Consider the following 112,699-nt stretch of genomic DNA (forward strand, 5'->3'; position numbering starts at 1 on the left):
CTCGAACCCGGCACACTGCTGCTCGGCCCGGTGGAGGGACCCCAGCACACCCTCATCGGCAGGCCCCTGCGCGAGTGCGTACTGCGCCGGATCCCGCTGCGGGAGCTGTACCGGTCCTCGTACGCCGAATCGGTGGCGTACGAGGGCGGCTACGGCAGCCACTACGACACCGGGGACGCGGCCCTCAGCCTGCTCGAACACGCCTTTTCCCTCGGTGTCGGACGCGGCCAGCGCGTGCTGTTCGAGGCGCCGCTGGACGGCCGTACGACGTTCGACGAGCCGGTGGCCGACGACGACGTCCTGTGGCTGCCGGTCTCCCCCGGCAGCGTCCAGTACGGCGCCGCGTTCAGCGCCGAGGCGGCCGGGGACCTGCTGGTCGACGGGGAACTGTGGCAGGGCATGGTCAACCGGCAGCACCGGCTGCTGACCACGCTCGACCGCTGGATCGAGCGCATGGAGCGCGCCCACGAGGACCGCACGGCGGCCGGCATCAAGGCGGGCGAGGCCGTCCGCGACGAAGCCGACCGGGCCCTGCTGACCTCCATCGGCCGCCCCGGCAGAACGCCTTCGCGCACGGCCGGGGCGAGCGACGACGCCACGTACGCGGTGTGCGCCCTGGTCGCGCGCGCGGCCGGGATCACACTCACGGAGCCGTCCAGGAGCGGCGCGGTGAGCGAGCGGATCGACCCCGTCGAGCAGGTGGCGGTCGCCTCCCGGATCCGGACCCGCCCGGTGCGGCTCGACGGAAGCTGGTGGAGCGAGAACGCCGGTCCCCTGGTGGGCCACCGGGCGGCGAGCGGAGCGCCGGTCGCCCTGCTGTGGCGGCGCGGCGGGTACGAGGCGGTGAACCCGGCGACCGGTCGGCGCACCCGGGTCGGCGCGGCCAACGCCGAGGAGTTCGAGCAGCGGGCCGCCATGTTCTACCGGCCGCTGCCCGAGACGCCGCTGAGCAAGTGGGGGCTGCTGCGGTTCGGACTCCGCGGCACCCGTCCCGATCTGCGCAACCTGGTCCTCGCCGGGCTGGTGACGGTCGGGCTCGGCGCGCTGGTGCCGCTCGCCACCGGCCAGGTGCTAGGGGTGTACGTGCCCCGGGCCGAGACCAGCCTCATCGGCCAGGTCTCGCTGGCGATCATCGTCAGCGGCGTCGTCGCGGCGGCCTTCTCACTGCTGCAGAACCTGACCCTGCTGCGGATGGAGGGGCGTATCGAGAGCACGCTCCAACCGGCCGTGTGGGACCGGCTGTTGAGGCTGCCGACGAAGTTCTTCACCGAGCGCTCCACCGGTGAACTGGCGAGCGCGGCGATGGGGGTGAGCGCCATTCGCCGGGTGCTGTCCGGGCTGACGCCGGTCGTGGTCCAGGCGGGCACGGTCGGTGCGATGAACCTCGTACTGCTGCTCTGCTTCAGCGTGCCGCTCGCCCTGACCGCGCTCGGGATGCTCGCGGTGATCGCGGCGGTGTTCCTCGCCCTGGGCATCTGGGAGCTGCGCTGGCAGCGCCGCCTGGTCGAGCTCGGCAACAAGCTCAACAACCAGGCGTTCCAGACCCTGCGCGGGCTGCCCAAGCTGCGGGTCGCCGCGGCGGAGAGCTTCGCGTACGGGGCGTGGGCGCGGGAGTTCGCCCGCAGCCGGGAGCTCCAGCAGCGGGCGGACCGGATCAAGAACGTGACGACGGTGCTCAACGCCGTCTATCTGCCGCTGTGTTCGCTGGTGATGTTCGTCCTGCTCGCGGGCCCGGCGCGCGGGTCGCTGTCGGCCGGTGCCTTCCTGACCTTCAACACCTCGGTGACCATGCTGCTGACCTCGGTCACCCAGCTCACCGGGGCGTTCCTGTCGGCGGCCGCCGCGCTGCCGATGTTCGAACAGATCAAGCCGGTGCTCGACGAGGCGCCCGAGGTGCGCGGCACCGGCACCCAGCCCGGCGCGCTGTCCGGCGAGATCGAGGCCCGGGGCCTCTCCTTCCGCTACACCGACGACGGCCCGCTGGTCCTGGACGAGGTGTCCCTGAAGGTGCGGCCCGGCGAGTTCGTGGCGATCGTCGGCCCCAGCGGCTGCGGCAAGTCCACCCTGCTGAGGCTGCTGATCGGCTTCGACCGGCCGGTGGCGGGCAGTGTCCTGTACGACGGGCAGGACCTGTCGGCGCTCGACCGGGCGGCCGTGCGCCGCCAGTGCGGCGTGGTCCTCCAGCACGCCCAGCCGCTCAGCGGGTCGATCCTGGAGTGCGTCTGCGGTGCGGAGGCGTTCACCCAGGAAGAGGTGTGGGAGGCGGCCGCGATGGCGGGGCTCGCCGAGGACATCAAGCGCATGCCGATGGGCCTGCACACCATGATCGCCAATGGCGGTGCGGTCTCCGGCGGTCAGCGCCAGCGGCTGATGATCGCCCAGGCCCTGGTCCGGCGCCCCCGCATCCTCTTCTTCGACGAAGCGACCAGCGCGCTCGACAACGAGACCCAGCGCGTCGTCATCGAGAGCACCCGTGCCCTGGACGCCACCCGCGTCGTGATCGCCCACCGGCTCTCCACGGTGCTTGACGCCGACCGCGTGATCGTGATGTCGGAGGGCCGCGTCGTACAGCAGGGGCCGCCCGCCGAGCTCCTGGCGGACACGGGCGGGCGGCTCCACGAGCTGGTGCGGCGGCAGTTGAGGTAGCGGCCGTCGTCCGGTGCCGACGCGTCAGAAGCTGACCTGCGCCCGCACGTCGGCGCGGCCGACGGACTCCAGCTCGTACATCGTGCAGTACAGCCGGCGGATGTACTCGATGTCGCCGTCGCGGGCGCGGGCCTCCTTGACGGGATACAGCACCGTCAGCTCGTACGAGCGCTCGCGGTTGATGTCGCCGTCCTTGTCGCGCCACTGGCCGCGCCCCTCCTGGAGGGTGAGGCCGGACGGGAAGCGCGGGGTGACCACGTCGGCGACGAACTTCATGAACTCCTCCTCGGTGATGGGCGGTTTGCCCTGGTGGCGGCCCGTGCCGAAGTAGAGGTGCGTGGAGACGTACGGGCTGCCGCGGCCTTCGGTGGCCTGCGCGGTCGCGGCTGCGGGAGCGGCCGTCCCGTAGGCGACCTCGGAGACCGGTCCCCCGGTGACGAAGAGGAGCGCGATCGCCACGAGGGCGGCGGCCGCGGGCGTCGAAATCCGAATGTGCAGCATGCGGGTCCTGTCTGTCGACGGGCGGTGGGGGTGGTGCTCGGAACGGGTGGTTCACGGAACACGTGGTGCTCGGGACGGGCGGCTCTCAGGCCGGGTGGTTCCGAGGGATCAGGGAGCCCGGGCCGCCGGTCCTGACGGGCAGCGACTCCAGCAGGAAGGCGGCCGCGTCCCGCAGGTTCGGCGGGGCCCCGGGGCTCGCGAGCAGCCGGACCGCCGTGGCGCCGAGCGTCTCGGTGGTGCGTACGGAGCCGATCCCGGCGGCCCGGGGCGCGACGTCCGCGATCAACTCCTCCGCCTCGCCCCAGGCCCGCGCCCGTACCAGCGCGGACAGGAGCTCCGCGGTGAACAGGTGGCGGTAGGACGGGCCGGGTGCGGTGGCCGCCTCGTACAGCAGGGGGACGGCCCGGCCCCAGGCGCGCAGCCGGGACAGCACCCAGCCCTCGTGGCCGAGGAGTTCGGTCCGGTCGATCCACCAGGCCCACGGCGGGTCGTTCGGCGACGCGCCGTCGAGGAACCGGCTGCGGGCGCGGGAGATCAGGGCCACGGCTTCCCGGCGCCCGCCCAGCATGGCGGTCGCGTGCGCCCGGCGGACCAGGACGAGGCTGCCCACCAGGGCGGGCAGGGGGCGCGCCCCGGCCACCCGGGCAGCCGTCTCCAGAGCGGCTCTGGGGCGGCCGGTGTGGGCCTCCAGCATGCTGTGGTTGAGCAGCGTCAGGCGGGCGATGCCGCGGTCGCCGCAGAGCTCCGCGAGGGCGAGGGCCCGTGCGTTCATCCGGCGCGCCCGGTGGTAGTGGCCCGCGTCGAAGAGGATCCAGCCGATCACCTCGCTCAACTCGGCGAGGGCGGCGAGCAGATCGCGGTCGCTGTGGCGCAGCCGCGCGGGGTCGGCCGACAGCTGCGGGATGCGGCGCAGGGCCTCGCGCACGGCGGGCACCGCGGCCGTGGCGCCGCACGAGGCGTCGAGGGCGACCAGGCGCTCGATCGCACCCAGGGCCGCGGGGATCAGGGCGGCGGGGTCCTCGGCGCACGCCTCCCCACGGGCCGACGGGGCCCGGGACGGCCGCCCGGTCATGAGGTGACCTTGGCCTCGGAGCGCCGGGGCCGGCCCTGGGCGAGGGCGGTGAACGAGGAGGCCACCTCGGTCAGCCACTCCACCTCGTCGCGGAAGTCCTCGTACGGCGGCCGTGCGGGGATGTCGGACGCGTCGGCCCGCTCGGCCCGCTCCTCTGGCGGGCGGCTCAGCACGGCCCGCACCTGGAGCGCCTCGCCCAGCGGGGAGGTGGGGTCCTCGGGCAGATCGAGGGAGCGGGCCTCGCGCGCGAAGTCCGCGAGGGAGAGCGAGGTGCGCAGGATCAGCTGGCCGTCGCGGATCTCGATGACCCGCCGGTAGAGGCTGTAGTGCGGATCGCGGGGCGGGATGAGGTCGCGCGGCCAGCACCGCGGCGGGTCGAGGGCGATGTCCGGCGACGCCTGGTACAGCGCCCACCACAGCGGCCGCAGTCGCAGATACGAGCGGTAGCTGCGCAGCCAGCCGAGCGCGCGCGTGATGTGGATCCCCCAGGACGGGATGGTCCAGCCGGTGATCTGGAGCAGGGCCCCGATACTGCCGCACGACCACTGCACGGGGTCGAGGGCGGATCCGTCGAAGTGCAGCCTGGTGCCGGCGATCTGGATGCTGCGCGTGACGCAGTAGACCAGGATCAGGCTCGCGCCGAGGGTCACCGTGCGCATGCCGACCTTGAGCCATTGCCGGTTGGCCATCTTGGTGAACCGCAGGGAAAGCCGCACGGTCTCGAATTGACCGATCGCGCAAAGCACCAAATAGAACGACATGTACAGCGCGTATTCGCCGTGCTGAATACTGAGCAGGATCGTCGAGGTGGCCGTTTTGGACTTTGTCACGGGGCCGACGGCGATGGACGCGGCCACGAGTACGCAGAGGGCGGCGCCGAAGAACAGCACCCGGCGCCGGGCCCTGCGCCGGGCCTCTTCGGGCGGACACGACCAGTACACGAGGACGACCTGCTGCGCCGCGGTGAGCACGACCACCGCCACCTGCACGATGAGCGAGGTGACGTTGGGGCGTCCGAAGAGGGCCGAGATGTGCACCCGCAGGGCATCCAGATCGACCAGGAAGCTGATCCCCGAGCAGAGGAAATAGGTGCACAGCGCCCACAGGGCCGGGTCGTGCTTTCTGCGCAGGAGATCCGGCAGCCGGTACGCGAACGCCGCGAGGCCGCCGACGGCGCAGGTCCACGCCAGGAATCCGTAGACAGTGTTCATCTGTTGTCATTCATCCGTTGTCCGGCTTCCCCACACCGTTCTCGATCCGGGCGACGACCTCCGCGGCCCCGTCCGGGACGCCCCAGGCGGGTTCGAGCCACCGCTTGGTGGCCCTGGCCAGGATCAACGAGGCCATCGTCTCGGCCTCCTGCTCCTCGTCGTCGCTGTAGCGCGAGCGCATCAGCATGCGCTGGACGACCCCCGGCTCGACGTCGGTGAACAGCTGCCCCGCGTCACCGCGGTCGAAATTCACGGAGCCGCGGTGCTGGAAGGCGATATGCGCCAGCTCATGGGCGATGATGTGTTCTTTGTGTGACTGCGATGCGGCCTTCTCGTAAGCAATGACGTCGAAGTCGTCCATTTTCAGCCAAAGACCGAAGAGATGGCGCTCGGGGAACGGCATCGGAATCAGATGGATCGGCCGCCGGTTCTGCACGCTGAGAAAGCGGTGCAGTTCCTCGATGCCGCAGCCGTGCTCCATGCCCCACTCCGCGAGCATCGCCTCACAGGTATGGCGGACCTTTTTCAGACGGCGCCTGCGCCGACGGTCCTCCGGTGACGGTAACGCTGAGTCAGGCAACACGGAATTGACCTCACTGATTCAACGAGCCCGTGATTCAGGGCCCCTGATCCCCGCGGACAATGCGGCCATGATGCCATACGCTCAACTCGCGAAAGATTGACGTGAGTTCCATTCGGCCGCGTGTGGCAGAACCGTGCCGGTGCCCCTTTCGTCCGGGTCATGGTGAATGGGTGTGTGCGAGCCCGTCAGGGGAACTCCGGTCCCGCCGCGCCGCGCGGCGACGATCTCCGCGGCGATGGACAGGGCGGTCTCCTCGGGCGTACGGGCACCGAGATCGAGGCCGATCGGTGAGCGCAGCCGGGCCAGTTCGCGCTCGGTGAGGCCGATCTCGCGCAGCCTGCGGTCGCGGTCCTCATGGGTGCGGCGCGAGCCCATCGCACCGACGAACGCGACGGGCAGCCGAAGGGCCGTCTCAAGGAGCGGGACGTCGAACTTGGCGTCGTGGGTCAGCACGCACAGCACCGTGCGTCCGTCGGTCTCCGTGCCCCGCAGATACCGGTGCGGCCAGTCGACCACCACCTCGTCGGCCTCCGGGAAGCGCTCCCGGGTGGCGAAGACGGGGCGCGCGTCGCACACCGTCACGCGGTAGCCGAGGAACCTGCCCGTACGCACCAGGGCCGCCGCGAAGTCCACGGCGCCGAAGACGATCATGCGGGGCGGCGGCACGCTCGACTCGACGAACACGGTGAGCCCGCCCGCCCCGCAGCGCTCCCCGGTCTCCGCCAGCTCGAACTCCCCGGTGCGCCCCGCGTCCAGCAGGGCGCGGGCCTCGGCCGCCGCCGCGCGGTCGAGGCCCACAAGGCCGCCGAGGCCGCCTTCGTACGATCCGTCGGGGCGTACGAGCAGGGCCCGGCCAAGGCGTCCGGCCTGGCCCGCGACCACCCGGGCCAGGGCGGCGGCCCCACCCCGGGCGGCGGCCGCCAGCGCCGCCGCGACCACCGCCCGGTCCGGTGCGTCCACGCGCACCGGCGTGACCAGTACGTCGACGACCCCGCCGCAGGTCAGCCCTACCGCGAAGGCGTCCTCGTCGCTGTAGCCGAACCGCTCGCGGACCGCCTCGCCGTCCTGGAGCGCCTGGACGCACAGGTCGTAGACCGCCGCCTCCACACAGCCGCCGGAGACCGAGCCGATGGCGGTGCCGTGGCCGTCCACGGCGAGCGCGGCGCCCGGGCCGCGCGGCGCGCTGCCGCCCACGGCCACCACGGTGGCCACGGCGAAGTCCCGGCCCTCCCGCGCCCACCGGTCCAGCTCCTCGGCGATGTCAAGCACGTCGGCTCCCGTCCGGCCCGGTCCCGGCCAGCAGGACGCGGTCGGGGCGGATCGGGAGATCGCGGTGGCGCACGCCGGTCGCGTGCCAGACGGCGTTGGCGACCGCCGCCGCGGCCCCCACGATCCCGATCTCCCCGATGCCCTTGATCCCGACCGGGTCGTCCGCGTCCGGGTCGTCGACCCAGTGCGCCTCGATGTGCGGCACATCGGCGTGCGCGGCGAAGTGGTAGCCCGCCAGGTCCGGCCCGACGTGGGCGCCCGAGACCCGGTCGCGGACCGCCTCCTCGTGCAGCGCCATGGAGATGCCCCAGGTCATACCGCCGATGAACTGCCCGCGTGCGGTCAGCGGGTTGACGATCCGGCCCGCCGCGAAGACGCCGAGCATGCGCCGGACTCTGACCTCGCCGCTGGTGGTGTCCACGGCGACCTCCGCGAACTGCGCCCCGTACGAGTGCCGCTCCTTCTCGGCCAGTGCGGCGATCGCGGCGGAGGTGTCCGAGCGCGCCGTGACGCCCTCGGGCGGGATGTCGCCGCCCAGGCCGAGCTGTTCGCGCAGCTCGGCCGCCGCGGCCATGATCGCCCAGGCCCAGGAGCGGGTGCCCGTCGAGCCGCCGGCGATCATCGCGGGTCCGAAGTCGCTGTCCCCGATCCGCACCTGGACGCGGCCGGGCTCGACCTCCAGCGCGTCCGCCGCGATCAGGGTCAGCGCGGTGCGCGCGCCCGTCCCGATGTCGGACGCGGTGATCCGTACGGTGAAGGTGCCGTCCGCCTGCGCCGTCACGGCCGCGGTGGAGGGGGCGACGCCCGCGGGGAAGGTGGCCGCCGCCGTGCCGGTCCCCAGCAGCCAGCGCCCTTCGCGGCGCACTCCCGGACGCGGGTCGCGCTCCGCCCAGCCGAACCTGCGGGCGCCCTCCTCGAAGCAGGCGAGCAGATTGCGGCCCGCGAACGGCAGCCCGGAGACGGGCCCGGCGGCAGGTTCGTTGCGGGCCCGGAGCACGATCGGGTCGATGCCGCACCGCTCGGCGAGCTCGTCCAGCGCGGACTCCACGGCGAACGAGCCGGGGGCCTCGCCGGGCGCGCGCATCCAGGTCGGTGTCGGCACGTCGAGCCGGACGAGCCGGTTGGCGGTGCGGTGCGCGTCGGCGTCGTACATCACCCGGCCGAACGCGGCGCTCTGCTCGACGAACTCATGGACGGTCGAGGTGACGTTCTGGGCCTCGTGCCCGAAGGCGCGCAGCCGTCCTTCGGCGTCGGCGCCGAGCCTGACCCGGTGGGCGGTGGGACTGCGGTAGCCGACCAGCGAGAACATCTGACGGCGGGTCAGAACGACGCGGACCGGGCGGTGGAGCACGGTCGCCGCCATCGCGGCGGCCACCTGGTGGGGGCGCACGCCCTTGGAGCCGAAGCCGCCGCCGATGTGCTCGGACAGCACACGCACCGAGGCCGGGTCGAGGGAGAACAGCCTGGCGAGCTCGTCCGCCACCCACTTGCTGCCCTGGTTGGAGTCGAACACCTCCAGTCGGCCGCCGTCCCAGCGGACCGTCGCCGCGTGCGGCTCCATCGGGTTGTGGTGCTCCTCCGGCGTGCTGTACCGCGCGTCCACGACGACGGCGGACGCGGCGAGTTCGCGCTCCAGGTCCCCCTTCTCCGTCTCCATGGACTCGCGCGGCTCCGGGGTGTACGTGCCGGGCCGGTCCGGGGTGAACTCGACGTCGTGCGGCTCCGTTTCGTACCGCACGACCAGCGCCTCGGCGGCCTCCCTGGCCTGTTCGGAGGTCTCGGCGACGACCAGCGCCACCGGCCAGCCCGCGCACGGCACCCGGTCGTTCTGGAAGAGCGCGACGATCGGGTCGGGCCGCCCGAGGAGGCCCTGGTAGTCGGCGTCGACGCGCGGGGCGTTGCCATGGTGCAGCACGGTCAGGACGCCCGGCATGGCGAGGACCGGGGCGCTCTCCACCGAGCGGACGCTGCCGCGCGCGACGGTCGACACCACCAGCCAGCCGTGGGCGAGGTCGGCGAAGGGGATCTCCCCTGCGTAGCGGGCCGCACCGGTGACCTTGTCGCGGCCCTCCACGCGGGTGTGGGCGGTGCCGACGGCTCCGGTGACCCGGGTGGGTCCGGTGGTCGTGGTCATCGGGCGGCCTCCTCGGCGAGTTCGGTGAGCACGGCCACGACGAGGTTGCGCGTCAGCGTCACCTTGTAGCCGTTGTGGGGCAGCGCCTCGGCGGCCGCGAGCTCCGCGTCGGCCGCGGCGGCGAAGGCCTCGGCGCTCGCCGGGCTCCCGGTCAGCGCCCGCTCGGCGGTGCGGGCCCGCCACGGCCGGGACGCGACCGCCCCGAAGGCCAGGCGCACTTCGTGGACGACGCCGTCGCGTACGTCGAGGGCGGCGGCGATCGAGCCGATCGCGAACGCGTACGAGGCGCGCTCGCGCACCTTGCGGTAGCGCGAGCGGGCGGCGACCGGCGCGGGCGGCAGCGTCACCGCGGTGATCAGCGCGCCCGGCGGCAGCGCGGTCTCCCGGTGCGGGGTGTCGCCGACCGGCAGATAGAACGCGTCGAGCGCCAACTCGCCCGGTCCGTCGGCCGTTTCGTACGAGACGACGGCGTCGAAGGCCGCGAGCGCCACCCCCATGTCCGAGGGGTGGACGGCCACGCAGTGCGCGGAGGCGCCCAGGATCGCGTGGTTGTGGTGCACTCCCTCGACGGCGGCGCAGCCGCTGCCGGGGGCGCGCTTGTTGCAGGGGGCGGCGAGGTCGGTGAAGTAGCCGCAGCGGGTGCGCTGGAGGAGGTTGCCGCCGACCGTGGCCATGTTGCGCAGCTGGCCCGACGCACCGGCCAGGACCGCCTGCGCCAACGCCGGGTAGCGGCGGCGCACTTCGGGGTGGGCGGCGAGGTCGCTGTTGGTGACGGTCGCGCCGATGCGCAGCCCGCCGTCCTCGGTCGCCTCGATCCGGTCGAGGGGCAGTTCGGTCACGTCGACGAGGAGCGCGGGCCGCTCCACGCCGGACTTCATCAGGTCGACGAGGTTGGTGCCGCCGCCGAGGAAGCGCGCCTCGGGGTCGGCGCCGAGCAGCGCCACCGCGCCGGGCACGTCGACGGCACGCCGGTAGCCGAACTCCCTCATGCCGCCGCCTCCGTCCCGGCCGAACGGCCCTGGGCCGACTGCGCCTGGGCGGCCTCGGCAGCCCGCGCCACCGCTTCGACGATCGACACATAGGCGCCGCAGCGGCACAGGTTGCCGCTCATCCGCTCGCGGATCTCCTCGGCGGTCAGCTGCGGCACCCCTGCCTCCGGCCGTACGTCGGCGGTCACGGCACTGGGCCAGCCAGCCGCGTGTTCCTCGATCACGGCGAGGGCCGAACAGATCTGCCCCGGTGTGCAGTAGCCGCACTGGTAGCCGTCGAGGTCGAGGAAGGCCTGCTGTACGGCATGGAGTTGTTCGCCGTCCGCCACGCCCTCGATGGTGGTGATCTCGCGCCCCTCGGCGGCCACCGCGAGCTGGAGGCAGGAGACGGCACGGCGCCCGTCGATCAGTACGGTGCACGCCCCGCACTGCCCCTGGTCGCACCCTTTCTTCGTACCGGTCAGATCGAGGCGCTCGCGCAGGGCGTCGAGCAGGGTGGTGCGGTGGTCGACGGGCAGCGTGTGCTTCTCGCCGTTGATGTTCAAGGTGATGGCACTGGAGGTCGAAGGGGTCATGAGCAGCCTTCTCTCGCGTGGGTGGTGCGAAGCGCCGTCCATCGGGACCTGCGGCGTGCGCGGCGTGCGAAAGGCCGGTCGGGCGTGCACCAACCGTCCACTCGGGCCGTGTCTGCCGCTATGGTGGACCTAAACGGACAGCTGTCCGTTATCTTTCGAAAACCTAACGGACAGCTGTCCGTTTCACAAGAGCCGAACCCGCCGGGGTGTCCCGCCGGCCGGTGCCCGCGCCCGCGGAAGGAGGACGAGTGCAGCACAAGAAGGACGTGCCGTTGCGCTCCGACGCACAGCGGAACCGCGAGCGCATCCTGGAGGTGGCGCTCGCCGAGCTGACCCGCTCGGCCGACGCCCCGCTGAGCGCGATCGCCAAGAAGGCGGGGGTCGGGCAGGGGACGTTCTACCGCCACTTCCCCAGCCGCGAGGCCCTCGTCCTGGAGGTCTACCGGTACGAGATGCAGCAGGTCGCCGACACCGCGGCCCAGCTCCTGGAAACCCGCGCCCCGGACCGGGCCCTGCGGGAGTGGATGGACCGCCTCGCCCAGTACGCGATGGCCAAGGCCGGACTGGCCGACGCGATGCGCAAGGCCACCGCCCGGGGCACCCTGGCCGGGCTCGGCCACGCACCGGTCACCGCGGCCGTCACGCTGCTCCTGAACGCGAACGACGAGGCCGGCACCATCCGCCCGGGCGTGACCCCCGACGACTTCGTCCTCGCCATCGCCGGGCTCTGGCAGATCGACCCGCACGGCGACTGGCAGGCCCGCGCCGGACGCCTCCTCGACCTCGTCATGGACGGGCTGCGGGCGGGGGCGCCGGGCACCGGGGCGCGCCGCCACTAGCCGAGGAACCCGGCCCGAGGAAGCCCGGCCGGGGGGAACTCAGCCCAGCGAAGCTCAGCCGAGGAAGCTCAGCCGCACCTGACGGTCGGGGTTGTCCTTGTTCGTGTCGACCAGGCACACCGACTGCCAGGTCCCCAGCTCCAGCCGCCCCGCGACCACCGGCAGCGTCGCGTGCGGGGGCACAAGGGCGGGCATTACGTGGTCGCGGCCGTGGCCGGGGCTGCCATGGCGGTGCTGCCAGCGGTCGTCCGCCGGAAGGAGCATGTGCAGGGCGGCCAGCAGGTCGTCGTCGCTGCCCGCGCCGGTCTCGATCAGCGCGATCCCGGCCGTCGCATGGGGCACGAAGACGTTCAGGAGGCCGTCGCCGCCGCCGGCCGCCTCGCGGAGGAACCGCTCGCACTCCCCGGTCAGATCGGTGACGGTCTCGGACGTTCCGGTGGTGAGGCGCAGGACGCGCGTGGTGAAGACGGACATGGCCCCATCCTCGCGCCCATCCAGCAGGATCGCGCGTCCGGCAGGCGAGACGGCATTGACCGGGTCCTGGCCGGTCGCTACCTTCGGCGCCATGTTGCGTACAGCTCTGCTCACCACGCGCGGTCACATCGACCTGCTGCGGGTGGCCTCCGCCGCGTGTCCCCGCGGCTGCTGACGCCCTTTCAGCGCCTTCGCACCCTCCCCGTCCGGCTCGCCGTCCCCGGCTGAGCCCTGCCGTACGCGCGCCCTGTCGACGTAGCCCTTCCGGGGGCCGTCCGGGCTGCGTACGCGCCCGCTCTCCCGACCCGCCGCCCACGCGGCACCCTCCCTGGAGCCCCCATGACCGTCGGCCATGCTCCGCCGGATATCTCCGGTAAATCCGCTTCCCCCGGCTCACCCCTCCCAGCCCGCGACTCCGACCGCGACAGCGCTCACGGCCTCGAACTCGTCACCGTTCTGCCCTCCTCCCGCCGTCGGCGACCCGCCGTGCCGCGCTGGCTGCGACGGACCGTCGGGCCGCTCCTGCTCCTCACCCTGTGGCAGGTCTCCAGCGCCACCGGCACGCTCAGCCCCGACGTCCTCGCCTCGCCCGGGACCATCGCACGGGCCGGCTGGGACCTCATCGCGGACGGCACCCTGCCCTCCGCGATGGCCGTCTCCCTGCAGCGCGTCGTGTTCGGGCTGCTCATCGGCGGGGTCGCCGGGGTCGGGCTCGCCCTGGTGTCCGGGCTCTCGCGGCTCGGTGAGGATCTGGTGGACGCCACCGTGCAGATGCTCAGGACCGTCCCCTGGGTCGGGCTCATCCCGCTCTTCATCATCTGGCTCGGCATCGGCGAGGCCCCCAAGGTCGCCCTCATCGCGCTCGGCGTCGCCTTCCACCTCTATCTGAACGTGTACGCCGGGATCCGCGGCGTGGACGAACAACTCGTCGAGGCGGGGCAGGCGTTGGGGCTCGGCCGGTGGGGCCTCGTCCGGCACGTGGTCCTGCCGGGCGCGCTGCCCGGCGCGATGACCGGGCTGCGGTACTCGCTCGCCACCGCCTGGCTGGCCCTCGTCTTCGGGGAGTCCATCAACGCCGAGGACGGCATCGGCTTCCTCATGAACCAGGCCCGCGAGTTCTTCCGCACCGACGTGATCGTCGTCTGCCTGGTCGTCTACGCCTTCCTCGGCCTGATCGCCGACGCCGTCGTCCGCACTCTCGAAAGGCTGCTGCTGCAATGGCGACCGACCTTCAAGGGCCAGTGACCACGCCGGTGACCACGCCAGTGACCACTCCTGTGACCACCGACGCCGTACGGGTGGCCGGGCTCACCCGGGCCTTCGAGGGGCGCCCCGTCATCGACGGCCTCGATCTGACCCTGCGCGCGGGCGAGTTCACCGCGCTCCTCGGCCACAGCGGCTGCGGCAAGTCGACGCTGCTGCGCGTCCTCGCCGGGCTCGACCGCGACATCGAGGGAACCGTGCTCGTCCCCAAGCGGCGCGCGGTCGCCTTCCAGGCGCCCCGGCTCATGCCCTGGAAGCGGGTGTGGCGCAACGTACTGCTCGGACTGCCCGGCAAGCCCCAACGAGCCGTGGCGGAAAGGGCGTTGGAGGAGGTCGGACTCGGCCACCGCTCCGGTGCCTGGCCCAAGACGCTCTCCGGCGGCGAGGCCCAGCGCGCCTCGCTGGCCCGCGCCCTCGTCCGCGAGCCGGATCTGCTGCTGCTCGACGAGCCGTTCGGGGCGCTCGACGCGCTGACCCGGATCAAGGCACAGCAGCTGGTGGCCGAGTTGTGGCAGCGGCGCGGCTGCGCGGTGCTGCTCGTCACGCACGACGTGGACGAGGCCCTGCTGCTCGCGGACCGCGTACTGGTGATGCGTGACGGCGTCATCGCGTACGAAACGCCGGTCACCCCGGCCCGCCCGCGCGCCCTGGGCACCCCCGCCCTCACCGAGCTCCGCTCCCGCCTGCTCAGCGAACTCGGCGTGGACCAGCCGCAGGCCCCCTTCACCGACGACAGCCACAGCCGCCCCACCGTTCACTCCGCCGCCTGACGGCCCCCTCCCCAAGGAACTCCTCCATGCGACGCCGCTCACTCCCCCTGCTCCCACTGCTCCTCCTTCCGCTCCCCCTCGCCCTCGCCGCCTGCGGCGGCGACTCCGCCGCCGACAGCGGGTCCGGGTCCGGCGCGGTCACGCTCAACGTCGGTGACCAGAAGGGCGGTTACGAAGCCGTCCTGCGCGCCGCAGGTGAGCTCGACCACCTCTCGTACAAGATCAAGTGGTCCACCTTCACCTCCGGTCCACCGCTGCTCGAAGCCGTGAACGCCAAGGCCGTCGACATCGGCGGCGTGGGCAACACCCCGCCCGTCTTCGCCGCCGGGGCCGACTCCAAGATCAAGGTCGTCGCCGCCACCCACGGCTCCTCCGCCGGGGAGGCGGTCCTCGTCCCCGGCGACTCCCCGCTGAAGCGGCCCGCCGACCTCAAGGGCAAGTCCATCGCGGTCGCCCAGGGCAGCTCCGCGCACTACCAGTTGCTGACCGCGCTGAAGAAGGCCGGGCTCGGCCTGTCCGACGTCAGGCTCAGCTACCTCCAGCCGGCCGACGCGCTCGCCGCGTTCAGCCGGGGCAAGGTCGACGCCTGGGCGGTGTGGGACCCGTACACCTCCCAGGTGCTGAAGGACGGCAAGGCCCGCGTCCTCACCACCGGCGAGGGCGCCGTCAACGGCCTCGGCTTCCAGGTCGCCGCCCCGGCCGCGCTGTCGGACCCCGCGAAGGCCAAGGCCATCGCCGACTACCTCACCCGTCTCCAGCGCGCCCAGAACTGGGTCTTCGCGCACCCCGAGGAGTGGGCGAAGGTCTGGTCGAAGGAGACCGGGCTGCCCTACGACGTCGCCCTGGACTCGGTGAAGCGCAGCAACGGCACCCGAGTCGCGGTCGCCGTCGACGACGCCGCGATCACCTCCGAGCAACGGATCGCGGACACCTTCGCCGACCTGAAGCTGATCCCGCGCCGCTTCTCCTTCAAGGAGTACGTCGACACCCGCTTCAACGGCACCCTGCCCGCCTCCACCACCGCGCCCCGCACCTACGGAAAGGCCGCCTCATGACCGTCCGACTGCACTGGTTCCTGCCCACCGGCGGTGACGGCCGCACCCTGGTCGACCGCCACGCGTACACCGACGGCGGGATCAAACGCTCCCGGATCACCCCGGTCAGCGGGGTCCGCGCACCCGACGTCGACTATCTGGTCCAGATCGCCAAGGCAGCCGAGCAGTTGGGGTTCGAGGCGGTCCTCACCCCGACCGGGACCTGGTGCGAGGACGCCTGGCTGACCACGGTCGCCCTCTCCCAGCACACCGAGCGGCTGAAGTTCCTGGTGGCGTTCCGCCCGGGCGTGATCTCGCCGGTGCTCGCCGCGCAGATGGCCGCGACCTACCAGCGCATCACCCGGGGGCGGCTCCTCCTGAACGTCGTCACCGGCGGCGACTCCACCGAACAGCGGCGCTTCGGCGACCACTTGGACCACGACCGCCGCTACGCCCGTACGTCGGAGTTCCTCTCGGTGGTACGGGGTGTCTGGCGCGGGCAGCCGTACGACTTCGACGGAGAGCACTACCAGGTGGCGGGCGGGCTCACCGCACTGCCGCCGGACCCGCTGCCGGAGATCTTCTTCGGCGGCTCGTCGGCCGCCGCCGGGCCGGTCGCGGCCGATCACGCCGACGTCTATCTCACCTGGGGCGAGCCGCCCGCGCAGGTCAAGGAGAAGATCGACTGGATCCGCGGGCTGGCCGAGGAGCGCGGTCGCACCGTCCGGTTCGGCATCCGGCTGCACACCATCTCGCGCGACTCGGCGCGCGAGGCGTGGGCGACGGCGCACCGGCTGCTCGACGACCTCGACCCCGCGACGGTCGCCGCCGCCCAGCAGGCGCTCGGCAAGAGCGAGTCGGTCGGCCAGCAGCGGATGCTGGCGCTGCACGGAGGCGGCTCACTGGAGCGCGACAAGCTGGAGATCTCCCCGAACCTGTGGGCGGGCGTGGGCCTGGTGCGGGGCGGCGCGGGCACCGCGCTGGTGGGCAGCCACGGCGAGGTGGCGGACCGGATCGAGGAGTACCACGACCTGGGGATCGAGCACTTCGTGCTCTCGGGCTATCCGCATCTGGAGGAGGCGTACTGGTTCGGCGAGGGCGTCACCCCCGAGCTCGCCGCGCGGGGCCTGCTGCCCACGGTCCCGGCCTCCCCGCTGCTCGGCGTACCGGCGGCCAACGGGCGCCCCGCCTCGGCGCCCGGCGGGGCTCCGCTGCTGGTGGGAGGGGGTCGGTAGGGGCGGGCGCCGCCCTCCGGGAAGATCCACGCACCCCCCTTGGTTGGTAGAACCGTGAACGACTTCGGGGCACAGGACGTGGACGTGGTGGTCATCGGCGCCGGACAGGCGGGTCTGTCCGGCGCCTACCATCTGCGCCGGGCGGGGTTCGAGCCGGACCGCGACTTCGTGGTCCTCGACCACGCGCCCCGGCCGGGCGGCGCCTGGCAGTTCCGCTGGCCCTCGCTGACGTACGGCAAGGTGCACGGGATGCACGCGCTGCCCGGCATGGAGCTGACCGGCGCGGACCCGGCCCGGCCCTCCTCGGAGGTGATCGGGGAGTACTTCACCGACTACGAGGACGCCTTCGGCCTGCGGGTGCACCGGCCGGTCGAGGTGAGCGCGGTACGGGAGGGCGAGGGCGGGCGGCTGCGCGTCGAGACGTCCGAGGGCGTGTACGCCACGCGCGCGCTGATCAACGCCACCGGCACCTGGGACCGGCCGTTCTGGCCCCGCTACCCGGGCCAGGAGACGTTCCGGGGACGCCAGCTGCACACCGCCGACTACCCGGGACCCGAGGAGTTCGCGGGGCAGCGTGTGGTCGTGGTCGGCGGCGGCGCCTCCGGCACCCAGCACCTGATGGAGATCGCCGACCACGCGGCCGCCACGACGTGGGTGACCCGGCGCCCGCCCGTCTTCCGGGAAGGCCCGTTCACCGAGGAGTGGGGGCGGGCGGCGGTCGCGATGGTCGAGGAGCGCGTACGCCAGGGGCTGGCGCCGATGAGCGTGGTCTCGGTGACCGGTCTGCCGGTGAACGACGCGATCCTGGCGGCCCGCGCGAAGGGCGTCCTGGACCGGCTGCCGATGTTCGACCGGATCACGCCGACCGGTGTGGCCTGGGACGACGGGCGGACCGTGGAGGCCGATGTGATCCTCTGGGCGACCGGGTTCCGGCCGGTGATCGACCATCTCGCGCCGCTGAAGCTGCGCACGCCGGGCGGCGGCATCCAGATCGAGGGCACCCGGGCCGTGAAGGACGAGCGGGTGCATCTGGTCGGCTATGGACCCTCCGCGTCCACGATCGGGGCGAATCGCGCTGGGCGCGCTGCCGTTCGGGAGATCAAGGCGCTGCTGAGTGCGCCGCCGCTGGAAGTGGCGTGATGCGTCTGCGGGCTGTCTTGGGCTGGTCGCGCAGTTCCCCGCGCCCCCAAAAAAGCGGGGGCGCGGCTGGGCTAGCCCCCTGAGCTGCTCCGGAGCTTATTGAACTCCCTTACGTTCCGCTGCTGTTCCGCATAGTCCGCCGTGAAGCGCGTGTCCCCGGGGGCCACCGTGACGAAGTACAGCCAGTCCCCCGGCGGCGGGGCGATCGCCGCGTTCAGCGCCTGCTGCCCCGGGTTGCCGATCGGTGTCGGCGGCAGACCGCCACGCGCATAGGTGTTGTACGGGCTGTCGGCGCGGGTGTCGGCGTGGGTGGTGGTCAGGGTGGAGCGGTTGAGCGCGTAGTTGAGCGTCGAGTCCATCTGCAGCGGCATGCCCTTGGCCAGCCGGTTGAGGACGACGCGGGAGACCTTGCCCATGTCGGCCGCCGTGTCGGCCTCGGCCTGCACGATGCTGGCGACGACCACGGTCTGATAGACCGTCATGCCGTGGCGCCGGGCGCCGACGCCGATGTGGTCCTTGCCGAACCGCTTGTTGGCGGTGTCGACCATATAGGCGAGCAGCCCGCCCGGGGTGGTCTTCTTGGTGACCGGATAGGTGGCCGGGAAGAGATAGCCCTCGGGGTTGCCACGGGCGTCGGCCGGGAGGGCGAGCCCGGCCTCGGACGCCGCCCGGCCGGTGGTGCCCGCCTCCACCCCGAGGCTCTTGTCGACCGCCGCGTACACCTGCCCGGCCCGCCAGCCCTCCGGGACGACCAGGGACTTCACCTTGCCGCCGGTCTCCCGCAGCACCAGGACGAGCACCGCGGCCCCCACCACGAGCAGCAGGCCGAGCGCGGCGAGGAGCAGCCGGCCGCGCCGGGTGAACCGGGTCCGGGGCCCGGACCTACGCGTGGACGCCGTCATACGGGCACGCTATCCCGGCGGACCCCGTCAGGAGGCGACCGGCGCCAGCCGTGCGTCGCGGCGCACCAGCGCCGCGTATTTGCCGTCCTGGTCGAGCAGTTGCTCGTGCGTCCCGCGCTCGGCTGTCCGGCCGCCGTCCAGTACGACGATCTGGTCGGCGTCGCGGACGGTGGAGAGCCGGTGCGCGATGGTGATCGTGGTACGGCCCGCCGAGAGCGCGTCGATGGCCTGCTGCACGGCGTGTTCGGTACGGGTGTCCAGTGCGCTGGTCGCCTCGTCGAGGATGAGGACGGGCGGGTCGCGCAGGATCGTCCGGGCGATGGCGAGCCGCTGCTTCTCGCCGCCGGAGAATCGGTAGCCGCGCTCGCCGACCACCGTGTCGTAGCCGTCGGGCAGGGAGGCGATGTGGTCGTGGATCTGGGCCGCGCGGGCGGCCGCCTCCAGTTCCTCGTCGGTGGCGTCGGGCTTGGCGAAGCGCAGGTTGTCGGCGACGGAGGAGTGGAAGAGGTAGGTCTCCTGGGAGACCACGCCGACCGCGCGCGCGAGGGTGTCGAAGTCCAGGTCGCGGACGTCGACGCCGTCGAGCGTGACCCGTCCGCCCGTCACGTCGTACAGCCGTGGCACCAGATAGCTGAGCGTGGACTTCCCTGAGCCGGTGGGGCCGACGACGGCGAGGCTGCCGCCGGCCGGGACGGCCAGGTCGACCCCGCTGAGCGTCGGGCCGCTCTTCTCGTCGTAACTGAAGTCGACCGACTCGAAGCGGATCTCGCCGCGCACCTTCTCCAGGCGGACCGGCTGCTCGGTTTCGGTGATGTCGACCGGCAGGTCGAGGTACTCGAAGATGCGCTGGAACAGGGCGAGCGAGGTCTGCATCTGCACCCCGGTGGAGAGCAGGCTCACGGCGGGCCGGAACAGGCCCTGCTGGAGCGAGACGAACGCGACGAGCGTGCCGATGGAGACCGCGGGGCCGCCGGACTGCAGGGCGAGGCCCGCGGCCCAGTAGATGACGGCGGGCATGGCGGCCATGACGATGCCTATGGTCGACATCCGCCACCGCCCGGCCATGCTGGAGCGCACTTCGAGGTCGACCAGGCGCTCGGACTCGGCCGCGAAGGACTTGGTGAGCGAGTCGGCGCGGCCCATGGTGCGGCCGAGCAGGATGCCGCTGACCGACAGCGACTCGGTGACCTCGGCGGCCATCGCGGCCATCTGCTTCTGGCGCTGGGTCGTGATCCTCTTGCGCTCGCGCCCGACCTTGCGGCTGATCCAGACGAAGACCGGCAGCAGGAGCAGCGAGACGACGGTCAGCCGCCAGTCGAGGGCCAGCATGGCGACGACGGTGGCGATCACGGCCGTGAGGTTGGAGACGAGCGAGGTGGCGGTGGAGGTGACGGTCGCCTGCATGCCGCCGATGTCGTTGGCGATACGGGACTGGACCTCGCCGGTCCGGGTCCGGGTGAAGAAGGCGAGCGGCATCCGCTGGAGCTGTGCGTAGACACCGGTGCGCAGGTCGTGCATCACGCGCTGGCCGACGGTCGTCGAGATCAGCGTCTGCAGGACGCCGAAGACGCCGGTGACGACGGCGGTCGCGAGCATGCCCAGGGCGAGCAGGCTGAGCAACCCGGTGCGGCCCTGCGGGATGGCGACGTCCAGGATCTCGCGCAGCAGGAACGGCGAGGCGACCGAGACGAGTGAGGACGCGGCGACCAGCAGGCCGACGACGGCCAGCCGACCGCGGTAGGGGCGGAAGAGCCGCAGGATCCGCCGCGTCTGGGCGGGCGGCTGTTCGCGGTCACGGGACGGGGGCGTCCAGGGGGATTCCTCGGGGTGCATGGGCTCCTTCGAAGGGGTGGGACGGCAGGACGGACAGGACTCTGACTCCGACTCTGACTTCGGCTTTGTGGAGCATAGCTCACTGTTACCTATACTCACAATGAACAAGGTCCTGATATTGTTCCCGTATGAGCACCACCGACGCCGACGGCGTGCTGGCCGAGCAACTGCTCCGGCTCACCCGCCGACTCCACCGCATCCACAAACAGCACCTGGAGCCGGTCGGCATCACCCCCGCCCAGTCCCGGCTGCTGCGGACGGTCGCGCACTACGAGAGTCCGCCCCGCATGGCCGATCTCGCCGCCCGTCTTGAGGTGGTCCCGCGCGCCGTGACCACCCTGGTCGACGGGCTGGAGGAGAGTGGCAACGTGCGCCGGGTCCCCGACCCGACCAACCGCCGCGTGGTGCGCATCGAGCTCACCGACACCGGCCGGGCGACGCTGCGTTCGCTGCGCGGCGCGCGCCGGGGCGCGGCGGAGGAGATCCTGGCGCCCCTGACCGCCGACCAGCGCGAGGTGCTCGGCGGTCTGCTGTCCGCTCTGGTCGACGGAGTGCCGGAGCGCCGCTGCTGAGGGGATCCGCCGTATGCCGCTCCTGGAGCCGAAGCCGCAAGCCCTGCGCCCCTCCGGGCGGCGCACCGAGTCCCCCGACCGGGTCCCGGACCGGCTCGCGGGCGGCACCCCGGAGCCGCTGCGCGGTGAGCTGACCGCCCTGCTCGGCGCCGAGAAGGTGCTGTGGAAGGTCTCCGACCTGGTGCGGTACGCCTCGGACGCCAGCCCGTACCGCTTCGTTCCCCAGGTCGTGGTGGTCGCCGAGGACATCGACGACATCTCGGCCGTCCTGTCGTACGCGCACGGAAAGCGCCGCGAGGTCGTCTTCCGGGCGGCCGGGACCAGCCTCAACGGCCAGGCGCAGGGCGAGGACATCCTGGTGGACGTGCGCCGCCACTGGGCCGGTGTCGAGGTCCTGGACGGCGGCGCCCGCGCCCGGGTCCGGCCCGGCACGACCGTCGCGCGGGCCAACGCGGCGCTCGCCCGGCACGGCCGCGTCCTCGGCCCCGACCCGGCCAGCGCACTCGCCTGCACGATCGGCGGGGTCGTCGCCAACAACGCCTCCGGGATGACGGCGGGCACGACCCGGAACTCGTACCGCACGGTCGCCTCGCTCACCTTCGTCCTGCCGAGCGGCACCGTGGTCGACACCGGCGACCCGCGCGCCGACGAGGACCTGGCGCACGCCGAACCCCGCCTGTGCGCGGGGCTGCTGGCACTGAAGGCGGAGATCGAGGCGGACCCGGAGCTCACCGCCCGGATCCGCGCCAAGTACGCGATCAAGAACACCAACGGCTACCGGCTCGACGCGTTCCTCGACGGCTCGACGCCGGTGGAGATCCTGCGCGGGCTGATGGTCGGCTCCGAGGGCACCTTCGGCTTCATCTCCGAGGTCGTCTTCGACACCGTGCCGCTGGAGCGCCGACTCAGCACGGCACTGCTCTTCTTCCCCGCGCTCCCGTCCGCCGCCGCCGCGGTGCCGCTGTTCAACAAGGCCGGGGCGCTCGCCGTGGAGCTGATCGACGGCAACACCCTGCGCGCCTCGGTGAGCGTGGCGGGCGTCCCCGCCGACTGGGCCGCGCTGCCCAGGGAGACGGCCGCGCTGCTCGTGGAGTTCCGCGCGCCGGACGAGGCGGGCCGCGAGGCGTACGAGCGGGCCGCGGCCCAGGTGCTCGCCGGGCTCGACCTGGTCGCCCCGGTCGCCTCGGTGACCAACGCGTTCACCCGGGACGCCGGGGCGATCGCCGGTTACTGGAAGGCCCGCAAGGCGTTCGTGACGGCGGTCGGCGGCTCCCGCCCAGCCGGTACGACCCTGATCACCGAGGACTTCGCGGTGCCGCCGGCCCGGCTCGCCGAGGCCTGCGAGGCGCTGCTCGCGCTCCAGGAGACCCATGGCTTCGACGCGGCCGTCGCGGGCCACGCGGCCCACGGCAACCTGCACTTCCTGCTGGCGTTCGACGCGGCCGAGCCGTCCGACGTCGAGCGGTACGCCGCGTTCATGGACGACTTCTGCCGCCTCACCGTGGAGCGCTTCGACGGCTCGCTGAAGGCCGAGCACGCCACCGGCCGCAACATCGCGCCGTTCCTGGAGCTGGAGTGGGGGCCGAGGGCCACCGAGCTGATGTGGCGGACCAAGCAGGTCATCGACCCGGACGGGGTGCTCGCGCCGAGGATCGTCCTGGACCGCGACCCGCGCGCCCATCTGCGCGGCCTCAAGACCATCCCGAGGGTGGAGCGGGTCGCGGACCCATGCATCGAGTGCGGCTTCTGCGAGCCGACCTGCCCCAGCCGCGACCTGACGACCACACCCCGGCAACGGATCGTGCTGCGGCGGGAGATGATGCGCCAGAGCGACGGCTCGCCCGTCCAGGACGCGCTGCTCGACGCGTACGGATACGACGCCGTGGACACCTGCGCGGGCGACTCGACCTGTGCGCTCGACTGCCCGGTGGGCATCGACACCGGCGCCCTGATGAAGGGCTTCCGCCATCTGCGGCACAGCCCGCGCGAGGAGCGGGCCGCCGCCCTCACCGCCCGTCACTTCAAGGCCGTCGAGGCCTCGGCGCGCCTCGCGGTGGCCGCCGCCCGTACCATCGGGGACCGCCTCGGCGACCGCGCCCTCGCGCGCGTGACGGGCCTCGCCCGCAAGGCCGTGCGCCCCGATCTGGTGCCGGAGTGGCTGCCCGAGATCCCGGGCGCCGCCGCCCGCGCCCTGCCCCGTACGCGACGGGTCGGCGCGAGCGCGGTGTACTACCCGGCGTGCGTCAACCGCATCTTCGGGGAACCCGAGGGCCACCGGGGCCCGTCGCTTCCGCAGGCCGTGGTGGCTCTCGCCACGCGCGCGGGGAAGCCGGCGTGGATCCCCGAGGACGTGGCGGGCACCTGCTGCGCCACCATCTGGCACTCGAAGGGGTACGAGCTGGGCAACGCCGTGATGGCCAACCGGATCGTCGAGGCCGCCTGGGGCTGGACGGCCGGCGGCACGCTCCCGCTGGTGGTCGACGCCTCCTCCTGCACCCTGGGCATCGCGCACGAGGTGGTGCCGTATCTCACCGCGGACAACCGGGAGTTGCACGCCGCTCTGACCGTGGTGGACTCGGTGGTGTGGGCCGCCGAGGAGCTGCTGCCGCGGCTGACCGTGGTGCGCAGGGCGCGCTCGGCCGTGCTCCATCCGACGTGCTCCATGCGGCATTTGGGCGACGAGGCGCAGCTGCGGGCCGTCGCCGGGGCCTGTGCGGAGGAGGTCGTGGTGCCGGACGACGCGGGGTGCTGCGCCTTCGCGGGCGACCGGGGGATGCTCCACCAGGAGCTCACCGGGGCGGCGACCGCACGGGAGGCCGCCGAGGTGACGGGCCGTCACTTCGATGCCCATCTCTCCGCGAACCGGATGTGCGAGATCGGCATGGAGCGGGCGACCGGCCGCGCCTATGTCTCCGTCCTGCTGGAGCTGGAGCGCGCGACCCGGCCCGGCCCGGAGTATCTGCGGCGCAGCTGACCCGGCACCCTTGTCGCGCGCGGGCCAACAGGACTGACGGGCCGTCACCGACCCGTCCGCGCCCTTTCCCCGCGCCTCCCACGACCCGGGCGTATCCGGACGTACCGTGACGTGGTGCAGCGGTGTACCTTCCCGGGGCGGCCCCGAGCGTCGACAGGCCCCCTTGCGCGGCAGCAGCCCCAACAACCATGGTCCTTACCGAGGTTCGTCCAACGCCGCGCAGAAATCAGCTCCCTCTCTTTTCAGGAGACTCGATGAACGACGCAGCTCCGCAGAACCACGACATCAGCCGACGTTCCGTCCTGGGGGCCGCGGGTGCCGCAGGCGCCGGGATCGGCGTCGGCGGCCTGGCCACGGGCAGCGCCTCCGCCGCCGAGCAGACCGGGCAGACCGGGCAGACGGCGCGGACCGCGGCCGGGGCCCAGGAGGCGCCCGCGCCGAAGCGCCAGGGCCGGACCATGATCGGGGTGCCGTTCCAGCGGCGCTCCACGGTGCGGGTGGGCCTGATCGGCCTCGGCAACCGCGGCGGAAGCATGATCGACCTGTATCTCGCCGTCCCCGGGGTGCGGGTGGTGGCGCTCTGCGACCCGGTGAAGGCCAAGACGGAGAGCGCCGCCGCCAAGGTGACCGCGGCGGGCCAGCCCGCGCCCACCGTCTACCACAACGGCGACCACGACTACGAACAGCTCCTCAAGCGCGACGACATCGACTTCGTGCACATCGCCACGCCCTGGGACACCCACTTCGACATCACCAAGGCCGCCCTGCTCAACGGGGTGCACGCGGGCGTGGAGTGTCCGGCCTCGATGCGCCTGGACCAGCTGTGGGAGCTGGTCGACCTCTCCGAGCGCACCAGACGCCACTGCATGCAGCTGGAGAACTGCTGTTACGGCAGGAACGAGATGCGGGTGCTGCGGATGGCGCACGCGGGCAAGTTCGGCGAGCTGCTGCACGGCGCGGGCGCGTACATCCACGATCTGCGCGGCCTGATGTTCGACCCGAAGTACTACGAGGGGCCCTGGCGCCGTCTGTGGCACACCCGGCTGCGCGGCGACCTCTACCCCACCCACGGCTTCGGCCCGGTCGCCAACTACATGGACGTCAACCGCGGCGACAGAGTGGTGTCCATCGTCAGCGTCGGCACGCCCGCGCTCGGCCTGGCCGAGTACCGCGAGGCCCATATGCCCCCGGGCGACCCCAGCTTCAAGGAGTCGTACATCGAGAGCGACCGGACGATCAGTCTGGTGCAGACGGCCAAGGGCCGGGTGATCCGCCTCGAACACGATGTGTCGACGCCGCACCCCTACAGCCGGATCAACAGCCTCGGCGGCACCAAGGGCGTCTTCGAGGACTACCCGGAGCGGATCTACATCGAGCCCGACCAGCACGACGACAACTGGGGCGACTTCTCGAAGTACACCGACTGGGACCACTGGCTCTGGAAGGAGCACGCCAACCCGCCCGGCGGGCACGGCGGCATGGACTACATGCTGGTGTTCCGGGTGATGCAGTGCATGCGCCTCGGGCTCGTCCCGGACTTCGACGTGTACGACGCGGCCGCCTGGTCGGCGCCGGTGCCACTGAGCCACCTCTCGCTCAAGGCGAAGGGCGCGCCCCAGCAGATCCCCGACTTCACCCGCGGCGAGTGGCACAGGCCCCGCCCCGGAATGGACTCCGAGAAGCCGGCGGAGGCCTGAGTCCGCGGGGCCCGTGCTTGGCGGCGAGCACGGGCCCCGCACCGCCCCGTCAGCAGCGCCGCAGGTCCTCGGTGAGGGTGCCCTGGGCGGTCTTGAGGCTGCGGTCGTAGCAGCCGTCGGAGCCGGTCAGGCGGTAGCGCTCGGCGGAGGTGCCGCTCGCGTGCCGCTGGTCGCGCGGGACGTTCAGGGTCCAGGAGGCGTCGCCCCGGTAGGTGTCGTCCAGGTGCGACCACGAGGTGGCCCGGCCGCCGCGCAGGGTGGCGGTGTCCGCGAGGTCCCCGAGGGTGATCACGGTCCGCAGCCGGTCGTCCGCGCCGATGGTGATGGTGCCGTCCATCGTGTACGTACGGTGCACGCGCGCGGTGACGGCCGGGCCGCGCCCGTCCGTGGTGACCGCGCTGTCGTCGGTCCAACTCCCCTTCAGGGAGTCGGTGTTCTCGCCCTCGGTCCAGCGGTGGACCGTGTCGGCGGCGACACCGCGGGCGACCGTGGTGGTGACCCGGCCGTGCGAGGTGTCGAGATAGCCCGCCGTGGTCAGCCGGTGGCCCGCCTTCGCGTCGAGGCGCAGCTCGGTTCCGGGCGTGTAGGTCGTGGAGTCGGTCGGCGCGCTCTCCTCGTGGCGGGTGAGCGCCCCGGTGACGACCTCGCTGCCCCGGTCCTGCCAGATCAGCACGTTGACCGGCGTCGACCAGCCGGACTGCCCCTCGGGGACCCCGGCGACGGACACCTCCACGCGGTGCGCGCGGCCGTCGTTGAGCAGCGCCGCGTACGGCGTCAGGTCGTACTCGATCGGCCGTACGTCGAAGGCGTGGGGCGCCGGGACGACGTACCAGAGGAAGGGGTTGGACCAGCCGCCGGTCCACACGTTCGGGAACGGCGAGGCGATTCCGGCGAGTTGGCCGTCGACCTTGATCCGCACCTCGCGGTTGGGCCCCGCGGCCGCCTTGCAGGAGTAGGGCGCGGGGTCCGGCACCGCGAGGTACCAGAACTCCTCGCAGCCGCCGCCCGAGCCGGTCGCGTACACCTCGGCGACGATCCGCTCGGAGTTGCGCGGCGCCGTCAGCGCGGTGCCGTCGAGCGGCAGCACCCTGTCCGGCGCGGCGGCGGGCTTCACACGGCCCTCGGCTGGGGGCACCTCCCACGCCCCCTGGGCGTAGGGGGAATAGAAGGTCAGCGTGACCTTGACGTCGATCACGCCGGTGTACGTCTCGTCGACAACATTGCCGATCAGCATCTCGACGGGCTGCGCGGAGCGGAAGGTGTCGCTGTAGCGGGTGACGTCCTTCTCGACGTTCCAGGCGATGCCGTCCGGCGAGGGCTCGGGGGTGGACGTGCGCAGCACCTCGACGCCGCCGACGTGGAGATAGCCGAGGCGGTCGTACTGCCTCCCCTTGACGTTGCCGTCGAGCCGCAGCACCACCTTGCTCCACCGGTCGCCGCATCCCTTGGGCGGCGCGTAACTCCCCTTGTACGGCGTGAAGTCGCGGAACTGCGCCTGCGCCAGGGTGACTTGGCAGCTACGGGTGTGCGGGACGGCGACCGGCGGCGCGGCGGTGACCGGGTCGTGCCAGTCGGTGCCGAACTCGGCGGGGGGCTCGGCCGGCTGTGCGGCCGCCGCGGCCGGGCCCGCGCCTAGCAGCGCTCCGGCCGCGAGCACCACCGCGCCGATCATGGACATGATCCTCTGTGGTCTCATGCGTCAGGAGTGAAGCGTGAGTGGGCGCCGCGCGCCAGGGGCCGGCCGCCGGTCTTGGCGCGTTCCGGCCGCCCGGGCGGGAAAATCAATTGCCCCGGGGCCTCCCGGAAGGCCAACCTTGCACGGTTTGAACCACTCTTTCCGATCCTTGGGACGTCATGCAGATTCGCGATCTTCCTTATACGGATCCAGGCGAACCGGACGTCCGCTCGGGTCCCCGGTTCCTGCTGTGGCTGGGCCTGGGCCAGCTCGGCGGGCAGCTCAGATCGATGGCCTGGGGGCTGCTGCACCAGTGCGGCATCGCCGGGCTGCCGCTCGGCGTGGGCATCGCCGTACAGGCCGTGATCGACCGCTCGGGTACGCGGCTCGCGCTCGCGGGCGGCCTCATCGCGCTGATGGGCGCGGCCATCGCCGTCGGCGACACCATGCTGCACCGCACCGCGGTGACCAACTGGATCACGGCAGCGGCCCGTGTGCAGCAGCTGCTCGCGCGCAAGACCGCCGAGCTCGGCTCGGTGCTCACGCGCCGGGTCGCGGCGGGCGAGGTCGTCGCCGTCTCCACCGGCGACGTCGAGAAGATCGGCTGGTTCGTGGAGGCGCTGTCGCGGTTCGCGGCGGCAGCCACCGCACTGGTGATCATCTGCGTCGGCCTGGTGCTGTACCAGCCGACGCTCGGCGTCGTGGTCGCCGCCGGAGTGCCCGTCATGGCCCTGGCCGTCCTGCCGTTGCTGCCGCCCGCCACCCGGCGGGCCGACACCCAGCGCGAGAAGGCGGGCCGGGCGACCGAGCTGGCCTCGGACACCGTGGCCGGGCTGCGGGTACTGCGCGGCATCGGCGGCGAGGAGCTCTTCCTCGGCCGCTACCGCGAGGCCTCCCAGGAGGTCCGCAGGGCAGCCGTGCGCAGCGCCCGCATGTGGTCGCTGATCTCGGCGGTCCAGGTGCTGCTGCCGGGCGTCCTGCTGATCACGGTGGTCTGGTACGGGGCGGCGCTGGCCCGCGACGGCCGGATCCAGGTCGGTGAACTGGTCACCGTGTACAGCGCGGTGACGCTGATGCTGTTCCCGCTGCGCCACTTCGAGGAGATCGCCATGGCGTACTCCTTCTCGCGGCCCTCGGCCAAGCGCGCGGCCCGCGTGCTGGCACTGCGGAGGGTCACCGACCCGTCCGGGACGGACACGGGGGTGCCGTCCCGGACGGCGGCGGCGCCGGCCGGGTCCTCCCGGCCCGCCGCCGAGGGGCTGTCCGGCGACCTGTACGACCCGGCGACCGGACTGCTCGCGCCCGAGGGCCGGTTCACGGCCGTGGTGTGCGGCGACCCGGACGCGGCCGGACGGCTGGCCGAGCACCTGGGCGGACACGCCACCGAGGCCGACGCCTTGGCGTCCGCCCTGCTCGGCGGGGTCGCGCTCGACGGGCTCCCGCTGGACGCGGCACGGGCCGCCGTCCTCGTCCAGGACAAGGACCCGGTACTGCTCTCCGGCACGCTCCACGAGCTCCTGGACGTGCCCTCGTCCGGGAAGGTCGCGGCCGACGAGGCGCTGGCGGCGGCGCAGTGCGGCGACGTCCTGGACGCGCTGGCCCAGGCGTCGGTGGACACCGACGGCGACCCGATGCGCACCCGGATCACCGAGCGCGGCCGGTCGCTCTCCGGCGGCCAGCGCCAACGCCTCGCCCTGGCACGGTCGTTGGTGACCGACCCGGAGGTGCTCGTCCTGGACGAGCCGACCTCGGCGGTCGACTCGCACACCGAGTCACGGGTGGCGGGCGGCATCAAGCGGCTGCGCGCGGGCCGTACGACGGTCGTGTTCTCGTCGTCGCCGCTGCTGCTCGACCTGGCGGACCGGGTCGTCCTCGTGCACGACGGCGAGGTCGCCTCGGTCGGGGTGCACCGCGACCTGATGCGCACCGACGCCCGCTACCGCGCGGTGGTCACCCGCGAGACCGACGAGTCGGCGCGGACCGAAGAGACACAGTCACTGGAGAAATGGGAGGAGACGGCATGATCGGCGTGGCGGCACCCGAGTACGACCCGGCGGCCCCGCAGTCGGCCACCACCCTGCCGGTCGGCACCCCGGCGACCGTCCGGGCGTACGTACGTCAGCTGATGCGGCGCCACCGCAAGGCGTTCGCGCTGCTCATCGGGGTCAACGCGGTCGCGGTGATCTCCTCGATGGTCGGCCCGTACCTGCTGGGCGGGATCGTCGAGGACCTCTCCAACGACGTCCAGGACCTCCATCTGGAGCGCACGGCCGCGCTGTTCGCGGGGGCGCTGATCGTGCAGACCGTGTTCGTGCGGCTGGTGCGGCTGCGCGGCGGGATGCTCGGCGAGGAGATGCTGGCCGATCTGCGCGAGGACTTCCTGGTGCGGTCGGTGGGGCTGCCGCCGGGCGTCCTGGAGCGCGCGGGCACGGGCGATCTGCTCTCCCGGATCACCACGGACATCGACCGGCTGGCCAACGCGATGCGCGAGGCCGTGCCGCAGCTGGCCATCGGTGTGGTGTGGGCGCTGCTGCTCATCGGCGCGCTCACGGCCACCGCGCCGCCGCTGGCCCTGGCGGTGCTCGTGGCGCTGCCCATGCTCGTGGCGGTGTGCCGCTGGTACTTCAGGCGGGCGCCCTCGGCGTACCGCTCGGAGGCGGCCGGGTACGCGGCGGTCGCCGCCGTGCTCGCCGAGACCGTCGACGCGGGCCGGACCATCGAGGCGCACCGCCTCGGCGAGCGCCGCATCGCGCTCTCCGACCGGCGGATCACCGAGTGGACGGCCTGGGAGCGGTACACGCTGTGGCTGCGGTCGGTCCTGTTCCCCGTCATCAACCTCACCCACACCACCATCCTGCTGGCCGTCCTGATGATCGGCGGAACGTTCGTCCTGAACGACTGGCTCACCGTCGGGCAGCTGACGACGGGCGCGATGCTCGCGATGATGATGGTCGAGCCGGTCGGTCTGATCCTGCGCTGGTACGACGAGCTCCAGGTCGCCCAGGTCTCGCTGGCCAGGCTCGTCGGCGTCCGGGACATCGAGCCGGACGCGGGCGACGCCGAGGTGCGCCCGGACGGCCGGGACGTCGAGGCGGACGAGGTGCGCTTCGGCTACCGCGAGGGCGTGGACGTACTGCACCAGGTCTCGCTGTCGGTGGCGCCGGGCACCCGGCTGGCGCTGGTGGGGCCGTCCGGCGCGGGCAAGTCCACGCTCGGGCGGCTGCTCGCGGGCATCTACGCCCCGCGCGAGGGCAGCGTCACGCTCGGCGAGGCCGAGCTGTCGCGGATGCCCGCCGAGCGGGTGCGCGAGCACGTGGCGCTGGTCAACCAGGAGCACCACGTGTTCGTGGGCTCGCTGCGGGACAACCTGCTGCTCGCCCGGCAGGGCGCCGGGGACGCCGAGCTGTGGGCGGCCCTGGGCGCGGTCGACGCCGACGGCTGGGCGCGGGCGCTCGACGACGGCCTGGACACGGAGGTCGGCTCCGGCGGGCTCTCCCTCACCCCGGCCCAGGCCCAGCAGATCGCGCTGGCCCGCCTGGTCCTCGCGGACCCGCACACGCTGGTCCTGGACGAGGCGACCTCGCTCCTCGACCCGCGCGCCGCACGGCACCTGGAGCGCTCACTGGCGCGGGTGCTGGACGGCCGTACGGTCGTGGCGATCGCCCACCGGCTGCACACCGCGCACGACGCGGACATGATCGCGGTGGTCGAGAACGGCCGCATCAGCGAGCTGGGCAGCCATGACGCCCTGGTCGAGGCGGACGGCGCGTACGCCGCGCTGTGGCGGTCCTGGCACGGGTGAGGCCTCGACGGGTGGTGGTCAGTCCGGGGGCGCCGCCTCCGGACCGGCCTCCCCTCGGGGCAGCCACTTCTCGATCACGATCAGCAGCGCGTCGGTGTCGACCGGCTTGGTCAGATACGCGGAGGCGCCCGCCTCGATGCTGCGCTCGCGGTCGCCCGCCATCGCCTTGGCCGTGAGCGCGACGACCGGTAGCGCCTCGTAGCCCGGAATCCGCCGGATCCGCCTCATCGTCTCGTTGCCGTCCATCCCCGGCATCATCACGTCCATCAGGACGAGGTCGACGCCGGGGCGGCCTTCGAGCATGTCGATCGCCTCCTGGCCGCTCTCCGCGTACCAGACGGTCAGCCCGTGCTGTTCGAGGACCGAGGTGAGGGCGAAGACATTGCGTACGTCGTCGTCGACGACCAGGACGTGCTCGCCCTCGAACCCGCCGGTGAACAACGGAAGCAGGGCGGGCGTCTCCTCCGGCAGCGGATCGAAGTCGTCCAGCTCCCCCGCCACCGGCCCCCGGGGCAGGTCGAGGGTGAACGTCGAGCCCCGGCCGACCTCGCTCTCGCAGCGGATCTCGCCGCCGAGCAGCCCGGCGATCTCCCGGCTGATGGACAGACCGAGCCCCGTACCGCCGTATCTGCGGCTCGTCGTGCCGTCGGCCTGCTGGAACGCGTCGAAGATCACCTGGATCTTGTCGGCGGGAATGCCGATCCCGGAGTCGGAGACCGAGAACACCATCCGGGGGCCGAGCTGGCCGACCCGCAGCTCCACGGCCCCGTCGGCGTCGGTGAACTTCACCGCGTTGGCAAGCAGATTGCGCAGCACCTGGAGCAGCCGCTGCTCGTCGGTGTACAGCTCGGTGGACACCCCGGGCGCCAGGCTCACGGAGAAGTCGATCCCCTTGTCCGCCATCAGCGGGCGGAACGTCGCCTCCACATGGTCCACCAGCGCGGCGACCCCGATCCAGGCCGGCGCGACCTCCATCCGGCCCGCCTCCACCCGGGTGAGGTCCAGGATGTCGTTGATCAGTTCGAGCAGGTCGGAGCCCGCGCGGTGGATCGTCTCGGCGAACTCGATCTGCCGTTGCGAGAGGGTGCCCTCGACGTTGTCGGCGAGCAACTTGGCGAGGAGCAGCATCGAGTTCAAAGGGGTGCGCAGCTCGTGCGACATGTTCGCCAGGAACTCGGACTTGAAGCGCATCGAGACCGCCAGCAACTCCGCCCGCTCCTGCAGGATCTGGCGGGCCTCCTCGATCTCGTGGTTCTTCACCTCGATGTCCCGGTTGGCGCGCGCGAGGAGTTCGGCCTTCTCCTCCAGCTCCGCGTTGGAGGCCTGGAGCGCCAGCATCTGCCGCTCGGTGCGCTCCTGTTCGCGCAGGACCGCGAGGCTCCTGCGCATCAGCGCCCCCACCTCGGGCGGAATGTCGTCAGGGCGCTCGTCCAGCCACCGCTGCGCCTCCGCGACCCGAGGGGCCGACATCAGGTCGCCCTCGGTCGCGCGCTCCTCCGCGACCGCCAGCCACTGCTGGAAGTCGGCGTCCTCGTCCACCCATCCGGCCAGCCGCTGCCAGCCCCGGATCAGCGCCTCGTGGGCGATCTCCGCCGTGCCGGGCCCCTCCGGGCCCACGACGACCAGGCGCCGCTCGGGGTCGGCCATCAGCTGGGCCACGTACCAGTCCGCGCCGAGGTGGACGCGCCGGGCCGCGACCCGTACCGCGCTGGCCGCGCCGCCCCGGGCCCGGATCATGGAGAGCAGGACGCGCCGGATCCGGGCCTCGTCCAGGGTCTGGGTCAGGAAGCGGTAGACCTGCTCGGCATGGCGGTTGAGGGCGCCGGAGACGCCGCCGAGGCCGTGATAGCTGTCGAAGCTGATCCGGCGCTCGCGCTGCATCGGCCAGAGTTCGGTCAGGGCGAACTCAAGGAGCGGCAGCCCGCCCGGCCCCTTGCTCGCCTCGGCCGCCACGGCCTCGGCCAGCCCCTCGGTGAAGGTCACCCCGGCGAGCGCGGCCGGTTCGACGATCACCCGGGTCAGCGCCGCCTCGTCGAGCGGGGACACGTTCAGCTGCCGGTCCTGCAAACGGGGGCCGATGTCCGCCAGCTCCAGCAGATCGGGCAGGAAGTCGGAGCGCAGGGTGCAGATGAGGCGTACGTCGGGGCTCTGCACCGTCTCGGGCGGCGGAAAGGTCTGCCGGAGGAAGCGCACCGGGTCCGCCCCCTCCGTACCGGCGCTGAACACCTCCTCGAACTGGTCGCCGATGAGCGCGAGGCGGCGGCCCGAGAGCACCGACACCCGGGTCGCCACCGGCCAGAAGCCCTCCTCGCGCAGGGCGCGGCAGCGGTTCTCCAGCTGTTCGAGCGAGTGGTCGCCGCCCGGGCACTCCAGGTCGAGCAGCGCCCGCGCCAGCGTGTCGTACGGCGTGGCGCCCGGCCGGAAGGTGGCCACCGACCAGCCGTCCGCGCGCAGCCCGGGTTCGAGCCCGGCAGCCACCAGCGAGGACTTGCCGACCCCGGACGGGCCGGTGACGACGACCAGCGGCCGGTCCTTCACCATCGCCCGCAGCCCGGCGATCTCCCGCTCGCGGCCGACGAAGAGCCCGGCCCGGGCGTCGGCGGCGGTGAAGGACCGCAGGCCCCGGTAGGGGCAGGGCGGCAGCATGCTGCCGCCGAGGACCTCGGGCCAGGCGGCCGACACCTCGGTCATGGGCACCGCGTACGCGTCGTCGGTGCGGCCCTCCCGCCCGGCGACCGCCAGCAGCCCGACGACCGCGTCGCCCCACGCGTCCCCCACGATCACCGGGGCGCCGCTGAAACCGGGCTGGGCGCGCAGCGCGGACTCGCTCTCGGCGTCGAGCTGGACCAGTCCCCCGCCGACGGCGCCCCGCAGCCGACAGGACGACCAGGCGCCGTTGGCGGTACGGGACCGGCTCGCCGGATAGCCGAAGACCCCGGCCCGCACGTCCTCGGCCCCGCAGCCCGGCACCGCGACCAGCCGGGCGGGACCGGCGCCGACCGGCAGCGTGTCGCCCACCACGACCAGACCGGCCGTGTCGCGCCCGCCGAGCCCGGGCGCCGCGGGCGGGTCCCAGGCGGCGACGCGGCACTCGCGCAGCGGCGCGCCCTCCGCGTTCCCCAGGAGCGGGAAGTCGACGCGGATCCTGGCGCTGTCCGGGGGTCGCTCGCGGTCGGCCTTGTCCCGGCCGAGCGCCGCGTTGATCACATGGGCGCAGGTCACGATGTGCCGCTCGCCCACGACACAGCCGACTCCGGCCGCCATCGGGGGTTCGGCCGTGGCGTGCCGGATCCTGACGACGAACCCCTCCCGCCCGGTCATGCTCCGGCGCGGTTCCAGACGAGCCGGACGGCGAAGTTCACCTCGGCCGTCCCCTTGGCGATGATCACGCCGGACTCGCCACCCGCCTTGAGGCCGAACTCGATCTCGACCTCGTCGGGCCCGAGCCCGCGCACCGTCTCGACGACGCGGGACAGCGCGGGCCGCACCTGGTCCATCGCCTCCGCGAGCGACACCCTGGCCCGGGCCACCGTGCCGGCGCCGCCCGCGGCCAGCTCCAGGTCGCCGCCGGTCTCGTCCTCGCCGATCTCGAACACGGCCCGCACATCGCTGCCGTGCTCCAACGGCATCGTCAGAATCTGCACCATGCGGTCGCCCCGCCGCCCTCACTGCCGTACGAGCGCGGCGCGTCCGCCCGGAACGCGGAGCCGCCGCGATGACGGGTCCCATCGTCGGCCACGGCGGGCCGCGGGCGCAGCCGGTTCACGGAAACCCACCCGGGGCCGCGGGCTCAGATGAAGTTGAGCGCGCCCGCCGCCCCGACCCCGCCGAGCACCATGAACACGGGCATCAGCACCTTCAGCTCGACCCAGCTCCCGGCCCGGAACCGCATCGCCTTCGGCGGGCCCAGCGGGTACCAGCGCTTGCGGCCGAGCGGGATCGGCCACAGGATCGGGCAGCCGGAGACGGTCAGCGCGTCCCCGATGTCGTGGACCAGGGCGCCGAGCACGATCGGCAGGCCCAGCCACAGGTACTCCTGGCCGGAGCCGGCGAAGAGCCAGTCCGAGCCGTTGCCGGGCTTGTCGAGGACCCCGGCCATGATCCAGGCGCCGGCCGCGCCGAGCAGCCACACCAGGACGTCGCTGGACATCCGCGCGGCCCGCCACAGCAGGCCCTCGACGGCGAGCACCGCATGGACGAAGAGGATGCCGAGCACCGCCCAGCGGCCGCCGAACACGGCCGCGGCCGAGGCGCCCGCCCCGATCAGGACGGCCCACAGCCAGGTGTGGGTCAGCGTGCGGTGGCCGCCGTTGCGGCGCGGGTCGCCGGGGCCCCTGGTCGCCTTGTAGACGGCGTGCGAGAGCTCGTCGACGATGCCGCACAAGGCCCGGGAGACCGGTCCGAAGGCGCGCGAGATGGTCGCGGACTTGTGGTCGAGGTCGGGTGCGAGCGCCGCCCCGGCGCTGATCAGCGCGCCGACGACGAGCACCGGCCAGGGCATGGCGTGCCCCGCGGCAGCGGTCGCGGCCCCCACCCCCAGCCAGGCAGCCGCTCCTGACAGTGAGTGCGCAGGTCCCATCATGACCGTGCCCCGCCCCATTTCCTGTTGTCCCGTGGCCCAGTTGACGAGGCAGCCTATCGCTCATGATCTTCTTGCCCGTCCTCCGGTTCCCTCTCATGGGGTGAAGCCAGGCAAGATGGGGACGTGACCCTTATCGATCAGCTGCCGCCGAGTGCCGACCCCGATGCCCTTTTCGAGGCCTTCTCCACCTGGGCCGAGGAGCGGGGCATCTCCCTGTACCCGGCGCAGGAGGAGGCCCTGATCGAGGTGGTGTCGGGGGCGAACGTGATCCTTTCCACCCCGACCGGCTCCGGAAAGAGCCTGGTGGCGGCGGGTGCGCACTTCGCGGCGCTGGCCCGGGACGAGGTCACGTTCTACACCGCGCCGATCAAGGCGCTGGTCTCGGAGAAGTTCTTCGACCTCTGCAAGCTCTTCGGCACCGAGAACGTCGGCATGCTGACCGGCGACGCGTCCGTGAACGCCGACGCCCCCGTCATCTGCTGCACCTCCGAGGTCCTCGCCTCCATCGCGCTGCGCGACGGCAAGCACGCCGACATCGGCCAGGTCGTGATGGACGAGTTCCACTTCTACGCCGAGGCGGACCGCGGCTGGGCCTGGCAGATCCCGATCCTGGAACTGCCCCAGGCGCAGTTCGTCCTGATGTCGGCCACCCTCGGCGACATGTCGATGTTCGAGAAGGACCTGACCCGGCGCACCGGCCGGGAGACCGCGGTGGTCCGCTCGGCGACCCGCCCGGTCCCGCTCTCGTACGAGTACGTCACCACGCCGATCACCGAGACGCTGACCGAGCTCCTGGAGACCAGGCAGTCGCCGGTCTACATCGTCCACTTCACCCAGGCGCAGGCGGTCGAGCGGGCACAGTCGCTCATGTCGATCAACATGTGTACGCGCGAGGAGAAGGACGCGATCGCGGAGCTGATCGGCAACTTCCGCTTCACCACCAAGTTCGGCCAGAACCTCTCCCGTTATGTACGCCACGGCATCGGCGTGCACCACGCGGGCATGCTGCCCAAGTACCGCCGTCTGGTGGAGAAGCTGGCGCAGGCGGGCCTGTTGAAGGTGATCTGCGGTACGGACACCCTCGGCGTCGGCGTCAACGTCCCCATCCGCACGGTCCTGTTCACCGCACTCACCAAGTACGACGGCACCCGGGTGCGCACCCTGCGCGCCCGCGAGTTCCACCAGATCGCGGGCCGGGCCGGGCGGGCCGGGTTCGACACCGCCGGGTTCGTGGTCGCCCAGGCGCCCGAGCACGTCATCGAGAACGAGAAGGCGCTCGCCAAGGCGGGCGACGACCCGAAGAAGCGCCGCAAGGTGGTCCGCAAGAAGGCCCCCGAGGGCTTCGTCGCCTGGTCGGACTCCACCTTCGAGAAGCTGATCGGCGCCGACCCCGAGCCGCTGACCTCGCGCTTCCGGGTCACCAACATCATGCTGCTCTCGGTGATCGCCCGGCCGGGCAACGCCTTCGAGGCGATGCGCCACCTCTTGGAGGACAACCACGAGCCGCGCAAGGCGCAGCTGCGGCACATCCGCCGCGCCATCGCCATCTACCGCTCGCTGCTCGACGGCGGTGTGGTGGAGCAGCTGGACACCCCGGACGCCGAGGGCCGCACCATCCGGCTCACCGTCGACCTCCAGCAGGACTTCGCGCTCAACCAGCCGCTGTCCACGTTCGCCCTGGCGGCCTTCGACCTGCTCGACCCCGAGTCGCCCTCGTACGCGCTGGACATGGTCTCGGTCGTCGAGTCGACGCTCGACGACCCGCGCCAGATCCTCGCCGCCATGCAGAACAAGGCGCGCGGCGAGGCCGTCGGCCAGATGAAGGCGGACGGCGTCGAGTACGAGGAGCGCATGGAGCGGCTCCAGGACATCTCGTACCCGAAGCCGCTGGAAGAGCTCCTCTGGCACGCGTACAACGTCTACAAGAAGTCGCACCCGTGGGTGGGCGACCACCCGGTCTCGCCGAAGTCCGTCATCCGTGACATGTACGAACGGGCGCTCACCTTCACGGAGTTCACCTCCTGGTACGAGCTGGCGCGCACCGAGGGCATCGTCCTGCGCTATCTGGCGGGCGCGTACAAGGCGCTCGACCACACCATCCCGGACGACCTCAAGACCGAGGACCTTCAGGACCTGATCGCCTGGCTCGGCGAGATGGTCCGCCAGGTCGACTCCAGCCTGCTCGACGAGTGGGAGCAGCTCGCCAACCCGGAGATCGAGACCGCCGAGCAGGCCCAGGAGAAGGCCGACGAGGTCAAGCCGGTCACCGCGAACGCCCGCGCCTTCCGCGTGCTGGTCCGCAACGCGATGTTCCGCCGGGTGGAGCTGGCCGCGCTCGACAACATGGCCGAGCTGGGCACGATGGACGCCGAGTCGGGCTGGGACGCGGACGCCTGGGGCGAGGCGATGGACAAGTACTGGGACGAGTACGAGGACCTGGGCACCGGCCCGGACGCGCGCGGACCCAAGCTGCTGCAAATCGAGGAGGACCCGGCGCACGGCCTGTGGCGCGTCCGGCAGACCTTCGCCGACCCGAACGGCGACCATGGCTGGGGCATCAGCGCGGAGGTCGATCTGGCGGCCTCCGACGAAGAGGGTCGCGCGGTGGTGCGCGTCACCGACGTCGGCGAGCTCTGACCCCCGCCCCCGAGAGGACCGCGACGACATGACCAACCCCGCCGAAAGACTCGTCGATCTGCTCGACCTGGAGCAGATCGAGGTGGACATCTTCCGCGGCCGCAGCCCGCAGGAGTCCCTCCAGCGCGTCTTCGGCGGCCAGGTGGCCGGCCAGGCGCTGGTGGCGGCCGGGCGCACCACGGACGGTGAGCGCCCGGTGCACTCGCTGCACGCCTACTTCCTGCGCCCGGGCCGCCCCGGCGTCCCGATCGTCTACCAGGTCGAGCGGGTGCGGGACGGCCGGTCGTTCACCACCCGCCGGGTCACCGCGGTCCAGCAGGGCCGCACGATCTTCAATCTGACGGCGTCCTTCCACCAGCCGGAGCCGGGCAGCATCGAGCACCAGCTGCCGCCGCGCCTGGACTTCCCGGAGCCGGAGTCGCTGCCGACGGTCGCGGACGAGATCCGCGAGCACCTGGGCACCCTGCCGGAGGCCCTGGAGCGGATGGCGCGCCGCCAGCCCTTCGACATCCGGTACGTGGACCGGCTGCGCTGGACGCCGGACGAGATCAAGGACGCGGACCCGCGCAGCGCGGTGTGGATGCGCGCGGTCGGCCCGCTGGGCGACGACCCGCTGGTGCACACCTGCGCGCTGACGTACGCGTCCGACATGACGCTGCTCGACGCGGTCCGCATCCCGGTGGAGCCGCTGTGGGGTCCCCGGGGCTTCGACATGGCCTCGCTCGACCACGCGATGTGGTTCCACCGGCCGTTCCGGACCGACGAGTGGTTCCTGTACGACCAGGAGTCCCCCATCGCGACCGGCGGCCGGGGCCTGGCCCGCGGCCGCATCTACGACCGCGAGGGCCGGCTGCTGGTGTCCGTGGTCCAGGAGGGCCTGTTCCGCCCGCTGCCGGCCCGCGACTGACCGGTCAATCCCTGTTACGAGGAGTCTGTTGATGAGCCTGTACGACATCCCGCTGCGCACGCTGTCCGGCGAGCCCACTTCGCTGGCCGACTACAAGGGCAAGGCGGTGCTGGTCGTGAACGTGGCGTCCCAGTGCGGTCTGACCCCGCAGTACGCCGGTCTGGAGCGCCTTCAGGCACAGTACGGCGAGCGCGGCTTCAGCGTGCTCGGCGTGCCCTGCAACCAGTTCGGCGGCCAGGAGCCCGGCAGCGCCGAGGAGATCGGGACGTTCTGCTCGGCGACGTACGGAGTAACGTTCCCGCTCCTGGAGAAGACGGACGTCAACGGCGACGGCCGCCACCCGCTGTACGAGCGCCTCACGGAGGTCGCGGACACGGACGGCGAGGCCGGCGACGTGCAGTGGAACTTCGAGAAGTTCCTGATCTCCCCCACCGGCGAGGTGGTCGCCCGGATCCGTCCGCGCACCGAGCCGGAGGCCCCGGAGGTCGTCGCGGCGATCGAGGCGCAGTTGTCGGTCTGATCCACCGGAGAGACAGCGCGGCTCCGTTCCCGCCACACGGGAACGGAGCCGGTCTCCTGGCCGGTGGAGGCTAACGGATCGGCATGCCCGAGAGCGTGCGGGCGATCACCAGGCGCTGGATCTCGCTGGTCCCCTCGAAGATCGTGTAGATGGCCGCATCGCGGTGCATGCGCTCCACCGGGTACTCGCGGGTGTAGCCGTTGCCGCCGAGGATCTGGATCGCCTGCCCGGTGACCTTCTTCGCGGTCTCGCTCGCGAACAGCTTGGACATCGAGCCCTCGGCGGAGGTGAAGGGCCGGCCCGCCGTGGCCATCCAGGAGGCGCGCCACACCAGCAGCCGGGCCGCGTCGATCTGCGTACGCATGTCGGCGAGCTGGAAAGCGACGCCCTGGTTGTCGATGATCGGGCGGCCGAACTGCTCGCGGCCCTTGGCGTATTCGAGTGCGTAGTCGTAAGCGGCGCGGGCCGTGCCGACCGCCATGGCGCCGACGGCCGGGCGGGAGGCCTCGAAGGTGGCCATGGCGGCGTTCTTCACGCGCTCACCGCCGCCCGCCCTCGCCTTCTCGTGGGCCCGGGCGAGCCGCTCGTCGAGCTTCTCCTTGCCGCCGAGCAGGCAGTGCCCGGGCACGCGGACGTCTTCGAGCACGACCTCGGCGGTGTGCGAGGCGCGGATGCCGTGCTTCTTGAACTTCTGGCCCTGGGACAGGCCGGGGGTGCCGGGCGGCACGATGAAGGAGGCATGCCCCTTGGAGCCGAGCTCCGGGTCGACGACCGCGACGACGACGTGCACATTGGCGATGCCGCCGTTGGTGGCCCAGGTCTTGGTGCCGTTGAGGACCCACTCGTCCTTGGCCTCGTCGTACACGGCCCTGGTCCGCATGGAGGCGACGTCGGAGCCCGCGTCCGGCTCGGAGGAGCAGAAGGCGGCTACCTTCACGTCGTCCACGTCGCCGTACATCTGCGGTATCCAGGTGCCGATCTGCTCCTCGGTGCCGTTGGCGAGGACGCCGACGGCGGCGAGGCCGGTCCCGACGATCGACAGGGCGATGCCCGCGTCGCCCCAGAACAGCTCCTCCATGGCGACCGGGATGCCGAGACCGGTCGGGTCGAAGAACTGTTGGGCGTAGAAGTCCAGGGAGTAGATTCCGACCTTGGCGGCTTCCTGGATCACCGGCCAGGGGGTCTCCTCGCGCTCGTCCCACTCCGCGGCGGCGGGCCTGATGACGTCCTTCGCAAAGCCGTGCAACCAGTCCCTGACCTGCTTCTGGTCGTCATTGAGTTCCATCGTGAACTCGGCCATGTCCCCTCCACCACTTCCCGTGCCACAGACAAGCGTTACTTGCGGTAACGGCAGTATGTTACTGGCCGGTAGAGCCTGTCAACCGACCAGCGGCCGATCAGCGCGGGACCTGGCCGGAGTGTTACGTTGCGCAGGCATTCCGGATGGCGGAACACGTCGGCGGAACCGCGTAACACGTAAGACGCTGTACGAGTACGGGCGGGGAGACGAAGCCATGGAGACCACACACCAGGCCGAGCAGCAGCGGACGTCGGCCGAGAGCCGTCGGCGGGAACTGCTGGAGGCGGCGGACCGGGTGGTGCTCCGGGACGGCCCCAAGGCATCGATGAACGCGATCGCCGCCGAGGCCGGGATCACCAAGCCGATCCTGTACCGGCACTTCGGGGACAAGGGCGGGCTGTACCGGGCGCTGGCGCAGCGCCACACGGACGCGCTGCTCGCCGCGCTGCGGGCGGCGCTGGACGCTCCCGCGGAGCGCCGCGAGCGCGTCGAGGCCACGCTGGAGACGTACCTCGTGGCGATCGAGGCGCGGCCCCAGGTGTACCGCTTCCTGATGCACCCCGCGGAGGAGACCAGCGGCGGCGAGCACGCCGGGTTCGACGTGGGCCGCCACTCCGCGCCGCTGCTGCGGCGGATGGGCGAGGAGCTGGGCATCGTGATCGCCGAGCGGATCGACCTGGGGCCCGGGAGCGAGGCGCTGGCGCGGGTGTGGGGCCACGGGATCGTCGGCATGATGCACGCGGCGGGCGACTGGTGGCTGGGCGAACGCCCCTGCTCCCGCACGGAGTTGGTACGCGGCCTGGCGGACCTGCTGTGGGGCCGCCTGGCAGCGGCGGCGGACCGGGTGGGCGGGCCGGGGTTCTGACACCGGTTTCGTCTGCGGGCCGGTGGGGGCTGGTCGCGCAGTTCCCCGCGCCCCTTAGGTAACTCCAGCCCCTCCGGCGTGCGAGGAGCGGGGCCCGGGCACATTCAGCCCCTCCGGCGTTTGAGGAGCGGGGTCCGGGGCGGAGCCCCGAAGCGGGGTGCAGGGGGCGCAGCCCCCGCAACGGGGGTCCGGGGGCAACGCCCCCCCGAAACCACCTCCACCCCCACCCACCCCCGGAGGGTTTAGGGAAGGGGCGGGGTGGGGCAATCCCCCCGCCCACCCCACGGCGCTCGCCGCACCGCCCTCCCCAGCCGCGCCTTCCGCCACCCCGTCAAGCGATCCGGATACACCACCCCCTCCAGGTGGTCCATCTCGTGCTGGAGGCACCGCGCGAAGAACCCCGTGCCGGACACCCGCACCACCGCGCCCGACACCGTCAGGCCCTCCACCACCGCCTCGTCGTACCGCTCCGTCCCCGCCTCCAGACCCGGCAGGGACAGACAGCCCTCGGGGCCGCGGAGCAGCAGGCCTTCGGCCGACACCAGACGGGGGTTGACGAGGTGTCCGAGGTGGCGGACGTCCTCGTCGTCGGGGCAGTCGTAGACGAACACCCGCAGCCCCACGCCGATCTGATTGGCCGCGAGCCCCACCCCCCGCGCCGCGTACATCGTCGCGAAGAGGTCCTCGACCAGCCGGCCGAGGGACGGACCGAAGTCGGTGACGGGCTCACAGGGGGCATGCAGGGCCGGGTCGCCGAGGAGAGACATCTCTCGTACGGAGCCGGAACTGCCGGGAATGGGACGGTGACGCATGGCCGTAAGCGTACGGTCCAGGGGGTCCGTGGCCGCGCCGGTGGTGGCGCGGTTCGGGCCGCTGTCCGGATCTCGATAGGCTGAGGTCCGACCCAGGCGCAAGGAGGATCAAGGACGATGGCAGGCAACGCGGAGCCGCTGTCACCGCGGGCCAAGCTCGCCGTGACGGCGGGCAAGGCCGCTGCGGCGGTGTCGCGCGCAGCGGGGCGGGGCAGTGGATCGGTGATCGGCGGCCGGGTGGCGCTCAAGCTGGACCCCGATCTGCTGGGGCGGCTGGCGACCCACCTGGACGTGGTCCTGGTCTCGGCGACGAACGGCAAGACGACGACGACCCGGCTCATCGCCGAGGCGCTGCGGGCCAGTGGCCCGGTGGTGTCCAACGCGCTGGGCGCCAACATGCCCGCGGGCATCACCTCGGCGCTGGCGGGCGGCTCGGACGCCCGCTTCGGCGTGATCGAGGTGGACGAGAAGTACCTCTCCGGTGTCGCGCGCGATGTGACGCCCAAGGCGATCGCACTGCTCAACCTGAGCCGCGACCAGCTCGACCGGGCCGCCGAGACCCGGATGCTCGCCGAGAAGTGGCGCGAGGGGCTTCAGGGCACCAAGGCCGTGGTGATCGCCAACGCCGACGACCCGCTGGTCGTGTGGGCCGCCTCCTCCTCCCCCAACGTGGTGTGGGTGGCGGCGGGCCAGGAGTGGAAGGACGACGCCTGGTCGTGCCCCGCCTGCGGCGGTGTGATGCAGCGCCCGGGCGACGACTGGTTCTGCGGTGAGTGCGGCTTCCGCCGCCCCGCCCCGAGCTGGGTGCTCAGCGGCGACTACGTCCTGGACCCGCACGGTTCGGCCTGGCCGATCCACCTCCAGCTGCCCGGCCGCGCCAACAAGGCCAACGCCGCCACCTCCGCCGCGGTCGCCGCGGTCTTCGGGGTGCCGCCGCAGGTCGCCCTGGAGCGGATGTACCAGGTGCAGGCGGTCGCGGGGCGCTACGACGTGGTCTCCTTCCAGGGACGCGAGCTGCGGCTGCTGCTCGCCAAGAACCCGGCGGGCTGGCTCGAAACGTTTTCCCTCATCGACCCGCCGCCCACGCCGGTGATCCTCGCCGTCAACGCCCGCGGCGCCGACGGCACGGACACCTCGTGGCTGTGGGACGTCGACTACACCCGGCTCGCCGGTCACCCGATCTTCGTGATCGGCGACCGCAAGCTGGACCTGGCGGTCCGCCTGGAGGTCGCGAACCTGGACTTCCGGGTCTGCGAGAGCCTGGCGGAGTGCGTACAGCTCGCGCCGCCCGGCCAGATCGAGCTGATCGCCAACTACACCGCCTTCCAGGACGTGCGCCGCACGGTCGGCAACTGAGACCCCCTAAGGAGCAAGCGAGCATGAGCGACAACAGCCTGCGCCTCGTGTGGGTCTACCCCGACCTGCTGAGCACGTACGGCGACCAGGGCAACGCGCTGGTCGTGGAGCGCCGGGCCCGCCAGCGCGGCCTCGACGTGGCCCGTCTCGACGTCCGCAGCGACCAGCCGGTGCCGTCGTCGGGCGACATCTATCTGATCGGCGGCGGCGAGGACCGGCCGCAGCGGCTCGCGGCCGAGCGGCTGCGCCGCGACGGCGGCCTGCAGCGCGCCGCCGCCAACGGCGCGATCATCTTCTCGGTCTGCGCCGGGTACCAGATCCTGGGCCACGAGTTCATCAACGACCTCGGCGAGCGCGAGCCGGGCCTCGGCCTGCTCGACGTGGTCTCCACCCGGGGCGAGGGCGAGCGCTGCGTCGGCGACGTGCTGGGCGACATCGACGAGCGGCTCGGCCTGCCGCAGTTGACCGGTTTCGAGAACCACCAGGGCGTCACACACCTGGGCCCCACGGCCCGCCCGTTCGCCCGGGTCCGCCTGGGCCGGGGCAACGGCACCGGCGACGGCACCGAGGGCGCGTACAACGAGACGGTCTTCGGCACGTACATGCACGGTCCCGTGCTCGCGCGGAACCCGCAGATCGCGGACCTGCTGCTGAAGCTGGCCCTCGATGTGAACGCGCTGCCGCCGACCGACGACCGCTGGTACGAGGCGCTGCGCGCCGAGCGCATCGCCTCGGCGACCCAGCCCGCCTGACCCGGGCTCAGCCCCGGAAGACGGCGTTCGTACTTTCGTCTGACGTCCATCAGTCGGACGTCTGATTCGGCCCCGCCACCCTGCGCCGGTAGGGTGGCGGGGATCCAACCGGACGACGTGGTCCGGTCGTCGGCCCACGTTGCAAAGGTTTTCCGGGCAATGCGAATTGGTGTGCTCACCTCCGGCGGCGACTGCCCCGGCCTGAATGCCGTCATCCGTTCCGTCGTGCACCGCGCGGTGGTCGACCACGGCGACGAGGTCATCGGCTTCCACGACGGCTGGAAGGGTCTCCTGGAGGCCGACTACCGCAAGCTCGACCTGGACGCGGTCGGCGGCATCCTCGCCCTCGGCGGCACGATCCTCGGCTCCTCCCGCGTTCAGCCCGCGCATCTGCGCGACGGCGTCGAGCGCGCGAAGGGCCATGTCGCAGAGCTCGGCCTCGACGCGATCATCCCGATCGGCGGCGAGGGCACGCTCAAGGCCGCCCATCTGCTCTCCGAGGCGGGCCTGCCGATCGTCGGCGTGCCGAAGACCATCGACAACGACATCGCGTCGACCGACGTCACCTTCGGCTTCGACACGGCCGTCGGCGTGGCCACCGAGGCGCTCGACCGCCTCAAGACGACCGCCGAGTCGCATCAGCGCGTGCTGATCGTCGAGGTCATGGGCCGCCACACCGGCTGGATCGCGCTGCACTCCGGCATGGCCGCCGGCGCCCACGCGATCGTCGTGCCGGAGCGCCCCTTCGACATCGACGAGCTGACCGAGCTGGTCGGCCGCCGGTTCTCGGCGGGCAAGAAGTTCGCGATCGTGGTCGTCGCCGAGGGCGCCAAGCCGCGCGAGGGCTCGATGCGCTTCGACGTGGGCGGCACCGACATCTACGGCCACGAGCGGTTCGCGGGCGTCGCCAGCCAGCTCTCCGTGGAGCTGGAGCAGCGCCTGGGCAAGGAGGCCCGCGCGGTCATCCTCGGCCACGTCCAGCGCGGCGGCACCCCGACCGCGTACGACCGCGTCCTGGCCACCCGGTTCGGCTGGCACGCGGTGGAGGCCGTGCACCGCCGCGAGTTCGGGATGCTGACCGCGCTGCGCGGCACCGACATCACCATGGTCCCGCTCGCCGAGGCGACGGCGACGCTCAAGACCGTCCCGGCCGAGCGGTACGCCGAGGCGGAGTGCGTCCTGTAACGCCCACATCGTTCTGCGCGCAACGAGCCGCCCCCGGTCGCGATCGCGACCGGGGGCGGCTCTACTCTGGGTGCGGACAACCGGTACGAAATCAGGAGTCAGCGGATGGATCACGGCGGGCACGGCATGGGCATGAACATGGATCTGCCGCCGTTCACGCTGGGGCGCGGCCTGGAGTGGTCCACGGACCCGTTCTTCCTGATCGGCTGTATCGCGGGGCTCGGTCTGTACGGCTGGGCGGTGCTGCGGCTGCGCAGGCGCGGCGACAGCTGGCCGGTGAGCCGGATGGTCTTCTGGACCCTCGGCGTGCTGAGCATCGCCCTGGTGATGTGCACCAAGCTCAACGACTACGGCATGGTCATGTTTAGCGTGCACATGGTCCAGCACATGGTCATCAGCATGCTCTCGCCGATCCTGCTGCTGCTGGGCGCGCCGGTGACGCTGACGCTGCGGGCGCTGCCGGTCGCCGGGCGCGGCCGCAAGGGGCCGCGCGAGCTGCTGCTCGCCCTGCTGCACAGCCGCTATCTGCGGATCATCACGCACCCCGCGTTCACGATCCCGATGTTCATCGCGAGCCTCTACGGGCTCTACTTCTCGCCGCTCTTCGACTTCCTGATGGGTTCGAGGACCGGCCACATCGCGATGATGGTCCACTTCCTCGCCGTCGGCCTGATCTTCTTCTGGCCGATCATGGGCGTCGACCCGGGCCCGCACCGCCCCGGCTACATCATGCGGATGCTGGAGCTCTTCGCGGGCATGCCGTTCCACGCCTTCTTCGGCATCGCCCTGATGATGGCGACCCAGCCGATGATCGGCACGTACAAGAACCCGCCCTCCTCGCTCGGCATCGACGCGCTCGCCGACCAGGAGGCGGCCGGCGGCATCGCCTGGGCCTTCAGCGAGATCCCGTCCGTGCTGGTCCTGATCGCGCTGGTCTTCCAGTGGTACGCGACCGAGAAGCGCGAGGCGAGGCGCCAGGACCGGGCCGCCGACCGCGACGGCGACAAGGAGCTGGCGGCCTACAACGCCTATCTGGCCTCGCTGAACGCACGCGGGCAGTAACACCCGGTGCGCCGGTCTGGCGCGACGGGCCCTCACGGGGCGACCATGGACTTCACGGCAGCGGCCGGGAGGAAGGGGACCCCATGCCCGGCACGACGAAGGCGATGGTGGTGCTCACCGTCGTGGCGCTGGTGATGATCACTGCGTACACGGTGGCGCTCGGCAGCAGCGGCTGGCTCTGGTTCGGCTGGGTGGTCCTCGGCCTGGCGACGGTGGGCATGGCGGCTTCGCGCAGCGCCTGAGCGTGGCCCGGCGGGCGGGCCTGGTGAGGAGCTGGTGCGTTGCTGTACTACGTGCTCAAGTACGCCCTTCTGGGGCCGTTGCTGAGGCTGCTCTTCCGGCCCAGGATCGAGGGCCTGGAGCACATTCCGGACGACGGCGCGGCGATCGTCGCGGGCAACCACCTGTCGTTCTCCGACCACTTCCTGATGCCGGTGATGCTCAAACGGCGTATCACCTTCCTCGCCAAGCAGGAGTACTTCACCGGGCCCGGCATCAGGGGCCGGCTCACCGCCGCCTTCTTCCGCGCCGTCGGGCAGATCCCGGTGGACCGCTCCGGCAAGGAGGCCGGGAAGGCGGCGATCCGCGAGGGCCTCGGGGTGCTGAGCAAGAACGAGCTCCTGGGCATCTACCCGGAGGGCACCCGCTCCCACGACGGACGGCTCTACAAGGGCAAGGTCGGGGTCGCCGTGATGGCGCTGAAGGCGCAGGTGCCGGTGATCCCGTGCGCGATGGTCGGCACCTTCGAGATCCAGCCGCCCGGACAGGTCATGCCGAAGATCAGGAGGGTCACCATCCGGTTCGGCGCGCCGCTGGACTTCTCCCGCTACACCGGCATGGAGAACGAGAAGGCGGTGCTGCGGGCCGCCACCGACGAGCTCATGTACAAGATCCTGGAGCTCTCCGGGCAGGAGTACGTGGACCGGTACGCGGCCGACGTGAAGGCCGAGGAGGCCGGAAAGTTCCCCAAGATCCTCGGCTGACAGCGGATCCGCGCACGGCGCAACTCCCTGGCCCCGGTGATCACGTGGTCGTAGCGTCCCCTGCATGGGCAAGGGAACAGCGTTCGTCGTAGGTGCCACGGGCCAGATCGGGCGGGCCGCCGTGCGCGTGCTCGCCGAGGACGGGTGGGAGGTGCGGGCCGCCTCGCGCGGCGGTGGGAGCGATCCGGGCTGGCCGGACGGGGTGCGCCCGCTCGCGCTCGACCGGGACGCGGAAGGGGAGCTGGCCGCGGCCCTCGGGGACGGCTGCGACGTCCTGGTGGACATGGCGGCGTACGACGGCGGGCACGCCCGGCAACTGGCCGCACTCGCGGACCGCGTCGGCTCGGCCGTGGTGATCTCCAGCGGGGCGGTGTACGAGGACGACCGGGGCCGCAGCTTCGACACCCAGGGGGAGCCGGACGGCTCGCCCCGCTACCCGGTGCCGATCCCCGAGACGCTGGCCACGGTCGCGCCGGGCGAGGAGACGTACGGTACGCGCAAGATCCGGCTGGAGCGGGAGCTGCTCGCCTCGGCCCTGCCCTCGACGCTGCTGCGGGCGGGCGCGATCCACGGCCCGCACTGCCGGAGCCCGCGCGAGCTGTTCTTCGTGAAGCGGGCGCTGGACGGTCGGCCGGTGCGGGTGCTCGCCCACGGCGGGGCGAGCCGCTTCCATCCGGCGCACGTCGCCAACATCGCCGAGCTGATCAGGCTGGCCGCGCTGCGGCCCGGCTCGCGGGTGCTCAACGCGGCCGACCCGCAGGCGCCGACCGTGGCCGAGATGAGCGCCGCGATCGACGAGGTGATGGGGGTGCGCGGCGAGCTGGTGCTCTTCGATGGGGCGCCCACGACGGGCACGGTGGGCCTCACCCCGTGGAGCGCGTCGCACCCGGTCGTCTACGACATGTCGGCGGCCGAGCGGGAGCTGGGATACCGGCCGGTGACCGGGTACGTGGAGTCGCTGCCCGCGACGGTCGCGTCGATCGTGGACCGGCTCGGGGGCGGGGACTGGCGGGAGGCGTTCCCCGGCATGGCCAAGTACCCGGACCTGTTCGACTACGCGGCCGAGGACGCCTGGCTGGCCGGGCGGGGCTGACGCGCGAAGGGGGCGGCCGCAACCGCGGCCGCCCCCTCCTTCATGCGCGCTCGGCCGTTACGGCTTCGGCGTGGCGTGCGGGGCGCACGTCACATCGGCGCTGTCGACCTTGCCGGAGAGGAGGTAGGCCTCCACGCGGGTGTTGATGCACGGGTTGACCAGACCGGTCACACCGTGCGAACCCGCGTCCTTCTCGGTGATCAGGCGCGAGCCCTTGAAGCGCTGGTGCAGCGAGACGGCGCCCTCGTACGGCGTGGCCGCGTCCCGGGTGCTCTGGACGATCAGCACCGGCGGCAGGCCCTTGCCCGTCTTGACCTCGACCGGGGTCTGCTGCCGCGTCTGCCAGGTGGCACACGGCAGGTTCATCCAGGCGTTCGCCCAGGTCATGAACGGGTTGTCCTTGTTGAGCCGGGTGTTGTCCCGGTCCCACTTCTTCCAGCTGGTGGGCCACTTGGCGTCCGCGCACTCGACGGCGGTGTAGACCGCGTTGCCGTTCTCGGAGCTGATGTTGCCCTTGGTGTCCGACATGTCGGGAGCGGCCGCGTCGACCAGCGCCTTGGTGTCGCCCGCCACGTACTTGCTCCACGTCTTGGCGGTGGACGCCCAGGACGAGTCGTAGTACGGGGCGTTCTGGAAGTACGCGATGAGCTCGGCCGGGCCGACCACGCCGCCGAGGGGGCTCTTCTTGGCCTCGGCGCGCAGCTTCACCCACTGCTGCTCGACCTTGGCCGCCGTGTCGCCGAGGTGGTAGGTGGCGTCGTTCTGGGCGACCCACTTCTCCCAGTCGCTCCAGCGCCCCTGGAAGGCGACGTCCTGGTTCAGGTTGGCCTGGTACCAGATGTTGTCGCGCGCCGGGTCGACGACGCTGTCCACCAGCATGCGGCGCACGTGCGACGGGAAGAGCGTGCCGTAGACCGCGCCCAGGTAGGTGCCGTAGGAGACGCCCAGGTAGTTGAGCTTCTTCTCACCGAGCGCGGCGCGGATGACGTCCAGGTCGCGGGCGGTGTTCGGAGTGGTCATGAACGGCAGCATCCAGCCGCTGCGCTCGGCGCACCCGTCCGCGTACTCGGCGGCGAGCTTGCGCTGGGCGCGCTTGTCGGCCTCGCTGGACGGCACCGGGTCGGCCTTCGGCGCCTTGACGAACTCCTGCGGGTCGACACAGGAGATCGGCGTCGAGTGGCCCACGCCGCGCGGGTCGAAGCCCACGAAGTCGTACGCCTTGGAGGTGTTGACCCACAGGGGGTTCTTGCCGGTCACCCGGGTCGGGAAGCGCATGCCGGAGGCACCGGGGCCGCCCGGGTTGTAGATGAGGGCGCCCTGGCGCTCGGCCGGGGTACCGGTCGAGGCGATGCGGTCCACGGCGAGCTTGATCTGCTGGCCGTACGGGTGGGCGTAGTCGAGCGGAACGCTGACGTAACCGCACTGGATCGGCTTGGCGAAGCCCCAGTCGGCCGGGCAGTCGGTCCAGTCGATGCCCTTCTTGGCGGCCCGCTCGGCGGCGAGCTGCACGCCGCGCGCCTCGGACGTGCCGTGGTGGCGGCTTTCGGCGGTGGCCGTCGGTGCCGCGATCGCGCCCGCTATGAGCGTGCCCGCGATCAGAGTGCCGGCCGAGCCGAGCACTGCGGTGCGTCTCAAGTGGTTCCTCCCCCTGCTGAAGTGCGCCGCTCGGAGCGGCGCGTTCCATGGTCTCGGGGGATCCTCGCGCCTCGATGGCCGTCGAGAACAGGTCGTACTGGTGTTTCTTTACCGAACCGATAGGCGGGACGCTGAGTCCCGCTGAGCGGTGTGGACTTCGTCGAGCACGCGCCGCAGCAGCCGGGCGTCCGGCGCGAGGGCGGTCACCAGGAAAGCGGGCCCTGCCAGCGGTGTCAGCACCGCGCTCTCGCCGAGCATCCGCGCCCGCACGGGTTTCTCGGCCAACTCCGGGTCTACGACGAGGAGTTGCCCCACCGCCCGGTGTCCGCCCAGGACCGCCGAACCGTTCCAGCCACCGGGTGCGCCGGGACCGTACGCCAGCGCCTGGTCGAGGAGCGGGCGGCCCGCGCGGTGCACGGTGAGCCGGGTGGCGAGCGTACCGGGCTCCTCGCCGTGGCGCCCGAGGATCTGCTCCTCGCGCAGAACGAGCCGCGCGTCCGCCGCGAGCTCCACGTGGGTGCGCATGCGCAGATCGCTGCCGCGCGCCGAGATGAGCTGCTCGGGCAGCCAGTGCAGCTCGCCGCCGGGGCCGACGCCCAGACGCACGTCGTAGTGCGCGGGCTCACCGGTCCGCCCGGGCAGGGCGATGGTGGCGGCGGCCGAGTCCACGGTGAGCCGGGCGCCGCCCCGCACCTCGGCCTCGACGGCGATGCGGTCGCCGCCGAGCGGGGCGCTCATCGCCCCGACGACGGTGACCCGGTGGCGCCCGCCGGTGGCCCGGGTGCGGCGCAGCGCCAGCGGGCCCTCGCCCGCCAGGACGGGCAGGCCCTCGGGGGTGGCGACGATCCGGGCGGTGGCGCGCACCCCCGCGCCGAGGGTCAGCCCGTCCATGCGGCGAGCCGCTCCCGCACCCACTCGGCGACCGCGTCCACGCCGTCCTCGGACCTCAACGACTGGAAGACGACGGGCAGTTCGGCCCGCTGCTCCTTGGCGTCGCGGGCCATCCGCGCCAGGTCCGAGCCGACGTACGGGGCGAGGTCGGTCTTGTTGACGACGAGCAGGTCGGCCGTGGTCACTCCGGGCCCGCCCTTGCGAGGGATGTCGTCGCCGCCCGCCACATCGATGACGAAGATCTGGGCGTCGACCAGGCCCTTGGAGAAGGTGGCGGTGAGGTTGTCGCCACCGGACTCGACGAGGATCAGATCGAGCGGCCCGACCGCCTCCTCCAGGTCCTCGACCGCTTCGAGGTTGGCGGAGATGTCGTCCCTGATGGCGGTGTGCGGGCAGGCCCCGGTCTCCACGGCCTGGATGCGCTCGGGCGGCAGCACGGCGTTGCGCAGCAGGAACTCGGCGTCCTCACGGGTGTAGATGTCGTTGGTGACGACGGCGAGCGAGAACCGCTCCCGCAGGGCCTGGCAGAGCGCGGCCACGGTGGCGGTCTTCCCGGACCCGACGGGCCCCCCGAGCCCGATGCGCAGGGCCCGCCGGGTCCCGTCGGGCCGATGGGCGTCGGCGCTGATGGCGGCGGGGCCGCCGTGGGAGTGGTCGAGGTGCATGGTCAGGGCTCCTTGTCAGGCGGTTGATCCAGCCCGGTCGGGCGGATCTTTCTGGCCCGTGCAGGCCGCTCGGGCCCGCCCGGGCGGGCGGATCTTTCAGCCCGTCCGGCGCTTGAGGACGAGCCCGTTCAGGGCGATCGGGGGGCTGGGGGCGGAGCCCCCAGCGGGCACCGCAAGGGGGTCCCCTACGAGGCGAACAGCCGCACCGGCCACGCCGCGTGCGCTTCGGCCATGACGTCGAGCAACGGCGCCGACGCGGCGGGCAGCGCGTCGAGCCCCTCGGCCGAGGCGACGCCGGCGGCCCGCGCCGCCGCCGCGGCCACCGAGTCCAGTTCCGGCCCCAGGCGTGCCAGCACGCCCGTCGCGTCGAACGGATCGAGGCTGAGCAGCCGGACCGCCGCCGTCGCGGGCCCGCTGACCGTCTCGTACACGACGCAGTGCGCCGCGTCCGGCGCGGACAGCCCGCCCGCGCGCGCCGCGAGCCCCAGCACGACCGGCTGGTGCGCCCCGCGCGGCCGGGCCGCCGCCAGCGCGGCCAGCTCCTCACTCGGCCAGGCGGCCCGCGCCGCCCGCATCATCTGACGGCCCAGCTTGCGCGCGGTGGCCCGCAGCGCCGGGGACGGGGTGCGCGCGTCGGCGGCCTCGTCGAGCGCGAGCGGGTCGAGACCGAGGACGGCCGCCGCGGCGAGCGAGGCCGACACCAGGCCCGCCGTGTGCAGCCGCCCCCGGCAGAACTCCGCCAGGGAGGCCGCGTCATGGACCCGGCCCGCCTTGACGGCCGGTTCGACGCCGCCCGAGTGGGCGTGGCCGCCGGCCGGGAACCGGCCGTCGGCGAGGACGAGCAGGGCAGCTCGGGTCATCAGAGTCGACTCCGCCCGCTCAGAAGAGGAAGTAACGCTGGGCCATGGGCAGTTCGGCGGCGGGCGCGGGCTCGACCGCCTCGCCGTCGATGGTCACCGTGAAGGTGTCCGGGTCGACCCTGACGTCCGGCAGTGCGTCGTTCTCGCGCATGTCCGCCTTGCCCACCCGGCGGGTGTTCTTGATGGCGGTGAACTTCTTGTCCAGGCCCAGTCGTTCGGGCAGCCCGTCGTCGAGGGCGGCCTGCGCCACGAAGTTGAGCGAATTGGCCGCCGGGGCCTTTCCGTGCGCGCCGAACATCGGACGGGGCAGCACCGGCTGGGGCGTGGGGATGGACGCGTTGGCGTCGCCCATCTGCGCGTACGCGATCTGGCCGCCCTTGATGACGAGCTGCGGCTTGACGCCGAAGAACGCGGGCTCCCACAGCACCAGGTCCGCGAGCTTGCCCGGTTCGACCGAGCCGATCTCGCCGTCGAGGCCCTGGGCGACCGCCGGGTTGATCGTGTACTTGGCGACGTAGCGGCGCGCCCGGTGGTTGTCGGCCCGCCCGTCGCCCGCGAGCGCTCCCCGGCGCACCTTCATCACGTGCGCGGTCTGCCAGGTACGCAGGATGACCTCGCCGATCCGGCCCATCGCCTGGGAGTCGGAGGAGAGGATCGAAATGGCGCCCAGGTCGTGCAGGATGTCCTCGGCTGCGATGGTCGAGGGCCGGATACGGGACTCGGCGAACGCCAGGTCCTCCGGCACGGCCGGGTTGAGATGGTGACAGACCATCAGCATGTCGAGGTGTTCCTCGATGGTGTTGACGGTGTGCGGCCGGGTCGGGTTGGTGGAGCTGGGCAGTACGTACGGCTCGGAGACCACGGTGATGATGTCCGGGGCGTGCCCGCCGCCCGCACCCTCGGTGTGGTACGCGTGGATGGAGCGGCCCGCAATGGCGGCGAGGGTGTCACCGACGAAGCCCGCCTCGTTCAACGTGTCGGTGTGGATGGCGAGTTGGGCGCCGGTCTCGTCGCAGACGCCCAGGCAGGCGTCGATGACGGCCGGGGTCGCGCCCCAGTCCTCGTGGATCTTGAATCCGAGGGCGCCGCCGCGCAGCTGGGAGTGCATGGCCTCGCGCGACGTGGTGTTGCCCTTGCCGAGCAGGCCGATGTTGACGGGCGCGTTCTCCAGGGCCGCGAACATCCGGGCCAGATGCCAGGGGCCGGGGGTGACGGTGGTGGCCTTGGTGCCCTCGGCGGGGCCGGTGCCGCCGCCGACGAGGGTGGTGATGCCCGAGGAGAGCGCCTGGTCGACGAGGGTGGGCGAGATGAAGTGGACATGGGTGTCCACCGCGCCCGCCGTGAGGATCTTCCCGTTGCCCGCGATGATCTCGGTCTCGGGGCCGATGACGAGGTCCGGGTGGACGCCGTCCATGGTGTCGGGGTTGCCCGCCTTGCCGAGCGCGGCGATCCGGCCGTCCCGGATGCCGAGGTCCGCCTTGACGATGCCCCAGTGGTCGAGGACGACGACTCCGGTGATCACGGTGTCGGGCGCGCCTTCGGCACGGGTGGTGCGGGCCTGACCCATCGACTCGCGGATCACCTTGCCGCCGCCGAACACCGCCTCGTCGCCCGCGCGTCCGGGTCCGCCGCAGCGGTCCTCCTCGATCTCGACGAGCAGATCGGTGTCGGCGAGCCGAATGCGGTCGCCGGTGGTGGGGCCGAACAGGTCGGCGTACACGGCACGGTGGAGCTCAGCCATCGAGGGGACCTCCGGTCTCGCCGCGCAGCCCGCTGACGATCCGGCGGCCGGCCAGCGGCACGAGCTCGACGTCGACGGGGATGCCCGGCTCGAAGCGCACGGCGGTGCCCGCGGCGATGTTCAGCCGCAGCCCGCGGGCGGCGGCGCGGTCGAAGTCCAGGCCGGGGTTGGCCTCGGCGAAGTGGTAGTGCGAGCCGACCTGGACGGGCCGGTCGGCGGCGTTGAGGACGGTCATCGTGGTGGTCTCGCGGCCCTCGTTGAGGGCGACGGGCTCGTCCGCGAACAGGATCTCTCCGGGAATCATGGCGGCGCTCCCCCGTCAGACGATGGGCTCGTGGACGGTGACGAGCTTGGTGCCGTCCGGGAAGGTCGCCTCGACCTGTACGTCGTGGATCATCTCCGGGATGCCCGTCATGACGTCGTCGCGGGAGAGCACCTTGCGTCCGGACTCCATGAGTTCGGCGACGGTGCGGCCGTCGCGGGCGCCTTCGAGGATGTGCGAGGTGATGAGCGCGACGGCTTCGGGGTGATTGAGTCTCACCCCGCGGGCGCGGCGCTTGTCCGCGACGTCCGCGGCCACATGGATGAGCAGTCTCTCCTGCTCGTGCGGCGTCAGTTGCACGCTTCCCACCTCACAGTCGTGCCCGGAACGGGGGAATCCCGCCTCGACGCTGCGGGACCCCAGCCAAGTTCAACACTCTGTTGACCTGCGGTTCACGGCTCCGCAACCAGGCATTGCACGTTACGGCGGAAGTTTTTCCGGCTCGTTAACTGACGCTTTGCATATCCATGGCCAATGCATCCATCACCGGCTCGGGCGATCCGGAGCCCGTCAGTCACCCGCCGGCGGCTGACGGTGCTCGGCGGCGATGCCGAACCGGCGCCGTTCGCCGGGAGCGGACGCGCCGTGGCGCACCGACGACACCGAGCTGATCACCTGCTCCTCGGCCGGCTCCGCCGCGCTTTCGAGTCGTTCCAGGTCAGCGGCGGACACCAGGGCGACGAGGGGCTTGCCGTGCCGGGTCACGACGACGCGCTCCCCGCCGTACACCACGCGGTTGATCAGCTCGGCGAGCTCAGCTCGGGCTTGCGTCACCGGAATCTCATAGGCCATGCTCCCCATCATAACGGCCTGTACGTCCTGTACATTTTTTACAGAGACATCGGCACGAGAGAAGAGGTACGTCATGCACGGCCCGTCCGCCCGCCACGTCCTGCCCGAATTCTCCGAGCGCACCTCGACCGGGGTCCGCACCCTCGATCCGTACTCCAAGCTCCTGGAGGAGCGGATCATCTTCCTCGGCACCCCCGTCGACGACACCGCGGCCAACGACGTAATGGCCCAGTTCATGCACCTGGAGCACGCCGACCCGGACCGCGACATCTCGCTGTACATCAACTCCCCCGGCGGCTCGCTCACCGCGATGGCGGCGATCTACGACACCATGCGGTTCGTCACCTGCGACGTGGAGACGGTGTGCATGGGCCAGGCCGCCTCGGCCGCGGCCGTGCTGCTGGCCGCGGGCGCCCCGGGCAAGCGGCTCGCACTGCCCGGCGCGCGGGTCCTGATCCATCAGCCCTCGGTCGCCGAGCCGATCCAGGGACAGCCGTCCGACCTGGAGATCTACGCCAATGAACTCCAGCGCGGACGCGAGCTGTTGACGGAGCTGCTGGCCCGGCACACCGGGCGGTCCGTCGAGCGGATCAGCGCCGACATCGAGCGGGACACCATCCTCGACGCCACCGCGGCCGCCGAGTACGGGCTGGTCGACCACGTCGTCACCAGCCGCAAGAACTCGGCCCCGGCGCAAGGGAGGTAGAGCCGTGCTGCCGGAACTTCCGCCGCTGCCCGCGCTGACGCGTGCCGAGGGCGAGTTCATCGACGCGTACCTCGACGCGCTCGACAGGCTGGGCCGGATCAACCCCGCCCGGCACCGCGACACCTACGGCGCGCTACGGGCCGCGCAGGCGCTCGTCGGGCAGGCCGTGGCGCTGCGGGACGCGCTGACGACCATGCATCGGCGCGGCGAGTCGGAGCTGCACTCCGAGACGCTGGCGCGGGCCCTTCGGCTGCTCGACGGGGAGCGCCGGGCGGGCCGTCTGACGGTGCCGCCGCCGTCATCCGCGAGTTGACGCTCCGGTGTCCGTGCACCCCCGCGCGGGTACGAGTCGGCCTCCCCCGTTCGCACCATCCGATGGTCCGAACGACGTACCGCAGGTGTTGCTCCGAATGCGCAGACACCGAACGGAATGAATCGTTCCAGCGCCGGTGCGACGCAGGTCGGACAGCCCGTCAGGAGCGTTGAAACATAGATGTACACCTGAATGGGTCAGTCGTGAGGAGCCTCACAAAACGCCGTTTCGGCTCGGAAATCCGACACTTCGTGGGTCAAGATCCCTTCCGACGACAAGCCCCCGCCACCGCGGCGGGGCGGTCCGGGCGGACGCCGAGTCCTGCCGCCGCACCCGGATGACTGGTCGACTGAGTGGATCGGCAGGAGTGGAGGACCCAAGCAGTGCGGGCCCACCGGGAGACCGGGAGGCCCTTGGGGTGAAGCCGCGCGAGCGGCCGGGCATCTTCGCCAGTCCGAACCCGACAGGTCATCCTTCGCAGGCGGTTTGACGAAGGGTCGCGCATGACTGCGCAGAATTACGTCCCGTCCCTGTTGAGTCGAGTCGGGGCGGTCTCCGCCCTCACGCTCGCCGCCGTCGGCGGCACGATGCTGGTGCCAGGAGCCGGCAGTGAGGCGAGCGCCGCGACACTCGCGACGAAGGCGCTCAACGTCGCCGCGTCGAAGAAGGGCGCGCCTTACAAGTACGGTGCCAGCGGCCCGTACCGGTTCGACTGCTCGGGGCTCACCCTCTACTCGTTCAAGCAGGCGGGCAAGAAGCTGCCCCGCACCACCCAGCAGCAGTACAACAGCACCCGGCACATCTCGTCGTCCGCGCGCCAGCGCGGGGACCTGGTGTTCTTCCACTCCGGCTCGAACGTCTACCACGTGGGGATCTACGCCGGGAACGGCAAGATATGGCACTCCCCCAAGACCGGGTCCGTAGTGCGGCTGGAGAAGATCTGGTCCAAGGGCGTCTGGTACGGGCGCGTGCGCTGACGCACGGCACGAGGGCCTGTCCGGTGGTACGGCGGGCCGGTGAGCGCCGCCGCTTGCGCTCACCGGCCCGCAGCCGGATCACCCCGCTCCCGGCGGAGCGCTCAGCTCTGGACCGGTACCGTCCACGGCAGCGCGATCCAGACGGTCTTGCCGCCCTCCGGCGTCGGGGTGACCGACAGCCGCCCCCCGCACTCGGCGGCGAGCCAGCGGATGATCACCATGCCGCGCCCGTTGTCCTGCTGGACGGCGGCGGGAAGACGTTTCGGCCAGCGGGGATGGCTGTCGGTGACACCGATGTGGAGCTGCTCGTCGCGCTCCAGGCGCAGCTCCACGGTGAACGTGGGCGACTGGCCGAACGTATGCTGCACGGCGTTGGTCGCGAGCTCGGAGACGATCAGGCGGATCGTATCGGCGGTGTCGGCGTCCGACGGAAGACCCCATTCGGTGAGTACGCCGACGACGTGTCTACGGGCGACGGAGACCGAGGCGGGATCGCTCGGCAGAGTGACGGTTGATTCTTGGTGGTCTGCCATGGCGACGCTGTCCCTTTCCCACCCGGGCCGGCCTGCTGGGCTCGTAGCGAGCGGACAAACGCGAGGACGCCCCGGACTTGTGCTTCGCGCCAGAGTGCCACTCATCGTGCCGCCGGATGCGCCGATCCACCAAGATGTGCATATATCTGTCCCTCAAAGCGGTGAACTCTGCGACGAAGGACCGTATTTGGGCGCCACACTTGCCCATCGCCCGAATCCCGGCCGGGCGGAAGGAGGCCGACATGTGGCACGGGCCCGCGGTACGCCGCCGCAAACTCGGCGAGGAACTGCGCCGGCTGCGCTGCGCGGCGGCCCTCACGAGCGGCGAGGTCGCCGGGCAGCTGGGCTGGCACCAGTCCAAGGTGAGCCGGATCGAGACCGGCCGCAGCGGGGTGAAGCCCGCCGACGTGGCCCGGCTCCTTGAGGTGTACGGGGTGGCCGACCCCGAACTGCGGGCGCTGCTCGAAGCGCTGGCGGGGGCGGCGGACGGGCGCGGTGGCCAGTGGTGGCAGGCCTACCGCGGGCTGCTGCCGCCGCAGTACCGGGACTTCATCAGCCTGGAGTCACAGGCGTCGGCGGCGCGCACCCTGGAGACGTCCGTGGTGCCGGGGCTGCTCCAGACGCCCGAGTACGCCCGCGCGGTGACCCGGGCGGCCCTGGGCTGGCCGGACGCGGCGCGGGTGGACTCCCTGGTGGAGGTGCGCCTGGCGCGCCAGGAGGTGCTGCGGGCCGATCCCCCGCTGGAGCTGAGCGCGGTGGTCGACGAGGCGGCACTGCACCGCGAGGTGGGCGGGGCGCCCGCGATGCGGCGACAGTTGCGCCATCTCCTGGAGGCGGCTCAGCTGCCGCAAGTCCGGTTGCGGGTGGTGCCTTTCAGCAGCGGTGGCCATATCGGGCTCACCGGGCCTTTCATTATCTTCTCCTTTCCGAACATTTCCGATCTGGACGTTGTGGTTATCGACCACTTGACGAGTAGCCTCTATCTCGAACGGAGAGAAGACCTTGAGGCGTACAGCGCCGCGTTCCACATGGCCGAGGCGCAGGCCCTCTCGTTCAAGGAATCATTGAATCTCATCGCCGGGATGGCTGACGGCGTGTAAGGGAGGCATGATGCCCGCACCCCTCGCGCATGTACCTTCCAGCACTTCTCTGAACGGTGCGCAGTGGCGGCGCAGCAGCCGTAGTACAGGAATGAACAATTGCGTCGAGGCCGCATTCCTCGACGCCGGACTGCTCGCCGTCCGTGATTCCAAGCGGACCGCCGGACCCGCGCTGCTCTTCGGAGCGCGGGCCTGGCACAGCTTCCTTTCCGGCCTGCCGGTCGAGCTCAACGAGGCGCCCGACAGCAGGAGTTGAGAATGCGAACGGGGGACTAGGCGGTGGGCCCGGTCCGCAGGATCGTGTCCACCGCCCACTGGATCTGAGACTCGCTCAGATCGGCCCGGGCGGTCAGCCGCAGCCGGGAGATGCCGTCCGGCACCGACGGCGGCCGGAAGCACCCCACCGCCAGACCCGCGCCCCGGCAGTCGGCCGCCCAGGCCACCGCCCGCTCCGGCGACGGCGCCCGCACCGAGACCACGGCCGCGTCCGGGCGCGCCGCCTCCAGGCCCGCCGCCGTCAGCCGTTCGTACAGTTCGGCGGCCACGGCCCGGGCCCGCCCCGCCCGCTCCGGCTCGGCCTCCAGGAGCCGCAGCGCCGCGAGCGCGCCGCCCACCGCCGCGGGTGCGAGCCCGGTGTCGAAGATGAACGTACGGGCGGCGTTGACCAGGTGCCGGATGACCCGGGCGGGGCCCAGGACCGCGCCGCCCTGACTGCCGAGCGACTTCGACAGGGTGAGGGTGGCCACCACGTCGTCCGCGCCCGCCAGCCCGGCGGCGTGCAGCCCGCCCCGCCCGCCCTCGCCCAGGACTCCCAGGCCGTGGGCGTCGTCCACCACGAGCGCCGCGCCGAACTCCCGGCAGGCGGCGGCGAGTCCGGGCAGCGGTGCGGCGTCGCCGTCCACCGAGAAGACCGAGTCGCTCACCACGAGCGCGGGCCCGCCGTGGGCGTCCAGGGCCTTGCGTACGGCCTCGGGGTCGGCGTGCGGGACCACCTCGGTCTCCGCGCGCGACAGCCGGCAGCCGTCGACGATCGAGGCGTGGTTGCCCGCGTCGGAGACGATCAGCGCGTCCCGCTCGCCGAGGGCGGTCAGCGCGGCGAGGTTGGCCGCGTACCCGGAGGAGAACACGAGCGCCGCCTCGAACCCGCAGAACCGGGCGAGCGCGTCCTCCAGCTCGGTGTGGAGCGCGGTGGTGCCGGTGACCAGGCGCGATCCAGTGGATCCGGCGCCCCAGCGCAGCGCCGCGTCGGCGGCGCCCCGGGTGACCGCCGGGTGCCGGGTGAGCCCCAGGTAGTCGTTGCTCGCCAGATCCAGGAGGTCCTGGTCGGCGGCGCGCGGCCGCAGCACCCGTACGAGACCGGCGCGCTCGCGCCGCTCGGTCGCTCCGTCGATCCAGTCGAATGGCGCTCGGGGCATGGTGGAGATCCCTTTTGTAGGCAGCGGACAGACCCTATTCCTGGACGGGCGAGGTCAGGGTGTGGCAATACACACACCTTCCGGGAGCGCAGTTGTACGATCCCTCCTTGGCTGGGGCGGGGGTTTTCGGCAAGGATCGGCGCCATGGACCTGCTGAACACGCTGGTGGACAAGGGGCTGCGGCGCGAGCTGCCGAGCCGTGAAGAGGCGCTCGCCGTACTGGCGACCTCCGACGAGGAACTGCTCGACGTGGTGGCCGCGGCCGGCAAGGTGCGCCGTCAGTGGTTCGGGCGCCGGGTGAAGCTGAACTACCTGGTGAACCTGAAGTCCGGACTGTGCCCCGAGGACTGCTCGTACTGCTCGCAGCGGCTGGGCTCCAAGGCCGAGATCCTCAAGTACACCTGGCTGAAGCCGGACGAGGCGTCCAAGGCGGCCGCCGCCGGTGTCGCGGGCGGCGCCAAGCGGGTCTGCCTGGTGGCCTCGGGCCGCGGCCCGACCGACCGCGACGTGGACCGCGTCTCGCAGACCATCGAGGCGATCAAGGAGCAGAACGAGGGCGTCGAGGTGTGCGCCTGCCTCGGTCTGCTCTCCGACGGCCAGGCCGAGCGGCTGCGCGCGGCGGGCGCCGACGCGTACAACCACAACCTCAACACGTCCGAGGGGACGTACGGGGACATCACGACCACCCACACCTACGCCGACCGCGTCGACACTGTGCAGAAGGCGCACTCCGCCGGGCTCTCCGCCTGCTCCGGTCTGATCGCGGGCATGGGCGAGACGGACGAGGACCTGGTCGACGTCGTCTTCGCGCTGCGCGAGCTCGACCCGGACTCGGTGCCGGTCAACTTCCTCATCCCGTTCGAGGGCACCCCGCTCGGCAAGGAGTGGAACCTCACCCCGCAGCGGTGTCTGCGCATCCTCGCGATGGTCCGGTTCGTCTGCCCGGACGTCGAGGTACGGCTCGCGGGCGGCCGCGAGGTGCATCTGCGCTCGATGCAGCCGCTCGCCCTCAACCTGGTCAACTCGATCTTCCTCGGCGACTACCTCACCAGTGAGGGCCAGGAGGGCAAGGCCGACCTGGAGATGATCGCGGACGCCGGCTTCGAGGTGGAGGGCACGGGCACGACCACGCTGCCCGGGCACCGCGCCGACGCGATGGCCGGCGCGGGCTGCGGCTCGCACGCGCAGAGCGGCTGCGGCTCGCACGAGGGCGGCGCCTGCGGCCCGTGCGGCTCCGAGAGCACTCCGGCCGCCGTGGCCGAGGTCTCCGAGGCGCGTACGGACCTGGTGGCGGTGCGCCGCCGCGGCGCGGGCACGGACCTGGCCCCCAATGCCTGACCCGACGACACCCGGTTACGACGTCGCCGAGCTGCGGGCCCTGGACCGCCAGCACGTCTGGCACCCCTACGGCCCGATGCCGGGCCGCCAGGAACCGCTGGTCGTGGAGTCCGCGTCCGGGGTGCGGCTGCGGCTCGCCGAGGAGGCGCACGGACAGCGCGAGCTGGTCGACGGCATGGCGTCCTGGTGGTCGGCGCTGCACGGCTACCGCCACCCGGTCCTGGACGAGGCCGTGCGCGGCCAGCTGGACCGGATGAGCCATGTGATGTTCGGCGGGCTCACCCACGAGCCCGCCGTGCGCCTCAGCACCAAGCTCGTCGAGATCACCCCCGAGCCGCTCCAGCACGTCTTCCTCAGCGACTCCGGCTCGGTGTCGGTCGAGGTCGCCATCAAGATGTGCCTGCAGTACTGGAAGTCGGTCGGGCAGCCGCGCAAGCAGCGCCTGCTGACCTGGCGCGGCGGCTACCACGGCGACACCTGGCAGCCGATGTCGGTGTGCGACCCGGAGGGCGGCATGCACTCCCTGTGGTCCGGCCGGCTGCCGGAGCAGGTCTTCGCGGACGCGCCCCCCACCGGGTACGACGCGGAGCCGGACGAGGCCTACGTACGCCATCTGCGGGAGCTGATCGCGCGCCACGCGGACGAGGTGGCGGCGGTGATCGTCGAGCCGGTGGTGCAGAACGCGGGCGGGATGCGGTTCCACTCCCCCGCCTATCTGCGGGTGCTGCGCGAGGCGTGCGACGAGCACGGCGTGCTGCTGGTGTTCGACGAGATCGCCACCGGCTTCGGCCGCACCGGCACACTGTTCGCGTCCGAGCACGCCGCCGTGTCGCCCGATGTGCTGTGCGTGGGCAAGGCGATGACCGGCGGCTACCTCTCGATGGCCGCGACACTCTGCACCACCCGGGTGGCCGAGGGCATCTCCTCGGGCGAGGTCCCGGTCCTGGCGCACGGCCCGACGTACATGGGCAACCCGCTGGCCGCCTCCGTCGCCTGCGCCTCGATCGACCTGCTGCTCTCCCAGGACTGGCAGGGCGAGATCAAGCGCCTGGGGACGGGGATGCGCGACGGTCTGGGCGAGCTCGCCGGGGCGCCCGGGGTCAAGGACGTCCGCGTCCTCGGCGCCATCGGCGTCGTCCAGCTCGACCACGAGGTGGACATGGCGGCGGCGACCCGGGCTGCGATCCGCGAGGGCGTGTGGCTGCGCCCGTTCCGCGACCTGATCTACACGATGCCGCCCTATGTGACGAACGACGAGGACCTGGCGCGCATCTGCCGTGCCGTGGGCGCCGCGGCTCGGGAGGGCTGATGACGGTTCTGGTAGTGAGCGGCACGGGGACGGAGATCGGCAAGACGGTCGTCACGGCTGCCGTCGCCGCGCTGGCACGAGCCGCCGGACGCACGGTCGCCGTCCTCAAGCCGGCCCAGACCGGGGTCGCACCCGGCGAGCACGGCGACGTGGCGGAGGTGCTGCGCCTGGCGGGCGACGACATCACCGGCGCCGAACTCGCCCGCTTCCCCGAGCCGCTGGCCCCCAACACGGCCGCACGGCGGGCCGGGATGGCGGCCGTGCGCCCCGAGGAGGTCGCCGAGGCGGCCGAGAAGCTGGCCACCGAGCACGACCTGGTCCTCGTGGAGGGCGCGGGCGGGCTCCTGGTCCGCCTCGACGACGAGGGCGGCACGCTCGCGGACGTGGCCCGGCTGCTTGCCGCGCCCGTCCTGGTCGTCACCCCGGCCGGCCTCGGCACGCTTAACATGGCGGCGCTGACCGGCGAGGCACTGCGGGCCCGGGGCATTCGGTGTGCGGGCGTGGTCGTGGGCAGCTGGCCCGCCGAGCCGGACCTGGCGTCCCGCTGCAATCTGGCGGACCTGCCGGAGTCCGCAGGCTCGCCCCTGGTCGGGCTGGTGCCGGAAGGGGCCGGGCAGCTCTCCGGCGCCGACTTCCGTGCGGCGGCGCCCGGCTGGCTCGGTCCGGAGCTCGGCGGCGGCTGGAGCCTGTGATGGCGGTCTTACGGGCACGGCTGAACCAGATCGTCGTCGACTGCGCCGCGCCGGACCGCCTGGCGCGGTTCTGGGCGGCGCTGCTCGGCGGCGCCCCGGTGATCCGCGACGCGGGCTGGGCGTACCTCGACGCGCCCGGCACACCGCGGCTCGCCTTCCAGCGGGTGCCGGAGGCGAAGGCGGGCAAGAACCGGCTCCACCTCGACCTCGTGGTGGAGGACGTCGCCCGGGCCCGCGCCGCCGCGGTGCGCCTCGGCGCGCGGTCGGTGGGCGCGATCGTGACGGACGCCCAGGGCGCGTTCCAGGTGATGCGCGACCCCGAGGGGAACGAGTTCTGCTTCGTGAGCGGCTGACGGCCGTCGCAGGAGGGGGGCAGGGACGGGACCGCGTACGGGTGACGTGGGGCCGGGGCGGGGACAATCACTGTGTCCGCCCCGCCCGTTTCTCCCGCCCGTCGTTGGAGGGTCCCCCATGGCGAAGCGCGCCAAGATCGCCCCGGACGCCGTGCACCATCCCCTGTTCGCCCGCTTCTACGGCCGGTACAGCGAGGCGGCCGACCTGCGGGCGGGCGTCGCCGCACACCGCCGCGAGCTGCTGGCCGGGCTCTCCGGCCGGGTCATCGAGATCGGCGCGGGCAACGGCCTGAACTTCCCGCACTATCCGGGCGGCGTGTCCGAAGTGGTCGCCATCGAGCCCGAGCGCGGGCTGCGCGCGCTGGCCGTCCGGGCGGCGCTGCGCGCGGAGGTGCCGGTCGACGTGGTGCCCGGGGCGGCCGAGGCGCTGCCGGTCAAGAGCGAGGCGTTCGACGCGGCCGTGGTCTCGCTGGTGCTGTGTTCCGTACGCGATGTGGACCGCTCGCTCGCCGAGATCCGCCGGGTCCTGCGCCCCGGCGGCGAGCTGCGGTTCTACGAGCACGTGCGGGCCGAGAGCCGGGCCCTCGCGGCCGTCCAGCGCGCAGCGGACCGGACGCTGTGGCCGCTGCTCCTCGGCGGGTGCCACACCTCGCGCGATCCGCTCGCGGCGATCGAGGCGGCGGGCTTCGAACTGGTCGCGTGCCGCCGGCTGCGGGTGCCCGAGAGGGGGCCGCGGCACCCGGCGTCGCCCCATGTGCTCGGCACGGCACGGCGCCCGGATCCCGGCTGATCCCTTCCCGGCGGATCTCCTGCTTCCGCCGGATGGCCCGGGCCGGTCCGCGCCTCTACTCTCGTATGCCGTACGGGAGTCGGTCCAGCCATGACGCAACGACCCGGGAGGCGGCCTTGTCCACACCCGCAGCGGCCACAGCGGCAACGGAAGGGGTCGCCGCGCGGGCCCGGGCGCTGACCAAGGCGTACGGCACGGGCGAGACGGCGGTCCTGGCACTCGACTCGGTCGACGTGGACATCGCGCGCGGCCGGTTCACCGCGGTCATGGGCCCGTCGGGCTCGGGCAAGTCCACCCTGATGCACTGCCTGGCCGGGCTCGACTCGGTCTCGGCGGGCCAGGTGTGGCTCGGCGACACCGAGATCACCGGGCTCAAGGAGCGCGAGCTGACGCGGCTGCGGCGGGACCGGATCGGCTTTATGTTCCAGGCGTTCAATCTCCTGCCGACGCTCACCGCCGCCGAGAACATCACGCTGCCGATGGACATCGCCGGGCGCAAACCCGACCGGGAGTGGCTGGAACAGGTCATCGACACGCTCGGGCTGCGCGACCGGCTGCGGCACCGGCCCGCCCAGCTCTCCGGCGGCCAGCAGCAGCGGGTGGCGTGCGCGCGGGCGCTGGCGTCCCGCCCTGAGCTGATCTTCGCGGACGAGCCGACCGGCAACCTCGACTCGCGGGCCGGGGCCGAGGTGCTCACCTTCCTGCGGGAGGCCGTGGACCGGCTGGGACAGACGGTGGTCATGGTCACCCACGACCCGGTCGCGGCGGGCCGGTCCGACCTGGTGCTGTTCCTGGCCGACGGGCGGATCGTCGACGAGATGCCCCGGCCGACCGCGGAGGCGGTCCTGGACCGGCTGCGGCTCTTCTCCGGCGGGCCGGGTACGGACACGGCCACCGCCGAGGACGGCAACCCCGGCTTCGACCCGCTGCGGAAGGGCTGAGCGGCCGTGCTGAAGGCGACCCTGCGCAGTTTCCTCGCCCACAAGGGACGGCTGCTGCTGTCCGCGCTCGCGGTGATCCTCTCGGTGGCGTTCGTCGCCGGTTCGCTGATCTTCTCGGACACCGTGGCCCGTACCTTCGACCGGCTCTTCGCCTCGACGTCCGCGGACGTCACGGTCGGGCCGCCCAAGGGCCTCGACGAACGCGTGCCGTCCGGGGTGACCCGTACGGTCCCCGCCTCGCTCGCGGCGAAGCTCGCGGGTGTCGACGGCGTGGCCGCCACGCACGTCGACGCGGCCGTCGAGAACATCACCGTCGTCGACCGCGCCAACGACTCGGTCGGGCCGACCACCGGCGCCCCCACCATCGCCACCAACTGGTACGTCACCGAACGCAGCCCGGTGAAGCTGACCAGCGGCCACGAGCCGCACGGCCCGGGCGAAGCGCTGCTCGACAAGGACACCGCCGACAAGAAGCACGTCCGCGTCGGGGACCCGCTCACCGTGCTGGCCCAGCCCGGCTCCTTCAAGGTCGAGGTCGTCGGCATCGCCACCTTCACCACCACCAACCCCGGTGCGGCGCTGGTGTTCCTGGACACCCCGACCGCGCAGACCCGGCTCCTGGGCAAGGCGGACGCGGCCACCGCCATCTCGGTGGACGCGGCCGCCGGGGTGTCCGACGAGGTGCTCAAGCAGCGCGTCACGGCGGCCGTCGGCGGCTCGTACGAGATCAAGACGGCCGCCCAGCAGGCCAAGTCGGCCGCCGACGAGCTGGGCGGATTCCTCGACGTCATCAAATACGTGATGTTGGGCTTCGCCGGTGTGGCCACGCTCGTGGGCATCTTCCTGATCGTCAACACCTTCTCGATGCTGATCGCCCAACGCACCCGTGAGCTGGGCCTGTTGCGGGCGCTCGGCGCCGACCGGCGGCAGGTGCGCCGGTCGGTGCTGCTCGAAGCGCTGCTGCTCGGCCTGGTCGGCTCCACCCTCGGCCTCGGCGCGGGGATCGGTCTTGCCGCCGGTCTGATGGCGCTGATGGGCGCGTTCGGGATGAAGCTCAGCACCGCCGAGATGGTGATCGGCTGGGGGACGCCGGTGGCGGCGTACGCGGTGGGCGTCGGCGTGACGTTCGTGGCCGCCTATCTGCCCGCCCGCCGGGCCGCCAGGGTCTCCCCCATGGCGGCGCTCGCGGACGCCGAAGTCTCCGGCATCGGGCGGCCGTTGAAGGTGCGGGCCGTGGTGGGATCCGTGCTCACGCTCGCGGGTGCGGCCGCGCTCACGGGGTGCGCCACCTCCACCAGGACCGCCACCTCGTCCTCGCTGCTCGGGCTCGGCGTGGTGCTCACGCTGATCGCGACCGTGGTGGCCGGGCCGCTCCTGGTCCGGCCGGTGATCCGGGTGCTCGGCGCCGCGTTCCCCCGGCTGTACGGTCCGGTGGGCCGGATGAGCCAGCGCAACGCGCTGCGCAACCCGCGCCGCACGGGCGCGACCGCGTCCGCCCTGATGGTGGGCATCGCCCTGGTGGCCGGGCTCTCGGTGGCCAGTGCCTCCATGACCAAGTCGTTCGACCAGCAGATCGACAAGACGCTGGGCGCCGACTTCGTCGTACAGAACGGCAATTTTCAGCCGTTCCCGCAGGAGATCACCGACAAGGTGCGCACGGTGAAGGGCACGGAGACCGTCGTCCGCCAGCGGTTCGCGCCCCTGCGGCTGACGCTGCCCGACGGGAAGACGCCCGAGACGACGGCGTCCGGCTACGACCCCCAGCTCGACGACGTCGCCCACATCACCTATACGGCGGGCGGTTCGGCGGAGGCGCTCGCCCCCGGCAACCTCGCGATGGACCGCACCTACGCGCGCGACCACCGCGTCCGCCTCGGCGACACCCTCCCCGTCACCTTCGCCACCGGCGGCAGGGCACGGCTGCGGGTCGCCGCCCTGACCGACATGGACACCTCGGGCGGCTTCGGCGTGGAGGGCGGGGTGTTCATGGGCCTGGCCACCGTGGAGCGCTACCTTCCGGGCGGCCAGGACGCGGCGGTGTACGTCAACGCGAGCGGCGGCACCGGTGCGGACGAGCTGCGGGCCGCGCTGGACAAGACCCTGGACCCGTATCCGCAGGTGCAGGTGAGGGACCAGGCGGACTACAAGAAGCTGATCCGCGACCAGATCGCGGTAATGCTCTACCTGGTGTACGCGCTGCTCGGCCTGGCGATCGTCATCGCGGTGCTCGGCGTGGTCAACACCCTGGCCCTGTCGGTGGTGGAGCGCACCCGCGAGATCGGGCTGCTGCGCGCCATCGGGCTCTCGCGGGTCCAGCTGCGGCGCATGATCCGGCTGGAGTCGGTGGTGATCGCGGTGTTCGGGGCGCTCCTCGGACTCGTCCTCGGCATGGTGTGGGGCGTGGGAATCCAGCAGGTGCTCGCACTCCAGGGCCTCAAGGCGTTCGCCGTGCCCTGGTCCACGGTGATCGCGGTCGCGGTGGGCGCGGCGGCCGTGGGCCTCCTCGCGGCGCTGCTCCCGGCGCTGCGCGCGTCGCGGATGAACGTGCTGGCGGCGATCGCGCACGAGTAGCGGGCGGCGGGGAGGACGGGCGGAGGCTCGGACGCGGGGGCGGCTTGTGTGCTGCGGGGTGAGCCCGTGACCTCGGGTCTTCCCGGCCTCCGGAGCCTCCCCGAACTGCCATTTTGCCAGTGCTTTACCATGGGTGGACCTACCCACGACTGAAAGGTGTGAGCGTCCGCCCATGGGCGAGCCTCCCAGTACCCGTCCCCGTACCGGTACGCGACATCGCGCGATCCTCCTGGCCCTGCCCGATCATGGGACGGAGGTGAACCGATGACCGAAGTGCTTCTGCTCGTGGTGGCCGTGCTGCTGTCGCTGGCCTGCGGGGCCTTCGTGGCGGCCGAATTCTCCCTCACCACCGTGGAGCGCAGCGAGCTGGAGCGGGCCGTCGAGAGCGGCGAGCGCGGCGCGAGCAGCGCCCTCAAGGCCGTCCGCAGCCTCACCTTCCAGCTTTCCGGCGCGCAGCTCGGCATCACCGTCACCAACCTGGTGATCGGCATGCTCGCCGAGCCGTCGATCGCCAAGCTGATCAGCGGCCCGCTGGGCTCTCTGGGGCTGTCAGACGCCGTTTCCCACTCGGCGGCGCTGGTCCTCGGCACCGCCCTGTCGACCGTCTTCCTGATGGTCGTCGGCGAGCTCGTCCCCAAGAACTGGGCCATCTCCTCGCCGCTGGCGGTGGCGAAGGTCGTCGCCACGCCGCAGCGCGCCTTCAGCGCGGCCTTCCGCCCCTTCATCAGCCACCTCAACAACACCGCCAACCACATGGTGCGCCGTCTGGGCCTGGAGCCCGCCGAGGAGCTGGCCTCCGCCCGCACCCCGCAGGAGCTGGTCGCACTCGCCCGCCACTCTGCCAAGGAGGGCGCCCTCGAAGAGGACACCGCCGAGCTCTTCGTCCGTACGCTCAATCTGGCGGAACTCGACGCCGAGAACGTGATGACGCCCCGTGTGCAGGTCACCGCGCTGGAGGTGCACGCCACCGCCGAGGACGTAGCGAACGCCACGCGCGCGACGGGGCTCTCCCGCTTCCCCGTCTACCGGGGCAGCCTCGACACGGTCGTCGGCATCGCCCACATCAAGGACGTCCTCGCCATCCCCGCCGAACAGCGCCCCCGCCACCCGGTCACCGAGCTGCTGCGCGAGCCGCTGCTCGTACCGGAGACGCTGACCGTGGACCGGCTGCTCGACCAGCTGTACGGACGGCGGACCATGGCCGTGGTCATCGACGAGTACGGCGGTACGGCCGGGGTCGTCACCCTGGAGGACATCGTCGAGGAGGTCGTCGGCGAGGTGCGGGACGAGCACGACCCGCACGAGACGTCCGACCTGGCCCGGGCCGGCGAGGACGCCGACGGGCGCGCGCTCTACTCGGCCGACGGCGCCGCGCGCACCGACCAGCTGGAGGCCATCGGGCTGCGCGTCCCGGAGGGCCCGTACGAGACGCTGGCGGGCCTGATCGCCACCGGGCTGGGCCGGATCCCGGCCCTCGGCGACAGCGTGGAGCTGGCCGGCTGGCGGCTCGACGTCGTCGACGCGTCCGGCCGACGCGCCGCGCGCGTCCTGCTGCACGCGCCGCTGCCCGGCGACGGGGACGGCGAGGACGAGGAGGATGGCTCCCGCCGCCGCAGGGAGCACCGGGGCGCGGGGCGCCGCGGGCAGGACGGGCACCGGAGGCACGGGGGTGCTCGGCGCGGCAGGGGTGCGCGGCGCGACGGCCGCGACGGTTCCGGTGACCGCGAGGGGCCTGAGGGTTCCGAGGGGCCTGAGGGCTCCGTCGGGCCTGAGGGCTCCGTCGGGCCTGAGGGCTCCGAGGCTCCGGGCGACGAGGGGGCCGGCCGATGACCGTCATCCAGTTGCTGATCGGTCTGGCGACGCTGGTCGTCAACGCCTTCTTCGTCGGCGCCGAGTTCGCGCTGATCTCGGTGCGCCGCAGCCAGGTCGAACCGCTCGCCGAGCAGGGCAACCGCCGTGCGCGCAGCGTGATCTGGGGTCTGGAGCACGTCTCCGCGCTGATGGCGGCGGCGCAGCTGGGCATCACGCTGTGCACCCTGGTGCTCGGCGTGGTCGCCGAGCCCGCCATCGAGCACCTCCTGGAGCCGGTGTTCCACCTGGTCGGGATGCCCGACGGCGCGGCGCGCCCGGTCTCCTTCTTCATCGCGCTGGCGCTCGCCACCTATCTCCACATGCTGCTCGGCGAGATGGTGCCGAAGAACATCGCGCTGGCCGAGCCGGCCAGGACCGCGCTGCTGCTCGGCCCACCGCTGGTGACGCTCGCCCGGGCGCTGCGCCCGGTGATCTTCGCGATCAACGCCTTCGCCAACACCCTGCTCAAGCTGTTGCGGGTGGAGACCAAGAACGAGGTCGCGGCGACGTTCTCCGACGACGAGCTGGCCCGGATGGTCCGGGACGCGGGCGACGCCGGGCTGCTCGACGACCGGGCCGCCGAGCGGCTGCACGACGCCCTGGAGCTGGGGCGCCGCCCCGTCCAGGACGTGGTCGTCCCGCTGGAGAAGGTCGTGCACACCCCGGTCGGCACGACCCCGGAGGAGCTGGAGCGGCTCGCCGCCCTGTCGGGCTTCTCCCGCTTCCCGGTCGTGGACGCGGGCAACCGCATCCTCGGCTATCTGCACGTCAAGGACGCGCTCGACGCGACCCCGCGCGACGTGCCGTTCCCGGTGACGGCCCTGTGGCCGATCGCCCGGGTCCGGACGTCGACGCCGCTCGACGACGTGCTGACCGCCATGCGCCGCAGCCGTACGCACCTCGCGGCGGTGCTCGACGAGGACGGACGGCTGTCGGGCCTGGTCACGATGGAGGACGTCCTGCGCGAGCTGGTCGGCAGACCGGACACGGCGTAGGACGGACGCGCTCGGGGGCGGCGGGGCGCCGCCTATACAACGGGCTTGGCGGCGCTTTCGGTTCCCGGTGCCTTCGCCGGCTCGGCGGGGGCGTCGGGTCCCGTGGTCTCGGTGAGGCCCGGGCCCGGCCGCCCCAGGCTCGACGAGCCGACGGCCATCAGCACGGAGAGCAGCGTCGCCAGACCCGCGGTGGCGAGCGCCGCCTTCCAGTCCACGTCGAACAGGTTGGTCGCCCCGGCCGTCAGGACCGCCGCGAGCGACTGGGCGAACGTCCGGATGGCCCGCTCGGCAGTGGCCTTCCAGAAGGCTTTGGTGAACATGGAACGCTCGCTCTCTCGTACGTGTTGGTCAGTGCGCGATCAAGTGGTCTGGATACAAAGGGAGTTGAGGGTACGGGATGTGACGTGAGCGGAGTTCAGGTCAGCGGAGTTGAGGTGTTCCTGGCATACCGCGTAACGCCCCGCGCCGACAGGGCCCGCGCGGCGGGGATCGGCCGAGTTCGCCCAGGGGACGTGTCATGAGCCGCAGCCGACGCCGTCGGCGGGTACGAGCCCGCCGAGTACAAGCGGCGGGCTGCCGGGTACGAGCGGCGGGTCAGAGCGACGTCGCGGCCAGCCACGCGTCGAGCGCCTCGCGCTCGCCCGTGACCGTGAACTCCTCGTCGCCGGGCGCCCGGCGCCCGTACACGAGCAGCAGCAGTTCGCCCGCCGCGCCCTCGACGGTGACGGTGGCGTCGCCCCCAGAGGCGTCGGACCCGCTCGCGCCGTGTGCGGCGTTCTCCCACCGGAAACCGCTCCCGCCGCCGAGGACGACCGTCCAGGCGGCACCCGTGTCGGTGGCGCGCAGCCGCAGGAACGCGCCGTCGCGGCCGAGCGCGGCCGCGGGCTCCGCGAGCCGCCCGAGGAACGGCAGGTTCTCCAGGAACTCCTCGATGCCGTCGGCCGCCGTACACGCCTCGACGCGCGGCGTGCGCCCCAGCGCCAGCTCGGCGTCGGCGAGGTGCACCACGGCCTCGAAGAGCAGCCGCCGGGCGAAGAACCGGACGTGCTGGTCGGCGCCGGGCGACCACATCGGGGTCTCGGGGTCGGCCGAGCGCAGTACCTTCAGCGACTCCTCGGCCGCGGCCGCCAGCCAGTCCGGACAGTCCTCCTCCTCGTCCGGCAGCTCCAGCGGCACGTCCCGCGACCAGACACGCTCGGTGACCCGATGGCGTACGAGATGGGCGATCCAGCGGTGCGTGGTGCCGTGGTGGCGGGTGAGGTCGGCGAAGGTCCAGCCCGGGCAGCCTGGCACCTCGGTCGCGGGATCGACGGCCCGCACGGTCTCGACGAACCGCCGCACGTGCGCCTCGACCGCGTCGCAGTACAGCTCGTGCTGGTCCTCGTCGAGCCCGAAGCCGTCGCCGACCTTGAGGAGGTCGTCGCGCCAGGGCCCGGCCGGTTCGCGCAGCGCGGCCGCACGGAACAGCGCGGCCAGCCGCCGTCGGTCCGCCGGAGCAAGTCGGTCCAGGACGTACGCGCTGCCCTCCAGCCACTTCACCGCGGTGTCGGGGTCGAGCACGTCGTCCTCGCAGGTGTCCACCGCGGTGACCAGCCCCGCCAGCGCCTCCGCCAGCGCCTGTTCGAGCGCCTCGCTCATCCGCTTCCCCCTTGCCGTCTCCACCCGGACCGCGTGACACTACCGCGCGGTACGATCACTCCGCCATGGAGATGAATGCCAGCTACACAAGCTTTGTCGCAATCGGCGATTCCTTTACCGAGGGCATGTCCGACCTCCTGCCCGACGGCTCCTACCGCGGCTGGGCGGATCTGCTCGCGGCCCGGCTCGCCGCCCGGACGCCCGGCTTCCGTTACGCCAATCTCGCCGTACGCGGAAAGCTCATCGGCCAGATCGTCGACGAGCAGGTCGAGCCCGCGGCCGCGATGCGGGCGGACGTGGTGACCCTGGTGGGCGGCCTCAACGACGCCCTGCGGCCCAAGTACGACATGGACAGGGTGCGCGGGCACCTCACCGAGGCCGTCGAGAAACTGGCGCCGTCCTGCGGCCGGCTCGTCCTGATGCGCAGCCCCGGCCGCAACGGCCCGGTGATGGAACGCTTCCGCCCCCGTATGGAAGAGCTCTTCTCGCACATCGAAGGCCTCGCCGCCAAGCACGGCGCGCTCGTCGTCGACCTGTACGGCGCGGCCGTGCTCGGCGATCCGCGCCTGTGGGACGTCGACCGCCTCCATCTGACCGGCGAGGGCCACCGCCGGGTGGCCGAGGCGGTCTGGCAGAAGCTCGGGCTCCCGGCCGAGGACGACTGGCTCGCCCCGCTGCCGCGCGGGCCGCAGCCGCGCTGGGCGACGCGCCGCGTGGCCGACGCGCGGTTCGCCCGGCAGCACCTCGCCCCGTGGATCGGCCGCCGCCTCACCGGCAGGTCCTCGGGCGACGGCCGCCCGGCGAAGCGCCCGGAGCTCCTGCCGTACGACACGACCCCACAGGCGGACGGGGAGCCGGGGACGGCGTCCGGCGACGTGACCGCGCTCTCGTAGCAAGCCACAAACCGGGCCGGGGCGCTGGCCTGCAGAAATCGCCAGTAGAATCTGGTCACGTGACTGCTGTGTCTGCGAAGCCTCGCATCCCCAATGTCCTGGCCGGCCGCTACGCCTCCACGGAGCTGGCCGTCCTCTGGTCCCCCGAGCAGAAGGTGAAGCTGGAGCGTCAGCTCTGGCTCGCCGTGCTGCGCGCGCAGAAGGACCTCGGGATCGAGGTGCCGGACGCCGCCCTCACCGACTACGAGCGCGTACTCGACCAGGTCGACCTCGCGTCGATCGCCGAGCGCGAGAAGGTCACCCGCCACGATGTGAAGGCCCGGATCGAGGAGTTCAACGCCCTCGCCGGACACGAGCAGGTCCACAAGGGCATGACCTCCCGCGACCTGACCGAGAACGTCGAGCAGCTCCAGATCCGGCTCTCCCTTGAGCTGATGCGCGACCGGACCGTGGCGGTCCTGGCCCGGCTCGGCAAGCTCTCCGGCGAGTACGCGGAGCTGGTCATGGCGGGCCGCTCGCACAACGTCGCGGCGCAGGCCACCACCCTGGGCAAGCGCTTCGCCACCGCCGCCGACGAGCTGCTCGTCGCCTACGGCCGCCTGGAGGAGCTGCTCGCGCGCTACCCGCTGCGCGGCATCAAGGGCCCGGTGGGCACCGCCCAGGACATGCTCGACCTGCTCGGCGGCGACGCCGCGAAGCTCGCCGAGCTCGAACAGCGCATCGCCGGGCACCTCGGCTTCGCCCACGCCTTCACCTCCGTCGGTCAGGTCTACCCGCGCTCGCTGGACTACGACGTCGTGACCGCCCTGGTGCAGCTCGCCGCCGCCCCCTCCTCGGTCGCCAAGACGATCCGGCTGATGGCCGGACACGAGCTGGTCACCGAGGGCTTCAAGCCCGGCCAGGTCGGCTCGTCCGCGATGCCGCACAAGATGAACACCCGCTCCTGCGAGCGCGTCAACGGCCTGATGGTCATCCTGCGCGGCTACGCCTCGATGACCGGCGAGCTCGCCGGTGACCAGTGGAACGAGGGCGACGTCTCCTGCTCGGTCGTCCGCCGCATCGCGCTGCCCGACGCGTTCTTCGCCTTCGACGGCCTGCTTGAGACCTTCCTCACCGTGCTCGACGAGTTCGGCGCCTTCCCCGCCGTCGTGGCCCGCGAGCTGGACCGCTACCTTCCCTTCCTCGCCACCACCAAGGTGCTGATGGCGGCCGTGCGCGCCGGGGTCGGCCGTGAGGCCGCGCACGAGGTCATCAAGGAGCACGCCGTCGCGTCCGCGCTGGCCATGCGCGAGCAGGGCGCCGAGCGCAATGAACTCCTCGACAAGCTGGCCGCCGACGACCGCATGCCGCTCGACCGCGCCCAGCTCGACGCCCTGATGGCCGACAAGCTGTCCTTCACCGGCGCCGCGGGCGACCAGGTCGCCGTTCTGGTCTCCCGTATCGAGGCGATCGTCAAGCAGCACCCGACCGCCGCCGCGTACACCCCCGGCTCGATCCTCTGACCGGGCCCACCCCCCTTCCACGGGTCTTCCCATGACTCCTGAGGAACTCCAGGCCGCTCGCGACAACGTCATCCCCGACGTGGCCGCGGGCGGCCTGTCCGTGCTCTTCTGCGGCATCAACCCGAGCCTGATGTCCGGCGCCACCGGCCACCACTTCGCCCGGCCGGGCAACCGCTTCTGGCCGGTCCTGCACCTCTCGGGCTTCACCCCGCGCCAGCTGAAGCCCTGGGAGCAGAACGAGTTGCTCACCTACGGCCTCGGCATCACCAACGTCGTCGCCCGGGCCACCGCCCGAGCCGACGAGCTGAGCCCCGAGGAGTTCCGCGAGGGCGGCCGCATCCTCACCGCCAAGGTCGAACAACTCCGCCCGCGCTACCTCGCCGTCGTCGGCGTCACCGCCTACCGCACCGCCTTCGACGACCGCAAGGCCCGGATAGGCCCCCAGACCCGCACCATCGGCGAGACCCGCGTCTGGGCCCTCCCCAACCCCAGCGGTCTGAACGCCCACTGGACGGCCCAGACGATGGCCGAGGAGTACGGCCGACTCCGAGCGGCTGCGGAAGCCGACACAGACACCGCCACCGCCTGACCACCGACAGCCCGGCGGCCAGCAGCCAGCAGCCAGCAGCCCGGCGTATCGGCACCTTGCCCCGGTCTAGAGCGTGCGGCCCCAGATCCTGGCCCAGCGCTCGTGGCCCGCCTGCAGCACCACCGGGTCGGGCTCGGCATCACGCGAGTCCAGCGCGACCCCGCACACCCGGCAGAGCTCGTACACCTCCCGGCCGTTGAACCACCGCACCACCCCGTTGTTCCCCACACACGCCCGGCACGCCGGGGCTTCCCCAGGGACGAGCGTGGAGCCAAGGACACGCTCCGCCACTACCGGCAGGGGCTCGGTGGGATGGAATCCAGGGTCGGGACAGTGGACAAGACTCCCGCCGCTCCCCCGTCCGACGTCCCGCCAACTCCCGTCCGCCCGAGTGTCCCTCCGCCCGGACGCCTTCTCCCTCCGACGCCGCGCCACATACGCCGCCTCGTCCTCCAGCCACAGGACCCGGGCCGTCTGCAACTCCTCGACCGCCCGCACCAGCGCACCCGGATCGGACTCCAGCCGCGCGGGCACCCCCGCGCTACGGCACAGATGGTGGTAGGTCGCCCGGAACCCGTACGGCGCGAACATCACCACACACGTCCGCAGGCTCGCGTGCCGCGCACGCGCCGACAGCCGCGTGTCATGCACCCGTTGACGATGTGTCGCGAAACCGCTCATCCGGCGAGATTAGGTCCCGCCCCGATCGAGCCGCATCCGACTTACGTGGCACGGCCACCGAGCCTCCGCCCAACACCGCCGAGCCCCCGAGCACCGCCCCGGCCCACCCCCTTCCCTCACCCCGCTGCTTGCGGCCCCCGCCTCCGCAGGCGGATGTCCGTGTCCATGGCATAGCTCTGCGTCCAGGTGCGGCCCGCGTCCGACTTCCAGGTGACGTGCGCCGTCGAGATGGCCCCGTCCACCTTGACGCGGTCCACGGTCATCGACCGGTCGCCGTCCCGTACATCACCGCGCCGCAGGTCCTGCGCCTTGACCGACACGGGCTCGCTCGGCGCCAGGTTCTCCGCTTCGTCCGCCGCCCGTACCAGCGCCGCTGCCAGCTCCCGGGCCTGTGCGGGGGTGAACTCGCCGACCGACGCCTCACCACCGCCCGCGTAGCCGGTCATCTGCACCACGCCGTCCGCCACGACGGACACTTCCGTCGTCCCGCCGCCCAGATCCGCCACTGCGTACGTCATCACGATCTCCTCACCCGCCGGCAAGAGACGGCGACGCCCCAGGACGTTACGCCACGTCGGCCCACCGCCCCGTCACCCGGCGGCCCCGCCGTGGCCTCCTACGGCGTCACGGCGGATCGACCTCCGTCACCACCGCCATCAGCTGGAACTCCAGTTCCGTGTCCCACTGCGAGACCCCGACGGCGACCCAGTGGCGGTCCGCCCGCCAGAGGTGGAGGTACGGGACGCTGTTGCTCAGCTCGCCCCATGGCTCGGCTATCTCCTCTCCTTCCATGCCCCGGGTCAGCACGCTCCAGAGGCTGAACATCTGCGCCGCGCCCCACCGCTCGCTCAGCAGCTCGGCCAGGGCCTCGCACTCCGCTTCGTACTGCTCTTCCACTTCGACGCGTCTGCCGCCGTCGTCGTCCCAGAAGTCCTCGCTGGTGCTGAGCTCCACCAGGTGGTAGCCGGGTCCGCTGGTGATCGCCCCCGACCGGCCGCGCTCCGCGGGGAAGTCGCGGACGCGCAGCAGATCGATGACTTCGAGATGCCGTGCGGTGGTCATGCAGTCAGTAAACCCGCCGCCACTGACAATTGGCCTCTCAGGCGTCCCGCCGCCGCAGCGCCCACCAGCCCGCCACCACGGCCAGCCCGCTCCACCCCACGAGCACCGCCATACCGCTCCAGGCCCCCAACGGTCCTTCCGGGTGGAGCAGCAGGATCTGCCGGCCGGCCCGGTCCGGCAGGAAGTCCGCGGCACCGCCGCCCTGCGATACGTCCCCGACCACGAAGGGCACGATCAGGAACAACGGTACGAGGATGCTCATCGCGCCGGTGACACTGCGCAGCAGGGCCGCGAGGCCCGCGGCCAGCAGGCTGAGCAGGGCGAGGTAGAGGGCGCAGCCGACCACCGCCTGTAGCGCTCCAGGATCACCAATGCCCCTGCCGAACCCCTTGTCCATGAGCGCCTGGCCGGACAGGAACGAGGTCAGACTGGTGACGAAGCCGACGGCGAAGACAAGACCGCCGATCACGGCCAGCTTCGCTCCGTAGAACAGCCCCCGGTTGGGCACGGCGCCGAGCGAGACGCGTATCCCCCCGTTCTTGTACTCCGCGGCCATCGCTATCGCCCCGAAGGTGAGCGCCGCCATCTGCCCGAAGTTCAGGCCGTAGTAGGAGAACAGGACGGGGTCGAAGTCGGTGCTGTCGGGCTCCGGGCGGCCCAGCGTGGCGCAGACGAGGATGGTCAGCCCGGCTGTCGTCAGGAACACCGATATCAGCGAGCCGACGAGGGACCGCAGCGAGCGGACCTTGATCCACTCGGCGTGGAGAACTGCGGGGAACGACACGGCTCATACCTCCTGGTCGGTGGTCGAACGGACAGAACGGTCAGAATGGGCTGACTGGCGGGGAGGGGCGGAACCGCTGGGAAGGGTGGGACGGCCGGTGCTGCCCGACGAAACGGACGCGAACTCCGCCTCGTCTGCCGTGAGGTCGAGATAGGCCTGCTCCAGCGTTGCCTCCTCCGTCGCGAGTTCGAGGATCGGGATGCCTTCCGCCGCGGCGATCGGACCCACATCCTCGACCCGGGCACCCTCGACGATCCAGCGGCCGTCCTCGCCCTGGACAGGTGCGAAGCCCCGTGACGTCAGGAGGGTGCGCAGGCGGCCGCCTTCGGTGGTCCGCAGACGCACTCGCGGCTGAATGCGCGAGTCGATGAAGTCCTGCATGGGCGTGTCGGCCAGTAGCCGTCCCCGGCCGAGGACGACCAGGTGGTCGGCGAACGAAGCGGTCTCGTTCATCAGATGGCTGGAGACCAGGACGGCTCGGCCCTCACGGGCAAGCCCTCGCATCAACTCCCTTATCCAGATGATCCCTTCCGGGTCGAGACCGTTGGAGGGCTCGTCGAGGATCAGCACCGCGGGGTCTCCGAGCAGCGCCGCGGCGATCCCGAGCCGCTGGCGCATACCGAGGGAGAAGGTCTTGATGCGTCGGCTCGCGACCCGGGCGATACCCGCCTCTTCCAGCACCTCGTCCACGCGCCGGGCCGGTATTCGGTTGCTGGCGGCCAGAGCCCGCAGATGGTTCCGTGCGGTGCGCGAGCCGTGCGCGGCCTGGGCGTCGAGCAGTGCGCCGACGTGGCGCAGCGGTTCGCCGTATTCCGCGTACGGGCGCCCGCCGATAGTGGCGGTTCCCGAAGTCGGCCGGTCCAGGCCCAGGACGAGCCGCATGGTGGTGGACTTGCCGGCGCCGTTGGGGCCGAGGAAGCCGGTGACCTGGCCGGGCTGCACGCTGAATGTCAGGCGGTCCACGGCACGGGTGGTTCCGTACTCCTTGGTGAGCTCTTGGACGTCGATGCTGGTCATGTCTCAACATTCGCCGTCGCGGCAGGTCCCGGGCCTCCCCCGTGCGTGGGGATCGTCTCCCCCGTGCGGGGGAGCCGCGGTGATCGGGACGCTGGCACGATGGCGACATGTTCCGCTTTCTCCGCCCGCTGGGTCGCTCCGTGACGTACACGCGATGGCTGCATCTGTCGATGCCCGTCGCGGTGTACGGCATTTGGCTGTTCATCGATATGGAAAAGCCTTATGTCCCCTTTCTCGCCCTGCTGTTGATAGGGCTGATACCGGCCGTGCGCCTGGCCGAGGGGATACAGGTCCAGTTGCTCGTCGTGCCGAAGGAGCGGGGCCGGCATGACGCGACCGTCTCCGCGGCGCCATCGGCCAGTTGGGGCGAGCGCTGGCGGACGGTGATGTGGCTGGAGATACGGCTGGCGCTCGCGTTGGTGACCATGGTGATATCGGTATGGCTCCCCATAGTCGCCTACGAGCTGGTCAGCGCCTCCGTGGGCCACGGGACGAGCGACCTTCCCCTCCTGCGCGGCCCGGCACCGCACTGGTGGTGGTCGGCACTGGCTCCGCTGCCCGTTCTCCTCATGCTCGGCTGTGTCGCGCCCCTCGGAGAGCTGGATGCCGCCATCGCCCGGCGGCTGCTCGGCCCGTCGAAAGAGGAGCGGCTGACCGCGCTGGAGGAGCGGACCGAGCGGCTGCTCGAACGCAATCGGATCGCCCGCGAGATTCATGACTCGATCGGGCACGCGCTGACCGTCGCCGTGGTGCAGGCCGGCGCTGCCCGGGCGGCGGGCGACCCGGCGTTCACCGCCCGGGCGCTGGCCGCGATCGAGGAGACGGGCCGGGCGGCGCTGGACGACCTGGAGCGCGTACTGCTCGTGCTGCGCGAGAGCGGGGGGCCGGTGGGGCAGCGGCCGACGCTCGACGAGGCCGACCGGCTGCTCGAATCGGCGCGGGCATCGGGGGCGAAGGTGGAGTCCGAGCTCAGCGGCCCGCTGGCCTTGGTGCCGGGTCCGGTCTCCCGGGAGGGGTACCGGATCCTCCAGGAGGCACTGACCAATGTGCTGCGGCACTCGGGACCCGTGCCCGTGCGGGTGCGGATAGCTGTGTTGGGAGAGCGATTGGAGCTCGATGTGACGAATCCGCTGGCGGGTTCGATGCCCAAGATGCAGGGCGGCAGCGGTCTGCGCGGCATACGCGAACGGGCGGCACTGCTGGGCGGCGAGGCCCGGTCGGGTCCACAGGAGGGGGAATGGAGGGTGCGCGTCCGGCTACCGCTGGACGGCCTACGCTGACCGGATGCCGGTTACCGTTCTTCTCGTCGACGACGAACCCCTGGTCCGTGCGGGTCTGCGTGCCGTACTGGAGGCCCAGCCCGACATCGAGGTGGTGGGTGAGGCCGCCGATGGCGCCGCCGTCATCCCGCTGGTGCGCCGGCTGCGCCCCGATGTGGTGGCGATGGATGTCCGGATGCCGTTGCTCGACGGGATAGAGGCCACTCGGGCGGTGCTGCGCACGGTGCAGGATCCGCCGAAGATCTTGGTGGTCACAACGTTCGAGAACGACGAGTACGTGTACGAGGCTCTACGGGCCGGTGCCGATGGGTTTCTGCTGAAGCGGGCCCGGCCCGCCGAGATCGTGCACGCGGTGCGGCTCGTCGCGGAGGGCGAATCGCTGCTGTTCCCGGCGGCGGTCCGTTCGCTCGCGGCCGAGTACGGCAACCGGGACGCACGGGCGGCGCTGGACAAGGCGGCACTCACCGAGCGGGAGGCGGCCGTTCTGCGGCTGATGGCGCGCGGGCTCTCCAACGCGGAGATCGCCGCCCGGCTGATCGTCGGCACCGAGACGGTGAAGACGCATGTCAGCGCCGTCCTGGCCAAGTTGGGCGCCCGGGACCGGACCCAGGCGGTGATCGCGGCGTACGAGTCGGGATTCGTGGCTCCGAGCTGATGCGTCTCCGTGACCATCCGCCACTCGCCGTATACCTGACCAGCGAGTACGATCCGGCAGACACGCGTACGAGCTGGGAGGACACACGTTGGGGCGGCTGACCGGCGGGGATCCCTCTCTGCTGCGGCGGATCAATTCCGCGGTGGTTCTCCATGCACTGCGTGGGGCGGAATCTCCCACTCTGACCGATCTGACCCGGATCACCGGTCTGTCGAGGCCGACGGTCGAGGGTGTGGTCGAGGGGCTCATGGAGGGCGGACTCGTCGTCGAGTCGGCTCCCGAGGAGGGCGAGGCTCGCCGTCAGGGGCGCCCCGCGCGCCGGTTCAGGTTCCGGGCCGAGGCGGGCCATCTGCTGGGCATCGAGATCGGCCCGCACCGGGTGGCGGCGCTGCTGTCCGGGCTCGACGGGCGGATCGTGGGCGCCGGGTCGCGCGAGGTGTCGGAGACGGCCTCCGCCGATGAACGTCTGGAGAAGGTCCGGGCGACGGTGGCCGATCTGCTGCGGCGGGCCGGGGTGGCGCGCAGTTCGCTCCGTGCGGTCGGTGTCGGCAGCCCCGGCATAGTGGAGGCCGACGGCACCGTTCGGCTCGGGACGGCGCTGCCCGAATGGACCGGGCTGGCCCTGGGCGAGCGGCTGCGGCGGTCGTTCCGCTGCCCGGTGCTGGTCGAGAACGACGCCAACGCGGCGGCCGTGGCCGAGCACTGGAAGGGCGCGGCGACCGACTCCGACGACATCGTCTTCGTCATGGCCGGGCTGAGCCCGGGAGCCGGGTCGCTGATAGGCGGGCGGCTGCACCGGGGGTTCGGCGGCGCGGCGGGCGAGATCGGGGCGCTGCATCTGCTGGGCCGTGATGTGACGCCGGAGAAGCTGCTGTCGACGACCGGGGAGCCACTGCACCCGCTGGACGAGCAGGCGGTCGCCGATGTGTTCGCGCTGGCCAAGCAGGGCGACAGCGGTGCGCAGGAGGCGGTCGAGCGGTTCATCCAGCGGCTGGTCCACGATGTGGCGGCCCTGGTGCTCGCGCTCGACCCGGAGCTGGTGGTCGTCGGCGGCTGGGCGGCGGGGATCGACGGTGTGCTCGATCCCCTGCGTCAGGAGCTGGCGCGGTACTGCCTGCGGCCACCGCGCGTGACCCTCTCCCTGCTCGGGGAGGCGGCGGTGGCGACCGGTGCGCTGCGCCTCGCACTCGACCATGTCGAGGAGCAGTTGTTCGCGGTCGAGGGAACGGTCACGGCTCGCCGCTGAGCGGGCCGGGCGTGCGGGGCTGCTACGGCCCGGGAGCACGACAGGGCTGGGTCCCGCCATTCCGGGCTATGAGGCAGAGGCGCCCGGGACGCCGGGCCGGACACGCCCCCGGCCTCCGGCCTCGGAAGCGAAAGTCGGCCGGCGCCGACGCCAGTCCGAGCCCCAGCCCCTCACCCGCCCGGTCCCGCCCCGCCCCGCCCCGTCCCGTCCCGTCCCCAACGCGAACGGCCCGCCACTCGTAGAGCGGCGGGCCGTATCGAAAAGCGGGGCGCGCAGGGGTCAGGAGGCCTGGCGGTGGCCGTCGTGGCTGATCTGGAGGTCGCCCGAGTCGCCGAACGTGAGGCGGCAGGTGTCGGCGCGGTAGGTCGCCACCGAGACGGCGACGGTCCGGCCGAGGGAGAAGTAGCGCGTGGTCACGACGAGAACGGGCGCGCCCGGCAGCCGGTCGAGCTCCTTCGCGTCGTCGGCGCGGGCCGAGCCGAGTTCGACCGCGCGGTCCTGGCCCTCCAGGTCGAGGCGCTGGAGCTCGCGCAGCACGCTGCGCGCGCGTGCCGGTCCGGACGGCGCGTCGATCGCGGTGAGGTCCGGCACGGAAGACGCCGGTACATAGAGCAGCTCGGCGGCGACGGGCTGGCCGTGCGTGGTGCGGATCCGGCGGACGGTGTGCACCTCTTCGAGCGGCTCGGTGTCGAAGAGCCGGACGACCGCGAGCGGCGGGGTGGCGACGGCGCAGTCGGCGGACTGCCAGGCGTCACCGGCGGTGCCGGGCCAGTCGTGCTGTTCGGCGCCGACGGAGACGCCCACGCGCGGCGGGGCGACGGTCGTGCCGACGCCGCGGCGGCGCTGCAACCTGCCTTCGAGTTCGAGCTGCTCCAGAGCCTGGCGGAGCGTGGCGCGCGCGACGCCGAAACGGGCGGCCAGTTCACGCTCGTTGGGCAGGATCTCTCCCACCGCGAAGTCCGAGTCGAGCGCCTCGCTCAGCACGGTCTTGAGGTGCCAGTACTTCGGCTCCGGCACCGTTTCCAGCTGCGTGGTCCCCACCCTGTCCTCCGCAATCGCCGTGCCCCGGCGGCTTTTCTGCGCCCTTGTTTATTAAAGGTTCCTGCACTAACTCTGCGACCATAGGGCGGCACACCCCCTTGGTCAAGACCAATCCTCGTTCCGTTACGGAACGAATCCGACCCCTGGCCCAGAGCGTTCACACGACGTTCGCGGTCCCGTGAGCAGGGCGCAGCAAAGTACTCCGTGCCCGGATCCGGGCACGAAGTGGTGACTATTGGGGCGCGTGGGGCTAACAGGGCGACTGGTCCACGCACTCCTCGCGGACGAGTGCGGTCATTTTGTCCGGGTTCCGTACGACGTAGACGCAGTGGATGCGGCCGTCGAGGACGTCGAGCTGCAGGACGCTGTCCGGCTTGCCGTCGTAGAGGACCAGCACCGCGGGGCCGCCGTTGATCTCCGTGATGCGGAAGTCGCCCTCGGGCCCGCCCTCCTGCGACACCGCGTACAGGAAGCGTCCGACCTTGTCGGCGGACTCGATGATCCGCGTCGGGGCCTTGGACTTGCCGCCGCTGTCCCCGATGAAACGGACGTCGGGGGCGAGCAGGGAGAGCATGGAGTCCAGGTCACCGCCGCCCGCGGCGGCCATGAACCGCTCGGTGAGGTCGCGGCGGTGGGCGGGGTCGACGTCATAGCGCGGCTTGCGCTCGTCGACGTGGCGCCGGGCGCGCCCCGCGAGTTGGCGCACGGCGGGCTCCGAGCGGTCCAGGGCGGCCGCGATCTCCGCGAACGGAAAGCCGAACGCCTCACGCAGGACGAACACCGCCCGCTCCAGCGGCGAGAGCGATTCGAGGACGACCAGAACGGCGAGCGAGACGGAATCGGCCAGCATGGCCTGTTCGACCGTATCCGGTACGGCGGGCCCGAAATCAGTCGTGATCAGCTCAGGCAGCCAGGGTCCGATGTACGCCTCACAGCGCGCCTGGATCTGTCTGAGCCGGTCGATGGCGAGCCGGGTGGTGATCCGTACGAGGAACGCCCGCGGGTCGCGCACGCCATTGCGGTCCTGCGCCGACCAGCGCAGCCATGCCTCCTGCACCACGTCCTCGGCGTCGGCCACGCGGCCCAGCATGCGGTAGGCCACGCCCGTGAGGACGGACCTGTGGACTTCGAAGATCTCGACGTCGGCGGCGGCAGTCACCGCCCCATCCCAGCCGACCGGCAACCGGCTGTCCAGAAGGAGAACCCGTGCTGTTCGATTCTTCGCCCCTCGCGCGGTGTCCGGGACCCGCCTCTTGAACTCCAAGCTACCGAAGGGTAATTGTTGCTGACAGGGTGTCTACCGTCGCCCGCGCGGCGCCGTCCGTCCACGACCGGGAGCAGCAGCATGGCCGAAGAGGTCTCCTTCACGATCGGCTCCCCCCGGGGCAGCCGCACCGTCACCGTCTCCTACCGGCGGGCCGGTTCCGGCGATCCGCTGCTCCTGCTGCACGGCATCGGCCACCACCGCCAGGCATGGGACCCGGTGTTCGACCTCCTGGCCGCCGAGCGCGACGTCATCGCCGTGGACCTGCCCGGCTTCGGCGAGTCCCCGGCGCTGCCCGAGGGCACCTCGTACGACCTGCGGACGGTCGTGCCGACGCTGGGCGCGCTCTGCGAGGAGCTGGGCATCGAACGGCCGCATGTGGCAGGCAACTCCCTCGGCGGGCTGCTGGCCCTGGAGCTGGGGCGCGAGAAGCTCGTACGGTCGGTGACGGCCCTCTCCCCCGCCGGGTTCTGGACCCCGGCGGAGCGCCGCTACGCCTTCGCGACACTGACCGCGATGCGGCGGGGGGCGAGGCTGCTGCCGCTGCCGGTCATCGAGCGGATGTCCCGGAGCTCGGCCGGGCGTGCGGCGCTCACGAGCACCATCTACGCGCGCCCCGGGCGCCGTTCACCCGAGGCCGTCGTCGCCGAGACGCTCGCGCTGCGCGACGCCACCGGCTTCGACGAGACCCTGGCCGCCGGCATCGCGGTCCGGTTCACCGACGACGTGACCGGAGTTCCGGTCACCGTCGCCTGGGGCGCCAAGGACCGGCTGCTGCTGCGCCGTCAGGGGATCCGCGCCAAGCACACCCTCCCCGGCGCCCGGCTGGTGCGGCTGCCCGGCTGCGGCCACGTCCCGATGAACGACGACCCCGCCCTGGTCGCGCGCGTCATCCTCGACACCAGCCGCTGAACCGATGCGCTTCGGGCGCCGGCCCAGCACCCCGGCGCCCAGCGCGACCCCGGCACCGACCAGCGCACTGCCCGCCGCCTGCGCCGTGCCATACGCTCCGGCGCCGACCAGCGGGGCCGTGAGCGCGGCCGACACCGGGATGAGGCCGGAGAAGAGCGTCGCCCGTTCGGCACCGATCCGCTGCACGCCCACGTACCAGCAGACGAATCCGACCACGGTGACGACGGAGGCCTGCCAGACCAGGGCCGCCGTCTCGGTGGCGTCGGGCAGCCGCAGCGCCGCCCAGCCGTCCAGTACGAGGGCGAGCGCGGCGGACTCGACGGCCGCGACGCCGCACACGGCCGCCGAGAGCAGCTTGGGGCCGAGCGGTCGCAGCACCGGAACCGCGAGCACCGCGAACCCCACCTCGCCCACCAGCGCGCCCACCGACCAGGCGATGCCCACGGCGTCGGTACGGCCCCATCCCTGCACGGTGAAGGCTCCGGCCGCCACCAGGAGCGCTCCGTAGAGCACCGGCCGGGTGGGCCGCCGTCCGTCGAGCAGCGGCACGAGGACCGCCACCACGACTGGCGCACACCCGACGAAGACACCGGGGACGGCGGGCTCGGCTGTGCGTTCGGCGGCCAGCACCGCCAGGTTGAAGCCCACCATGCCGACGGCGGAGACCAGCGCGAGCCTGCCCCACTGCGCCCCGCCGAGGCCGCGCAGCGGCGCGGTGCCGCCCCGGCCGAGCAGCGGGAGCAGCAACAGGCAGGCGAGGCCGTAACGGAGGGCCTGGCCGCCCGCGTGCGGATAGTCGCCGAGGACGCTGTTGGCGGTGAAGGATCCGCCGACGAGGAAGCAGGCGACGGCGGCGAGCGCCGCGCCCCGCAGCTGTGACACGTTCATGGGCCCGACGCTAGGCAGCACGGTGGCCTTGTTTAAGGTCCACTTCCATGACGCCATCGGGGACCACTTCGCCCTCCGTACCGGAGGGCCGCGACGCGCCGCCGTCGTGGAACGCGGCCTGGGAACTGCTGCTTCCGGCCGCCGCGGCGCCTGCCCGGCAGCGGGGCAGAATGCTCCAGTCGGCGTTCCGGGAGGCCGTGCGGTCGGGGCGGCTCGCGGCCGGGACGCGGCTGCCGTCGAGCCGTGAGCTCGCCGCCGACCTCGGGGTTTCGCGCGGCCTTGTCACCGAGGCGTACGAGCAGCTCACCGCCGAGGGCTATCTGCGCAGCGACCGGGGCTCGGGCACCTGGGTGGGCGGGGCGGCGCGCGCCGCCGACGCGCCACGCGCGCGTGATCTGGCTCCGCGCGATCCGGGCGCCCTCGTCGACTTCCTGCCCGGGACCCCGGACCTGTCGCTGTTCCCGCGCGCCGCCTGGGCCGCCGCGCACAAGGCCGTCCTGGAGCGGCTGCCGCACCGGGCGCTGGGCTATCCCGACCCACGCGGGCTGCCCGAGCTGCGGACCGCGCTGGCCGCGCTGCTCGCCCGGCGGCGCGGGGTGGTCGCCGACCCCGAGCGGATCGTGGTGTGCTCCGGGGTGGCCCAGGCGACGACGCTCCTCGGCTTCGTGCTCGGGGAGCGGGGCGAGCGGACCGTGGGCGTCGAGGACCCCGGCAGCCCCGAACACACCGCGCTGTTCGCGGCCACCGGCGTACGGACCCGGCTGCTGCCGCTCGACGAGGAGGGCCTGGCGACGGGCCCGCTGTACGCGAGCGGGGTACGGGTCGCGGTGACGACTCCGGCTCATCAGTTCCCCTCCGGAATCGCCTACTCCGCGCGTCGGCGGGCCGAACTCCTGGACTGGGCGCGGGCGGTGGACGGGCTCGTCGTCGAGGACGACTACGACGGTGACTTCCGCTACGACCGGGCTCCGGTCGGGGCTCTCCAGGGACTGGACCCGGAACACGTGGCGTACACCGGGTCGGTGAGCAAGTCGCTCGCCCCCGGGCTGCGGCTCGGGTGGCTGCTCGCGCCGGAGCGGCTGACGGGCGCGATCGTCGCCCGCAAGCGCACCATGGACCTCGGCAACCCCGCCTTCGACCAGGCGCTGCTCGCGGACTTCCTCACCAGCGGCGCGTACGACCGTCAGCTGCGCCGGTGCCAACGCGCCTACCGGGAGCGGCGGGACGCGCTGGTCGGCGCGCTCCGCGAGCACTTCCCCGGCACCGAGGTGAGCGGCATCGCGGCCGGACTGCACATCATCGCCCGGCTGCCCGCGCGGTACGGCCCGGAGCGCCGCCTCCTCGCACGCGCCGCCCACGCGCGCGTGGCCGTGCGCCCGCTCTCGTACTACAGCTCGCGCGGGACCGAAAGCTCACGCGGGACCGAGGCGGGAGCGGGCACCGAAGTGGGCGACGGCGTCGCGCTGGTGCTCGGGTACGCCCATCTGACGCCGTCCGACATCGCGCGCGGGGTGCGGCTCCTCGCCGGTGCCGTACCCGCTATTTCACAGGCGCCGGGCCGAACCGCTTCAGGAGTCGGGCCGGGCTGACATCAGGCGTTGGCCCAGCCCCGTATGGAGAGCACCAAGCGGTACCCGTCGGGGTCCTCGATCGTCACGCCCCACTCGTTCCAGTACGGGTTGGGCGACTGCACCCGCTTGCCGCCGTATGCCTCCAGGCGGTCCACCAGGTCCTGCGGAACTTCTTCGTCCGCGTAGATGACCAGCAGGTCCTCCTCGGTCGGCCGGGGCTCGACCGGAGCGGCCGACTCGTGGATCAGCTCCAGATGCCAGTCGGCGTCGGGCCAGCCGACCATCAGCAGCGCGTGCTCGCCGGGGGCTGTGCTCTCCGCGTCGTGCCGCCACACCACGTCGAGGCCCAGGCCCTCGACCCAGAAGCGCTCCGCCGCGGCCAGATCGCGCGACGGACGGGCGATGCGGATGTGTGAACGGCCTCCGACCGGCATGGGAGCCCCCTGTGCTTTCGCCATGGCTGTTGTCCGGGGCCGCCGCGACGGAGGCCCGTACCGCAAGGTACCCAACGAAGATCACCCGGTCGATCGTTCCCTGGTCCTACGCCGCTCGTCCTGGTCCGGCCGTCCCCGGCCGAGCGCCCCAGGGCCAACATCCGGTTGTTCACCTGGGGTTCGCGCCCGCGCCGCAGCCGGGCAGTAGGCATGGCACGGATCCGCACGCACCGGACCACACCGCCCTACCTCACCACGCCGCTCCTGGAGGCGCCTCGATGCCGTACCGCCCTCGGATCCCCTCGCCCAACCGCCGTACCGTACTGAAGGGTTCACTCGCCGCGTCGGCGGGCCTCGCCCTGCCCGTCGGGCTCGCCACGGCCGCGCCCGCGCTGGCGCTCTCCGGGCGGCCGAGCGCCGACTGGGGTGTGCAGGCCGGTGACATCACCGCGTCGTCGGGGCTCGTCTGGGCCCGGGCCGACCGGCCGGCCCGGATGGTCGTGGAGACCTCCGCCACCGAATCGTTCCGCCGCCCGCGCAGATGGCAGGGCCCCCTGCTCGGACCGGGCACCGACTTCACCGGTACGACGCAGCTGCGCGGCCTGCCGGCCGGTGAGCAGATCCATTACCGGGTCACCCTCGCCGACCCCGACGACCCGCGCCGTACCGGCAAGCCGGTGTACGGCACGTTCCGCACGGCGCCCGCCTCGCGCCACCAGGATGTGCGCTTCCTGTGGTCCGGCGACATCGCCGGACAGGGCTGGGGCATCAACCCGGACATCGGCGGCTTCCGCGTCTACGACGAGATGCGGCAGCTCAACCCGGACTTCTTCCTGTCCAGCGGAGACAACATCTACGCGGACGGGGTGATCCTGCCCAGCGTGACGCTGCCCGACGGCCGGGTCTGGCGGAACATCACGACGGAGGAGAAGTCCAAGGTCGCCGAGACACTGGCTGAGTACCGGGGCAACTTCCGCTACAACCTGCTCGACGACAACGTACGGCGGTTCAACGCGCAGGTGCCCTCCATCGTCCAGTGGGACGACCACGAGGTGCGCAACAACTGGTACCCGGGGCAGATCCTGGACGACGCCCGCTACACCGAGAAGAACGTCGACGTGCTGGCCGCCCGTTCGCTGCGGGCCTTCAGCGAGTACTTCCCCGTCTCCACGCTGCGGCCGGGCAGCCGGGAGGGGCGCGTGCACCGGGTGGTGCGCCACGGGCCGCTGCTCGACGTGTTCGTGCTCGACATGCGTACGTACCGCAACGCCAACTCCCCCGGGCGGCAGGCCGACGACACCGTGGGCATCCTCGGCGCGGAGCAGCTGGAGTGGCTGAAGCGGGAGCTCGCGCGCTCCCGGGCGGTGTGGAAGGTGATCGCCGCCGACATGCCGCTCGGGCTGGTCGTCGCCGACGGCCCGGCCGACTTCGAGGCCGTGGCGCAGGGCGACCCGGGCGCGCCGCTCGGGCGCGAGCTCCAGATCGCCGAGCTGCTGCGGTTCATCAAGCACCGCCGGATCACCGGCACGCTGTGGCTGACGGCCGATGTGCACTACACGGCGGCCCAGCACTACGAGCCGTCGCGGGCCGCGTTCAAGGACTTCGCCCCGTTCTGGGAGTTCGTGTCGGGGCCGCTCGCCGCGGGCGGGTTCCCGGCGAACGCGCTCGACGCGACGTTCGGCCCCGACCGGGTCTTCGTCCACGCGCCGGCGAAGGCCAACGCCTCCCCGATGGAGACCCCGCCGAACTTCGGCGAGATCGAGATCGACGGCGGCAGCGGCGAACTGACGGTGCGACTGCGCGCCCAGGGCGGTTCGGTACTCTTCACCAAGGTGCTCAGGCCGGGGCTGGTGGGCCAGTAGCGACGTACGGTCGGCTGCGGGGCAGGCGTCGGTGACGGTGTAGGGCAGTGATGACGTGCACCGGAGACGGCGTACGGACTGCGGCACCGAGCCGGTCATTCCGCGCCACAAGCCGTAGGAAACGGTCAGAAAACCATCAGAATCACACTTAACCCATCAGTCACAAAGCGTTCGTGATCACGCAACACCGCTCGGCCACAGTGATGGCATGACTGAGATGCCCGAGTTGAATGCCCGCAAGAGCGCCCGCCGCCACCACTGGCGGCGGGACATGATCGAGCTGGCCGCGCTGTTCATGGCCGTGGCGGTGGCCGACGGGCTGGCGAACATGGTCGCCCACGGGCCGGACGGACCGTTCCTGCTGATCGCCTCGGCGGTGGCCCTGGTGGCCACGGCGGCGTTCCACACGTGGTGGGCCAGGCGCCACAGCCACGCACCCCCGGCGGACACACCCGCGGATACGGGCGCGGCGCCCGCGACAGTCGGCGCCGCGTCCACCGACGGTTCCGCCGAAGCGGAGACGGCGCCCCGCGAGACCTCGCTGTGGCGGATGCGGGCCACCGTGCGCGACGAGCCGGGCAGTCTGGCCGCCCTGTGCACCGCGCTCGCCCACAGCCGGGTCGACATCCTCACCCTCCAGACGCACCCGCTGGCCGACGGCACGGTCGACGAGTTCCTGCTGCGAGCCCCCGCCGAGCTGGCCGGGGCCCGGCTCACCCGGGAGATCGTGGCGGCGGGCGGCGGCGACATCTGGCTGGAGCGCGCGGACGCGCACGACCTGGTGGACGCGCCCACCCGGGTGCTCGGACTCGCCACCCGGACCGCACTCGACGCCGCGGAACTGCCGCTCGCACTGCGGCAGTTGCTGGGAAGGTGCACCATCCACTCGCTGCCCGCCGTGTCCCTGTCCGGCCGCCCGACCGGTGAGACGGCGCCGGTCGAGGGCGTACTCGAATCGACCACCATGCGGCTGCGCGATCCGAACGGCGGGGCCATCACCATTGAGCGGCCCTACCTCCCCTTCACCCCGACCGAGTTCGCGCGGGCGCGCGCGCTGGTCGAACTGGACGCACGGCTCGGCCCGCGCATCCCGCGCAGCCAGGACGTCCTCACCCTGCCCGAGGGCAACGAGATCACCGTCCGCCGGGCCGGTCAGGACGACGTCGAGGCCGCCAAGGCCATGCACGAACGCTGCTCCGACCGCACGCTGAGCCTGCGCTACCACGGCCCCATCGGCGACGCCGACCGCTACCTCAACCACCTGCTCAGCCCCCGCTACGGCCGCACCCTCACCGCCCAGACCGCCTCCGGGCGGCTCGTCGCCCTCGGCCATCTGCTGTGGGACGGCGACGAGACCGAGGTGGCGCTGCTCGTCGAGGACGACTGGCAGCGCCGGGGCATCGGCTCCGAGCTCCTGGAGCGCCTGGTGGCGCTGGCGGTCGAGGCGGGCTGCGAGAGCGTGTACGCGGTGACGCAGTCCTCCAACACCGGGATGGTGGCGGCGATGCGCGGCCTCGGCCTGCCGCTCGACTACCAGATCGAGGAGGGCACCCTGGTGGTCACCGCCCGGCTGCCGAAGGCTCGCGTACCGGCGCGTCCGTCGTCGGAGCGCCCGGCGTTCGAGCGCTCGGAGTTCGAGCGGGCATCGTTCGAGCAGGCGTCGCAGGCGGAGCGCTGAGCGCCCGGTTCAGATCGCTCCACAGGTCCTCCACGTCCTCCAGACCGACCGAGAGCCGCAGCAGGCGCTCGCTCACCCCGGCGGAGCGCCGGTCTCCCTCGGCCACGATGCGGTGGCTGATGGAGGCCGGGTGCTGGATGAGAGTGTCGACGCTGCCGAGGCTCACGGCCGGGGTGATGAGCCGGACGCCCGCGATGACGCGGTGCGGATCGCCGTTCACCTCGAAGGAGACCATCGCCCCGCCCACCTTCGGATAGTGGACGCGGGACACCCGCGGGTCGGCGGCCAGTCTGCGGGCCAGCTCCGCGGCGCTCCCGGCGGCCGCGCGCATCCGCACCGGAAGCGTCGCCAGGCCCCGCAGCAGCAGATAGCCCGCGAGCGGGTGCAGGACACCGCCGGTGGCGAACCGCACCTGGCGCAGCTGCCGGGCGAACGCGTCGTCGCAGGCGACGATCCCGCCCATGACGTCGCCGTGACCGCCCAGGTACTTGGTGGCACTGTGCAGCACGATCCGCGCGCCCTGTTCGAGCGGCCGCTGGAGCACGGGCGTGGCGAAGGTGTTGTCGACGAGCAGCGGCACCGAGCCGCAGGCGTGGGCGACGGCCCGGATGTCGACCTCGGCGAGCGTCGGGTTGGCCGGGGTCTCCACGATCACCAGGCCGGTGTCGGGCCGCAGGGCGTCGGCGATGCCCGCCGGGTCGACCCAGGTCACCTCCGTACCGAGGAGTCCGGCGTCCAGGAGGTGGTCGCTGCAGCCGTACAGCGGCCGGACCGCGACCACGTGCCGCAGGCCCGCCGAGGCCCGGGCGAGCAGCACGGCGGAGAGGGCGGCCATGCCGCTGGCGAACGCGACGGCGCCCTCGGCCCCTTCCAGCCGTGCGAGCGCTGTCTCGAAACGGCCCACGGTGGGGTTGTCGAGGCGGGCGTACACCGGGGGCCCTTCGGGCAGCAGTCCGGTGGCCGCGAAGGCGTCGATCCGGGCGGCCTCGGCCGCGCTGTCGTACGAGGGGTAGGTCGTCGAGAGGTCGATCGGCGGGGCGTGCAGGCCGAGTCCCGCGAGGTCGTCGCGGCCGGCGTGGACGGCTTCGGTGGCCAGGGCACGGGGTGCGGCCTGGTCGCGGTCCTGCGTGTCGGAGTCCATGGCGGAACTGTGGAGACGTGACCGGAAACGAGCGGTGAGGTCCGTGCTACGTTCGGCCAATGGCCGATTCTGTCGCACTGGACCCGGTGGATCTGGACATTCTGCGCCTCCTGCAGAACGACGCCCGGACCACCTACCGCGATCTGGCGGCGCAGGTGGGCGTGGCGCCCTCCACCTGCCTCGACCGGGTGACCAGGCTGCGCCGCTCCGGAGTCATCCTGGGCCACCAGCTCCGTCTCGACCCGGCCAAAATGGGCCGTGGCCTGGAGGCACTCCTCTCCGTACAGGTGCGACCACATCGGCGTGAACTGATCGGCCCGTTCGTCGAGCGCATCCGGGCGCTGCCGGAGTCCCGCGCCCTGTTCCACCTCGCCGGCCCGGACGACTACCTGGTCCACGTGGCCGTGACCGGCACCTCCGACCTTCAGCGGCTGGTCATCGACGAGTTCACCTCGCGGCGCGAAGTCGCCCGGGTGGAGACGCGGTTGATCTTCCAGCAGTGGGAGTGCGGCCCTCTGCTGCCACCTTCGTCGACACCGGTGTCAACTTCCACTTCGGCCCCTCTCTCCCCTTCCGCCTCAAGTGGCTGAAGGTCGCCTGTTGGTGACGCGGAGCCTCCGCTCGTACGAGTATGTGGTCCATGCCAGACACTTCCAGCAGCGTGCTGCCCCGCCAGGTCGCCGACGCCCATGTCGACGCACTCATCGAACTCGACCCCATCACCGGCACCTATCTGGGCGTGCGCAAGAGCGCCCGGCTGCTTCCGGACTTCACGCCCGCCGGGCAGACGGCCGTGGCCGACCTGGCCCGCGCGACGCTGGCGCGGCTCGACGAAGCGGAGCGGCTGCCGGGTGCGGACAGCGACTCCGAGCGGCGCTGCGCCAGACTGCTGCGGGAGCGCCTGACGTCCGAACTCGCCGTCCACGACGCCCAGGAGGGCCTGCGCTGCATCAGCAATCTGCGCTCGCCCGTCCACTCGGTGCGCCAGGTGTTCACCATGATGCCGGTCGCCGACGAGGCGGACTGGGCGGATGTCGCGGCCCGGCTCACCGTCGTCCCCGCCGCCCTTGAGGGCTACCGCGCCGCGCTGCGACTGGGGCTCGACCGCAAGCTGTTCGCCGGCCCGCGCGCCACGGCCACCTTCACCGGCCAGCTCACCGAGTGGATCGGCACGGACCGCAACTGGTTCGAGGAGTTCGTCGCGCCGGGCCCCTCGTCCCTGCGCCCCGAACTGGACGCGGCCGCGCGCGTGGCGGGCGAGGCTCTGGTCGCTCTGCGCGACTGGCTGCGCGAGGTGTACGCGCCCGCGGTCGCCGGGGCGCCGGACACCGTGGGCCGCGAGCGGTACGCCCGCTGGGTGCGCTACTTCAACGGGACGACCCTGGACCTCGACGAGGCATACGCGTACGGCTGGTCCGAGTACCACCGCATCCTCGGTGAGATGAAGACCGAGGCCGACAAGATCCTGCCGGGCGCGGGCCCTTGGGAGGCGCTGGCCCACCTCGACGAGCACGGCGTCCACATCGAGGGCGTGGACGAGGTCCGCGAGTGGCTCCAGGCCCTGATGGACGAGGCGATCGAGGCCCTGGACGGCACACACTTCGAACTCGCCGAGCGGGTACGGAAGGTGGAGTCGCACATCGCACCGCCCGGCAGCGCCGCCGCGCCCTACTACACGGGCCCCTCGGAGGACTTCTCGCGCCCCGGCCGCACCTGGCTGCCGACCATGGGCGAGACCCGCTTCCCGGTGTACGACCTGGTCTCGACCTGGTACCACGAGGGCGTTCCGGGTCACCATCTGCAGATCGCGCAGTGGCGGCACGTGGCGGACCGGCTCTCGCGCTACCAGGCGACCATCGGCACGGTGAGCGCCAACGCCGAGGGCTGGGCGCTCTACGCCGAGCGCCTCATGGACGAGCTGGGCTTCCTGCCCGACCCGGAGCGGCGACTGGGGTACCTGGACGCCCAGATGATGCGGGCGTGCCGGGTCATCGTCGACATCGGCATGCACCTGGAGCTGGAGATTCCGGACCACTCGCCGTTCCATCCCGGCGAGCGGTGGACGCCGGAGCTGGCGCAGGAGTTCTTCGGCAGCCACAGCGGGCGTCCGGCGGACTTCGTGGAGAGCGAGCTCACCCGGTATCTGTCCGTGCCCGCCCAGGCGATCGGCTACAAGCTGGGCGAGCGGGCCTGGCTGATGGGCCGGGAGAACGCGAAGAAGCACCACGGCGACGCGTTCGACGCCCGGGCCTGGCACATGGCGGCGCTCTCGCAGGGACCGCTGGGCCTCGACGACCTGGTGGACGAGCTGTCCAAGCTCTGACGCGGCGTGGGTGGTGCGCCCCGGCCCACCACCCACGGCCCACCGCTCACGGCCCGCCGACCGACCTTCAGCAGCCGCAGTTCTCCGCGCCGAGGGGCGCGGTCAGCGCGTCGGCCTCGCGCTTCTCGCGGCCCTCCCAGGTCTCGAACTCGAAGCCCTCGCGCACCCAGTACTCGAAGCCGCCGAGCATCTCCTTGACCTGGTAGCCGAGTTCGGCCAGGGCGAGGGCGGCGCGGGTGGCACCGTTGCAGCCGGGGCCCCAGCAGTAGGTCACGACCGGCACGGACCTGTCGAGCAGCTGCTCGGCCTGCTCCGCGATGAGCGCGGTCGGCAGGTGCACGGCGCCGGGCACGTGGCCCTGGTCCCAGGCCTCGGTGGAGCGCGAGTCCAGCACGACGAAGCCGGGCTCGCCGCCCTGGGCCAGCACGGACGCCACGTCGGAGACATCCGCGTGGAAGACCAGACTGGCGCGGAAGTACGCGGCGGCGGCGTCGGGCGCGGCCGGGGCGACGCGCAGGACGGGGTTGGCGGCGGTGGCGAGCTGCGTTGTTGTCATGGCCAGAAATCTACGGCTCTTGATCATTGGCCGGAAGATACGATCCCCGGAACATCTCTTGATTCGCCGGGGATTTCACTGTTGTCTGGCAGCCATGACCGAGTATTCCCCGGACGCCACCGACTGGCGCATCCTGGACGCCCTCCAGCAGGACGGCCGGGCCAGCTTCGCGGAGCTGGCCCGCGCCGTCGCCATGTCCCCGAGCGCCGTCACGGAACGGGTGCGGCGGCTCGAAGAGGCGGGGGTGATCTCGGGCTATACGGCTGTCGTCGACCAGGAGCGGCTCGGCCGGGGCATCCTCGCCTTCGTACGGCTGCGGTACCCGAACGGCAACTACAAGCCGTTCCACGATCTCCTTGAGGCGACTCCGGAGATCATGGAGGCACACCACGTCACGGGCGACGACTGCTTTGTGATCAAGGTCGGCGCGCGGTCGATGAGCCACCTTGAGGAGATCTCCGGGAAGATCGGCGCACTGGGGTCGGTGACGACCAGCGTCGTCTACTCCTCGCCACTGCCCCGGCGCGCAATCGGCCGCTGAGCGCCGACCCCGGCACACGGCCGGGGTGCTCAGTCCCCGGTCCCCGCCGAGCGGTGGCGCACCTCCGACCCGCCCCGCTCCTTGACGATCTCCAGCTGGGTGGGGATGCGGCGGCGCAGATCCCCGACGTGGCTGACGATGCCGACGCTGCGGTCGCGCTCGCGCAGCGAGTCCAGTACGTCCAGGACCTCGTCCAGGGCCTGGTCGTCGAGGCTGCCGAAGCCCTCGTCGATGAAGAGCGTGTCGAGCCGTACGCCCCCGGCCTCGTCGGTGACCACATCGGCCAGGCCCAGCGCCAGTGCGAGCGACGCGAAGAACGTCTCGCCGCCCGAGAGCGTGGCGGTGTCCCGCTCCCGGCCCGTCCAGGCGTCGACCACGTGCAGCCCCAGACCGGAACGGCCGCGTCCGCCCCGGGCGTCGGAGTGCACCAGTGTGTACCGCCCGCCGGACATCCGGCTCAGCCGGGCCGTCGCGGCGGCCGCCACCTGCTCAAGGCGCGCGGCCAGCACGTACGACTCCAGCCGCATCTTGCGCTCGTTGTCGGCGGAGGTGCCCGCGGTGAGCCCGGCCAGACGGGCCACCCGGTCGTACTCCTCGCGCAGCGGTCCGATCCCGCGCGTCTCCGCGGCGGCCTCGCGCCCCAGCCTGCCGAGCTCGGCGCAGCGGGCGCGCGCGGCGGCGAGCACCGAGGCGGCCTCCCGCAGCGCGCGTTCCACGCGCGCGTGGGCGGCCTCGGCCTCCTCGGTCCGCGCGGCCGGGCGCGCGGACGCCGCGACCGTGGCGGGCTCGGCAAGCCGGTCGGCGACGGCCGCCTCCTCGCGCTGCCACTCGTCGAGCCGGTGCTGGAGCTCGCGCTGCTGCCGGTCGTCGAGGAAGGCCTCCGCCGCCGCCCGAGGGGTGTCGAAACCGGCCCGGAAGGCCGCCTCGGAGAGCCGCCCGTCCGCGTCCTTGAGCCGCTGGGCGGTCGCCTCGACCTCACGGACGGCCTCGGCGGCCCCAGCGAGCAGACCGGCCCGGTGCTCAAGCAGGGCCGCCTGCTCGGCGACGCTGCGCGCCTCGCCCCGGGCCACCGCCAACTCCCGCTCCAGGGAGGCCTGTTCCCGGTCGATCTCCTCGCGCCGTGCGGTACGGGCCGACACGCGCTTGTCCGCCTCGCGCTGCTGCGCCAGGCGTCGCGCGTGCTCGCGCTCCGCGCTCTCGAAGGCCTCCCGGGCGGCGTGCAGCCCGGCGGCGAGCGCACGGCTCTCGCCGTACTCGGCCCCCCACTCGCGCACTTGGCCGTCGAGCACGGCGAGGGTCTCCGTGCCCGCCTCCGCGCTCGCCGCCGCGAACCGCTCGCGTACGGAGGCGAGGGCGCGCTCGGCTTCGGCGCGGGCCGCTTCGGCCTGCCGGTACGCCTCGTGGGCGGCCTCCTCCGTCGCACGGTCCACCTGGCCGGTCGTGGCGCGCGCCGGTGCGGGGTGCTCGGACGAGCCGCAGACGGCGCACGCCTCGCCGTCCCGCAGCCCCGCGGCGAGCTCGGCCGCGATGCCGCGCAACCGCTCCTCGCGCAGGGCGAGCCAGTGCTCATGGGCGGCGTTGGCCCGCTCCCGGGCGGTGCTCTGCCGCTCCTCGGCCTCGGCCACGCGCGCGTGGAGGGCGTCGCGCTCGCGGGCCGCCGCCAGTCGGCGCCGGGCCGGTTCGAGCCGTCCCGCCAGCTGTTCGGTGCGGGTGGCGGCCTGGTGGGCGGCGTCGATGCGCTCCTGGTGGCGCCGGCGGTCGCCCTCCCAGGAGGCGAGCCAGCCGGCCGCGTCGAGGAGCAGCTGCTCGTCGGCCCTGGCCTGGCGGTCGAGCTCGGCGCGCTCGGCGGTGATCTCGGCGCTGCGGGCCTCGGCCCTGCGGGCGGCGTCGAGCGCGCCCAGCTCCTGGCGCATCTGCCGCTCCAGCGCGCCGAGTTGGTCCGCCCCGGCCTCGGCCAGATCGGGGGGCAGCAGCGCACGGGAGCGCTCGCGGGCCGTGGCCGCCGTGTGGTGCTCGCGCTCGGTCTCCGCGCGCAGCGCGAGGGCGGGGGCGACGAGGTCGGCCTTGCGGGCCCGGTCGAGCCGGTCCCGTACGGCGGCGCGGCGGGGCCCGGCGGCGGCAAGCTCGTCGGCGCGGCGGCGGGCGTCCGCGTACCGGCCCTGCAGCTCGGCGAGGCGGCGCTCGTCGTCGAGCGCGATACGGGCGGCGGCCTGCCGGCTCTCGGCGGCGGTGGCGGCGCACTCCGCGACGGCGAGGCGCTCGCGGGCCCCGGCGCGCGCGACAGCGGCCCACTCCAGGACGGCCTCGGCGAGCCCGGGCTCCCCGGGGCGGTGGTCGGGCAGCGGCCAGTCGCGCGCGTCCGCGCCGTCCCCGGCGGCCTGCGCCATCCGCTGGGCGAGCGCGATCAGTCGCTCGTCACCGGCCCTGACCTGCTGTTCGGCGGCGCGGCGCAGCTCGGCAAGACGCTCTTCGACGGCGGCGAAGCGGCCGGTGTCGAAGAGCCGCCCGAGCAGCTTGCCGCGCGCCTCGGCGTCGGACCGCAGGAACTTGGCGAAGTCGCCCTGCGGCAGCAGGACGACCTGGCAGAACTGCTCGCGGCTCATACCGACGAGCTGCCCGATCTCCTCCCCCACCTCCTGGTGGGAGCGGCTGAGCGCCTGCCAGACGGCGTCCCGCGCGTCGTACTCGCGCAGCCAGGTCTGCGCCTTCTCGGAGGTGAAGCCGGTGCCGCGCTTCTTCGGCCGGTTCTGCTGGGGCCGCCGGGTGATCTCCAACCGCCGTTCCCCGACGGTCAGGTCGAGCAGGACCTCGGTGACGGTGTCGGGCGCGGCGTGGTCGCTGCGCAGGGTTGCGCCGGGGCTCTGGCGGGCGCCGGGCACCGCCCCGTAGAGCGCGTAGCAGACGGCGTCCAGGACGGAGGTCTTGCCCGCGCCGGTCGCCCCGTGGAGCAGGAAGAGCCCGGCGGCCGAGAGCGCGTCGAAGTCGACTTCCTGGGTGCCGCCGAAGGGGCCGAAGGCGGTGACGCGCAGCCGGTGCAGCCTCATCGGGCTCCCTCGCGCGCGTGGTCCTGGGTGAGCGCCGACTCGACCCGTACGTCGTCGAAGGCGCCGCGCAGCACCGTCCGCTCCCGCTCGTCCGGGCCGCTGCCGCCGCGCACATGGGCCACGAAGTCCTCCGCGATCTCCTGGTCGCTGCGGCCCTGGAGGCGTCGCGCGTACGAGGCGAGCGGGTCCTCGGGGGCCCCGTCCGGCTCGAAGACGAGGCTCAGCGTGTGCGGGAAGCGGGCGGCGACTCGGGCCATCGCGTCGTCGGGGCGGACCGGGTCGGTGAGCGTCGCCTCGACCCAAGCGCCCTCGTGACGCTCAAGGGCGGGATCTTCGAGCAGGTCGTCGAGCCGGCCCCGGACGCGGGCGAGCGGGCGCGGGACCGGGCAGTCGATCCGCTCGGCGGCGACTGATCCGTCGGCGGCCAGGTCGACGAGCCACATCGACTTTCGGTGGGTGGTCTCGGAGAACGAGTACGCCAGCGGGGAGCCCGAGTAGCGCACGCGGTCGGAGAGGCTCTGGCTGCCGTGCAGATGGCCGAGCGCCACATAGTCGACGCCGTCGAAGACTCCCGCGGGCACGGCGGCGACCCCGCCGACCGTGATGTCCCGCTCGCTGTCGCTGGGCTCCCCGCCCGCCACGAAGGCGTGGGCGAGGACGACGGAGCGGGTGCCTCGCACGCGCGTGGCGAGATCCGCCCGGACGCGCTCCATGGCCGCGGCCAGCACCTGCTCGTGTCCGGCCTTGGCGGTCTTGAACTCGTCGCGGACCAGGGCCGGTTCGAGGTAGGGCAGCCCGTAGAAGGCCACTTCACCGTGGGCGTCGGACAGCAGCACCGGGGTGCCGCACCCGGCCGGGTCGGTGCGCAGATGGATGCCCGCCCGCTCGATGAGGCCCGCGCCGACGCCGAGTCGCCGGGCCGAGTCGTGGTTCCCGGAGATCATGACCGTCGGCACGCCCTCCTCGGCGAGCCGGTGGATGGCGCGGTCGAAGAGCTCCACGGCCGCGAGCGGCGGCACGGCCCGGTCGTAGACATCCCCTGCCACGAGGACCGCGTCCACGTCGTGCTCGCGCACCGTCGCCACCAGGTGGTCGAGGAACGCTGCCTGGGCGTCGAGCAGGGCGACCCGGTGGAACGACCGTCCCAGGTGCCAGTCCGACGTGTGCAGGAATCTCATGATCCCCGAGGGTAACGGTGGGGTCGGACATCCCGGGCGGCAACTGCCTTACCGGTACGGCGCAGAGCTGTCACGCGTCCCCGTACGCCTCTCCGCCGAGCTCCAGCGTCGCGCTGCCCGCGGTGACGTCCGCGAGCCAGCGCCGCAGGGACTCCACGTCCGCCTCCGGGATGCCGATCTCGATGGTCACGGCCTCGGCGTAGCGCACCTCGCGCACCGCGCGGCCGGTGGCCCGCAGGTCGTTCTCCAGCTTGCCCGCGCGCTGGTGGTCGACGGTGACGGTGGCGAGGCGGAACCGCTGGCGCACCACGGTGCCGAGCGCGTCGAGGGCTTCGCCGACCGCTCCCCCGTACGCACGGATGAGCCCGCCGGCGCCGAGCTTCACACCGCCGTAGTAGCGGGTGACGACGGCGACGGCGTAACGCACCTCGCGGCGGGTCAGCATCTGGAGCATCGGGACTCCGGCGGTACCGCCCGGCTCACCGTCGTCGCTCGCCTTCTGTACCGAGGCGTCGGCCCCGATGACGTACGCGAAGCAGTTGTGGGTCGCCGTCGGGTGCTCCCTGCGGACGCGCGCGACGAAGTCCTGCGCCTCCTGCTCGGTCGCGGCGGGCGCGAGCGCGCAGAGGAACCGCGATCGGTTGACCTCGGTCTCGTGCACGCCCTCGCGGGCGATCGTCCGGTACTGCTCCTGCATACGGCCACCCTATGCGGTGCCGCGCCGCTGACCTGCTGGTCGCCCTGGCGCCCCGGAGCTGGAGACCGAGATCCCCGGTCCGCCGCAGGGGTACGGGGTGACCGATGTCACCCGGCCCGGCGCGACGGCACGCCTGGGCGGACGTCCGTCGGCACACGCGGGCCACGGCCGGGTGGACGTCAGTTGAACCTTCACCTGCTCCTCCCCCTTGATCCTCAACTCTCCCTATAGCCACCTCCCCCAGGCTGCGGGGAGGAGTCGTGCCACAGCAGAGAGTGCGCCGGTTCGTAAGGAGCAACCCGATATGTCATCAAACCTCCCGTTATTCTCCGTCCTCCTGGGAGGCGATTACGCGGGCAAGTCATCGGCGATGTCCCGGCTCGCGGGAGACCCGGAGCCAGTCCGGGTCGTCTCGGTCGACGATCACTTCCTCACCGACCGGCACGCGCTGATCGGCCGGCTGCGGCGCGACGTGGTCAAGGACGTCGCCGCCCCGGACGGCGCCTACTCGCCGGACTTCATGGCCAGCATGCTCCAGACCGCCGTGGTGCACCTGCGCGACCAGCTCCTCACGGCCGCGGACGCCGCCGACGGACAGCCGCTCCTCGTGGACTCGTACTACTACAAGATCCTCGCGAAGTGCCGCCTCGCGGGAGTGCGCGAGAACCCCATGTACGACTGGTGGCGCTCGTTCCCGCAGCCGCGCCACGTCGTCTACCTCAAGGTCTCGCCGCACGAGGCCTGGCGCCGCAGCCGCCGCGGGACCCGGCTCAACTCCCTCGAACACTACGGCGAGCGGCCGAACCGGACGTCGTTCGAGCGGTACCAGACCGACCTGGAGAAGCTGATGTGGGACGAGATCCGGTATCTCCCGGTGACAGTCGTGGAGCAGCAGAACTCCCCCGAGCGGACCGCCGACGCCGTACGGGAGGCGGTCTGTCATGACTACGTCTGAGACTCGACAGGACGGCCTGTCCTGGGCCGATCCGGAGCGGATCGAGCGGTACCGGTCGCGGGTGTTCACCGAGCGGGCCCGGCTGCGGGCCGCGTTCGCGGACCCGGCCGGACATCAGCGGCGGGTCCTGGAGGACCTGCTCGCCTTCAACGCCGACACCGCCTACGGGCGCGCCCACGGCTTCGCCCGGATCCGCACGCTGGACGACTGGCGCAAGGCCGTACCCGTCCAGGACTACAGCGGCCTCGCCCCCTGGATCGAACGGGCCGCGGCAGGCGAGGACAACGTCCTCACCGCCGACAAACCCACCGTCTTCTTCACCAGCAGCGGCAGCACCGGCGCCCACAAGAAGATCCCCGTCACCCCGCAGTTCATGGGCACCACCTTCTTCCCGTTCTACTACGCCGCCTGGGCGCCGCTCATCGAGCACTTTCCCGACGTCCTCGCGCGCCCGGACGCGGTACTGAACCTCAAGCACGACCCGATCGCCGCGCCGCCGACCACGGCCTCCGGCAAGCCCCATGTGGGGGCCAGCCAGGTCGACTTCGGTGCCAGGTTCGGCGAGCCGCTCTCGGCGGAGCCCGGCACGAGTGCCCCTTGGGCCACCCTTCCGGTGCCGGTGGCGGCCGACGCGCATCTGGAGAAGATGTATCTGCGGCTGCGCCTGGCCGTCGAGAGCGATGTGCGCTGTGTCATCGGGATCAACCCGGCGATGGTCGCCGCCCTGCCGTACCAGTTGAACCTGTGGTGGGAGCGCATCGTCCAAGAAGTGCGCGACGGCACCCTGGGCGGGCACCCCTACCGCTCCCCCAACCCTGATCGCGCCCGCGAACTCGACCGCCTCGCCGCGCACTTCGGGCGGGTCCGGCCCGCCCACATCTGGCCGCGGATGCGGGCCCTGTTCTGCTGGACCACCGGCCTCGCCTCGCTCTATCTGCCGCGGCTGCGCGAGGAGTTCGGGCCGGGGGTCACCCTGCTCCCCGCCCCGGTCGCCGCATCGGAGGGCCCCACGGGCGTCGCCCTCGACCGGCACCCGACCGCCGGAAGCCTCGTCGTCACCGCCTCCGTCTACGAGTTCGCCGACGCCGACACCGACCTCACTCCGGACACACCCACCCTCCAGCCCCACGAGCTTGAGGTGGGCCGCGACTACCACACCGTCTTCAGCCACATCGGCGGCCTCTACCGCTACGCCGTCGGCGATGTCGTACGGGTCGTCGACCGCGAGGAAGGCGTACCCCGCCTCGAATACACCGGCCGCAGCAGCCTCTCCGACGCCGTCGGGGAACGTCTGCGCGACGCCCACGTCCTGCGCGCCCTCAGCACCGCCCTGGCCGCAGGCGGCCTCGAACTGCGCAACACCGCCTGCCGCTTCACCCACGACCAACATGGCACCCCCGCCTACCAGTTCGCCCTCGCCTCAGCCACCCCGTGGAGCGGAGACGAAACCGAAGCGTTCCTGAAGCGCCTCGACCACGCCCTCGCCCACGAATCCCCCGGCTATCGCCACGCCCGCACCCAGCACCGCCTGGGCGCCCCCACCGGCCTCCATCTGCATCCCGACGCCTTCCTCGACGACTGGCACGCCGCCGTCGCCACCGGCGTCCGCCCCACCCAGGTCAAAGACCGGCTCTTCCGCCAAGACCCGGCGCAATGGCAACGACTCACCGACGGGAACGGTTCCTGACCGGCACTCCTCCAGGCGCGGCCGCACCCCACTGCGGGCCCCGCACTCCACCCATCCGACCGAAGGAGACGAGAACCCCGTGACCGAGTTGCTCGACGCCGTCGAACGCACCGCCCTGCTCACCGCTGCCCTGCGTGCCGCGGAGACGCGTCGGCCCGACCGCATCTACCAGGATCCGTACGCGGACGCGCTCTGCGGTGAGATCGGGCCGGAGCTGCTCGCGGAGATCCGGCAGGCGACGTTCCCGGCGGACGCCTCGCGTACGCTCCCCAGCACCCCCGACTACAACGCCATCCGCACCCGGTTCTTCGACGACTACCTCCAGGAGGCCGCCCGCGAGCCCGGGATGCGGCAGATCGTGCTCGCCCCGGCCGGGATGGACTCGCGCGCCTACCGGCTGGACTGGCCCGAGGGGCTGCGCTACTACGAGGTCGACCGGCCCGCGGTGCTCGCGCACAAGAAGGACCGGCTGGAGGGCGTCAGCCCGCGGACCGACCACCGTACGGTCGCCGTGGACCTCACCTCTCCCGACTGGGAGGACGACCTCCAGGAGGCGGGGTACGACCCGGCCCTGCCGTCCACCTGGCTGCTCGAAGGGCTGCTGTACTACATCCCCGAGCAGGACACCCACCGCATCCTGCGCCGCGTCGCCGACTTCTCGGCGCCCGGCAGCCGGATCGCCGCCGACCTGGTCAACTCCGCCGCTCTGACGCTCCCTCATATGCGCGGTCTGCTGGACATCTTCGCCGGCTGGGGCTGCCCCTGGCTGTTCGGTACCGACGAGCCCGAGGCGCTCTTCGACAGCTTCGGGTTCTCCGTCGAGGCGCTGCAACCCGGCGAACCAGGCGCGGACTTCGGCCGCTGGCCGGACCCGGTGCCGCCGCGGCACGAGGCGAACGTGCGCCGGGTGTTCTTCATCCACGGTCGGCGGCGCTGAGATGTCGACAGCTTTGGTCGTGGGAGGCAGTGTCGCGGGTCTGGCCTCCGCGCTCGCGCTGGCCGGTTCCGGTCGGCAGGTCGTCGTCCTGGAGCGCTCCGCCCCACCGCCCCGGGGCGCGATGGCCGACCTGCACAGCCGCTGGCAGCGGCCGACCGTGCCGCAGGCCCAGCAGTCCCACACGCTGACCTCGCTCGGCGTGCGCACGCTGCGCACGCGCGCGCCCGAGGTCCTGGAGCGGCTGCTCGCCGCCGGTGCCCCACTGTTCGACCTCACGCGCGCGTTGCCGCAGGGTGCGACCGACCGGGCGCGCGAGGTGGGCGACGACGAACTGGTCGCGCTGGGCTGCCGCCGCACCACGCTCGAACTCGTCCTGTACCGGACGGTCGAGGCCTTGCCGCAGGTGGAGATCCGGCACGGCACGACGGTACGCGGGCTGCGGCTGAGCCCCGACCGGCAGTCCGTGCGCGGCGTGGTCACGACGGACGGCGCGCACCTGCCCGCCGATGTGGTCGTGGACGCCACCGGCCGCCGCGCGGCCGCCCGCGGCTGGCTCACGGATGCCGGGGTTCCGGTGGCGGGGGATCTGACCAGCCCGTCCGGACTGCGCGGCTTCACCCGGTTCTACCGGCTCAGAAGCAGTTCCCTGCCCGGGCCGCTCAACCGGGGCCACGCCGCCGGGGACATCTGGGACCACTACGCGGGCGTGCTGCACCCCGGCGACGCGGGCACCTTCGCGATCGCCCTGGGCACGCTGCCCGGCGACACGGAACTGGACCGGCTGCGGCACGCCGAGGACTTCACCGCCGTCGCGCGCGCCACTCCGGGCCTCACCGGCTGGCTCGACGACGCCGTCAGCGCGCCCATCTCCGCCGTCCATGTGATCGGCAGCCCGGCCAACGCGCTGCGCGCCACCGCCGTGCACCCGCCCGTGGCGGGCCTGTTCCCGGTCGGGGACGCCGCCTGTGTCACCAACCCGCTCTACGGGCGCGGAATGTCGCTGGCGCTCGCGCAGGCCTTCGGCCTCGCCGACGCGCTGGCCGCACGCCCCGCGACGAGACGGACCGAGGCCGCCGCCGGGTTCGCCGACGCGTTCCTGCGGCCGTGGTACGAGCACGCGGCGAGCACCGACCGGGAGCGGATCGGGCGCTGGAGCGCCGTCGTGCACGGCCGGCCCCTGCCGCCCGCCTACGCCGGCTGCCCCGACACGTCCATACGGGCGGCCGCCGCCCAGGACGGCACGGTGTGGCGCGGGCTGATGCGGGTCCTGATGGGACTGAGCACTCCGGACGAGGTGTTCGGGGACGAGAAGTTCCGGCACCGCGTGGCCCAGGCGCCCCGTGGCGCGGTCCCGGAGAGCACCGCGACCATGCCCCGCCAGAAGCTCCTCGGTGCCCTCGTGGCGGCCGAAGGAGGCCGGTCGTGACGCCGTGCGGAAGGAGATCCGTCGTGACACCGTCCTGTCGCCGTGCCCCTTCCTCGGTGGAAGGAGCGCGCCCGTGACCGCCCCTGCCGTCGTCTCCACGCCCCGGCCCCGGCCGGTGGCGGGAGCGCGCCGCCGGGTGCTGCTGGCTCCGATCACGGTCACCCCCTCCAAACCGCTCGCCCCGTCCCACCTCAAGGGTCTGCTCTGGACGGACGTGATGTACCGGGCGACCGCGTGTCTGGCGGATGTCGACTACCGCTACAGCCACACGACGTACCACCTCACCGAACAGACCCTGGGGTTCTGGGAGTTCCTCGACCGCACGCACGGGGACACCGGCTACGCGGAACTGACCGAGGACGACATCGGCTCGCTGTACGTGCGTCACCGCGCTGCGGCGGACCGGGTCCCGGCGGCCGCGTTACGCCCGTACGCCGACGCCGTCGAGCACCACGGCTGGGTGCACCCGGCCGCCACCCGGGTCCTCGAACTGTGGCGGGGGCACTACGCCCGGCTCGGCCTGTACGACCCCGGGCTCCTCGCCCACCAGCCGCCCGGCCTCGGCCTGGAGGAGATGCTGGAGCGGCTACGCGCGCGTGGCCTGTGCCTGGACCACCGGGGGCTCGGCGGCCCGGTCTACCTCGATCTGACGCGGCACGGCCTGCCGCTGCGGCAGATCGTCACCGCCGACAGCCGCCCCAACTACCTCGCCTGCGCACTGCGCGAACTCCTGCCGCTCGCGCCGCACTACGACGAGGTGGTGTTCCTGTACGACCGTGAGCTCGACCCGGACTACCAGCTCCTCGCGCGCGTGCTCGCGCCGCTGGGGCCGGTCGTGCACCGGGTTCCGGTCGGGCGCGTCCCGGTGGACGGCGAGATCCGCTCGGCCCGCGAAGGCGGCTGGCGGGGCCTGGACGCGGCCGCGCTGATCGAGGCGGCGTCCGCCGACCACGACGAGGCGGCGATCCGGCTCGGCATGCGGCTCTACTTCATCGCGACGCTCGGACCCGGCCAGGCCCAGTCCCATCGGTCCGAACTGCTGCACCAGTGTCTGAAGCGCGCCGGCCGCCTGCTGGCCGGCGCGCCCGCCACCGCCGAGCCGGGTCTGCCCGAACGGCTCGGCGTCCACCGCCGCGACCACACCTATGTGGACCCGTACCGGCTCACCACGAGCCTGCTCGCCCGGCGCCGCGCCGCGCCCGCGCGCGATCTGCTGGCGGAGGTGTTCCTGTGTCCCTGACCGGGCAACTGCTCCCCTCAGCAGGCGTTCCCGCGCCCCCGAGCGGGCAACGGCCGCCCTCGGAGGTGGTCCCGTGCCGCTGACCCAGCGACGGCTGCACGACGAGGCGTTCCGGCGGTTGCGGGAGGTGCGGCCCGAACTGGCCGACGCCGAGGGCGAGTCGGATCTCGCCGCGCTGCTGGCGGCGCGCACCCGGGTCGCCGAGCGGCCGGATGCCGACGCCGTCCAGGCGGTGGCGGTCGTGCGCCACTTCGACCCCGCGGCCTGGATCCGTGACGCGTCCGCCTTCGCGCTCGGGCTCGCGCCCGAGACGGCGGCGGCCTGGCGGCGCTCATTCACCCGAACGGTGTTCCTGGCCGGGAACCCCGCGAACCTGCTGGGCCGTTACTCATTCGACTGCCTGGCCGAGGACGGGTCGGTCGGCTGGTGCGGACCGGCACCGGCCGAGAGCAGCGCGGGGCTGCGCCGCCTGCTCAAGCTGTTCCTGTCCACAGCCGCGTTCCCGGTGGGCCCGCCGCGAACGGTCACGGTCCCGTCCCCGACCGCCAGTCGGGGTGACTCCGGGGCGGGGCGGCAGGCCCCGACACCGGGGCCCGGCGCCGGACCGCTGCCGCGCGGCGCCGCCCCGCCGCGATCCTCCACGCCGCGACCCGGCCCCCCGCCGAGGGCCGGGGTCCACCGCGACCTCTATGTGGCCGCTTCGGGTGTTCCCGTGCCCGAGGCGCTCGTCCACCTCAACCACCTGGTGGTCGAGGCGGCTCTGGACGGCCTGATCACGCCGGGAGACCGGCTGACCCTGCGCTCCGTCCCGAGCCTGACCGGCGCCACCGCGCCCTTCGCCGCGCTCCGCGTCGATGTCGACCGCACCCGTCCCGACCGGCTGCGCGCCTTTGCCGCACTGACCGAGGAGACTCCCGATGACTGACCGCACCACCCTTCCCACCGGCAGCGTCCCGGGCCCGCCGCCCGTCCGCCTGGGCATCCACGGCTCGCCCGATCTCGCCGCCGCGATCATCCGCGCGGCGGGCCGCGACGAGAGCGAGGTCGAGCTGGTCGGGTACGACGTGGCCGACCCGTTCCACGGGCTGCGGGCCAAGGAACTGGACGTCATGATCGTCAAGTACGGGCTGCGGGAGCCGGACCTCGCGGTGAGCCGCCCCGTCGCCCTCGACCCGCGCGCGGTGATCGTCGGCGCCCACCACCCGCTCGCCACGCACACGTCCGTGTCGGTGGAGGAGGTGGCCGCCTACGAGGGGTTCCGCTGCCCCGGCTCCTTCCCGGAGTACGTGTGGGACGACGTGGTGCCGCCCCGCACCCCGAAGGGCCGCAGGATCCGGCGCGCGTACGACATGGGCACGGTGAAGGGCCTGATGGGGACGCTCTCCGGGACCGACGCCGTCCATCTGACGTTCCAGTCCCTGGAGGCCATCGCGCCGGCCCGGATGAAGGTGATCCCGATCTCCGATCTGCCGCCCGCGCCGGTCGCCCTGGCCTGGCTGCGGGACCCCGAACCGGCCGCGCACACCGCCAGGTTCATCGCGGACGCCGAGAGCGGGAGCACGGCGCGATGACGGCGGCGACGAACGGCCGGGTCCCCGTGGTCCTGCTGCACGCGCTCTCCCTCGACTCGTCGATGTGGGACACGCACCGGGAGGCTCTGGAGGGGCGCGGCCACCTGGTCGTCGCGCCCGACCAGCGCGGCTTCGGGGCCACGCCACTCGGCAACGAGCCGCCGTCGCTGGACACGGTCGCGGACGACCTGGCCCGCGAGCTGGACGCGCGGGGCATCGAGCGCGCGGTGCTGGTCGGGGTGTCGATGGGCGGCTATGCGGCGATGGCGTTCCTGCGCCGGCATCCCGGTCGGGCGCTGGCGCTCGCCCTGCTGTCCACGCGGGCGGACATGGACGACGAGGCCGCGCGCACGGCGCGGGAGGGGTTTCTGGCCCTCATCGAGGACCCGGTGAAGGGCCCGGCGGTCATCGAGTCGACCGCGCCCCGACTGGTCGGCGCCACCACGCGCGCCGAGCGCCCGCAGGTGCTGGCCCGGCTCCGTACCGTCGCGGCCGGAGCCTCTCCCGCGTCGCTGGCCTGGGCCCAGCGGGCGATCGCGGCGCGGCCGGACGCCCTGGACGTCCTGCGGGCCACCGACATCCCGGCCGTGGTGATCGTCGGAGAGGAGGACGAGCTGGTGTCGCAGGCGGACACGCGCGCGATGGTCGAGGCCCTGCCCCGGGGGCGCCTCGTGGTCGTCCCGGGCTCGGGACATCTGCCGCCGCTGGAGGCACCGGAAGTGATCCAGGACGAACTCGACGCCCTCCTGGCCGAACTGGACGCGCTCACGGCCGAGGTGGATTCGCACTGATGCTGACCGAAGACCACCGGGCCTGGGGGTTCACCACCTCCACCGGCCTCGGTTTCACCCACCACACCATCGTCGACGCGCACTTCGACGCGTGCCGGGACGCCTATCTCGGCCTGCTCGGACAGGCGGGCATACAGCCCGGCGCGCACGTCCTGGACGCGGGCTGCGGCGGCGGGGACTTCCTGCCGTGGCTGGCCGACCTGGTCGGCCCGCAGGGCCGCGTCTCGGCGGTGGACCTGGCCGAGGAGAACGCCGCGCTGGCCACCGAACGGCTGGCGCGGTGGTCCCCCGCCTGCCCGGTGGACGTCCGCCGCGCCGATCTGCTGGAACTCCCCTTCGCGGACGCCACGTTCGACGCCGTCTGGTGCGCGAACACCGTTCAGTACCTGAGCGACTCCGAACTGGCCCTCGCGCTGCGGGAGCTGCGGCGGGTGGTGCGGCCCGGCGGCACGATAGCGGTGAAGGACCTGGACGCCCAGCTGATCACGGCCCGGCCGACGGACCCGTATCTCTTCGCGGACTTCTTCCGCGCGGCCGGGCGGACTCCCGGCTATGCGGCCCAGCTCCTGCGCACCCGTGATCTGTACCGCCATCTGAAGGCCGCGGGCCTGACCGACGTGCGTCAACGGACCGTCCTGATCGAGCACTTCGCCCCGCTCACCCCGCAGGCCAGGGCGTTCTACGCCCCGACCTGTGCCCGGCTCGCGGAACAGGCCCTGGCGCTCGGGCTGAGCGAGGAATGGCGCCGCTTCGCGGACCCGGACGCCGCGGACCATCCGCTCGACGGGCCCGACGGATACATCAGCGAGGGCAATGTGCTGGCCGTCGGCGCCGTGCCCGGCGAGCGGGAATTCCAGGGGCCGGTCACTCGTTCTGCGGGAGAGGAGCACATCTAACGGACCTGCGGTCCGCAGGAGGCACGGAGTGAACAGCGAGCAGGACACCATCCGCAGGATCCTGACCGGGACCGGGGACACCTGGGCGGTCGTGGGTCTGTCGTCCAACGAGCGCCGCGCGGCGTACGGGGTGGCGGCGGTGCTGCAGCGGTACGGGAAGCGGATCGTGCCCGTGCACCCCAAGGCCGAGACGGTCCACGGCGAGCAGGGGTATCCGTCGCTGGACGCGATTCCGTTCAAGGTCGACGTGGTGGATGTGTTCGTGAACAGCGAGCTGGCCGGGGACGTGGCCGACCAGGCCGTGGCGGCCGGGGCCAAGGCGGTCTGGTTCCAGCTCGGGGTGATCGACGACGCGGCGTACGAGCGGACGCGGGCGGCGGGGCTGGACATGGTCATGGACCGGTGCCCGGCGATCGAGATACCCCAGCTGGGCTGAAGCCCGCCCGGGGGCACGGAGGCCCGCACCCCGCGCACTACCAGCCGTGCCGCCGCACCACCGTCGGGTCGTACCCGACCTCCCGTCACACCCCGTCGTCCGCTGTACCGGCCGCCCCGGCGCGCTCATACTGGCGCCAACCCCCAGCCCCCGAACGGACCCACGGGAGGCGCGCCTTGCCGCAGCTCATCCGTACCCCGGACGGCCGGAACCTGGCCGTCGAGAGCCGGGGGCACCCCCTGGGCAGGC

102 protein-coding genes, 3 pseudogenes and 1 riboswitch (2 of these 106 running past the window's edge) are annotated in these 112,699 nt (G+C 72.5%); of the genes and pseudogenes, 61 read left to right on the forward strand and 44 right to left on the reverse strand.

Annotation, left to right across the window (positions count from 1 at the left end; translation table 11 throughout):
- Positions 1 to 2,646: the 3' portion of an NHLP bacteriocin export ABC transporter permease/ATPase subunit gene (locus tag OG965_RS08385; RefSeq protein ID WP_371650742.1), read on the forward strand. The gene continues 213 nt to the left of window position 1, outside the view; 2,646 of the gene's 2,859 nt are visible here — the last part of the coding sequence; its start codon lies beyond the left edge, outside the window; the stop codon is at positions 2,644 to 2,646.
- Between the two features lie 24 nt (positions 2,647 to 2,670).
- On the opposite strand, the gene OG965_RS08390 is transcribed toward OG965_RS08385, so the two are convergent.
- From OG965_RS08390 to OG965_RS08425, 8 genes are all read right to left on the reverse strand, one after another.
- Positions 2,671 to 3,147: a DUF3574 domain-containing protein gene (locus OG965_RS08390; protein WP_371650744.1), complete on the reverse strand. Its 477-nt coding sequence runs from the start codon at positions 3,145 to 3,147 to the stop codon at positions 2,671 to 2,673.
- A gap of 85 nt (positions 3,148 to 3,232) precedes the next feature.
- Complete coding sequence (locus tag OG965_RS08395; protein ID WP_371650746.1) at positions 3,233 to 4,219, reverse strand: DNA-binding protein; 987 nt, start codon at positions 4,217 to 4,219, stop codon at positions 3,233 to 3,235.
- Positions 4,216 to 5,430, reverse strand: coding sequence for an MAB_1171c family putative transporter (locus tag OG965_RS08400; protein ID WP_371650748.1), 1,215 nt, complete (start codon positions 5,428 to 5,430; stop codon positions 4,216 to 4,218). Before OG965_RS08400 ends, OG965_RS08395 begins: the two co-directional genes overlap by 4 nt.
- A gap of 10 nt (positions 5,431 to 5,440) precedes the next feature.
- Positions 5,441 to 5,911 (reverse strand): hypothetical protein, encoded by a 471-nt coding sequence (locus tag OG965_RS08405; RefSeq protein WP_371650750.1) that lies wholly within the window; start codon positions 5,909 to 5,911, stop codon positions 5,441 to 5,443.
- A 183-nt stretch (positions 5,912 to 6,094) separates the two neighbouring features.
- The gene (locus OG965_RS08410) at positions 6,095 to 7,282 is read right to left on the reverse strand and encodes an XdhC family protein (RefSeq protein ID WP_371650752.1); all 1,188 of its coding nucleotides are present in this window, start codon (positions 7,280 to 7,282) and stop codon (positions 6,095 to 6,097) included.
- Entirely contained in the window at positions 7,275 to 9,416 is a 2,142-nt protein-coding gene (locus OG965_RS08415) for a xanthine dehydrogenase family protein molybdopterin-binding subunit (protein WP_371650754.1), read from the reverse strand. The genes OG965_RS08410 and OG965_RS08415 overlap by 8 nt, the downstream gene beginning before the upstream one ends.
- The gene (locus OG965_RS08420; RefSeq protein ID WP_371650756.1) at positions 9,413 to 10,405 is read right to left on the reverse strand and encodes a xanthine dehydrogenase family protein subunit M; all 993 of its coding nucleotides are present in this window, start codon (positions 10,403 to 10,405) and stop codon (positions 9,413 to 9,415) included. The genes OG965_RS08415 and OG965_RS08420 overlap by 4 nt, the downstream gene beginning before the upstream one ends.
- The gene (locus tag OG965_RS08425; RefSeq protein WP_371650758.1) at positions 10,402 to 10,980 is read right to left on the reverse strand and encodes a (2Fe-2S)-binding protein; all 579 of its coding nucleotides are present in this window, start codon (positions 10,978 to 10,980) and stop codon (positions 10,402 to 10,404) included. Before OG965_RS08425 ends, OG965_RS08420 begins: the two co-directional genes overlap by 4 nt.
- A 248-nt stretch (positions 10,981 to 11,228) precedes the next feature.
- Between OG965_RS08425 and OG965_RS08430 the strand changes: the two genes are divergently transcribed.
- Positions 11,229 to 11,819 carry a TetR/AcrR family transcriptional regulator gene (locus tag OG965_RS08430; RefSeq protein WP_371650760.1) on the forward strand — a complete coding sequence of 197 codons (591 nt, stop codon included), beginning with the start codon at positions 11,229 to 11,231 and terminating at the stop codon, positions 11,817 to 11,819.
- A gap of 54 nt (positions 11,820 to 11,873) precedes the next feature.
- Here OG965_RS08430 and OG965_RS08435 read toward each other — a convergent pair whose 3' ends face one another.
- Positions 11,874 to 12,293 carry a YjbQ family protein gene (locus OG965_RS08435; protein WP_371650762.1) on the reverse strand — a complete coding sequence of 140 codons (420 nt, stop codon included), beginning with the start codon at positions 12,291 to 12,293 and terminating at the stop codon, positions 11,874 to 11,876.
- Positions 12,294 to 12,632: 339 nt separating this feature from the next.
- Between OG965_RS08435 and OG965_RS08440 the strand changes: the two genes are divergently transcribed.
- The 5 genes from OG965_RS08440 to OG965_RS08460 are packed head-to-tail and all read left to right on the forward strand — an operon-like array spanning position 12,633 to position 17,735.
- Entirely contained in the window at positions 12,633 to 13,538 is a 906-nt protein-coding gene (locus tag OG965_RS08440; protein ID WP_371650764.1) for an ABC transporter permease, read from the forward strand.
- Positions 13,511 to 14,326, forward strand: coding sequence for an ABC transporter ATP-binding protein (locus OG965_RS08445; protein ID WP_371650766.1), 816 nt, complete (start codon positions 13,511 to 13,513; stop codon positions 14,324 to 14,326). Before OG965_RS08440 ends, OG965_RS08445 begins: the two co-directional genes overlap by 28 nt.
- A gap of 26 nt (positions 14,327 to 14,352) precedes the next feature.
- Complete coding sequence (locus tag OG965_RS08450) at positions 14,353 to 15,381, forward strand: ABC transporter substrate-binding protein (RefSeq protein WP_371650768.1); 1,029 nt, start codon at positions 14,353 to 14,355, stop codon at positions 15,379 to 15,381.
- Entirely contained in the window at positions 15,378 to 16,595 is a 1,218-nt protein-coding gene (locus OG965_RS08455; RefSeq protein ID WP_371650770.1) for an LLM class flavin-dependent oxidoreductase, read from the forward strand. The genes OG965_RS08450 and OG965_RS08455 overlap by 4 nt, the downstream gene beginning before the upstream one ends.
- A 54-nt stretch (positions 16,596 to 16,649) precedes the next feature.
- Positions 16,650 to 17,735 (forward strand): NAD(P)-binding domain-containing protein, encoded by a 1,086-nt coding sequence (locus OG965_RS08460; RefSeq protein ID WP_371650772.1) that lies wholly within the window; start codon positions 16,650 to 16,652, stop codon positions 17,733 to 17,735.
- A gap of 71 nt (positions 17,736 to 17,806) precedes the next feature.
- On the opposite strand, the gene mltG is transcribed toward OG965_RS08460, so the two are convergent.
- Both mltG and OG965_RS08470 read right to left on the reverse strand, forming a co-directional pair.
- Positions 17,807 to 18,637 (reverse strand): endolytic transglycosylase MltG, encoded by an 831-nt coding sequence (gene mltG, locus OG965_RS08465; protein WP_371650774.1) that lies wholly within the window; start codon positions 18,635 to 18,637, stop codon positions 17,807 to 17,809.
- A gap of 27 nt (positions 18,638 to 18,664) precedes the next feature.
- Positions 18,665 to 20,470 carry an ABC transporter ATP-binding protein gene (locus tag OG965_RS08470; RefSeq protein WP_371650776.1) on the reverse strand — a complete coding sequence of 602 codons (1,806 nt, stop codon included), beginning with the start codon at positions 20,468 to 20,470 and terminating at the stop codon, positions 18,665 to 18,667.
- Between the two features lie 128 nt (positions 20,471 to 20,598).
- Between OG965_RS08470 and OG965_RS08475 the strand changes: the two genes are divergently transcribed.
- The 3 genes from OG965_RS08475 to OG965_RS08485 all read left to right on the forward strand — a co-directional run bounded on the left by OG965_RS08475 (position 20,599) and on the right by OG965_RS08485 (position 25,713).
- A complete protein-coding gene (locus OG965_RS08475; protein ID WP_190091316.1) occupies positions 20,599 to 21,042 on the forward strand; it encodes a MarR family winged helix-turn-helix transcriptional regulator in 444 nt (147 codons plus the stop codon).
- Between the two features lie 13 nt (positions 21,043 to 21,055).
- Positions 21,056 to 24,016, forward strand: coding sequence for an FAD-binding and (Fe-S)-binding domain-containing protein (locus tag OG965_RS08480; protein ID WP_371650779.1), 2,961 nt, complete (start codon positions 21,056 to 21,058; stop codon positions 24,014 to 24,016).
- Positions 24,017 to 24,270: 254 nt separating this feature from the next.
- Complete coding sequence (locus tag OG965_RS08485; protein WP_371650781.1) at positions 24,271 to 25,713, forward strand: Gfo/Idh/MocA family protein; 1,443 nt, start codon at positions 24,271 to 24,273, stop codon at positions 25,711 to 25,713.
- Between the two features lie 49 nt (positions 25,714 to 25,762).
- Here OG965_RS08485 and OG965_RS08490 read toward each other — a convergent pair whose 3' ends face one another.
- Positions 25,763 to 27,409, reverse strand: coding sequence for a peptide-N4-asparagine amidase (locus OG965_RS08490; protein ID WP_371650783.1), 1,647 nt, complete (start codon positions 27,407 to 27,409; stop codon positions 25,763 to 25,765).
- Positions 27,410 to 27,567: 158 nt separating this feature from the next.
- Here OG965_RS08490 and OG965_RS08495 point away from each other — a divergent pair, with 158 nt between their 5' ends.
- Both OG965_RS08495 and OG965_RS08500 read left to right on the forward strand, forming a co-directional pair.
- Positions 27,568 to 29,412, forward strand: a complete 1,845-nt coding sequence (locus tag OG965_RS08495) for an ABC transporter transmembrane domain-containing protein (protein ID WP_371650785.1) — start codon at positions 27,568 to 27,570, stop codon at positions 29,410 to 29,412.
- Positions 29,409 to 31,190: an ABC transporter ATP-binding protein gene (locus OG965_RS08500; protein WP_371650787.1), complete on the forward strand. Its 1,782-nt coding sequence runs from the start codon at positions 29,409 to 29,411 to the stop codon at positions 31,188 to 31,190. The genes OG965_RS08495 and OG965_RS08500 overlap by 4 nt, the downstream gene beginning before the upstream one ends.
- A gap of 18 nt (positions 31,191 to 31,208) precedes the next feature.
- On the opposite strand, the pseudogene OG965_RS08505 reads toward OG965_RS08500, so the two are convergent.
- The 4 genes and pseudogenes from OG965_RS08505 to OG965_RS08520 form a co-directional block, all read right to left on the reverse strand.
- Positions 31,209 to 32,558 (reverse strand): annotated as a pseudogene (locus OG965_RS08505) (hybrid sensor histidine kinase/response regulator); the annotation flags it as partial.
- Between the two features lie 177 nt (positions 32,559 to 32,735).
- A pseudogene (locus tag OG965_RS08510) lies at positions 32,736 to 34,511 on the reverse strand (AAA family ATPase); the annotation flags it as partial.
- The gene (locus OG965_RS08515) at positions 34,508 to 34,837 is read right to left on the reverse strand and encodes a CU044_2847 family protein (RefSeq protein WP_371650789.1); all 330 of its coding nucleotides are present in this window, start codon (positions 34,835 to 34,837) and stop codon (positions 34,508 to 34,510) included. The pseudogene OG965_RS08510 and the gene OG965_RS08515, both read right to left, overlap by 4 nt.
- Before the next feature lie 143 nt (positions 34,838 to 34,980).
- Positions 34,981 to 35,772 (reverse strand): metal-dependent hydrolase, encoded by a 792-nt coding sequence (locus tag OG965_RS08520; RefSeq protein ID WP_371650791.1) that lies wholly within the window; start codon positions 35,770 to 35,772, stop codon positions 34,981 to 34,983.
- Between the two features lie 123 nt (positions 35,773 to 35,895).
- Here OG965_RS08520 and OG965_RS08525 point away from each other — a divergent pair, with 123 nt between their 5' ends.
- The 3 genes from OG965_RS08525 to OG965_RS08535 are packed head-to-tail and all read left to right on the forward strand — an operon-like array spanning position 35,896 to position 39,836.
- Entirely contained in the window at positions 35,896 to 38,409 is a 2,514-nt protein-coding gene (locus OG965_RS08525) for a DEAD/DEAH box helicase (RefSeq protein WP_371650793.1), read from the forward strand.
- Positions 38,410 to 38,437: 28 nt separating this feature from the next.
- Complete coding sequence (locus OG965_RS08530) at positions 38,438 to 39,316, forward strand: acyl-CoA thioesterase (protein WP_371650795.1); 879 nt, start codon at positions 38,438 to 38,440, stop codon at positions 39,314 to 39,316.
- Positions 39,317 to 39,347: 31 nt separating this feature from the next.
- Positions 39,348 to 39,836 (forward strand): glutathione peroxidase, encoded by a 489-nt coding sequence (locus tag OG965_RS08535; RefSeq protein WP_371650798.1) that lies wholly within the window; start codon positions 39,348 to 39,350, stop codon positions 39,834 to 39,836.
- A gap of 70 nt (positions 39,837 to 39,906) precedes the next feature.
- Here OG965_RS08535 and OG965_RS08540 read toward each other — a convergent pair whose 3' ends face one another.
- Entirely contained in the window at positions 39,907 to 41,136 is a 1,230-nt protein-coding gene (locus tag OG965_RS08540) for an acyl-CoA dehydrogenase family protein (RefSeq protein ID WP_371650800.1), read from the reverse strand.
- Positions 41,137 to 41,350: 214 nt separating this feature from the next.
- On the opposite strand from OG965_RS08540, the gene OG965_RS08545 reads away from it, so the two are divergent.
- Positions 41,351 to 42,001, forward strand: coding sequence for a TetR family transcriptional regulator (locus OG965_RS08545; protein ID WP_371650802.1), 651 nt, complete (start codon positions 41,351 to 41,353; stop codon positions 41,999 to 42,001).
- A 242-nt stretch (positions 42,002 to 42,243) separates the two neighbouring features.
- Here OG965_RS08545 and def read toward each other — a convergent pair whose 3' ends face one another.
- On the reverse strand, positions 42,244 to 42,813 hold the full coding sequence (gene def / locus OG965_RS08550; protein ID WP_371650805.1) for a peptide deformylase: 570 nt from the start codon (positions 42,811 to 42,813) through the stop codon (positions 42,244 to 42,246).
- A 117-nt stretch (positions 42,814 to 42,930) separates the two neighbouring features.
- Between def and OG965_RS08555 the strand changes: the two genes are divergently transcribed.
- The 7 genes from OG965_RS08555 to OG965_RS08585 all read left to right on the forward strand — a co-directional run bounded on the left by OG965_RS08555 (position 42,931) and on the right by OG965_RS08585 (position 49,244).
- On the forward strand, positions 42,931 to 44,169 hold the full coding sequence (locus OG965_RS08555; protein WP_371650807.1) for a MurT ligase domain-containing protein: 1,239 nt from the start codon (positions 42,931 to 42,933) through the stop codon (positions 44,167 to 44,169).
- A gap of 23 nt (positions 44,170 to 44,192) precedes the next feature.
- Positions 44,193 to 44,921 (forward strand): type 1 glutamine amidotransferase, encoded by a 729-nt coding sequence (locus OG965_RS08560; RefSeq protein ID WP_190091330.1) that lies wholly within the window; start codon positions 44,193 to 44,195, stop codon positions 44,919 to 44,921.
- 159 nt (positions 44,922 to 45,080) lie between these two features.
- A complete protein-coding gene (locus OG965_RS08565; protein WP_371650810.1) occupies positions 45,081 to 46,106 on the forward strand; it encodes a 6-phosphofructokinase in 1,026 nt (341 codons plus the stop codon).
- A gap of 105 nt (positions 46,107 to 46,211) precedes the next feature.
- Positions 46,212 to 47,168, forward strand: a complete 957-nt coding sequence (locus OG965_RS08570) for a cytochrome c oxidase assembly protein (protein WP_371650812.1) — start codon at positions 46,212 to 46,214, stop codon at positions 47,166 to 47,168.
- Between the two features lie 83 nt (positions 47,169 to 47,251).
- Positions 47,252 to 47,410 (forward strand): hypothetical protein, encoded by a 159-nt coding sequence (locus OG965_RS08575; RefSeq protein ID WP_180357116.1) that lies wholly within the window; start codon positions 47,252 to 47,254, stop codon positions 47,408 to 47,410.
- A gap of 39 nt (positions 47,411 to 47,449) precedes the next feature.
- Complete coding sequence (locus OG965_RS08580) at positions 47,450 to 48,151, forward strand: lysophospholipid acyltransferase family protein (protein ID WP_371650814.1); 702 nt, start codon at positions 47,450 to 47,452, stop codon at positions 48,149 to 48,151.
- Between the two features lie 64 nt (positions 48,152 to 48,215).
- Positions 48,216 to 49,244, forward strand: coding sequence for an NAD-dependent epimerase/dehydratase family protein (locus OG965_RS08585; protein ID WP_371650816.1), 1,029 nt, complete (start codon positions 48,216 to 48,218; stop codon positions 49,242 to 49,244).
- A 57-nt stretch (positions 49,245 to 49,301) separates the two neighbouring features.
- Here the strand turns inward: OG965_RS08585 and OG965_RS08590 are convergent, their stop codons facing one another.
- From OG965_RS08590 to OG965_RS08625, 8 genes are all read right to left on the reverse strand, one after another.
- Positions 49,302 to 50,879 (reverse strand): alpha/beta hydrolase, encoded by a 1,578-nt coding sequence (locus OG965_RS08590; RefSeq protein ID WP_371650818.1) that lies wholly within the window; start codon positions 50,877 to 50,879, stop codon positions 49,302 to 49,304.
- 108 nt (positions 50,880 to 50,987) lie between these two features.
- A complete protein-coding gene (locus OG965_RS08595) occupies positions 50,988 to 51,770 on the reverse strand; it encodes an urease accessory protein UreD (protein WP_371650820.1) in 783 nt (260 codons plus the stop codon).
- Positions 51,758 to 52,435 carry an urease accessory protein UreG gene (ureG, locus tag OG965_RS08600; RefSeq protein WP_371650823.1) on the reverse strand — a complete coding sequence of 226 codons (678 nt, stop codon included), beginning with the start codon at positions 52,433 to 52,435 and terminating at the stop codon, positions 51,758 to 51,760. Before ureG ends, OG965_RS08595 begins: the two co-directional genes overlap by 13 nt.
- Positions 52,436 to 52,620: 185 nt before the next feature.
- Positions 52,621 to 53,295 (reverse strand): urease accessory protein UreF, encoded by a 675-nt coding sequence (locus OG965_RS08605; protein ID WP_371650825.1) that lies wholly within the window; start codon positions 53,293 to 53,295, stop codon positions 52,621 to 52,623.
- Between the two features lie 19 nt (positions 53,296 to 53,314).
- Positions 53,315 to 55,036 (reverse strand): urease subunit alpha, encoded by a 1,722-nt coding sequence (locus OG965_RS08610; RefSeq protein WP_371650828.1) that lies wholly within the window; start codon positions 55,034 to 55,036, stop codon positions 53,315 to 53,317.
- Positions 55,029 to 55,340, reverse strand: a complete 312-nt coding sequence (locus OG965_RS08615) for an urease subunit beta (protein WP_371650830.1) — start codon at positions 55,338 to 55,340, stop codon at positions 55,029 to 55,031. Before OG965_RS08615 ends, OG965_RS08610 begins: the two co-directional genes overlap by 8 nt.
- A 15-nt stretch (positions 55,341 to 55,355) precedes the next feature.
- Positions 55,356 to 55,658 carry an urease subunit gamma gene (locus tag OG965_RS08620; RefSeq protein ID WP_371650832.1) on the reverse strand — a complete coding sequence of 101 codons (303 nt, stop codon included), beginning with the start codon at positions 55,656 to 55,658 and terminating at the stop codon, positions 55,356 to 55,358.
- Positions 55,659 to 55,868: 210 nt separating this feature from the next.
- Positions 55,869 to 56,150, reverse strand: a complete 282-nt coding sequence (locus OG965_RS08625; RefSeq protein WP_371650834.1) for a type II toxin-antitoxin system Phd/YefM family antitoxin — start codon at positions 56,148 to 56,150, stop codon at positions 55,869 to 55,871.
- Positions 56,151 to 56,223: 73 nt separating this feature from the next.
- Here OG965_RS08625 and OG965_RS08630 point away from each other — a divergent pair, with 73 nt between their 5' ends.
- The 3 genes from OG965_RS08630 to OG965_RS08640 all read left to right on the forward strand — a co-directional run bounded on the left by OG965_RS08630 (position 56,224) and on the right by OG965_RS08640 (position 58,146).
- Positions 56,224 to 56,856 (forward strand): ATP-dependent Clp protease proteolytic subunit, encoded by a 633-nt coding sequence (locus OG965_RS08630; RefSeq protein WP_371650836.1) that lies wholly within the window; start codon positions 56,224 to 56,226, stop codon positions 56,854 to 56,856.
- A 4-nt stretch (positions 56,857 to 56,860) separates the two neighbouring features.
- Positions 56,861 to 57,169 carry a hypothetical protein gene (locus OG965_RS08635; RefSeq protein WP_371650838.1) on the forward strand — a complete coding sequence of 103 codons (309 nt, stop codon included), beginning with the start codon at positions 56,861 to 56,863 and terminating at the stop codon, positions 57,167 to 57,169.
- 315 nt (positions 57,170 to 57,484) lie between these two features.
- A riboswitch (cyclic di-AMP (ydaO/yuaA leader) is annotated at positions 57,485 to 57,669 on the forward strand.
- A gap of 3 nt (positions 57,670 to 57,672) precedes the next feature.
- Positions 57,673 to 58,146 (forward strand): C40 family peptidase, encoded by a 474-nt coding sequence (locus OG965_RS08640; protein ID WP_371650840.1) that lies wholly within the window; start codon positions 57,673 to 57,675, stop codon positions 58,144 to 58,146.
- A 101-nt stretch (positions 58,147 to 58,247) separates the two neighbouring features.
- On the opposite strand, the gene OG965_RS08645 is transcribed toward OG965_RS08640, so the two are convergent.
- Positions 58,248 to 58,679, reverse strand: coding sequence for an ATP-binding protein (locus OG965_RS08645; protein WP_371650842.1), 432 nt, complete (start codon positions 58,677 to 58,679; stop codon positions 58,248 to 58,250).
- A gap of 242 nt (positions 58,680 to 58,921) precedes the next feature.
- Here OG965_RS08645 and OG965_RS08650 point away from each other — a divergent pair, with 242 nt between their 5' ends.
- A complete protein-coding gene (locus tag OG965_RS08650; protein ID WP_371650844.1) occupies positions 58,922 to 59,779 on the forward strand; it encodes a helix-turn-helix domain-containing protein in 858 nt (285 codons plus the stop codon).
- Between the two features lie 10 nt (positions 59,780 to 59,789).
- Complete coding sequence (locus OG965_RS08655; RefSeq protein WP_371656888.1) at positions 59,790 to 60,035, forward strand: DUF397 domain-containing protein; 246 nt, start codon at positions 59,790 to 59,792, stop codon at positions 60,033 to 60,035.
- A 16-nt stretch (positions 60,036 to 60,051) separates the two neighbouring features.
- Here OG965_RS08655 and OG965_RS08660 read toward each other — a convergent pair whose 3' ends face one another.
- Positions 60,052 to 61,194: an 8-amino-7-oxononanoate synthase gene (locus OG965_RS08660; RefSeq protein ID WP_371650846.1), complete on the reverse strand. Its 1,143-nt coding sequence runs from the start codon at positions 61,192 to 61,194 to the stop codon at positions 60,052 to 60,054.
- Positions 61,195 to 61,338: 144 nt separating this feature from the next.
- On the opposite strand from OG965_RS08660, the gene bioB reads away from it, so the two are divergent.
- From bioB to OG965_RS08705, 9 genes are all read left to right on the forward strand, one after another.
- Positions 61,339 to 62,532: a biotin synthase BioB gene (gene bioB / locus OG965_RS08665; protein ID WP_371650848.1), complete on the forward strand. Its 1,194-nt coding sequence runs from the start codon at positions 61,339 to 61,341 to the stop codon at positions 62,530 to 62,532.
- Positions 62,525 to 63,841, forward strand: a complete 1,317-nt coding sequence (locus OG965_RS08670; protein ID WP_371650850.1) for an adenosylmethionine--8-amino-7-oxononanoate transaminase — start codon at positions 62,525 to 62,527, stop codon at positions 63,839 to 63,841. Before bioB ends, OG965_RS08670 begins: the two co-directional genes overlap by 8 nt.
- Complete coding sequence (bioD, locus tag OG965_RS08675) at positions 63,841 to 64,533, forward strand: dethiobiotin synthase (protein ID WP_371650852.1); 693 nt, start codon at positions 63,841 to 63,843, stop codon at positions 64,531 to 64,533. The genes OG965_RS08670 and bioD overlap by 1 nt, the downstream gene beginning before the upstream one ends.
- A complete protein-coding gene (locus OG965_RS08680) occupies positions 64,533 to 64,886 on the forward strand; it encodes a VOC family protein (RefSeq protein ID WP_371650854.1) in 354 nt (117 codons plus the stop codon). The genes bioD and OG965_RS08680 overlap by 1 nt, the downstream gene beginning before the upstream one ends.
- Before the next feature lie 118 nt (positions 64,887 to 65,004).
- A complete protein-coding gene (locus tag OG965_RS08685) occupies positions 65,005 to 65,676 on the forward strand; it encodes a class I SAM-dependent methyltransferase (protein WP_371650856.1) in 672 nt (223 codons plus the stop codon).
- A gap of 116 nt (positions 65,677 to 65,792) precedes the next feature.
- Entirely contained in the window at positions 65,793 to 66,617 is an 825-nt protein-coding gene (locus tag OG965_RS08690) for an ABC transporter ATP-binding protein (protein ID WP_371650858.1), read from the forward strand.
- A 6-nt stretch (positions 66,618 to 66,623) separates the two neighbouring features.
- Entirely contained in the window at positions 66,624 to 69,188 is a 2,565-nt protein-coding gene (locus tag OG965_RS08695) for an ABC transporter permease (protein WP_371650860.1), read from the forward strand.
- A gap of 264 nt (positions 69,189 to 69,452) precedes the next feature.
- Positions 69,453 to 71,018 (forward strand): hemolysin family protein, encoded by a 1,566-nt coding sequence (locus OG965_RS08700; RefSeq protein WP_371650862.1) that lies wholly within the window; start codon positions 69,453 to 69,455, stop codon positions 71,016 to 71,018.
- Complete coding sequence (locus OG965_RS08705) at positions 71,015 to 72,034, forward strand: hemolysin family protein (protein ID WP_371650864.1); 1,020 nt, start codon at positions 71,015 to 71,017, stop codon at positions 72,032 to 72,034. The genes OG965_RS08700 and OG965_RS08705 overlap by 4 nt, the downstream gene beginning before the upstream one ends.
- A gap of 32 nt (positions 72,035 to 72,066) precedes the next feature.
- Here the strand turns inward: OG965_RS08705 and OG965_RS08710 are convergent, their stop codons facing one another.
- Positions 72,067 to 72,354, reverse strand: a complete 288-nt coding sequence (locus tag OG965_RS08710) for a holin (protein WP_371650866.1) — start codon at positions 72,352 to 72,354, stop codon at positions 72,067 to 72,069.
- A gap of 274 nt (positions 72,355 to 72,628) precedes the next feature.
- Positions 72,629 to 73,672, reverse strand: coding sequence for a maleylpyruvate isomerase family mycothiol-dependent enzyme (locus OG965_RS08715; RefSeq protein ID WP_371650867.1), 1,044 nt, complete (start codon positions 73,670 to 73,672; stop codon positions 72,629 to 72,631).
- Between the two features lie 65 nt (positions 73,673 to 73,737).
- Here OG965_RS08715 and OG965_RS08720 point away from each other — a divergent pair, with 65 nt between their 5' ends.
- The 3 genes from OG965_RS08720 to mug are packed head-to-tail and all read left to right on the forward strand — an operon-like array spanning position 73,738 to position 76,656.
- Positions 73,738 to 74,565: an SGNH/GDSL hydrolase family protein gene (locus OG965_RS08720; protein ID WP_371650869.1), complete on the forward strand. Its 828-nt coding sequence runs from the start codon at positions 73,738 to 73,740 to the stop codon at positions 74,563 to 74,565.
- A gap of 59 nt (positions 74,566 to 74,624) precedes the next feature.
- Entirely contained in the window at positions 74,625 to 76,067 is a 1,443-nt protein-coding gene (gene purB, locus OG965_RS08725; RefSeq protein ID WP_371650871.1) for an adenylosuccinate lyase, read from the forward strand.
- A gap of 31 nt (positions 76,068 to 76,098) precedes the next feature.
- The gene (gene mug, locus OG965_RS08730; RefSeq protein ID WP_371650873.1) at positions 76,099 to 76,656 is read left to right on the forward strand and encodes a G/U mismatch-specific DNA glycosylase; all 558 of its coding nucleotides are present in this window, start codon (positions 76,099 to 76,101) and stop codon (positions 76,654 to 76,656) included.
- Positions 76,657 to 76,722: 66 nt separating this feature from the next.
- On the opposite strand, the gene OG965_RS08735 is transcribed toward mug, so the two are convergent.
- From OG965_RS08735 to OG965_RS08755, 5 genes are all read right to left on the reverse strand, one after another.
- Positions 76,723 to 77,307 carry a hypothetical protein gene (locus OG965_RS08735; protein WP_371650875.1) on the reverse strand — a complete coding sequence of 195 codons (585 nt, stop codon included), beginning with the start codon at positions 77,305 to 77,307 and terminating at the stop codon, positions 76,723 to 76,725.
- Positions 77,308 to 77,453: 146 nt separating this feature from the next.
- Positions 77,454 to 77,855 carry a hypothetical protein gene (locus OG965_RS08740; RefSeq protein ID WP_371650877.1) on the reverse strand — a complete coding sequence of 134 codons (402 nt, stop codon included), beginning with the start codon at positions 77,853 to 77,855 and terminating at the stop codon, positions 77,454 to 77,456.
- A gap of 106 nt (positions 77,856 to 77,961) precedes the next feature.
- Positions 77,962 to 78,399, reverse strand: a complete 438-nt coding sequence (locus OG965_RS08745; RefSeq protein ID WP_371650879.1) for a hypothetical protein — start codon at positions 78,397 to 78,399, stop codon at positions 77,962 to 77,964.
- Positions 78,400 to 78,436: 37 nt separating this feature from the next.
- Positions 78,437 to 79,183 carry an ABC transporter permease gene (locus OG965_RS08750; protein ID WP_371650881.1) on the reverse strand — a complete coding sequence of 249 codons (747 nt, stop codon included), beginning with the start codon at positions 79,181 to 79,183 and terminating at the stop codon, positions 78,437 to 78,439.
- 3 nt (positions 79,184 to 79,186) lie between these two features.
- A complete protein-coding gene (locus tag OG965_RS08755; RefSeq protein ID WP_371650883.1) occupies positions 79,187 to 80,200 on the reverse strand; it encodes an ABC transporter ATP-binding protein in 1,014 nt (337 codons plus the stop codon).
- A 107-nt stretch (positions 80,201 to 80,307) separates the two neighbouring features.
- On the opposite strand from OG965_RS08755, the gene OG965_RS08760 reads away from it, so the two are divergent.
- From OG965_RS08760 to OG965_RS08770, 3 genes are all read left to right on the forward strand, one after another.
- Positions 80,308 to 81,480, forward strand: coding sequence for a sensor histidine kinase (locus tag OG965_RS08760; protein WP_371650885.1), 1,173 nt, complete (start codon positions 80,308 to 80,310; stop codon positions 81,478 to 81,480).
- A gap of 4 nt (positions 81,481 to 81,484) precedes the next feature.
- The gene (locus OG965_RS08765; protein WP_190091369.1) at positions 81,485 to 82,135 is read left to right on the forward strand and encodes a response regulator transcription factor; all 651 of its coding nucleotides are present in this window, start codon (positions 81,485 to 81,487) and stop codon (positions 82,133 to 82,135) included.
- 88 nt (positions 82,136 to 82,223) lie between these two features.
- The gene (locus OG965_RS08770) at positions 82,224 to 83,381 is read left to right on the forward strand and encodes an ROK family transcriptional regulator (protein WP_371650887.1); all 1,158 of its coding nucleotides are present in this window, start codon (positions 82,224 to 82,226) and stop codon (positions 83,379 to 83,381) included.
- A 279-nt stretch (positions 83,382 to 83,660) separates the two neighbouring features.
- Here OG965_RS08770 and OG965_RS08775 read toward each other — a convergent pair whose 3' ends face one another.
- Positions 83,661 to 84,422, reverse strand: a complete 762-nt coding sequence (locus OG965_RS08775) for a GntR family transcriptional regulator (RefSeq protein WP_371650889.1) — start codon at positions 84,420 to 84,422, stop codon at positions 83,661 to 83,663.
- 250 nt (positions 84,423 to 84,672) lie between these two features.
- Positions 84,673 to 85,581 carry an RNA polymerase sigma factor SigJ gene (gene sigJ, locus OG965_RS08780; protein ID WP_371650891.1) on the reverse strand — a complete coding sequence of 303 codons (909 nt, stop codon included), beginning with the start codon at positions 85,579 to 85,581 and terminating at the stop codon, positions 84,673 to 84,675.
- Between the two features lie 186 nt (positions 85,582 to 85,767).
- Between sigJ and OG965_RS08785 the strand changes: the two genes are divergently transcribed.
- On the forward strand, positions 85,768 to 86,598 hold the full coding sequence (locus OG965_RS08785; protein WP_371650893.1) for an alpha/beta fold hydrolase: 831 nt from the start codon (positions 85,768 to 85,770) through the stop codon (positions 86,596 to 86,598).
- Positions 86,599 to 87,129: 531 nt separating this feature from the next.
- On the opposite strand, the pseudogene OG965_RS08790 reads toward OG965_RS08785, so the two are convergent.
- A pseudogene (locus OG965_RS08790) lies at positions 87,130 to 87,543 on the reverse strand (EamA family transporter); the annotation flags it as partial.
- Here OG965_RS08790 and OG965_RS08795 point away from each other — a divergent pair.
- On the forward strand, positions 87,534 to 89,075 hold the full coding sequence (locus tag OG965_RS08795) for a PLP-dependent aminotransferase family protein (protein WP_371650895.1): 1,542 nt from the start codon (positions 87,534 to 87,536) through the stop codon (positions 89,073 to 89,075). The pseudogene OG965_RS08790 and the gene OG965_RS08795 overlap by 10 nt on opposite strands.
- Before the next feature lie 2 nt (positions 89,076 to 89,077).
- On the opposite strand, the gene OG965_RS08800 is transcribed toward OG965_RS08795, so the two are convergent.
- Positions 89,078 to 89,491 carry a VOC family protein gene (locus OG965_RS08800; RefSeq protein WP_371650897.1) on the reverse strand — a complete coding sequence of 138 codons (414 nt, stop codon included), beginning with the start codon at positions 89,489 to 89,491 and terminating at the stop codon, positions 89,078 to 89,080.
- Between the two features lie 278 nt (positions 89,492 to 89,769).
- On the opposite strand from OG965_RS08800, the gene OG965_RS08805 reads away from it, so the two are divergent.
- Complete coding sequence (locus OG965_RS08805; protein ID WP_371650899.1) at positions 89,770 to 91,353, forward strand: alkaline phosphatase; 1,584 nt, start codon at positions 89,770 to 89,772, stop codon at positions 91,351 to 91,353.
- A gap of 217 nt (positions 91,354 to 91,570) precedes the next feature.
- Complete coding sequence (locus OG965_RS08810; RefSeq protein WP_371656889.1) at positions 91,571 to 93,031, forward strand: GNAT family N-acetyltransferase; 1,461 nt, start codon at positions 91,571 to 91,573, stop codon at positions 93,029 to 93,031.
- Here OG965_RS08810 and OG965_RS08815 read toward each other — a convergent pair.
- Positions 92,913 to 94,172 carry a PLP-dependent aspartate aminotransferase family protein gene (locus OG965_RS08815; protein ID WP_371650901.1) on the reverse strand — a complete coding sequence of 420 codons (1,260 nt, stop codon included), beginning with the start codon at positions 94,170 to 94,172 and terminating at the stop codon, positions 92,913 to 92,915. The two genes, OG965_RS08810 and OG965_RS08815, sit on opposite strands and share 119 nt — an antisense overlap.
- A gap of 59 nt (positions 94,173 to 94,231) precedes the next feature.
- On the opposite strand from OG965_RS08815, the gene OG965_RS08820 reads away from it, so the two are divergent.
- Entirely contained in the window at positions 94,232 to 94,762 is a 531-nt protein-coding gene (locus OG965_RS08820; protein WP_371650903.1) for an Lrp/AsnC family transcriptional regulator, read from the forward strand.
- A gap of 50 nt (positions 94,763 to 94,812) precedes the next feature.
- Entirely contained in the window at positions 94,813 to 96,495 is a 1,683-nt protein-coding gene (locus tag OG965_RS08825; protein WP_371650905.1) for a DUF885 domain-containing protein, read from the forward strand.
- A gap of 67 nt (positions 96,496 to 96,562) precedes the next feature.
- Here the strand turns inward: OG965_RS08825 and OG965_RS08830 are convergent, their stop codons facing one another.
- Positions 96,563 to 97,051 carry a rhodanese-like domain-containing protein gene (locus tag OG965_RS08830; protein ID WP_371650907.1) on the reverse strand — a complete coding sequence of 163 codons (489 nt, stop codon included), beginning with the start codon at positions 97,049 to 97,051 and terminating at the stop codon, positions 96,563 to 96,565.
- 94 nt (positions 97,052 to 97,145) lie between these two features.
- On the opposite strand from OG965_RS08830, the gene OG965_RS08835 reads away from it, so the two are divergent.
- Positions 97,146 to 97,592, forward strand: coding sequence for an Lrp/AsnC family transcriptional regulator (locus tag OG965_RS08835; protein ID WP_371650909.1), 447 nt, complete (start codon positions 97,146 to 97,148; stop codon positions 97,590 to 97,592).
- Between the two features lie 29 nt (positions 97,593 to 97,621).
- On the opposite strand, the gene OG965_RS08840 is transcribed toward OG965_RS08835, so the two are convergent.
- From OG965_RS08840 to OG965_RS08850, 3 genes are all read right to left on the reverse strand, one after another.
- Positions 97,622 to 100,636, reverse strand: coding sequence for an AAA family ATPase (locus tag OG965_RS08840; RefSeq protein WP_371650911.1), 3,015 nt, complete (start codon positions 100,634 to 100,636; stop codon positions 97,622 to 97,624).
- Positions 100,633 to 101,814: an exonuclease SbcCD subunit D gene (locus OG965_RS08845; RefSeq protein WP_371650913.1), complete on the reverse strand. Its 1,182-nt coding sequence runs from the start codon at positions 101,812 to 101,814 to the stop codon at positions 100,633 to 100,635. Before OG965_RS08845 ends, OG965_RS08840 begins: the two co-directional genes overlap by 4 nt.
- Positions 101,815 to 101,884: 70 nt before the next feature.
- Complete coding sequence (locus OG965_RS08850) at positions 101,885 to 102,511, reverse strand: YigZ family protein (protein WP_371650915.1); 627 nt, start codon at positions 102,509 to 102,511, stop codon at positions 101,885 to 101,887.
- Positions 102,512 to 102,881: 370 nt separating this feature from the next.
- Between OG965_RS08850 and OG965_RS08855 the strand changes: the two genes are divergently transcribed.
- The 11 genes from OG965_RS08855 to OG965_RS08905 all read left to right on the forward strand — a co-directional run.
- Positions 102,882 to 103,466: a hypothetical protein gene (locus OG965_RS08855; RefSeq protein ID WP_371650917.1), complete on the forward strand. Its 585-nt coding sequence runs from the start codon at positions 102,882 to 102,884 to the stop codon at positions 103,464 to 103,466.
- Positions 103,453 to 105,153, forward strand: coding sequence for a GH3 auxin-responsive promoter family protein (locus tag OG965_RS08860; RefSeq protein ID WP_371650919.1), 1,701 nt, complete (start codon positions 103,453 to 103,455; stop codon positions 105,151 to 105,153). Before OG965_RS08855 ends, OG965_RS08860 begins: the two co-directional genes overlap by 14 nt.
- A 79-nt stretch (positions 105,154 to 105,232) precedes the next feature.
- Entirely contained in the window at positions 105,233 to 106,090 is an 858-nt protein-coding gene (locus tag OG965_RS08865) for a class I SAM-dependent methyltransferase (protein WP_371650921.1), read from the forward strand.
- Position 106,091: 1 nt separating this feature from the next.
- The gene (locus OG965_RS08870; protein ID WP_371650923.1) at positions 106,092 to 107,516 is read left to right on the forward strand and encodes an FAD-dependent oxidoreductase; all 1,425 of its coding nucleotides are present in this window, start codon (positions 106,092 to 106,094) and stop codon (positions 107,514 to 107,516) included.
- A gap of 73 nt (positions 107,517 to 107,589) precedes the next feature.
- A complete protein-coding gene (locus OG965_RS08875; RefSeq protein WP_371650925.1) occupies positions 107,590 to 108,756 on the forward strand; it encodes a hypothetical protein in 1,167 nt (388 codons plus the stop codon).
- Between the two features lie 73 nt (positions 108,757 to 108,829).
- Entirely contained in the window at positions 108,830 to 109,681 is an 852-nt protein-coding gene (locus tag OG965_RS08880; protein ID WP_371650927.1) for a DUF6182 family protein, read from the forward strand.
- Positions 109,674 to 110,327, forward strand: coding sequence for a LysR substrate-binding domain-containing protein (locus tag OG965_RS08885; protein ID WP_371650929.1), 654 nt, complete (start codon positions 109,674 to 109,676; stop codon positions 110,325 to 110,327). The genes OG965_RS08880 and OG965_RS08885 overlap by 8 nt, the downstream gene beginning before the upstream one ends.
- On the forward strand, positions 110,324 to 111,118 hold the full coding sequence (locus tag OG965_RS08890; RefSeq protein WP_371650932.1) for an alpha/beta fold hydrolase: 795 nt from the start codon (positions 110,324 to 110,326) through the stop codon (positions 111,116 to 111,118). Before OG965_RS08885 ends, OG965_RS08890 begins: the two co-directional genes overlap by 4 nt.
- Positions 111,118 to 112,014, forward strand: coding sequence for a class I SAM-dependent methyltransferase (locus tag OG965_RS08895; RefSeq protein WP_371650934.1), 897 nt, complete (start codon positions 111,118 to 111,120; stop codon positions 112,012 to 112,014). Before OG965_RS08890 ends, OG965_RS08895 begins: the two co-directional genes overlap by 1 nt.
- Positions 112,015 to 112,042: 28 nt before the next feature.
- A complete protein-coding gene (locus tag OG965_RS08900) occupies positions 112,043 to 112,450 on the forward strand; it encodes a CoA-binding protein (protein ID WP_371650936.1) in 408 nt (135 codons plus the stop codon).
- A 176-nt stretch (positions 112,451 to 112,626) separates the two neighbouring features.
- Positions 112,627 to 112,699 carry the 5' portion of an alpha/beta fold hydrolase gene (locus tag OG965_RS08905; protein WP_371650937.1) on the forward strand. The gene runs 794 nt beyond the window's last position, so 73 of the gene's 867 nt are visible here — the first part of the coding sequence; its start codon is at positions 112,627 to 112,629; the stop codon falls past the right edge of the window.

It is taken from the genome of Streptomyces sp. NBC_00224 (genome assembly GCF_041435195.1).
GTDB lineage: Bacteria > Actinomycetota > Actinomycetes > Streptomycetales > Streptomycetaceae > Streptomyces.

Bases quoted from the DNA above. Each gene is read 5' to 3' on its own strand.
- OG965_RS08390 (WP_371650744.1), bottom strand. From the start codon at position 3,147: ATGCTGCACATTCGGATTTCGACGCCCGCGGCCGCCGCCCTCGTGGCG.
- OG965_RS08395 (WP_371650746.1), bottom strand. From the start codon at position 4,219: ATGACCGGGCGGCCGTCCCGGGCCCCGTCGGCCCGTGGGGAGGCGTGC.
- OG965_RS08400 (WP_371650748.1), bottom strand. From the start codon at position 5,430: ATGAACACTGTCTACGGATTCCTGGCGTGGACCTGCGCCGTCGGCGGC.
- OG965_RS08405 (WP_371650750.1), bottom strand. From the start codon at position 5,911: ATGGAGCACGGCTGCGGCATCGAGGAACTGCACCGCTTTCTCAGCGTG.
- OG965_RS08415 (WP_371650754.1), bottom strand. From the start codon at position 9,416: ATGACCACGACCACCGGACCCACCCGGGTCACCGGAGCCGTCGGCACC.
- OG965_RS08420 (WP_371650756.1), bottom strand. From the start codon at position 10,405: ATGAGGGAGTTCGGCTACCGGCGTGCCGTCGACGTGCCCGGCGCGGTG.
- OG965_RS08425 (WP_371650758.1), bottom strand. From the start codon at position 10,980: ATGACCCCTTCGACCTCCAGTGCCATCACCTTGAACATCAACGGCGAG.
- OG965_RS08435 (WP_371650762.1), bottom strand. From the start codon at position 12,293: ATGTCCGTCTTCACCACGCGCGTCCTGCGCCTCACCACCGGAACGTCC.
- OG965_RS08440 (WP_371650764.1), top strand. From the start codon at position 12,633: ATGACCGTCGGCCATGCTCCGCCGGATATCTCCGGTAAATCCGCTTCC.
- OG965_RS08445 (WP_371650766.1), top strand. From the start codon at position 13,511: ATGGCGACCGACCTTCAAGGGCCAGTGACCACGCCGGTGACCACGCCA.
- OG965_RS08450 (WP_371650768.1), top strand. From the start codon at position 14,353: ATGCGACGCCGCTCACTCCCCCTGCTCCCACTGCTCCTCCTTCCGCTC.
- OG965_RS08455 (WP_371650770.1), top strand. From the start codon at position 15,378: ATGACCGTCCGACTGCACTGGTTCCTGCCCACCGGCGGTGACGGCCGC.
- mltG (WP_371650774.1), bottom strand. From the start codon at position 18,637: ATGACGGCGTCCACGCGTAGGTCCGGGCCCCGGACCCGGTTCACCCGG.
- OG965_RS08470 (WP_371650776.1), bottom strand. From the start codon at position 20,470: ATGCACCCCGAGGAATCCCCCTGGACGCCCCCGTCCCGTGACCGCGAA.
- OG965_RS08475 (WP_190091316.1), top strand. From the start codon at position 20,599: ATGAGCACCACCGACGCCGACGGCGTGCTGGCCGAGCAACTGCTCCGG.
- OG965_RS08480 (WP_371650779.1), top strand. From the start codon at position 21,056: ATGCCGCTCCTGGAGCCGAAGCCGCAAGCCCTGCGCCCCTCCGGGCGG.
- OG965_RS08485 (WP_371650781.1), top strand. From the start codon at position 24,271: ATGAACGACGCAGCTCCGCAGAACCACGACATCAGCCGACGTTCCGTC.
- OG965_RS08490 (WP_371650783.1), bottom strand. From the start codon at position 27,409: ATGAGACCACAGAGGATCATGTCCATGATCGGCGCGGTGGTGCTCGCG.
- OG965_RS08495 (WP_371650785.1), top strand. From the start codon at position 27,568: ATGCAGATTCGCGATCTTCCTTATACGGATCCAGGCGAACCGGACGTC.
- OG965_RS08500 (WP_371650787.1), top strand. From the start codon at position 29,409: ATGATCGGCGTGGCGGCACCCGAGTACGACCCGGCGGCCCCGCAGTCG.
- OG965_RS08515 (WP_371650789.1), bottom strand. From the start codon at position 34,837: ATGGTGCAGATTCTGACGATGCCGTTGGAGCACGGCAGCGATGTGCGG.
- OG965_RS08520 (WP_371650791.1), bottom strand. From the start codon at position 35,772: ATGATGGGACCTGCGCACTCACTGTCAGGAGCGGCTGCCTGGCTGGGG.
- OG965_RS08530 (WP_371650795.1), top strand. From the start codon at position 38,438: ATGACCAACCCCGCCGAAAGACTCGTCGATCTGCTCGACCTGGAGCAG.
- OG965_RS08535 (WP_371650798.1), top strand. From the start codon at position 39,348: ATGAGCCTGTACGACATCCCGCTGCGCACGCTGTCCGGCGAGCCCACT.
- OG965_RS08540 (WP_371650800.1), bottom strand. From the start codon at position 41,136: ATGGCCGAGTTCACGATGGAACTCAATGACGACCAGAAGCAGGTCAGG.
- OG965_RS08545 (WP_371650802.1), top strand. From the start codon at position 41,351: ATGGAGACCACACACCAGGCCGAGCAGCAGCGGACGTCGGCCGAGAGC.
- def (WP_371650805.1), bottom strand. From the start codon at position 42,813: ATGCGTCACCGTCCCATTCCCGGCAGTTCCGGCTCCGTACGAGAGATG.
- OG965_RS08555 (WP_371650807.1), top strand. From the start codon at position 42,931: ATGGCAGGCAACGCGGAGCCGCTGTCACCGCGGGCCAAGCTCGCCGTG.
- OG965_RS08560 (WP_190091330.1), top strand. From the start codon at position 44,193: ATGAGCGACAACAGCCTGCGCCTCGTGTGGGTCTACCCCGACCTGCTG.
- OG965_RS08565 (WP_371650810.1), top strand. From the start codon at position 45,081: ATGCGAATTGGTGTGCTCACCTCCGGCGGCGACTGCCCCGGCCTGAAT.
- OG965_RS08570 (WP_371650812.1), top strand. From the start codon at position 46,212: ATGGATCACGGCGGGCACGGCATGGGCATGAACATGGATCTGCCGCCG.
- OG965_RS08575 (WP_180357116.1), top strand. From the start codon at position 47,252: ATGCCCGGCACGACGAAGGCGATGGTGGTGCTCACCGTCGTGGCGCTG.
- OG965_RS08585 (WP_371650816.1), top strand. From the start codon at position 48,216: ATGGGCAAGGGAACAGCGTTCGTCGTAGGTGCCACGGGCCAGATCGGG.
- OG965_RS08595 (WP_371650820.1), bottom strand. From the start codon at position 51,770: ATGGACGGGCTGACCCTCGGCGCGGGGGTGCGCGCCACCGCCCGGATC.
- ureG (WP_371650823.1), bottom strand. From the start codon at position 52,435: ATGCACCTCGACCACTCCCACGGCGGCCCCGCCGCCATCAGCGCCGAC.
- OG965_RS08605 (WP_371650825.1), bottom strand. From the start codon at position 53,295: ATGACCCGAGCTGCCCTGCTCGTCCTCGCCGACGGCCGGTTCCCGGCC.
- OG965_RS08610 (WP_371650828.1), bottom strand. From the start codon at position 55,036: ATGGCTGAGCTCCACCGTGCCGTGTACGCCGACCTGTTCGGCCCCACC.
- OG965_RS08615 (WP_371650830.1), bottom strand. From the start codon at position 55,340: ATGATTCCCGGAGAGATCCTGTTCGCGGACGAGCCCGTCGCCCTCAAC.
- OG965_RS08625 (WP_371650834.1), bottom strand. From the start codon at position 56,150: ATGGCCTATGAGATTCCGGTGACGCAAGCCCGAGCTGAGCTCGCCGAG.
- OG965_RS08630 (WP_371650836.1), top strand. From the start codon at position 56,224: ATGCACGGCCCGTCCGCCCGCCACGTCCTGCCCGAATTCTCCGAGCGC.
- OG965_RS08640 (WP_371650840.1), top strand. From the start codon at position 57,673: ATGACTGCGCAGAATTACGTCCCGTCCCTGTTGAGTCGAGTCGGGGCG.
- OG965_RS08645 (WP_371650842.1), bottom strand. From the start codon at position 58,679: ATGGCAGACCACCAAGAATCAACCGTCACTCTGCCGAGCGATCCCGCC.
- OG965_RS08650 (WP_371650844.1), top strand. From the start codon at position 58,922: ATGTGGCACGGGCCCGCGGTACGCCGCCGCAAACTCGGCGAGGAACTG.
- OG965_RS08655 (WP_371656888.1), top strand. From the start codon at position 59,790: ATGCCCGCACCCCTCGCGCATGTACCTTCCAGCACTTCTCTGAACGGT.
- OG965_RS08660 (WP_371650846.1), bottom strand. From the start codon at position 61,194: ATGCCCCGAGCGCCATTCGACTGGATCGACGGAGCGACCGAGCGGCGC.
- bioB (WP_371650848.1), top strand. From the start codon at position 61,339: ATGGACCTGCTGAACACGCTGGTGGACAAGGGGCTGCGGCGCGAGCTG.
- OG965_RS08670 (WP_371650850.1), top strand. From the start codon at position 62,525: ATGCCTGACCCGACGACACCCGGTTACGACGTCGCCGAGCTGCGGGCC.
- bioD (WP_371650852.1), top strand. From the start codon at position 63,841: ATGACGGTTCTGGTAGTGAGCGGCACGGGGACGGAGATCGGCAAGACG.
- OG965_RS08680 (WP_371650854.1), top strand. From the start codon at position 64,533: ATGGCGGTCTTACGGGCACGGCTGAACCAGATCGTCGTCGACTGCGCC.
- OG965_RS08685 (WP_371650856.1), top strand. From the start codon at position 65,005: ATGGCGAAGCGCGCCAAGATCGCCCCGGACGCCGTGCACCATCCCCTG.
- OG965_RS08700 (WP_371650862.1), top strand. From the start codon at position 69,453: ATGACCGAAGTGCTTCTGCTCGTGGTGGCCGTGCTGCTGTCGCTGGCC.
- OG965_RS08705 (WP_371650864.1), top strand. From the start codon at position 71,015: ATGACCGTCATCCAGTTGCTGATCGGTCTGGCGACGCTGGTCGTCAAC.
- OG965_RS08710 (WP_371650866.1), bottom strand. From the start codon at position 72,354: ATGTTCACCAAAGCCTTCTGGAAGGCCACTGCCGAGCGGGCCATCCGG.
- OG965_RS08715 (WP_371650867.1), bottom strand. From the start codon at position 73,672: ATGAGCGAGGCGCTCGAACAGGCGCTGGCGGAGGCGCTGGCGGGGCTG.
- OG965_RS08720 (WP_371650869.1), top strand. From the start codon at position 73,738: ATGGAGATGAATGCCAGCTACACAAGCTTTGTCGCAATCGGCGATTCC.
- mug (WP_371650873.1), top strand. From the start codon at position 76,099: ATGACTCCTGAGGAACTCCAGGCCGCTCGCGACAACGTCATCCCCGAC.
- OG965_RS08740 (WP_371650877.1), bottom strand. From the start codon at position 77,855: ATGACGTACGCAGTGGCGGATCTGGGCGGCGGGACGACGGAAGTGTCC.
- OG965_RS08745 (WP_371650879.1), bottom strand. From the start codon at position 78,399: ATGACCACCGCACGGCATCTCGAAGTCATCGATCTGCTGCGCGTCCGC.
- OG965_RS08755 (WP_371650883.1), bottom strand. From the start codon at position 80,200: ATGACCAGCATCGACGTCCAAGAGCTCACCAAGGAGTACGGAACCACC.
- OG965_RS08760 (WP_371650885.1), top strand. From the start codon at position 80,308: ATGTTCCGCTTTCTCCGCCCGCTGGGTCGCTCCGTGACGTACACGCGA.
- OG965_RS08765 (WP_190091369.1), top strand. From the start codon at position 81,485: ATGCCGGTTACCGTTCTTCTCGTCGACGACGAACCCCTGGTCCGTGCG.
- OG965_RS08785 (WP_371650893.1), top strand. From the start codon at position 85,768: ATGGCCGAAGAGGTCTCCTTCACGATCGGCTCCCCCCGGGGCAGCCGC.
- OG965_RS08795 (WP_371650895.1), top strand. From the start codon at position 87,534: ATGACGCCATCGGGGACCACTTCGCCCTCCGTACCGGAGGGCCGCGAC.
- OG965_RS08800 (WP_371650897.1), bottom strand. From the start codon at position 89,491: ATGCCGGTCGGAGGCCGTTCACACATCCGCATCGCCCGTCCGTCGCGC.
- OG965_RS08805 (WP_371650899.1), top strand. From the start codon at position 89,770: ATGCCGTACCGCCCTCGGATCCCCTCGCCCAACCGCCGTACCGTACTG.
- OG965_RS08810 (WP_371656889.1), top strand. From the start codon at position 91,571: ATGCCCGAGTTGAATGCCCGCAAGAGCGCCCGCCGCCACCACTGGCGG.
- OG965_RS08815 (WP_371650901.1), bottom strand. From the start codon at position 94,172: ATGGACTCCGACACGCAGGACCGCGACCAGGCCGCACCCCGTGCCCTG.
- OG965_RS08820 (WP_371650903.1), top strand. From the start codon at position 94,232: ATGGCCGATTCTGTCGCACTGGACCCGGTGGATCTGGACATTCTGCGC.
- OG965_RS08825 (WP_371650905.1), top strand. From the start codon at position 94,813: ATGCCAGACACTTCCAGCAGCGTGCTGCCCCGCCAGGTCGCCGACGCC.
- OG965_RS08830 (WP_371650907.1), bottom strand. From the start codon at position 97,051: ATGACAACAACGCAGCTCGCCACCGCCGCCAACCCCGTCCTGCGCGTC.
- OG965_RS08835 (WP_371650909.1), top strand. From the start codon at position 97,146: ATGACCGAGTATTCCCCGGACGCCACCGACTGGCGCATCCTGGACGCC.
- OG965_RS08840 (WP_371650911.1), bottom strand. From the start codon at position 100,636: ATGAGGCTGCACCGGCTGCGCGTCACCGCCTTCGGCCCCTTCGGCGGC.
- OG965_RS08845 (WP_371650913.1), bottom strand. From the start codon at position 101,814: ATGAGATTCCTGCACACGTCGGACTGGCACCTGGGACGGTCGTTCCAC.
- OG965_RS08850 (WP_371650915.1), bottom strand. From the start codon at position 102,511: ATGCAGGAGCAGTACCGGACGATCGCCCGCGAGGGCGTGCACGAGACC.
- OG965_RS08855 (WP_371650917.1), top strand. From the start codon at position 102,882: ATGTCCCGGCTCGCGGGAGACCCGGAGCCAGTCCGGGTCGTCTCGGTC.
- OG965_RS08860 (WP_371650919.1), top strand. From the start codon at position 103,453: ATGACTACGTCTGAGACTCGACAGGACGGCCTGTCCTGGGCCGATCCG.
- OG965_RS08870 (WP_371650923.1), top strand. From the start codon at position 106,092: ATGTCGACAGCTTTGGTCGTGGGAGGCAGTGTCGCGGGTCTGGCCTCC.
- OG965_RS08885 (WP_371650929.1), top strand. From the start codon at position 109,674: ATGACTGACCGCACCACCCTTCCCACCGGCAGCGTCCCGGGCCCGCCG.
- OG965_RS08890 (WP_371650932.1), top strand. From the start codon at position 110,324: ATGACGGCGGCGACGAACGGCCGGGTCCCCGTGGTCCTGCTGCACGCG.
- OG965_RS08895 (WP_371650934.1), top strand. From the start codon at position 111,118: ATGCTGACCGAAGACCACCGGGCCTGGGGGTTCACCACCTCCACCGGC.